This is a genomic window from Pseudobacteroides cellulosolvens ATCC 35603 = DSM 2933, assembly GCF_001262605.1.
GTDB lineage: Bacteria > Bacillota > Clostridia > Acetivibrionales > DSM-2933 > Pseudobacteroides > Pseudobacteroides cellulosolvens.
Window position 1 is genome coordinate 2,604,215 of the sequence record NZ_LGTC01000001.1, and the last position, 115,343, is coordinate 2,719,557.

The following is a 115,343-nucleotide window of genomic DNA, read 5'->3' on the forward strand; positions in this document are numbered from 1 at the left end:
ATCAAGAGAAAATCCACTATTGTAGGCAAAAGTAACTATACTTGGATTATGGTTCTCAATCAACTCAGACATCTTTTGATATAATTGATTAAATGGTGCTTCTCCTGTCTTCTGAGATAAGTAGCAATATATGCACCGATTCTCCTTACTGCATCTATTTGTTGGTGTTACAGATAGTATCATAGTTTTTTCCCCAGTCTTTCTTTCTCAGGGTTTTCTTTATAATCAAAATAACCATCCAGTCTTCCTCCGTCAAATGGTTTTATTTTCGCATTATAATTTCTTTCTGCCCATTCATAAAACGGATACGTATACTGATCATAGTGTTCTGCATTGAAATACCAGCCTAATTCATCATCATATCCATTAGAACCATAACAAAGTGTGGTTACATATGTACCACTTCCAATTTTTATATTGAGTTCAAAGACTTCATCAAAGTTTATTACCCCAATTAAATCTTTGGATTGTGAATAGCCTGGTGTTAAAGTAATTATTCTATTTATCAAATTTCTAGCAAGGGAGCTGGAAGCAACAAATTCACTTTCATCATATCTTTGGATTTGGCATTTTTCGATGCTTTCAATAATCATCTCTAAATAGACTTTATCTTTACTCTTTGCAATCCAGTATTCATAATGCTGAGCGTTGTTAATACTAACATTAAAAGGTATATCATCTGATTCAATATTAAAACAACTATTTTCATTAAAGAAAAATTCCTTTTCCCATGATACTTTAATTTCAAAATAAAGTTCAACATCGTATTCCTTAACTAAAAAAGCTAGGATATTTCGAACTTCTTTGTCGTCATGAATATTGAAATCAGCTATTAATTCACTGCAGTTAACTTGAAATGGCCTCATATCTTACCTCCAACACTAATATTCCAAACTTTGTCTATTTGGATTTTTTAGGAATTCATCATATCCACTTCCCCCACCAAAAGCTCTTATTTTGGCATTATGCTCCTTTTCAGCCCATTCAAAGAATGGAAAATTCATTTTATCATGGGATTCACATGCAAAATACCATCCCAACAAGTCATCATATCCATTGGAACCATATCGAAGTGAAGTAAGACTGGATCCATTACCAATCTTTATGTCAACATCAAAAATCTCATCAATATTTACCTGGTTAATTAACTTATTCTCAATCTCAGTATGATACCTCGGGAGTAATGTAATTATTTTGTCTCTCAATTCTCTTGCAACTGAATTTGAGCCCCTACTAACAACTTCCCCGTCACTAATAAAACTACATCTTTCAATACCACTAATTAACTTTTTTACATCCGCTTTATTCTTCGGCCTTGCAGTCCAGCATTCGTCGAAAGTTCCTGTACTTACACTTACTTTAAAAGATATCTCATTTACTTCGATATCAAAATAAATGTTATTGAAAAAACAGAATTCCTTTCTATCATCTATTATAATTTCAAAATAAATGCCAATATCATATTCTTCAGCCAAAAACATTATCAAATCTCTCACATCATTATCTTCATGTATTCCGAAATCAGCAATTAATTCACTGCAATTTACTTGAAAAGGCTTCATTTCTAGACCTCCATTCAAAAAACAATCACTTTTTGATGCAATTCTCTTATCCCAGCAAATGATTTAGTATTTTCATTAAATTTAATTTCCTTTACTTTACTCATTATGAAAGCTCCATTTCAATAATCTTTTGCCACATGTATATGGGAGAAACTCCAGCATATCCGCTTTCTTGAGCATCATTGACTTCAATAACAATCCATTTACCTTCTTCTGTTTTTGCAATGTCTACTACAAGGAAAGTGACATTCAAACGTTTTGCTACTGTTACTGCCAGCAATGTAACCTTTTCCATCTCTTCATCCGAAATTCCATATTGTATTCCTTCCCACCAATATCTGCCCACGCCAACCACATGATTCTTCCAAAGAAAAACGCGAAATTCCATACTGCTCTGTATTCTGTCAGGTACATTGTCCTCAACAAGCTCAAGTTTAACATACTCTCTGCACACAATAGGCTGCCAATGAAGTATTGGGTCTTCCCTCCACAGTTCAAGCAACTCTTGAAACTGATCAGGCCCCTTTATAATTGAAAGTGCCTTTTTATGCCTATTTGTCTGATGTGCTCCTTTTACAAATATTGGCCAGCCCATATCGGATTCTACTTGTTCAACAGTTGGTAAATTATCATACCACCTGCTGTTTGGTGTCAGGTCTTTTATTAAAGGATACCAACCTGGAAGCATCGTGCACAGATTAAATTCTTCAGGAGTATGTATCAGATTAATTTCCTGTTCCTTCATTGTATCGTACAGCTTATGATAATCAGTAACTGCCCCTATCCTTAAAACAACAGGTAATTCAACTTCAGCAAATATTGATCTACATTCTAAAAAATCACGAAAGTTGAAATCATAAATCCGTATTCCTGTCTTTTTTATAATTATTGGAAGGGTCCCTTGTAACATTAAAAAATCATCAAATAGAAATTCACCAAAGTTATACATATTTACTCCTAACACGGTTTTTTGTAGACTTTTAAAAAACAGCTCTATAGATATTATAATTCATCCCATTTAACAACCTTATTAAGGACCTGCTGTAAATGTTCCAATGCTTGCTTTTTATTTATTGACGTTCTCATTATAACTAGGATTATTCGCCTATTTCATTACTTGCATTTTATCACTTGAAGTTCCTAATTTCAATTATTGGTAAGAAAAATGCCCGGCTGCAAAAGTATTCCCGGCATTACCAACACGGTAAAAGTATGAATGAACATTTTGCCATGGGATAATTTACAGCTAAACCCTACAATACAGATGTAGTAAGCTATTGTTCATAGAGAATAATATAAGTGAGGTTAATACTATGAACAGGAAGCAATTATATATGGGAAGTTTTTTTGATCACTTTATGATAATATATGATCCCAGACAAGATGGGAAAGTTCAGCATAAATTAATGGATATTTTGTTCATTGCTGTAGCAGCAACAGTATGTAGGTGTGATGAGTGGGCTGAAATGGAAGATTGGGCAATTGCAAAAGAGGAATGGCTGAGGCAATATATAGAGTTGCCAAATGGAATCCCCTCTTGGTATACGATAGAGCGGGTACTCGATGTTATTGACCCTAAACAGTTTGAGAAGTGTTTTAGTGAGTGGATGAAGGAAATTACTCAAATTGATAAGGGTACTGTAGTCGCGATTGATGGTAAGACAATGAGAGGGACTGCAGAGAAAAGCTCTGGAAAGAAAGCTGTTCACATTGTAAGTGCATGGTGCAGTAGTAATAAGCTTGTACTAGGACAAGTGAAAACAGATGAAAAGAGTAATGAGATTACCGCAATACCTGAACTTTTAGATATGCTCTTTATCAAAGGTGCTATTGTAACTATTGATGCAATGGGATGCCAGAAAGATATTGCAAGAAAAATTGTAAAAGAAAAGAAAGCTGACTATGTATTATCCCTTAAAGATAACCATGAGATTCTAAAGGGAGAAGTAGAAGAGTACTTTAAAGATGCAGAGAAAGATATTTTTAAGGATGAAAAAATTTTGAAATACAGTACCCTGGAAAAATGGCATGGGCGAATTGAAGAACGCTCGTATTATTATTCTACAGATATCAAGTGGATGGATGCAAAAAAGGATTGGGAAAAGCTTTCAGGTATTGGGATGGTAATACGCAGGTGTGAAATAAATGGTAAAAAAACAGAGGAAAGAGCCTATCATATCGCAAGTGTAAAAACAGCAGAAGATTATGCTAGAGGAGTAGGGTTACATTGGGGAATTGAGAGTACACACTGGAGCCTTGACGTTACTTTTAGGGAGGATAACACTAGGACAAGAACGGGGTGTGCACCGCAGAATCTAGCCTTGCTAAAAAGGTTAGTTCTTAACATGGTTAAAAAAGATCAGGAAAGGTATCCTAAAAGAAGCCTGAAGAGAAGGAGATTTTTAGCTTCTCTATATGATGATTACCTTGAATATATATTTTCAATAAATTTTAGATAAAAGAAAAGTGTATAGGCTACTGGGTATATCCTTAACCGGACTACCTGGTTAATATAGCGGTAAATGGTATAGGGACATTCCGGGCGTTTCCAGTACCACATCATAGCAATACCGGAATTCATTTCTTACAATGACCATCCTGCCTTAATAAAATGCTGAAAAGGCATTTTTTAAAAAACTCTTTAAAAAGAGTATAGGTAGATAGTGGGTTCATGCTTTTACCGTAGCATTACCAAGGCTATTTATAGAATATTAACTAAAAAAATGATAAACTAATCGTATCTAAAAAATTTATTATTATTATTTATTTAATTCTCTTAAGGAGTATTTATAAGTGGAAAATCAACTGTATTACAATATTCAAGGCTATTTACAGGCATTTGAGCAATTGAATACTTTTACTAATCACGGTAGCTACTATTCATTCAATTATATTAGCTATGATACAGATATAGTCTTAAGTATTAAAAGACACTTACGAGAAGAAAATGTGAAATTAATGGAACAGATGCCCGGTTCTATAAATGACTTTAATGAGGATATTGTTTTGGAGTTCAAACAAGAGAACAACTGGGAAGCCTTATTAATTAATGACCTAGAGCAGTTTTTTCTTGAAGTTTTTTATGAAGAATATATAGAGAAACATAAATCTGCACATGAGAAAAGAAAAAGTTGTGTTTCAAACTTTATTAAATTACTTAAAGAATTTTTCGCCGATAACCTAGAGAATGTATGGTGTTCCGGTGCAGATAGCTATTACAGTACATTAACTCAATATTATCATGAATGTAGCGGTATAGATTATATTTTTAAAGCTAAAGACGGTATTTATTTACTGCATTTAGGCATATGTGATTAATATGATTTAGAGGGTAAGAAAAAACTTTTGTCATAGAAAGGAACATAAGAAAATGGCAGACAAGATACCTTTTGATGATGACAGACAAGTTAATAATGAAGGGCTAAAGGATGATTATATACGAAACAATTCGAAAAGGGCAAAAAAACAAATTATAATTATATTTTGTTTCAGTACTGCGGTATTACTTATAGCATCCTTGATTGTATTATATTTTGTAAAAACATCTAAAGAAACAAATAGCGATGATTTTAATCCAGCAGCTGCTGTAAAATACATTACTCCTAAAAACACTATAGAAATATCCTCTTACACTTCAGCAACACCATCAGTTAAATTATCTGAGACAGGAACCTTAAAAGTTGGTGAATATGTTCAATTTGGTAAATACTATGAAGACCCAATCCTTTGGAAATGTGTAAAAATCGAAAATGACAAACCAATGCTTGTTTCAGAAAATATTCTATGTATGAAAGCTTATGATGCAGCTGAAAGCGGAACCGATAGTGTGGGTAGTAATCATGTAGAAAAGTATGGCAGTAACAAATGGCACAATTCAAATATCAGAGAATGGCTTAACGCAGTTAGCAATGTAAACTTTTCAACACAAGAACCTAATAAATTTGCAGTTATTTTGGGTAATGAATATGACAATGAACTTGGCTTTTTAAGTAATTTTAGTTCTTCAGAAATTGAATCTATTGAACCAATGACGCATGAAGGTGTAACAGACAAAGTATACCTCCTTTCATCTGACGAATTGTCATTATTAGGTAATAATCCTACGAGAGAATTAACGGAAAAAGCTTTTCAATTATCATATTATATTTCAGAATTTAAGAAGAAAGGCATAGATATAGGCTTTACCAAGACTTGGGCATATTGGACAAGAACACCTTATCCTTCTGTTTCCTCTAATGTATATATTGTTGGAGGTATTGCAAATCTAGCTGCCAGTTCTGCTAATGCTAGTAATATTGGTGTTTTGCCTGCTTTAAACCTGAAAACGGATAAATTTAAATATGGAAAGGGGACTAGAACTGAGCCATATAAATGACCATACAACTGCATATCAATAGTTCAACATTATGTCTCCCGAACTGAAATTTCACCCAATCAACGAACTTTTCAACTACATTATCATGTTTTTCAGTTGATGAAAAATCGTAGGCTCTATAATTTTCAATAGAACATTCACCAACTTTATAATGAGTAAAGTGTGCAATCTTTTCTCCATATTCACAGAAAGTGACAGGGATGAAAATCAATACTTTTTATATAGGAGTTAAGGAATTTTAAGTATAAAAATTTCAGCTAACATCTGGTATACTTAATATTAAGAGTAAGTTAAATGTGTACCAAATATATTTGATTTATGAAACCTAATTACAGGTTACTACTTTAAAAAATAAAGGAATAGGTGTAAAGATGATTAGAAAGGTTTTATTGATTATTTCAATTATTTTGATTTTAAATTTTTTTGCTTCTGAAGCGGTATTTGCTCAGGGTGAAACAGATAGTGCAATAAGGTTTAAATCAATAGCTGCCGGAGATTTTAATACAGCTGCAATTAAAGAAGATGGAACGATGGTAGCGTGGGGGGATAATAAGTATAACCAATGTATTGTACCGCCCAATTTAAATGATTTAAAAGAATTAGCAATAGGTTATGGTTATATTGTAGCCTTAAAGGAAGATGGGACCGTTGAATCTAACAATGATCTTGGTAATAATTATATACCACCAGATCTTAAAAATATCGTTCAGATATCATCAACTTCAGACTTTATATGTGCTTTAAAAGAGGACGGAAGTGTAATAACTTGGGGGAATAATAGTTATAGACAATGTAATATTCCAAACGATGTTAATAATGTAAAATCTGTTTCAGCAGGATTTGAACACATTGTTGCATTAAAAAGCGATGGAACAGTTGCAGCATGGGGATATAATTCTGAAGGACAATGTAATGTCCCAAGTGGTTTAAAAAATGTCAAGGCTGTTTCAGCAGGTTATGGTTTTTCAATTGCCTTGAAGGAAGATGGAACTGTGGTTGCTTGGGGTTCTAACAGATATGGTGAGTGTAATGTTCCAGATGGGCTTAAGGATGTAACAGCAACATCAGCAAGAGGTAATCATGTGTTAGCACTAAAAGGAGATGGGACTGTGGTTGCATGGGGATGTAATTACGATAATGAATGCTCTGTCCCTTCAGATTTAAAAGATGTTGTTGCAATTTCGGCTGGAGGAAAGCATTCAGTTGCATTGAAAAGCGATGGAACGATTGTTTCATGGGGTAATAGATCAAGTGGACAATGCATTGATTCTTCAAGTATCGGTATTATCACTAGTGTTTGCTCTGGTGATTATTATAATAAATACATTGTTAGCAATAAACGCATTGCTCAGATGAAATATGGCCGTGATGATGATAATTATAAACTTTCTAATGTAGATTTTACTGACTTAAAGTGTATTTCTGTCAGAGGTACACATGTTTTGGGGCTTAAAGAAAATGGAACCGTGGTTTCAGGAGGCTATAATTTTTATGGAGAAGATGATGTCCCTAGAGATTTAACTAATGTTAAAGCAATAGCAGCTGGAATGAATTATTCTGTTGCAGTAAAAGAAGATGGAAGTGTTATTGCTTGGGGACGTAACAGTAGTGGTCAATGTAATGTTCCTGCGGATCTTAAGAATGTAATACAAGTTGCTGCATATGAGGGACACACTTTAGCCTTAAAAGAAGATGGTACAGTTGTTGCTTGGGGAAATAACAGTAGTGGTCAGTGTAATGTTCCTAAAGGGTTAAGTAATGTAAAAGCTATATCAGCAGGTAAAAGTTTTTCCGTTGCTTTAAAAAAAGACGGAACTGTTGTTGTCTGGAATGTGAATGATAATAGTGTTTACAAAGTGCCAAATGGTCTTAAGGATGTTAAGGAAATAAGTACAGGTAGCGACCATATTGTGGCTTTAAAAGAGGATGGTACTCTCACAGCTTGGGGAAATGATTTGTTCAATCAGTGCTATATACCAGACGGATTAAATAATGTAAAACAGGTATCAGTGGGAGAAGAGGAAACTCTTGTATTAAAGCAGGATGGTTCTGTAATAGGATTTAAGTATCCAGAAAACAACAGATTATTTATTCCAAACTTTTATTCAACTCAGACCCCTCAAGAAACTTATACAATATCAGGATATCTTTCGCCAGATATCGTTGGTTTGCCCCAGAAAAGTCATTTAAAATCCAATATAAATGTGGAGCTGGTTGAACTGAAAAGAAACATATATACAGGCGATGAAGGTTATTTCAAGTTTTCCAATGTTCCTCAAAACGAAAATGGTTATACTCTTAGAATAACTAGAAGTGGATATTTGGAAAGAGAGATACATAATATTAAGCCCAATAATTCAGGATCAGAAATTGGTTCGGCAGAAAACCCTATTTATATTTGGGGCGGTGATATAAATAAAGACAAATCTATTAATATGTTAGATTTAATTTTAATTGCAAAGTTATTTAATGTAAATAGTACCGATGGCGGTAAATATATATATAACCGTGACTTGAATGCTGATAATGTTATAAATATGGAAGATGTTATTATTGTCGCACAGCATTTTAATTTAACAACAGTAGACTATATTAATGATAAGTTGTATGATAATAATTCAATTCGAGAATTGATGTTGTATAATAATACTTGACACAAAGGCCTCGAACAAATAGTCTAAAAATAAGAAAGAACGGAGGTCAATCATGTCAGGAAAGGAAAAAAAGAACTACAAGGCAGTATACAAAAGATTACAAGACAGAATCTGTAAAACTTGTAAAAGAAATAGGAATAACAAAGGCGGCTATAGAATTAGGTGTGCCTAAGACTACTTTATTCCAGTGGGTAAAGCATGCAGAAATGGGTGATTTGGATACTGGTGCAGGCACTCAAACTCCAGGTTCTGCAATGACTCAAGCAATGGAAATTCAGAAGTTGCGTGCAGATATTAAGGCTTTGGTGAAGGACAATGCACGATTGAAGAAAGAAAATGATTTTTTGGAAGAGGCTTCGGCTTTTTTCGCAGCGAGCCGTCAGAAGTTGGCAAAGAAGAGCGAATGAAGCTCATCGCAATAAAGACCGAAAATGGTAACCTGACTGGCGATATTGCGTTTTATTGCAGGGTACTGAAGGTTTCTCGACAAGGCTTCTATAATCACCTTGAAGCACAGAAGAAGCCTTGGAAATACGAAGCTCTGGCGGCCGAAATTTATGAAATAATAGATGAAGATGAGTGTAATGATACATATGGGCGATATCGGATGCATAAAGCCTTAGAAATAAAGAAAGAAATGGTAGAAGGTGAATTTCCACATATTCCTTGCGAACGGACAGTGTATAGGATAATGGAGCGGTTGGGTATAGCACACACACCTAAGCACAAGCCCAACGGGATAACAAAGGCAGACAGGGAAGCCATGAAGTCGGATGACAAGATCAAAAGAGATTTCACAGCGGAAAGACCGCTTGAAAAAGCCGTGACGGATATTACGGAAATTCAGACTGCCGATGGGAAGCTTTATATATCAGCAATTGAAGATTGCTTTGATAATGCAATTTTAGGGATTTCAATGGCAGACAACATGAAAACAGGATTATGTGTAGATACTTTAAAAAGTGCAATAATGGCTTATCCTGGGTTAAGAGGAGCAGTTATCCATTCTGACAGAGGAAGCCAGTATACCAGTGGGGAGTATCGTCAAGAGATAGAAAGATATGGAATAATTCAAAGTATGAACAGTGCAGGTGGTAGGTGTCATGACAATGCAAAATGTGAATCCCTGTGGGGCCGATTCAAAGAAGAACTACTGTACGATAGATATGATACAAAGAAAATGCCGATGAAAGTGGTAAAGAGCTTAATATGGCGATATTTTATGAGTTATTGGAACAATCGTAGGATCTGTTCGGCGAATGGTGGGCTTCCACCGATGGTAAAGAGGAAAAAGTTTTATGAGGAACAATATTCTAAAACAGCATAACGGTGGGAGCAAAGCGACGCGTTGGTATATAATGGGATTACGCTACGCTCCATCCCATTATATACCAACGCAAAAACCACAACGTGTTCGAGAATAATGTGTCAAGTAATATTGACAAGATCAGAACCTGTAATCAAATAGGTTTGTTTCTTTTACATTTGTAATTAGAAAATCTATATTATTATATAGCCAATAGTTATAAATCATTTAATGTAATTAAGTTGTTTTCTTAATTGACTAATGATGGAGAATATTAATGAGAATAGAAAAACTTAATCCAGATGTTATTGAAAATATATATTACAAAACTATAGTATCTGGAGATAAAATAACAAATGCAAAGTTACCAATTCTAATGGGAGTGGTATCAGGTTTACCCAAATATATTGACGCATTAGTTGTAACCTCAGACTTGCAAGGTATAGTAGAAAAAGATAATAATGAAATCTTGCTTGGTGAAGTCCTTGCGGATTATTTGCCGTTGTTTGTTGAAGTTGAATTGGGTTTACAGCCTAGGAATGTAGGAATTATTTTATGTGGCGATTTATATGCGACCCTTAGCAAAAGGGGAGGACTTGGAGATGTAACAGGAGTATGGAATCATTTTAATAAGCACTTTAGATGGGTTGCAGGCATTTCAGGTAATCATGATTCTTTTGGAGCATTCCTGTAATGAAATAAAATGACCTTTGAAAAATAAATACCTCCGGGTTAGAATACGGGATGTAAGGTTTGTAACTTACTCCTAATTTAATAAGACTAACCAAAACGGAGGTATGTAATATGAAGTATACACAAAATGAAAAGCTTAATCAATTAGATTTTTCAACAATGGTGGTTGGAGTTGATGTAGGTAGTGAATTTCACTATGCCAGAGCCTTTGATTACAGAGGAATAGAATTGTCAGGAGTATTCAAAATTAGCAATGATGCTGTAGGTTTTGAAGCCTTCGAAAAATGGTCGCACGAGTTGATGATGAAGCATGACAAATCAAAATTAATAGTGGGAATGGAGCCTACAGGGCACTATTGGTTCAATTTCGGATACTCACTAAAGGAAAACAATAGAAAGGTTGTTTTAGTAAACCCTATGCATGTAAAGAGAAGCAAGGAATTTGATGACAACAATCCTACTAAAAATGACCGCAAAGATCCAAAGACAATTGCAATGTTGGTCAAAGACGGAAGATACCTGGAGCCGTATATGCCTGAAGGTGTGTTCAGAGAATTAAGGATATCAATGGAAACCAGGGAACGCTATATCAAGCATATGACAGTAATTAATAACAAGGTGCAAAGATGGCTTTCCATATACTTTCCAGAATTCAAGACTGTTTTCAAGGACTGGAGCGGACAAGGAGCTATGATTGCGTTAAAGAGCTTCGCAACACCTGAAAAGGTTATTGCAAAAGGAATAGAAGCTATTGCGAATGAATGGAAATCTCAGATTAAGCGTGCTGTAGGAACAAAACATGCAGTAAGACTAATGAAGGCAGCAGAAACGAGTGTAGGCATTAAGGAAGGCCTTAGAGCTGCTGAATACGACTTGTTAAGTTTAATAGAAGAGTATGAATTTGTAACAAAAAAGCTGGAAGCCACTCTTAGTCTGATAGAAGAACTACTCCAACAGGTTCCTAACATTACAGAATTACTTGCAATCAAAGGAATTGGAGTTGTCACGGTAGCTGGATTTATTGCAGAAGTTGGAAATATATCAAGGTTTGAGCATCCCAAACAGATACAAAAGCTTGCGGGACTTAACCTTAAAGAAAATAGTTCTGGAAAGCATAAGGGAAAAACCACCTTAAGTAAAAGAGGTCGAAAGAGGCTTCGCAGGCTTTTATTCCAAGCGGTTATGATACTTGTGGCCAAGAATGCTGAGTTCAGGCAACTACATTTATATTATACAAACAGGATTAAAAATCCATTGAAAAAGAAGCAGTCCATTATGGCAATCAGCTGTAAGTTGATAAGGGTATTTTATACATTGTTAACTAAAGGGACTCCTTATGACGGAGAGAAGATGATCAGAGATATTAAGCGTATAGAACCAAAAGCAGCATAAGATGTAACTACATATTCGATGATGCCGTAAATGCCTAAAAACGGCGGAGATAAAGGCAGAATAGAAATAAAAACACGAGCCGGGATAGTCGGATTGAATTTTTCCCTAAGGGCATAGACCCAGTTTTGGAGCATGACTGACATTCCACCTCATGGAAAGGCTGAACGAAGGAATTAAGGGCAATTTGACCCTGTGAGACATGGGAGGGTAGCCGCCGGAGACTATGTGGAATCCCAATAGGCCATAATAAAAAATGCGTTAGGCTTAATGAGATTCACCATTGCATTCCAGAAAAACACTTTTATAAGTGATTTATCCATGATGGTCGTGAAAAATAAAATCAAATTCTATGATAGGTAAAGGAAAATGAAGAAATTTAAAGATTATTGAGGGAGAAATAAAGGAATTTGAGGAATTTAAAGAGATAGATAGGATATATTATTTTGATAAAGAAATTAAGCATATCGATGGCATAAGTATAGCAGGCATAAGTGGAATAATTGGGAAACCTGATAGAACAAATAGAATTAGTAAAGAGAACTATTTGCAGAGATTAAAAAGTATACTTTTGAAAAACCCAGATATCCTAATGCTTCATCAAACTCCAGGGATTCTTAAAGAAGATTTTCAAGGAGATGAAAACATAAGAGAAATAATCGAAGCATCAACTCCTACTTTAGTATTCTGCGGACATTTTCATTGGGAACAGCCTTTACTTGAATTGGTTAATAAAACACAAGTATTAAATGTGGATTCCAGGGTAGTTGTTTTACTAAATCATTTAAAATTATAGAATATTTGCTTTGAGGTATAATTATGGGAAGAGATATGAGAGCTTTTATTGAGAAGAAAGAAAATGGTATGTGGGTTTTAATTAGTGGTCTAGCAGAAGATGAAATAGATTCTTCTCAGTTAATCCCAAGAAACATAAATGACTGTAGAAACTATGCTTTATTTTCATTCTTAGCAAATGTTAGAAATTTTGAAGTCCCTCAAAAAGAAGACCAATACAGAGAAGAACCTTATGAGTATATATCTTTACCAAAAGGTTTTCCAAGGGATCTAAGTAAAGAATTATCAGATTATATAAAAGCAAATGCTATCGATGAAGAAACATTTTATGCAAGTTGGTTGACATTCGAGGAATTGAATAATTTTAATTGGAATAAAGAGCACATGTGTTTTAGATGGGTAGACAAAAAAATTGCTAAATACTTTGGTGATGGAAAACAAAAATTCCCATCGCCTTATTGGGAAGATATCAAAGATTATATTAACTTAAGCCCATTCCCATCTGAAGGCACCTATGTATCTTGGATTGTAACTTATTACGAAGCGGCAGGTATTTATTTTTGGGATTCAATCGACCCATATAGAAAAGTTGATTTACCTGAAAATATTAGATTGGTATTTTGGTTTGATTAGCGACTTCATGCCATAAAATACACATGTTTATCTACACACTATTTTCCAGACAACCAAAGTGTGATATAGGTATTGTTTTTTTAAGGAGAAAATGATGAGCTTATATGCTAGATTAAGAAAAGAAAGAAGAAGACACTTCAAGGTATTCATGAAGAATGCAGTTTGTATAGATGGAATTTATATTTTCCAGATTCATCAAATACCAAATATAATAGAATACGGGCAGGAGTTTGATTTTTGGATAATTGATGAAAAGGATTGTTATATGCTAAGAATAGAGAAAAGCAAGGAACAAGTAGTTTATTTTTCACGTAGAAAATGGCAAAACCCTCTATATTGTATAATGAAAATTGATTTTGATTATATAGACGTAATGTCAAATTTAAGATTGCTTAAACAGATGGGTATTCCGTATAAAATGAGAGGACAGATAAAGCGAAATTTAACAGTGCAGGCTAATTAGAAGCTTGAGGAAAATGGAGTTTAAATGGATATAACAAAACTTAATCGTATCAAAGATAAAATAAGATTAAATGGGTATCAGATGAAGCCTGTTCTATCAAATGAAGAAGTTGATGATTTTGAAAAACGCTGCTGAATTATTCTTCCTGATGAGTATAGATTGTTTATTACACAAGTAGGAAATGGAGGCGACGGGCCTCCCTACTATGGCATGTACAGCCTTGATGAGGCTTGCATTAATACTAAAGAGTTTAATAAAAATTCAAATAACTTCTTAAGAGAAGATTTTCCTTTAAAAGAATATTGGGTTTGGGAAAACGAAACACGCTGGACTGATGAACTTAAAAAGAAAAGAAAGTGTGTCTATTATGGAAACTTCATTTTAGGAACAGATGGGTGTGCACAGTATTGGACTTTAATTATCACAGGTTCCCAGCGAGGACAAGTTTGGATGCTTGCTGATGTCGGTGCTCAACCTTGTGCTCCAAGTTTATCATTTTGGGATTGGTATGAGTATTGGCTTGATGGCGGTAGTGACTGGTGGAGAGAATTCAAGTATTAGTTTATAAAGGAGAATAACAATGTACGATCAAAGCTTTATTCAAAATTCCGAGTATAGGAAAAGATTTGGGGATATGGAGGACATAACAAGAAAAGAAGCCGATACCTTATACAAAAAAATAATTAATGAGGTAGCTTCTGGCTTGAAGCAATACGGTTTTAGGAAAAGCAATTCAGTTACTTTGGAAAGAGTAAATGAATACATGATACAGATATTAAACTTTCAGAGACATACCCATCTACCTACGATTACTATAAATACAGCCATTAGGCCTTTATTTATTAATTCAACAGATGATAGGATTTTGCCGTTATGTAAAAGACTTGATAAATTTGATTCAAAAGAAAGCTCGTGGTATCCAATTAGGAGAGATACAAAAACAGCTTCAGGTGAGCTCTTGTCTATAATAATAAATAGAGTATTACCTTACTTTGAACATTTGGATAGCCCAGAAAATATTATTCATAATAGAGAAATGCTTGAGGCTGGTGAATATACTAGCCCATCCTCTGTAATCTTGCCTTGTGCATTGAAAACAGGTAACATGGAAGTTAGCATATTGTATTTAGATAAAGAAATAGATCGGGTTAATGCTCAAATCGCCCAAGGAGCTGACCCAAATGAATATAGAAGATATCTGGATTACTTTATGTATTTAAAATCCCTTATTGTTAAAGGAAGCTTTCATGAAATTTATAGTTTATTAAAATCTTATGAAAAAGCGTTTCTGGAGAAGAAATATAAAAAGAAATCATAATAATGTATATATAGCAATGATTAATAGGTTGCTATATTCTGCTAATAAATGAAGCCAGACTTTCCTCTATTTAGAGAAGGGCAGTTAAAAATTATTATTGGATGGTCAAAATGAAAAATTGTTTTATTGAATTCATAATTAACAATAGTGAACGTTTTGATATGCTTCAAAATATGTTTAAACTCTTAAAAGAAGAGAAGGAAATAGATTTAATAGACTTTAGAGACTCAAAATGGTTTGATTTTTTTGATGAAGAATCCTTAATGAGTTTTTGGTGGCCTACAGAGCAAGATATAAAAGAATATAATAAGCTTTGGAATGAGTCTTCATTTATTAATAGATTTTTCGATCCAAGACTTAACAAAAAATGGGATTTCGAATCTATGCTTTATGCTTTTAAAAACGGTGAATATGAATTAGTATCCTGTGAAAGAGTTGATAAGCACGTCGGCAGAATAGAGTATTATCCGTTTTCCTGGCCTTATGGAGGTAGTGAAGTATTTAAAGCTTTAATTGAATCATATGGATTTATGATTACGAAGGAAGAAGTCTAAATGGAAGTGTGAACAAGAAGCTATACTGCCCATATCTATTATTCGGACAGAAAATCGCCAAAATAGCTGGCTCTGCAACCCCTCTTCACCGAGGACAAAGGGATGTAATTTGGGTACAAGCTTGAAAGTATGAAAGGTATAAATACAGTGACAGCAGCCGGAATAATAGCTAAAAATCGGTGATATATCAAGCTTTCCAGATGCCGATGCTCTGGCAGCTTATGCTGGGATATGGTCGATGAGATATTCTACAGGACAGACAAATAAGAATTTCAGCAACAAACTTGGTAATAGGAATCTAGTATAATAAATAACATCCAGTAAATTGGTGCTATTGGCGGTTGATAAGCATTAAGGAGGAGTTATTATGACAATTTTACTAAACTATATAAGTTATTTTATTAATGATAAAAATGAATTTTATACATGGGCTCCATCTAGAAAAGACGAAGATGGGAGGCTAGTTCAAATTGGCTATCCGATTTATAAAGAAAGATTCATGGACTTTATAAAGGATGCGGGTAAATCTAGTTTCCTTAAACAGGATTATCTTGATATCATTAGTCGACGGACTCCAAAAGGTGCTAATCTAAAAGACTTTATTGATATGGCGGATGAAGAACTTTTTTATGCTATTTTTACCTATTTTATAAGAGGTGAAAGATTCCGTGATGGTTTATGGGCCAAAGCGATAGATGACAAGGTATCTTTAAAGATTTTATTGAAATTGCAACTTTTGCAGGGGTCAAATACATAGTTTTCTAAACATAATAGTTATATGGAAAGCCATTAAGGAATATCAGCGAGACAGAGACTTTATTTTATATTCTTTTAAAATAGGATGGCGGTTAAATTTACAGAAAATACAACATTGGAAATTTTGCTGCGGCTGGAAACCATCAGATAACATCAGCTGTGGACCTATTCATAGAAATCCAGACATTTCAAAATCCATCCCATAATGATATAATGAGTTAAAAACTTTATGTAAAGGAATTTAAAATTATGAAAGCTTTAAAAATAATAATTACAATTTTTTTATCTATTGGAACGATAAGTGCAATAAAGGGATTTATAGAAAAAATATTATCAGCGAACAATGATACTTCATACAATATTGGATATTCCATCGGTTCATTAATAGTTGCAACCGTATTTATTGTTATCATTGTAAAGCTGATTCAAAGTATAAAGAATGATTTCTAGATCGATATTCGAGTTAGCAAAAGAGTATTGGGGTGGCTGGTTATGGTATTCTGTCCTTTTTGTGAAGGCCAAGGACTGATTTGTAAAGCAGATATCGTAGGTAAAAACATACAGATTTATATTTGTGAAGAATGTGATTCTATGTGGAAGACCCCAAAAATAGAAAAAGAAAACTGTTATGGTTTTGGAGACTTTATGAAGGAAATTGGTCTAAAAGGTTTGTGGAGTGAATTACAAAATGTAGAAAGACTTTAGTTTTAAAAAGGTCATAAATGTGCTTGATACACGTTTCTGAAAACCAACAGAGAATATCAGAAGGCCAACCTGACAGAACAAAAAAGGAAGAAAAGACACTAACCTACTTCAATGACTCTCTTAAAAGGGTACATAAACCCCAAAAGAACCTTAAAGATTCTATTACAAGCAAATGGCATGAAATATTAGACAGACTTAATGCTTGTAATTGTGAACTTTGTGGACACACAAGTAATAGTTATAAAGACTTTGTTGTCCACCATGTAAGAAAACTTAAACAGGTTCTGGAAAAGTATAAAGTACCGGGTTTTGTACCTCCCCTATGGGTTCAGGTCATGGAAGGGATAAATAGAAAAACTCTAGTGGTATGTAAGCAATGCCATAAACTTATTCATGATTAATAGCTGTTTCAACCTCAGAAACGGCTGGCGAGCCGGATACATCGAAAGGTGTCCGTCCGGTTCTGAGGGAGGGTTGTGGAGACCTGTCGATGAATAAGGCGTCACAATCCCTATTCCTTTCTTAGGTTGTAATTCTTTTAAAAAAATCCTGCCAATAATATTAACTATTAGCTAAATATAATTGGCAGGAAGGTTATTCTGTATCATTATTCTTAAATTTTAATAATTAATGATTTATAAATCAAATTGGTAATATTCCAATACCTCTCTTGCTCTGTTTGTTACAAATTCATTTCCATAACTCTTTTTTCCTATAGGTATTATTAAATCTTTTACTTGTCGCTCTATTTTCCAAGTTAAATCAGAACCCATTTTATTTTTAAGCAAATTAAGAGCCCTTTGAATATGTACAGATTTTACTTGCTCTCTTTTCAAAAGCCACAATATTTCAAGAAAATCACCTTGATACATATTAGGAAATGTTAGGTGCTTAATATTGGTGTGAATATATTCGGATTTGTTATGAGAACTGAAACATACTTCGTGGAGCAAAATAAAATCGATGCATTTAGATATTAATCCTTGTACCTCATCTGAACGTTTATCTGTCCGTATAAAAGATAATCCTTTAAGAAGTTTAACGACTCCCCAATAACAGGTATGTTTCCCGTAACAGCTTCGATTGAAACAATAAGGAAATGATGATGGTGTCACAAAATCGCCATCATCAAACCTTTGATACTGTGAAAAAAAATCAACAACTTTATCAATAACGTCTTCTTTTCCATATTCAAAATACGAATATAAATATAACATATTTCCATTCAGGCATGGTATTGGGAAGTGACTTTTTCCTATGGTAAAAATCCCTATCTGTTTATCAAAGAAATGATCGGATATTATTTTTAAAGGCTTAAGAAAGCTTTTATTTTTGATATCGGTATTTATATCGGCTAAAAGAATTAGTGTCCACAATGTTGACTTATAATTGGGTACATAATAATTTAATGCAGGGAAATACCTATCACCTTCACCAAGAACATTCCAACACTCATTTTCATCTTGCAACTCCAATATTTTAGATGTAATAATTTTACTTATTTTCTCAAGCATAGATATCTTGCTCATATTGATATCCTCAGTAAACCTCCAAAGTTATTCAACTGCATTTTCAATATTAAAAATAATCCTTGCAAAGTCAATACAGAATTGCATATCTTTTGTACCAAGCTTCGCTTTATAGTATTGTTTAATATCATTGACCTCAGATACCTTTATAAGCATTTCTTCAGCATTCGTGCTCGCTATATCAGTTACGGACTTATATCCTGCATCAAAAAAGCTTTTTGCTGCAACTGCTCCAACACCATTTATTCTGACAAGGTCACAAAGGCAATATAGTTCTTGTGCTTTATCTAATGTAATTGGTATTCTTTGCGTAATTACATTCCTATCTTTCAAAGAATAATAGAATTCATAATAATCCTTTGAAGATTTAATCCCAGCGGTCATCAGTACGTTAATAGTTTTTTCATCAACATCTGGAAACTCTTTGATTAAAACTGTTTTTGGCTCAATGCTGCCAATCTCACGTCTTAATATTGTTAGGTAATCTTTCGACAATCCAGACTTTTGAGCAAACTCACCAAGCTTTTTAGTAGTTGATAAAGCTTTCTTCAATTCATCTAAATTTTTAATTTTACAACTATGCATGGCATCAAAACTGAAATCCATGTCTTGATGCAGTATTTTTCTACTTGGAAGCAAATATTGATTTTTTAGAATCTCCTTATATGCTTCTATTGATATTATACTCAAATCCAAAGAGTACCCCATATTATTTGCTCCTGTCCCTTTTAGCTATATTCTTTTCCCCTAACTATAATCTCAACAAAATGAACTCTTTTTTACTCCAATTTTCATTAAAGTATAAACGTCATTTATGCCAACTCCCACTAATATCACACTACCTATATTTAGTAATTTACTCAAATCATCTATAAACACATCTCTCATTCCGTTGTTTTTTAGATTAATATTTTCCATGTGCATTCTTCCATGTATCTGCAATATTAAGAAAAGCTTCATATCCATACATCCTGATATAATCGGTTGCTTGCTTATACTTTCTATATTTATAGCTGTTTTTATTGTAAAAGTCATTAACGGTGCTACAGGAACTATATTCATTGCAATCAGCACAGGATTGTTGTTTTCTATTAATGCAGCAAACCTTTATTCTGCATTTTGCTTTCAAAATATCTCTTTCACCGTCTTCATAACCAATTTTACATCCCTTGCATGTCTGATCTTTTAATACAGGACATGTTCCGCAATAAGCTCCACAACAGCCTACATCTAAAATGGACATTATCATTCTCCTTGTCTTATTGTCAAATCAACATCAATGAAATAATCTCAATTATCAACAATCATTTTATAACAACAAATATTAACCCCATAAACCTATTTTATCATAATATCCATTTTCGTCCATAAGAACTCTTATTACATTGCATTTTTATCCAAAACAAAACTGTCAAAAACTTTATCTTTCTCCTCATCCTTGAGCCATCTTGCCGACCCATGCTGATACTGACCTACTGGCACAGGTGTCTTTATTTCCGGAGTAATCTCTACTAAATTAGACTGATATGGCCTTAAATTAGTGAAAAAGAACATTACGGCCATCACAACCACAAGCCCTTGAAAAAATAGAAACAGCATCAGGTGTTGCTTACTATTTGCCATACTCTTTAAGCACTCCATTACAGAAAACAACTTTAAAGTTGTACTTTGTCTTGATAGTACGGAATGCACAGAAGTTGTAAAAAAGATGTTAATAAGTCCTCCAATAGTAAAAATTAATGTGCAGATTATTAATTTTGCCTTGGTCTTCATCTCTCCAAGTCCTCACTTTTATCAATCTCAAGTTCAAAATCAATTTCATTAAATGTTTCAAATCCTATATCAATATCTACATCATCCAATTGCTTTAGAGTATCCTGCTTAGCAATAAATTCTGGATTATTGAAAATTCCCTGTTCAATTAATTCATCTGCAGCAATAGAAGAGGAAAAGTCATCTATAAAGCACAAGTTTTAACCATATTCTTCTGCAATATCGATTACATTTTGGGGTAATACTTCTTCTGCCATTTTCTTTGGCATCATTATCCCTTTGTGATTGGTACCAACAATTTCATAGACACCAATAGCAATTTCAGCACAGGTAATTATATTACCCCAAATATTAGCATGGCCTGCTATCTTGCATTTATTTCACCCCCATACAAATTCTCAAATTGTTTATTAAGATTGCTTTTAACATCAAATTTTCTTATTGTAAGTTGATTAAAAAAGCTTTTGTAAAAGTCCATTTTAGCACGCATTGAATTACCTCCCGTTCAAAACAGCATTGTTTAAGTTCATAGACTTCATTTTGTTTTTGTTTTTCTCCAATTCTTTTTGCATAAAGCATTTATCGCCTGTTTGTGGAAACATACAGCTTGGCTTTGTCAATTCCAAAATAAAAGGACACCCTCGGCAAGGATGTCCCTCAGGATACTGATATACTATTGTACATGACATTTTTCTCTTTTCCTTTCTGAAATATAAAAGTATGGCGAATCATTTCCCCATACCTTTGTCTCTGTTTCTTAAATATAATTCTTTCTTTGCTCGTTTTGATAGCTCTGTACTTTCAGCTTTTTGTCTATCAATATAATCAGTATTTAAATCATCAACATGCTGCTCTATCATTATTAAAATCTCACAAATCATTTGCTGTGCCTTGTAAGATTTATACTCCTTGGAATATTCCAGTTTTGAAAGTTCAAATTCCTTATTTGCCAGTGTTTTAATTACAGCAATCAAACGGTTTGCAATCAGCTTGTCCATTTCTTATATTGCTTTATCTTTATGCCTTGCCTCATTCATTCGATTGTGTCCGGCAAGCATTTCATACTCAAAACCATCTTCACCACATTCAATTTTCCTCACTATCATGGGAGCCAAAATACCATTTGCCTTTATGCTTTCAACCAAGTCATCAAGCCGTTCATCACTATATAACCTGAATGGATGATTTTGATAGGGGCGAATTTTGTTGAATGTTATGGTTAGAAATACCTTATCATTTGCTTGAATTGGTAATGTTGGTTCATCTGCCATTAATAATTCATCTAGGGATTTAACTTTCTTTGCAGTTGGTCTAGTTACCATTCATTATCAACTCCTTTGCCACTTCATTATAAGCAATTCCAGCCTTTGATTTCCTGTCAAAATCAACAATACTCATACCATATCTATTGGCTTCTCCAACTCTAATGGAACGTGGAATATGTACTTTAAATATCTTCATTCCATTTTTATATGCTTCTATTACCTCTTCACAGACTTCTCTATGAAGATTTGTCTGCATGTCACACATAGTCAGAAGGATTCCCTCAAACTGAATTTTCGGATTGATTCTTTTTCTTATCTTCAAGATGGTCTTTGTTAAGTCTGTGAGTCCCATCGTAGCATAATACTCAGGATTAATTGGAATAATCACACTGTCAGCAGCTGATAAAGCGTTGATAGTAAGTGGTCCTAAAGATGGATTTGTATCAATGAGAATATAATCATAATCCTTTCTAAGTGGTTCCAGGATATTGGCAAGTAGCTTCTCACTTCCCATTTCCATACGTAAGTTGGCTTCAACTACCGATAAATGAATACTTCTTGGAATAAAGTCCACATTTCCACGAGCATAAATGTATTCCGCTGGATATGGAAGCAGTTCCTCATCCATAGCCTTGTACATTATCTCGGCGATTGTGGTTGTTATTTTAATATTCTCATCTGCAAATGATGATGTAAGGTTGGATTGCGGGTCGAAATCTAAAGCCAGCACCTTCTTTCCCTGCTTCCAAGTGAATATGCCATATTCCTTACACTGGTGGTCTTGGCTACACCACCTTTTTGGTTTGCAACTGCTATAATCTTTGCATTCGTAGACACCCTTCTTTCTTAATCTTCATTTTATGTTTTACACTTAATAATTTAATATTACACTATAAAGTTTGATTTTGCAATAACAACCAAACTTTAAAATGTGTACTTATTTGTTATTATTGATAATACACACCATTAAGTGTATATTATTAATGAGGATGGTGATCAAAAATGCCCTTTACAATGGGTGAAAAAATTCGTATATTGGCAAAAAGAAAAAAAGTATCCATATCAGAACTGGCTACTTTAATTGGTACTACTAATCAAAATTTATCTAATAAATTGACCCGGGATAATTTCTCAGAAAAAGAGCTTAAGCAAATTGCCGAAGCTCTTGGGTGCAAGTTTGAGGGATTTTTTATTTTTGATGATGGGGAGAGAGTGTAAATATTCCAATCCACAAAACACAAAAAGTCATTATATTTTTAAGATCCCTTGAAGTAACAGCCTTTAAACAACAAATAATATCTTCAACCATTTATAACATTCAGGTGAATGTGCAGATGAAATATTCGGCGGGTACCCATGGTTTCATAAGGAAGAACTCTTTAACCTTGAAACCTTCCCATGGTCACCTTATGTTAACGAACGCAGAAGCATTTTATCCCCGGAAGTCAATAACATATTAAATCTCGACGAATATGCCTATACAAAGTATAAAGCTACCATTGATGAAGCCCCTCTACTTCCAGGTGAATCTCCAATTGAATCAAGACGGCGTCAAATTTTTTACTTGAATATCAACTGGTTCATGTCAACATTACTAGACAGAAAAGACCGTATGAGCATGTCCACAGGCTTGGAAGTCCGAGTACCATTTTGCGATCACCGCCTTGTGCAGTATGTATGGAATATACCATGGGACATGAAAATGCACGGAAACAGGGAAAAAGGCATACTACGGCAAGCACTTTACGGCATACTGCCTGATGATGTAATACAAAGAAAGAAGAGCCCATATCCTAAGACACATAATCCTGCATATGAAAATATCGTAAGACAATGGCTTATTGATATACTAAACGATACTACATCACCTGTAAACCAATTAATTAATGTGGAAGAAGTACGCAAAATAGCTGAGGGAAGCTCCGACTACGGGAGGCCATGGTTTGGCCAGCTTATGGCTGGACCGCAGCTTATGGCATATTTGATTCAAGTTAATCTGTGGCTAAAGCACTATAAAATATCAATAATTTAACGTGAGTTCGATAATATGATTGTAATAAGAATGAAACAGAAATGAAAAATGAAGCTCCTGTCCAAATCTGTATAATCAATGTTGGCAACAAATTTAACAGAGGGGATGGAGCTTCATGGAAGATTTACTTATTAAAATTTTCTGCGATACTGATGATTTTTGCATTAGGCTCGACAACTATTTAAAGCATCATTTGGTTACTGATAATAGACTGCAGGAACCTAACCTCTTTAACATTTCAAGAATGATGACATTAAGTGAAGTAATGACAATAACAATATATTTTCATCATTCGAGTTATAGAAACTTTAAGCATTATTATAAAGAATTTGTCTGTAAAAGATTAAATGGGTACTTTCCGAGCCTTGTAAGTTATACAAGGTTTGTAGAGTTAATGCAACAAGCACTAATTCCATTAATATTATACACACAAAAATATAGACTAGGCAAGACAACAGGAATTTCCTTTATTGACTCTACGACATTAGATGTTTGTGATAACAGAAGAATTCACTCTCACAAAGTTTTTAAAGAGATTGCTCAGAGAGGTAAATCTTCTACAGGTTGGTTCTATGGGTTTAAGCTGCACATTGTAGTAAATGAAATAGGAGAAATTTTATCATTCTTTTTAACACCGGGTGATATAGATGATAGAGACTCAAAGGTAATAGATATACTTACAAAAGACCTGTTTGGAAAACTTTTTGGAGATAAGGGTTATTTATCACAGCCTTTATTTAAAAAGTTGTATAACCGAGGGATAAAACTAATAACCAAGTTAAAAAAGAACATGAAAAATAAGCTAATTGATATAGAAGAAAAGCTTCTTCTCAGAAAGAGAGCTCTTATTGAGACAATAAATGATTTTCTGAAAAATACTTGCCAGATTGAACATACTAGGCATAGAAGCTTTACAAACTTTTTAACTAATGTCGTAGCTGGTATTGCTGCTTATAGCTTCTTACCGAATAAACCAAGCTTAAAGTTTAGTAAAAGCGTTCTTGTTGCCACACTTTAAGGCTGCTTTTCATAATAAAAAAGGCTCTAAAATTCAAGATACTAAAGCCTTACTTAATTATAATCTATAGATATGGTTAATTATGGCACTTGTTATATCGAACTCACGTTAATTTAAGTATTATTAAAAACTTGTCAATTGGGCATTTCAAAAATCTGTATTAAAGGTCATTACTATAACATCACATTTTGCATAAATATACAGATTTTTGAAACGCCCTTCATTAAGGCATGAATGAAAAATATTAATCAATTTAATAAAATTGTCGGTAATCTATTTATTTTCACCTCTAATGCAAACCTCCAGGTTAAGACGGTTAAAGTTTTCTTCAATATTAAGCTTTGTTACGTTAATACCTTTTAGCTTGAAAACCCTTAGCAAATCCTTTTTTATTTTTTCTGAAACATTATCTCCATGCCTTTTAAAAATCAATTTACTTATAAACATATTTTATCCTCCGTAATAACAAAACAATAATTTTATGAATTAAGGAAAATGTTTTGCAAAGATTAATTAAAAATACAAAACCGCAAAACATTTAGTAAATTCATATTACATTATTTCCCACCGTTTGCATAACATTTCTGTCCGACAAATTATTGTGCTATCACGCTCATTTTGTGATGATTCTTGTAATATTTAATCTAAGGCATGATTTGAAATATTAAATCTTTAACCTACATAAGCTTTGTTTTTTTGTCTAAAGCTTTCCCAAAGCTATACCATGAATCTCTAATTTTAAATCTCATTTCCTCATCGAGTGTTCGCTCAATTACATCATTAAGCTGCCTTTTCATTTCCAGGTATTCCGACATAACAAACTCAGGTTTGTCAAACAACTTCTCCATATTGACAATCCAGTCATTAATGTGTTCTGATCCAAGATATTCCCTGGATATCTTCTTCTTAAGGTAGACAACTACCAATTTGACGGCCTTCTTCTTAACATCATAATCGGTTAAAGTTTTTTTTGCATTTCCTTTCATAACCTTTCACTCCCATAAAAATATGCTATATAAAAATCATTATTAACTTTACATTTGACAGAGCAAATAACTAACGATTCAACGGGATTTGCTATAGGCAAATGTAAAAATTAATAGACTTTTATATAATTGTACAAAGCCAAAAAAATAACAAAACAACTAATATTACCTTCTGTACATATTTACTTCAAAAGCCGTATATTTTATGGATATAAGATAACAACAAAGTGTGCCAGATATTATTAACCAACCTTAAATTTGGTAATTATACTTATAATTAATATTATATATTAGTATTTATTATTATGCAAATATTGCATATAAAATAAAGAACGAAATTTCAACTTAATATATTGAAATCTCGTTCTTTATTTTTGCGTTCCAAATCTACTTATATTTATAATTTAATATGTCACAAGCTTTTTATCCTTTAGACTTGACTTATTAACTCCTTCTTCCTTATCTTTCGGAATTGTTATTGTTTCAGGATTACCATCACTGACATACTGTTCCGCCCTTGTCAGATTCTTAAGCCACCATTCCAAATCAGCATCAACAGGTTTAATGCCTGATGATCTAACCCTATGAGTTGACAAAGGATCAAAATTCTTGCTTACAGGCGAATATGCCGGATCCCATCCAACCTCCACAATTATTTTATTATCATAATTTACGCCTTGATATTGACCTTTAATTACATGCTCTTTTAAATTTTTAGACGGCTGACCAAAAGGTAAGGAAAAGAACTTGAAGTTATAGTTAGGAACCAACTCAAGCATTCTCTTCTGGTTTCCTCCTATTTCCTCATTGATTTTTTCAGCAGTTTTAGCTTCATTGAGATGGATATGATTCATTGTGTGATTTCCAATATCAAATCCTTTATCAATAAGGTATTTCAATCTTTCAGAAAGCGTACCTTCGCCTTTAAATGTCTCACCACCCAAATTTACAAAGAAAGTACCTTTAAGTCCAAAATCCGGATGAGTTTTATTAAATTCCTCCATTATACCTACTGCAGACTTTTTATTAGCTACAAGTCCATTTCCATCCTTGACAAGGTTGAACTGTCCATCTGTACCATCATCAAATGTAAAAACCATTGGTATGCATCCAGCCGGAACATTTATATTATTGTTTAAATAGTCTTCCATGCTGATAAGCCTGTACCCTTTTTCATAAAGCTCTCCCAAAAGCTTTTCAAAACTGCTGAAGGTAGTAGTATATTCACCTTTATCCCATTTGGACGGAGTAAATGTTTCAACAAAATTATGAAACATTACAACCATAATTTTTCCCATTTCATTGGGCTTAACCTTGGTTACATCAATGGGTGTAGGCTCTACAGAAGGTTTTGGAGTAGCAATTGTACTTGGCTTTTGTTCTACATTCATATTGGCTTCAGGACTATTTACAATATTTTGATCCGGCTCATTAACCTTACCACATCCTGACAACAAAACAATAATGCTAAGTAGTAGAAATAATTTCCTGTTTAACATTTTTTTCATTTGTGATCACCCCATTTCAAGAAGTATTTTTATTATATAATATTTCGTTTGCTTTTTACAAATGCAATTTGTACCTCAATGCATCTTGAATAATAAGAAATTGCTTCTGAGAAATTTTAATTACTAAATACCACAATTTTCAAAATATAAAAACAGTTGCAATTTTAAGCAACTGTTTATTTTTATAATACTATATTGCATTATATTGTAATCTTTATTTAATAGTTACGGTAATTGTTGAACTTGCAGTCGTTCCATATGAATTTGTTGCTTCACATTTATATGTATATGTACCTGCCTTTTTTGCTATAATCATTCGAGGAATATCCTGTTCCCCAGGACTATTATCATGAGAATTCCTTGTAAAAACAACTCTGCCGTTTTCGTAAAGCTTCCATGATGTTGCATTGTTGCCGCCTGCAATTTTCATATGTATTGTATAACTTCCTCCTACACTTACTTCACTGCTATCTGAAACAATTTGAACAGACCCAGGAACTCCAGTTGCTTTTGTTGTTGCATACCCAACTGACACAGGCTTGTTTGTTGGCTTGTCAGCCGGCTTGGTAGCTGGTTTTGTTGAAGGCACTGCAGTCGGCTTGACTGAAGGCTTTATAACTTTAGGAGTAGTAAAAGGCTTTGGAGAAGTCGGCTTAGCCTTTACAGGCTCTTTAGTGGGAACCAAAGCATTTTTAACCGTTGGTACAGGCTTTGTTACTGCAGATCCGGTAGCTAATGGAGTAGGTTTCACATTTACTTCCGGTATAGGTGTAATTACCGGTACATTTGAATTCTGAACCGGTGTAGGATTTGCTGTGATATCTTCATCCGGAGTACTTTGGGGAATTGCACTTGGCTCATCTGAACTAGAATTTGCACCAGTATCTTTGCTCTCGGAATCCTTCTGATCCTCAGTTTTCATATCGCTTTTTTCATTATCCTTTTTGTCATCAGATTCGCTAAATGCTTCTTTCTCCTTATCGGCAACACTAACAACAGAAGGCTTTGTTCCATTATCCACTCCGTCACTAATAAATTTAAACCCTGTAAAAGCTACGACCGCAACAAGAATTATCCCAGCTGCTGCAAAAGAATATTTAAAGGCAGGTACCTTAGAACCGCTTCTAAGATTGGACTTGGTAAAGTAAACCATCTTTCCAAGATCAACAACATTACCAAAGCTATTTGTCATATTAAATCTGCCATATCCTGTCATATATATGGCAGTATCCTTTGTTCTCTCAATAACGGTACCTATACTGTCAGCAATTATATCATCCGCTTCTATATTTTTTAAATAATTCTTTAAAACATCAAGGTTACTCTTAAGAATCAAAATCAGTGCAATAGTATATTTTCTATTATTTTTCACCTTTCTCGCAACAGTAGCATTTAAGCTTGCAAGCTCTTCCACCGAGAGGTTTTTGTCAATTTTCAGGTTGATAAATAAGGACTCGGTATTTAATATTTCGTTTGCAGCCTTTAATGCTGATTTTATTGACAAATTATCTTTTGGAGTTGATGATATTAGTTGGGGAATAGTTATACCAAACTCCCATAGTTTATGCTTAAGATGTGCTACATCATCCCTAAAGCTTTTGAGATTTTTTACTCTGTAGTCATCAAGCCATTTTTTAATGACTCCCTGAGCAAACTCTATAAACTCTTCATAACTACCCTGCGTAAACTTATCTATAGAATAAATAAACGCAAAAAGTCCTACATGAAACTCCTCACTGTTCTTTTTTATTGTATTGTCTCCTATATACTCGCAAACAACACCTAACACGAACGTCTCATGCTCACCAATAAAACCTTCCCTGTATGATCTATTACCTTTCTTTACCTGCTGGAAAGTCTCATTGCAGGCTTCATTCCTTTTCGTTTCTATCTCCGGATTGTTACCTGTTTCCAAAAACATCGCCCCCCTAAAGAAAACTTTACTTACTATATATTTTTATATTATTATATTTAATTAATAACACTTTTAAGTTATATGTTTTTCAATAATCGTTTTAGATTTCTAATTATTGCAAAACATTTTCCTTGTTTCATATGCTGTGAAAAATTCATTTTTATAATGCAAATGCTTATAATACTTTTTCATTCTTTACTACTGAATATTTTAACATACATAATCTAATTACTCAATTATATCAATTAATGTAAACTGGAAATAGCATGGTTTACATCAAGTATAATAAAATTTTTAAGTTAATCATTAATTTGGGTTGTAGTATTGTACAAGTCGCTTAAACTGCCTTTTTCCTGCATCCAAACCATCTCATTAACACCATAAAAGCCTTTATCTGGATAGGATTTATTTTTTGTATAATTTGCAATATATCCTGACTTAAATTCATCTGTTGTTTTATGATTTATATATTCATCATAAGCCTTTTGCGAACAAAATATATCAATAGCCACCGGATCCTTGTCCTTGCTGAGTCTCTTAATAAGTTCAATTATGTCATCCTTCTTACTATCCGGTTTAATAAGTATCATCGCCCCATATCCCTTATCTATTTGAAATGGCTTAAATTGACTTAAAATGGTATACTCAATATTTTCCTTTTGAACGGATTGAGATGGATCCACTGTAAATACAGCTGCAGGCGGAATAGTAGGGTTAGCACCTTTTTCATCTGTACTGTTTTGAGTTTTATCTCCGCTTGAACAACCCTGAAGACCTAAAAATAAAGACAATAGCACTATAGCTAACTTTTGTTTCTTCATAGTTTACATTCCTTTCATCTACCGACGATAATCTCTATATATTTTTATTTTTATTGTTTTGGTGAAAATCATTATATATAATATATTAAATAAGTTTTTAAAATTTTTCTACATATTTATAACATTTAATAATTGTTATAAGAACATTGGTTATTTTGAAAAAATAAATCTGGTCAATGGAGCATTTCAAAAAGCTGAATATAAATGTGATAATACAAAAAATACTTAAATAATATATTTTTTGAAATGCCCTTATATAATGAATTATAACCTTAAGCACACAAATTGTAAATTATAATTATTTTTTGTATTATCTGGACGCAAAATTACAGAAGGTTTATAAGATATTTTAATGATTTTTTACTAAAGATAAATATATAAAACAGGAGATTTACAAATGAAAACAAAATTAATATTTATTTTTGTCATCATGGCTTTTTTAGTATCATGCTCCAATACCATGGGCAATGATTACAGCACTAATGAAAACCCACCAATCAAAAAGCCAATTATAAAAGATGAACCTATTGGAAATCCGAAACCAGCCGCACAGTCTTCTTTGCTAAAAGTTCATTTTATTGATGTAGGACAGGGAGACAGCATATTCATCTCCACACCTTCAGGTAAAGCAATGCTTATCGACGGAGGTAAAAACGATAAGAGCAGTTTAGTAAAAGACTATATAGAGTCACTCGGGTTTAATAAAATTGATGCTGTTGTCGGCACTCACCCTCACGAAGATCATATTGGCGGTCTGGATGTTGTAGTAGATAATTTTGATATCGGAAATATATATCTTCCAAAAAAATCAAGTACCACAAAAACTTTCGAGGACCTATTAATTTCAGTAAAAAACAAGGGTCTCAAAATAAAAACAGCAGCAGGAGGTATAAGCTTAAATTTGGACCCCTTGGTAAAAATACAAATACTCGCACCAGTAAATACAAATTATGAAGACATTAATAATTACTCAGCAGTAATAAAAGTTACATATAAAAATAACTCGTTCCTTTTTACAGGTGATGCAGAAGCTTTATCTGAAAAAGAAATGCTTTCAACGGGCTATAACCTTGAAGCTAATGTGCTGAAAATTGGGCATCACGGAAGTAGCTCTTCAACCTCTGCTAAATTTCTGCAGGCTGTTAAACCGGATTTTGCCATAATCTCCGTATCTTCTGATAATGAGTACAATCATCCACATCAAATCACTCTAAAAAGGTTATCTTCTGCCAATGTAAAAACCTACAGAACCGACATGTTTGGTACAATAACCGCACTTTCTGATGGTAATACAATAAAATTTGAAACTGCTAAAAGGTAATAAAATTTTAATTTGATGAGGTGTATGAAAATGAAAATTATTATTGATCGTTTTGAAGGGGAATATGCTGTTTGCGAAACTGAAGATAAAAAATTGATTAACATTGATAAAGATTTAGTACCTTTCGATGCAAAAGAAGGTGATATTTTAAATATTGACGGCGATATCATCACACTTGATACAGAAACCACCATAAAAAGAAAAAAAGATATAGATAAGTTGGTTGATGAACTTTGGGAGTAATGGAGGCAAACGTCCTCATTACTCCCATTATATTGTATAATTGTACGTTTAAAATTTTAATGTTTTTGTTATTTACTTTTTTGTGCTATTTCCAGGAGAACTCTATTTAAGAATTCGTCAATCGGCATAGCACCCAGGTCACCATCTTTTCTTGATCTCACAGCAACTGCCCTGTTTTCCATTTCCTTATCACCTATTACAACCATGTAAGGAACCTTATCAAGCTGTGCTTCTCTTATTTTGTAACCTATTTTTTCATTCCTAAGATCTACTTCAACCCTCATTCCTTTCTCTTCAAACATCTTTTTAAGCTCAAGAGCATAACTATGGTGCTTGTCGATCAATGGGAGAATCTTTACTTGCACAGGCGACAACCATGTGGGGAATGCACCTGCATACTTTTCGATGAGCAGTGCTAAAGTTCTTTCGTAGCATCCTATTGAAGTTCTGTGGATTACGTATGGGTATTGCTTCTGTCCGTCACTGTCAACATACTGCATGCCGAATTTTTCTGCCAACTGGAAGTCTATCTGAACTGTAATCAGTGTATCTTCCTTACCATGAACATTCCTTATCTGTATATCAAGTTTTGGACCATAGAATGCAGCTTCTCCTTCTTCCTCCTTGTACTTTATGCCAAGGTGATCAAGTATTTGCCTCATCCTATTTTGTACTTCTTCCCACTGTTCTTCTGTTCCAATGTACTTTTCCTTGTTATTGGGATCCCATTTTGAGAAGCGGTAGGAAACATCCTCATCCAACCCTACAGTTTTAAGCATAAAATTTGCTAAATCAACACATCCGGCAAATTCCTCCTCCAATTGGTCCGGAGTACATGCTAAATGTCCTTCTGAAATTGTAAACTGTCTTACTCTTATTAACCCATGCATTTCACCTGAAGATTCGTTCCTAAAAAGTGTTGATGTTTCATTAAATCTCATAGGCAGTTCTCTATAACTTCTAAGTCTTGCAAGGTACACCTGGAACTGGAACGGACATGTCATTGGTCTCAAGGCAAAAACTTCTTCATCGTTTTCGTCTCCCATAATGAACATCCCGTCACGGTAGTGGTCCCAGTGCCCTGATATTTTATACAAATCACTTTTAGCCATAAATGGTGTCTTTGTAAGCATATAACCGCGGCGTTCTTCTTCATCCTCAACAAATCTTTGTAATATTTGAATGACTTTTGCACCCTTTGGCATCAAAATAGGCAGACCCTGGCCGATATAATCGACTGTAGTAAACAGTTCAAGCTCACGGCCCAGTTTGTTGTGATCCCTTTTCTTAGCCTCTTCAAGCCTTGTAATATACTCATCCAGCTCACTTTTTTTGTTGAAGGATGTTCCGTAAATTCTTTGGAGCATTTTATTCTTCTCGCTTCCCCTCCAGTAAGCACCTGCTACCGAAAGAAGCTTGAAAGCCTTTACTTTTCCTGTTGAAGGAAGATGTGGACCTGCACACAGATCAACAAAATCGCCCTGCTTATAGAAGGATATTTCTTCGCCTTCCGGAAGGTCTTTAATTAGTTCAACCTTGTATGGTTCACCTTTTTCTTCCATAAACTTAATAGCTTCATCTCTAGGTAATGTAAACCTTTCCAGTTGAAGATCCTCTTTAATAATTTTCTCCATTTCCTTTTCTATTTTTCCAAGCTCTTCTAATGCTAAAGTAGTATCCATATCAAAATCATAATAAAATCCTGTCTCTATAGAAGGACCTATAGCAAGCTTTGCATTTGGATATAACCTTTTTACCGCTTGGGCCATAATGTGAGAAGTTGTATGCCTGTATGCATACTTGCCCCCATCATCGTCAAATGTAAGCAGGCTGAGCCTGCAGTCACTCTGGAGCTTAAAACTTAAATCCTTTACCTGTCCGTCAACTTCACCTGCCAATGCTACCCTTGCAAGACCAGCACTGATGCTTTCTGCAACTTCTCTTATAGTAATACCCTCGTTATATTCTTTTACACTTCCATCCTTTAACTGAATATTAATCATTTTTATTCCTCCTGTCATCCATAAAAAATTCCTTGCAATTATACAATCTTGATTATGTCTTGAGAAATTGTGGTGAACAATACATCATAATTTCCCAGGCACTAAAAAACTCCCATCCCTTACAACGTAAGGGACGAGAGTTATATCCCGTGGTTCCACCCTAATTTTTACTCAAATTAGATATTTAAGCATTGATATTAGATTTTACATATCAATACTTAACCTAAATGACTATAACGTAAGTCAACGTTTAAGCTCAGAGGTGGTCTTCAATTTTACTTTCCTTAAAAGCACTCCCAGCCCTTGACCTGATACTTGCAATCATTATACAAGGATGCTTTCTCTCTTTGAGGAACTATAAAATCTACTCTTCTCGTCACTGCTCAATAATAGTATTTAATATTAAAAGTACTTATTCTTTTAATGTAGCTAGCTATATGTTTATGTTTATTATATCTGTATAAAAAAACATTGTCAACAACATAGCTTGGTATTTTATTGATGTTTAGGAAATCTTGATTTATCTAAATATCAATTTCTCACAGCAACATAATGTTTGCAAAATCATTTCATTATTTTATTCTTGCACAATTACCAAAAAAATATATTTTTCTTACAAACCCACCCAAAAATAAAATTTATCTTGTATAATATAATTAAGTTGATAAATAAAAAATATTCAACAACAAAAATAATTATTTCATCTATAAACTGGGGACTTTATATTTTTAAATTATACACTTTTGCATAGTATTTATTTTATAGGTATAGTTAGTTGATGCAAAAGTGATAAAGAGTGCAGCAAAGATATAAATAATGCTGCATAATACTTGAAAATAAAACTGATTGATTTAAAGGCAATTTCCCAGATATAAAAAACCTGGTAAATTATCCTGAAGAGTTAATTTCAAGGGGAAGTGAAATCTTGCTTAATTTTTTCCATTACAAAAAGGAAAAATCAAAAGACATAAGTATAAACGATATTATCATTAGAATCAAAAAGGGCGATAAAGAGTTAAAAGAGTGCTTCCTTAATGACTATAAACCTTTTATAGCCAAGGTAGTCTCTCAAATCACGGGTAAATATATTTATCCTGAAGAAAGTGAAGAATTCTCTATAGCTTTGATAGCTTTTAATGAGGCTATTGACAATTTTAATGAAAATACCAATGGTAATTTTTTGAGTTTTTCCAAACAAAATATTAAATGGAAGCTGATAAACTATTACAAAAAGCACTCTAAAGACAAGAACGTGTATCCATTTACATATTTTGACAATGATAACAACAATGATTTTGAAGAGCGATACCTGACAATTGAATCAAACCAGGTTTATGAGTCTATCGAAAGAAAAGAACAGATTGTTCACTTTACGAAAAAGCTTAATGATTTTGGAATTACCTTTGAAGATTTGCTGGTTTCAGGGCCAAAGCACAAAGATTCCAAGGAACTATTGATGGGTATAGCAAATGAGATTTTTTCCAGGAAAGAAATCTATAATAAACTTTTAAGTCAGAAGAGCATACCTGTAAACGATCTTTTAAAGGTTACCTCCGTCAGCAGGAGAACTATAGAAAGAAACAGGAAGTTTATTATAGCTGCATGCTTAATTTTTAATGAAGATTTCGACTTTTTAAGAAACAGAAAAAATACTTCCAGTATACACAAAAGTTGCCATATTCAAGATTAAAACAACTGATATAGCAATTGTTGACTTCTATTTATATTATTTTATATATGTTATTACACAGAAAAGAGGTAATGAATTTGTATAGGGTGGGCTATATTTTTAGCATTCTATCCTCAGATGTTATAATAATGACTGAGGATCTTGAATTTTACAAAATAAAACGACGTTCTGATATGATTGAGCTAGGACAGGAAATAAGCTTTTCAGAAGCTGAGATCATTCCAATCAAAAACAGAAAACCAAATTATTTAAGAATTGGTGCTATTGCATCTGGATTTGCAGCTGCTATTATTTTGCTTTTCGTTACATTTTACATAAATTTTACACATACATCTAGTGAAATATATGCTTATATAGATGTTGATACAAATTTAAGTGTAAGATTGAATATAGACAAAGAAAATAAGGTTATAGAGGTGGATTCCAACAATTCATCCACTGAGGAAATCCTTGGCAGCACAGATTTTAAGAATAAATCATTAAGTGATGCCCTGTCTACTATTGTTGAAAAGTCAAAGCAGCATGGTTTTACGACTGACAGCAAAGAAGAATATCTTTTAATTTCCGCTTCAATCAAACCAGATGAAGCTAGTAGCCATGAGCAAGACCTTGACCATCTTGTTCAAAATGTTCGTAAAGATATAAAAGAAATGGACAGTCTTAATGTTAATAAAAGGATTATAAAAGTAGATTCCAAGACATGCAAAATTGCAACAGAGAATAATGTTTCCATGGGAAGATATATCACATATATAGAATCAAAAAGTAAAGGAGCAAACCTTTCCATCGAAGATATAAGGGAAGGCTCTATAGGCGGCATCATTAAGAAAGCTGATATGGCTGATATTACAAGTAGTACCAATAATTCTAATAATAACAAGCAAGAAATTGCAATGAATCAGGATAATGGCAAAACAATTGAAAAAACTTTACCAAAGTTTAACACCAGGGATGATAAACATATTGGTAATGATAGCTATACCCAGCCTAGCGGCCATAAAAAGGGTATTAACAATACTACTGCACCAGTGAGTGATGTACCCAAATATACTCCTCATAGTATTAAGAATACACCGATTATTTTGACCTTTGAATACCCTACACCAACACTCATTATTCCTACACCTAACCCGACAAGATATTATCCTGTTTCAACACCTTTTACTATTGTGCAGAATACTCCAAGCTTTACAAATAATTGGCCTATTCATAGAGAAACTAATGTGCCTCCGACAGAAAAAAGACATACTGATGCACCAACTATAATTCCAAGCCCTTTGTTTACTCCGAAGCCAATGCCTACATTCAATTTTGTTTCACCAGTTGAAATCGCCATAAATCCAGCTTCGGAAATTACCGCAACAAGTGCCTTTATAAGTGGTACAGTCACAAAATTCGAGCAGAGTAAGGGTTTTTATGGCAGTGGCTGTAATATTTCACTACTTTATTGGGAAGCAAGCAATCCAATGCATGTAAAAGTTGCATCTTCAATAAGTAAGAAGGATTTCCCTGCTGATATTTCAGCTACTATTAAAGATCTAAAGCCACACACCACTTACCAGTTTAAAGTTACTGTGAACTTCTATTTTAGCAGCAGCCTTCAGACGTTCAAGACACTGGCATTGGAAAGTAAAAGTACTAGTATCGTTTCAACTAGCACTCCGACACCGTCAATGCCTGTGAAAGTTACGCCTGTGCCCAAAAATCCATGGGTATTTCCTACACCAATTGCACCACCGGTTTGGTATACCCCTCCAAAGATATATATGCCACAGTATACTTTTGTTAAGCCTACGGATTTGTCGACTCCGTCTCATACTACAGCACCAACACCCACTCCAACGAAAAGAAAATACCATAGATTTTATTGAAAAAAATCACCTGTGATTTTTCAACCTTGATTTGTTATTGTGAGAAATTATGGTGTACAATACCTAGACATAAATAAAATAGGAGGTTTATCAATCTGACTGGCCTCCTATTTCTTATCACTGCTTACTTTGATTCTTAATTTTTTATTATATTTTCATTTCTATAAAATGGTTTATTAAATTCCATATCGGAATATGTCTCAACAACCTTTCCTCCGATAAGAAACTGAACTTTTTTCACTGTTTTTAACTCTGTCAGTGAGTTTACTATTGCATTTATAGTGATCAATCCCCCGGCTGAACCTGCAAAAGCATTGTTTTCAAACTCTTTCGAAAGATTAACCTTACATGTCCCATCCTTTGATGTATTTATTGATAAAATTTTGGTATTCTCCGGCATAACCGGATATAGATCCTTATTCTCCGGTCCCTTTAACAGTTCCTCCATGATTTTCTTCTCGATAGCATCATTTGCAGTTATAGTAACTTTTCTCTTTTCACTAATAATAAAATTGGAATTGGGGCTTCCAAAATAAACTGTAATGACCTCTGATTGATTCTTTGAAATTACACCGTTTTTATCCAGATCAACCTTAGCCATTTCTCCAAACGCTTTGCCATCTGTGTCCAACAGTTCATGTCCTTCAACCATTATTTTAACCCTTTCAATACCCGAAATTTCAGTTAAAGTATTAACTACAGAAATTCTTTTGAATTCTTCCGTTATTCCATTTTCCTTTTCCTTGTATTCCTTTGAAAAATCAACTATAACAGTTTTATCATCCCTTTTTATACCTAAGATTGAGACACCCTCTGGCAAAGTATTTCTCAATCCTTCCTTGCTAGGACCGTCTATCAAGGCTTCTATGGTTGCTCTTAAAATAGCCATTTCACTGATTTCAATACTCCTAATTTCCTTAACCAAGGCTGTATTGTCTTTATTGGAAAAATACAATGCCACCTTTTTCTTTGTACTGTCATTTTCTTCATGAATCTCGGTATTGCTATTACTGCTTTCTGAATCAACAGCCTTGTCATTTTGTGAAGATGTAGTTCCATCCAAATTGGATTTAGTTGTCTTGTTGTTGGTATCAAAGCTACACGCTGTAAGTGTAATTAGCATAAAAACAATAAATAATATAACGCTTCTTCTCATCATTTCCCCAAGAATTACCTCCATTTCGTTTAGATTAAGGGTATTCCTTATATTCCTTAACATTGACCATAGATAATTATAGCACAACGTTATCAAATCATCAAAGACAGAACAAGGCTGCATAAAAACTCATTGGATTTTATGCAGCCTTACCGTTAACAAACTATATTTATTCTAGTTTACAGCAACAACTCCCTTTAGTCTATTGAATTTACTTTCGCCGATTCCCGGAACATTTAACAGATCCTCAATTGTTTTAAATTTTCCATGTTTATTTCGATATTCCACAATATCTGCAGCAATTGCAGGTCCAATACCAGGTAATGCTGCATCCATTTCGTCTGCAGAAGCGGTGTTTATATTTATTTTAGTACTTGTCCCCTGGCCTTTTTCACTTGCCAGCACTCCTCCGCTGTCCTTTATAATTTTTACAGCTTTACCAGCTTCGTTATTTGTCTCTCCATTCCCGCTTGCTTTATTGATGGAAGGCTGACTGCTCTTACCATTTGCCGGACCGTTGGATGGCTTATTTTCAATACCTGTATTAGCCTCATTCTTGGATTTTATATTAAGCCAGACATTTTCATTTAGAGCATAAACCATATTGATATTTTTATCTGCATTATCGGTTAGCCCACCTGCAGCATTAACTGCATCAAAAATCAACTGTCCCTTTTTAAGTGTTATTATTCCTGGCTTTTTCACGCAGCCTGTTATATATACTTTAATTTCTTCCTGCACTTCTGTCGGCGAGGGAGTCGACATTTTTTTCTCCATAGGAGTGCTAACGGCATTATTAGCTATGACAGGGGATTTTTGATCATCTGACATAAATATAATAGGTTGATTTCTTATCTTGATCAAATAGCCAATTGTCCCTAACACAATCAACAATGCTAGAGCTGATGCAGCAAGAATACTTTTTCTTACATAAATTTCTCTACCAAAAAATTTGAATTCCATAATACTTACCCTCCTCATATTATTTCGGAAGTTAATATATATATTTATTCTTCGTATAGAGAAAAAATCCTTTATTGTTCATTCCTTAGTATTTTATTAAACATTACTTAACTCTACAGCAATTGATATGCAAAAATCCCTACAACGAAAGGATTTAAGCCTTATTGACATATCGTTTTTATAATAGTAATCATAGGTTGTATCCAGCTTAGAAAAATCCATATTCATTCCAAGCCTGAAGAGTTTGGAAATAGCTTCCTTTCTTGTCCAGTAAGCCATCGCCATCCATGAATACTCGTCTTTATGGATGCAATTTTTAAGTACATGTTTTTCATTATCAGTATAAAAGTACTTAATAAGAGATTTATCAGGCATGAATATATTTTCAATATCCACCCCTATTCTCTTATCAGCAACTACTCCAACACAATATGGATAGGAATGAGTAATAGAGGCTGTACAAGATTGGTATTGCAGAATGTAAGGGGCAGAGTCTGCCCCTTTTAATACATCAATTGTTCCAAAATCCCTTTTTGCTCTTAAGTGCATATGCTTCCTGAATGCATTTTTGACAGCATATCTTCCGGCAATCCATTGCAGTCTGTTCTTTTCAAGCTTTATTTTTTTCAGGTGTGCTATTTCAGCATCCGACAGTATCTCATAAATACCGCTTGAAACAAGGACTCGACTTTTCTCCAGATCTGACATATTTATTATATCAAAATTGAAGCCAAAGCTTTCCGAAAGCTGCAGAAGCCATTCATTTATTGATTCTTCAGTTCTATTTTCTTCTCTGTTTATTAACCCTATCATGAATTAATCCGCCTCACTATTACTCCCTTTGCATAATAATTGACATCATCATTCTCATTATACATAATAACATCATATGTCTTCATGTCATCATTTTCATTTAATAGTTTTCCATAAACCCTGTAGCTTCCAAGTGTCCTTGGAACATTGACTACCCCAAACTCTTGAATCTTCCAAGGCAAGTGAACCCTACCGCTGGATTCAGCCGAGTGGATACCGCAAGCCTGCATGAGAGAATCCATAAAAACCGGGTTTATAAGCAAATTATCAAGGTTGTATTGCTTATTTGTAATCTGCTCTTCTGATAACAATATTGAATAGACAATTGAGTTATCATTAAATTTAGCCTTATTAAATTTTTTGCAATTATCATCCATAAACAATGGCCCAAAGCCTATTCCATTCTTTATGCTATTTGCTTGTCCTGCCAGAAGATCTCTTACTGTAAACTCTTTCATATTCCCATCTTCTATATTCTTCAAGTACTCCAAGTCCCCATAACTGCCAGAGGAGTTGTATATTTCCATCCTGTTAAGCTCAATAAATCTTCCTTCCATATTTTTGGGCTGGAAGTAGTTGTAGAATGTTGCCTTATAAGAGCCTTCTTCACCCAGCTGCCTTGGTATCATGCTTATTTCCTGTGAATTCTCACGATGCAGCTTCAGAGGATTGGTAAGTGTAATGTCTCTAAAGCAGTACTGATTCTTTCTTCCGTGTAAAAGACTGTGAAACTCAGCACAAATCTCCATAAACCCTACAGCTGGCATCAACGGTGTTTCACCTAATAAATGATTTTTGATTATCGGATCTCTTTTCACTGAAAGTACTTTGTATACCTTATCAACCTTTTTATCTTTTTTAGTGATCCAATCAATAAACGGTGTCTTAAAAGTACTTTCCTTAATGACGGTAAAGTCTTTAAAGCTGCTTAATCCCCTGCTTATAACAACTTCAGCCGCATTTATTCGACTTGTAAGAACGTTAATAAACTCATGTGCTCCCCTATCAGGCTCTATAAGATGAATTCCCAGTTCCTCCGAGTTTGTTTTTACAAACTCATTCCTCCATGCCATGCCGATATCTTTCCAGCCTGACCATGCAATGCTTAAGGCTTGTACCTTTTTATTTTCTTTTCCAACCATAGACATGAAGCTTGTAATAAAGTTATTGGCAGAACAATAATCCAACTGTGCTTCGTTTCCAAATCTGCCTGAGATGGAAGAGAAACCAATGATAACCTTTAATTGTTCCTTATCCAAAAACCTGTATAAATTGCATAGCCCCTTAGTCTTAATTGAGAAAACTTCGTTAAATTCTTCTTCAGTTTTTTTATCCAGCATATTGCTTTTTTCAACGCCTGCAGCATGGATTACTACATTGACTGGTCCATGAACATTAGCTGCACTCTTTATAGCAGCTTTAAGTTTGTCACCGTCCCTAACATCACAGTTAATATATAATACAGAACAATTCTTTGATTTCAGTTCATTCATAACAGTATAAACAGATATTGATTTTAATATTTTGTTATACTCCTTTTGAACTTCTAAAGGTGTTGCCTTAATCCCTTTTTCCAAAAGAGCATCTCTGATCTCAATTTTCTTTTTCTCTAAAGAAGATGCATCAAGTTTGGAAATTTTATCAATATCTGAAGGCAACGAAGTCCTTCCTATAATTGTGAACTTTCCAGTCATTTCATTTGATAACTTCCTTATAATCTCTGCCGTTATTCCATTTCCTCCGCCTGTAATTAAAAAGTGCCCATCATTAATCTGCAAATCATTTTTAAGATCTGCCCTATCTAAATTATCAAGCTTTATAACTACCCTCTTATTATTGATATAACCAGTTTCGAGGGAACTTCCGCAAGCTTCAATCTCATCTATGATTTTTGCTAAAGCCTCATTATCCAGTACTTTTTCCCCAAATCCTCCAATATCCAGGACTTTAACCTTACATTCAGTCCATTCCTTTCCAAGACCTTTATAGAACCCACAGATAGCTCCGTAGAAAGGATCAGGTATAACATCCGACTTATTGGCAAATCCAAAGCTGCCATCCATGGCTACAGCTGCAATTATCCTTACTTCAGGTTTCTTTACGGCTTCTGAAAGACTCTTGTAGAAAGCGAATCTTATCTGACTGCTTAATGTAAGATATTTATCCTCGTCAGTCTCAGATAAATTTGAAACATCCACATTTAACCCAATATGAGTTAAGTCGATAATAACCTCAATACTTTTCCAAGCCAATTCCTTAACCTTTTTTTCTATATCTTCAGTATCCATTGGATACATAAAATTAAGGCAGTGCAAGTTATCAGTATATTTTTCAAAAAAGACAGTCGCCTTTTGCACAGTATCTTCATTATCACCGATTATCAGAACATTTTTTTTTTGAATTTCAAAATCTTTAGAATTAATGTTCTCTTCCACAACTTCAGGTACCTGTATGCATAATTGCCTCTCAAGATTATCTGCAATTGGTTGCTCTTCATCCTCCCTGTCTAACTGGTCATAATTTTTTTTGTTTTCTTCATTAACACCAGACTGTTTCTCGCTCTCTATACCAAAAGTGCTTTCTATGAGCTGAATAATTGAACCTATTGTCCTTATTCTTGAGGGATTTAGTATACTGGGATCGTCAATTTTAAACATCTCACCAACTCTAGAAAAGATTGTTGCCTGCTTTATAGTATCTATTCCTAAATCAGCTTCAAATTCCATTTCGCTTTCTAACATTTCCTTCGGATACATGGTTATTTCAGATATTATATCCAAAATGGCATCTCCACTACCGCTATCAATAGATACCACCGTGTTTTTGCCTTCTACTTTATCATTTTTATTTTCTCCTTCGGTCTTACTATTTATAAGCCTTACAATGTGCCCTATTGTAGGATAATTAGATAGTGCTATTGAGCCATCATATTTTAGTCCAAACCTCTCGGATAACATTGAAAAAATAGTTGCCTGTTTTACAGTATCTATACCCAAATCAGCTTCAAGTTCCATTTCAGTATCTAACATTTCCACAGGGTACTTTGTTATCTCTGAATAAATTTTCAAAACCTCTTCTTCCACACAGCCGTGGTGCTCGACTAAAGTATCGTTATCGATTGAACCGTTACTTTCTTCTAAATTATTTACACTTTTTTGTAAAGATTTCCGGTAACTGCTCTCAAGGAATGAGTCATGATACCCTTCTTCCTTAATTCCAAGCATATTTATGCTTTTAGAATTTAAATCTTCCTTTTTGCTTACATAATTAGCATTTGCTGCTTCAGCCACCAAAATCCTTCCATGGGAGCTGAGCTTGGCATCATTGGAGTCTGCTATGCGTTTTATCCAATTTTCGTAAATAGTTTTATCAAACACCCTGTCATCGCCATCAGAGACCTTTTGCAGCAAGTGGTAGTTTCCATTACCTCCAAAGGCAGAAACTCCTCTTAATACATATTGAAATCTGTACGAACCGCCCTTTGACAAATTAAGCCCTGAAAGATCAGGGTCTTCCACCTTGTAATTTGATATAGGAGGTATATTCTGGTATTGCAGTGCCTTGGCAGATATGGCTTCTTCAAGGGAAGCACCCATTGTATGCCCTGTCATGCCTTTAGTATTTATTACTTTTATATCCTTAAACTTTTCTCCAAAGGCATATTCAAGAGACCTTTTCTCCATTTGCCCACATCCACCATTCTTAGGCGAATATGTTTCATGAGAACAGTACACAGTTTTTGAAGCAATATCTGCTCTATTTATACCATGCTCACTTTCCATTTTTAAAAGGAATCTATCAAGCTCTATACAATGTCTTTTTGTATCGACTTTAGAATTATGTCCTGCTGAGTTAAACATGTGAGTACCAAGTATCCTGCATATGCCCTTCATACCCCTTTTTTCAATATCAGTTTCCTTCTCGATTACAAGACCTACAGCACCTGAACCAAGGATCATTCCATTTCTCCTGTCATCAAAAGGTACAGCAGCCTCAAAAAGATCATGGGAATCAGAAAGAACGCCAATACTTAAAAATGCTGCACCGATCCATGGAAGCACTGCTTCAGTACTTGAAATATCCGCACCAATTACAATGGCTCTTCCAGCACGCCCGGTCCTAAGCATATCCTCAGCTATTGATACAGAGCTTGCTGTTGAAGAACACGCTGTATTTACATATAAGTTAGGCCCAGTAGCACCTATAAGCTGTGCAAACCTGTTATTTGCCTGTGAAGACAAAATAGTCATAAAGTTGTAGTTAAATTCATATATGTCCTGCTCTGTATATTTCCCTACAAGCCTTGAATAATGTGCATTAAACCAGTCTGTAAGCAACTTCCTGGAGCTATAGTCGCTAATTTTTGAAATTACAGAACTATAGAAATTAATAATATCCATTTTGGGTTCTGATCCAAATTTGCTTGCAGTATACTTTGACACTTGGGTTATAACATTGTCTAACGGGAAAAGTCCATTTGCATATATTATGGCTGTGTTATCCCTCATCTCTTCAGGTAAAACAAGCCTTCCAGGCAGCAATGAACCTGATGCCGTCTTGATATATTCTCTAACAAGAGGAATACCTGCATCTTTTAATGCTTCATAACCAGCTGCAACTCCGGCACATACAGCAAGGCTGGTTTGCTTTAGCATTTTTTCATCCATGAGGTAATCCTCAATCATATCCATTTGACCGAACTTTCCCGCAAACTTAATGATTTCATTTATTGATGATATCTTTTTAAATTCTGTCACTTCTTCAGTCTTTAATAATCTTGTAACATTTAAATCTAATATGCTGTTTTGCTCTTCATCGGTAAGCTTTTCAATGAAGTTTGTCCCTTCAAACAGCAGATCAAAATTATCATCTGAAAATGCCTTTTTAAATGTGCCTGGCAGTCCTACCGATACACCGCTATATAAAATACTATCATTATTTGACAATATATTGTTTGTAATAGAAGTAATACTATCTACACTTCTTAATAAATTGCTATTGGTTTCACATGCATATTCTTTAGGCCTGCATATGCTCTCACTTGTTTTAAACATATTTTCAGTTGGCACCATGGATACATCAACACCAATTGCAAAAAGTGCAGCTAAAGCCTGCTTGAAAGATTCTGAAGAATTCTTACCTTTAAAGTTAACAGGTATCACTTTTACATCTTTATTATCCAGAATATTCTTGGCAAGGTTTGTCAGCACGTTAGACGGACCTGCTTCTATAAATACTCTGACACCTTCATCATAGAGCTTCTCAATGGAATCAATGAAATTAACAGGTGATGTAATTTGATCTTTAAGTAATCCTGCCATATCTTGAAGCTTATCTTCAATATCACTGTAAAATTCCTTAAGGTGGCAAGCCATTATTTTGGATTTAGGTTTATTGAATTTTAAATCCTTGATTTTATTATAAAAATCCTCAGCGGCCTCTTTTATAAGCTCAGTATGAAAAGCATGGGACACATTCAGCAAAGTATATGTAATTTTACTTTGGGCTAAAAGCTTCATAAAGCTTTCAATTTCAGAGGCTGCTCCACCCACAATAGTTTGCACATGAGAATTCATATTTGCAATTCTTACATGTAACCCATTTTCTTTAATTATCGCAGCAACATCACTTTTGTTTGCCTTCACACTAAGCATTTGGCCTCTTTTGTCCTGATCTATTTCATCGAAGCAATAACCCCTCTCTCCAACCATATATACAGCTGATTTAAGATCAAGAATTTCTCCTGCATAGAAGGATGTAACTTCTCCGAGGCTGTGTCCTATCATATAGTCTGCTTTGACGCCTGCTTCAGTTAAAAGCTTGTATACAGCCATGTTGCTGAGAAAAATTGCAGGATGTGTATTTTTTGTATTTCTTAACTGATTAAAAATCTGATCCTCATCATCACCAAAAATCAAAGGCATTAATGAATAACCATAATTAGCTCTCCAAATGTTATCCACCTGAGTATAAAAAGACTTTACAATTGGATAGCTTTCATACAATTCCTTGAGCATGTTTGGATATTGGGAAGCCTGCCCCGGGAACATAAATGCTATTGTATCCGATGCCACAGGCTCTTCGATTCCGATAAAAATTCCCTTTGCCAAGAGCAATCCGTCATCCATTTTTTTATTGCCATCCATCTGCTGGCAAACCATGCTCCATTTTTCCTTAAGTTCATCATAGGTGCTTGCACAGATAGCAACACGTATCTTCATTTTAGCTGCTGCTTTTACATTGTTGCTGTAAGCAGCCTTTCCAAAATCAGTTTCCGATTCTCCAAAGCTTAAAAACCTCTCAAAGGACTCTTTTACTTCATAGAATGTATTACCCGATAAAAGTAGGGCTTCTTTTTGACATTCACAACTATCATTACGGACATTGTCACTCTTTTCACAAACTTTATCATTGAAAGAGTATGATTTATTAACAAACTCCCCCCTGAATTCTTCCAGGCAAAAATGATAATCAGCACCACCAAATCCAAATGAGCTTACGTTAGCCCTTCTAGGATGCGAAACCTGTTCATTCCAGTTCATGCCCTCAGTTAATATATAAAATGGAGAGTCCTCTATTTTAAGGTTTGGATTAACTTCTCTTACATTTGCAGTAGGAGGTAAAAACTTATTGTATAGTGCCATAGAGGCTTTTATAACCCCTGCAACACCGGCAGCATTTCTCAAATGTCCGATGTTTGATTTAATTGATCCAACACCACAATAGTTTTTTCTACTTACCCCAAAATCACTAAATGCATTTTTTAAAGCCGTTATTTCAGAAACATCGCCAACACTTGTCCCTGTTCCATGAGCTTCAATCATTTCAATAGTTTCAGCAGAGTAACCAGCCATTTTTACAGCATTTTTAATAACCCTGACCTGCCCATCAGCACTTGGTGCCGCGATATATTTGCCTTTTCCGTCGCTTCCTTGTCCGTATCCCGATATAACAGAATATATTTGATCCCCATCTCTTATGGCATCAGAAAGCCTCTTTAACGCTATTATACCGCCTCCTAAGCCCATTACAAAGCCATTGGCACGGGAATCAAAAGGATATGATCCATCAGGAGACAAAGCATTAATTGCTGAAAATGCTACAAGACCTACCTCAGTTAATGTAACCTCTACTCCTCCTGTTAAAGCAAGGTCATATTCGTGATTCAAAAGTCCTGATACACTTATGGCTATGGCTGTTAATGCAGATGCACATGCAGAATCTACAGTAAACGATGGCCCCTGAAAATCAAATATATTTGATATTCTGCCAGCCGTCAAATTTTGCAAATATCCTGTAGTGCTGTCCTCTGTGATATTTAAGTTGCCTTCTAGCAGCTTTTCCTGCATCTCATTAAATACACCTTCAATTTGGTGTAACATTGGATTTGACTTTAATCCGGGGTGATTTAAAAATTCACTCTCCACCCTTTGCAGGAAAGTTCTTCTGACGACGTTTTCAAAATTGTGCCCTGGTGCACTTGTGTTAAGAATTACTGCCGTTCTTTCCTTTGTGATATTGCTCTTTATCTCCTGTATGACCTGATCAACGCAATACACAGTGGCATGCTGATTAGGATCCATATACTCTGCTACCGCAGGAGGTATTTTATACTTTCTGCATAGTGCTGTATTATCTAAAACGTCAGGAACAGCCGCGATATTCGTATAAGTCTTGTTGAATTTATTACTTTTACCAAAAAACTCTGGCTTATAATATATATTTTTGTTGTAAAACCTTTCTGGTATTTCCCTTATCGAAATCTTTTTATCTAATATATTTTGCCATAAGGTTTCAATTTTATTTGCATCAGGTAGCAGTCCTCCCATTGCTATAATTGCAACTCTATCCTCAGGATAGTAGTATTTACTCATTTTGTCCTCCAATCTCATTCCATACATTAAAAGCTATTAATCCCCCAACACAACAATTAAGGAGCTTTCAAAAATTTCTTTGGTCAATTTTAAATTTTGAAGAGTAGTAAAATCAGTATTTTTGAAATCTCCAGTTGACCAGTTATTTTTTAGGAATCACCTAATAGCATTTTTAATTTAGAAAAATTAATTAAAATTATAAATTATTATAAAAGTCTATAATATCTGTAGCCAGCCTTGGAACCCTTAGAACGTTTAAGTGTCCTGCCGAGTAGACAGACACATTCCTTATGCCGGTTTTTCTAATAAATGTTTTATACTTGTTCTCAGAAATAATTTGGTCATAGATGGAATATGCAACAGAAATCATACTATTATCTATTTGATAATCAATATTTTCACAGGGATCTAATTCCTCAAGCATTCTTGTATATTTACCCATATCAAATCCACTGTTTAAAATATCCCTCCCAATAGTAATAAGTAAAGGGTTGTCCAACACCAACCTTGAAAGTTCTGTTACAGGATTAAATAAAAAGGTTTTAACGGTTTGTCTCTTTAGTATATAGTATTTAAATGCCATACATCCCCCCATACTAAAGCCAGTTAATGTTGTTTCCAACCCATTAAAAGCTTTTATAAAGCTCAAAGAAGCCTCAATATCAAACATGGATTGTGATATGGCATTACATAATCTGTAAATATCAGCACTAAAAAAATATTCACCGCTAAAGCTGCTTTGGTAGGGCTTTCTTTCAAAGTGATATGGCAGCAGCATAATAAATACATTAACATTAAAAATATTAAGCTGTTTAATAAGGTACATGTAATTTGCCATATTATCATCAAATAAGCCGTGCAATAGCAGTATATTGCTTTTTGGATTTTCCGCAGGAAAATAATAAACGTAAACCTTGTCATTCTCCACATAATGATTTGACTTACAATAAGAAGGCATACAAAAACTGGTTATACCATCTCTATTAACCAGTTTCTCTGCTTTTGATTTATCAAAAGACAGATGGTCAAGATCCTCAAAAGAAATATTGCTGTTTTTAAATAACGAATTCAATGGAGAGTGACTAACTTTTAAAAGCTTTTCATTTATTAATTTTTCAACAGCAAAAGAGTCAACAAATTTAGAGCTAGTTTCATTCATCTTTACATTCTAAATCCCTTCAACTTATCAAAAACTTTTTAACGCGTTTTTATCAATTTTACCAAGGTTATTCCGTGGAAACTCTTCCAAAACAGATATGTATTTAGGTACTTTAAAGTTGGCAATTTTACCTGATATGTACTTTATCAAGTCCCTCTCATTACATGGTGCATTATCCTTAAGAACAACAAAAGCTTTTACGATCTGTCCGTATATTTCATCTTCTATACCAACAGCAGCAGAATCAACAACGTCCTTGTGTGAGTTCAATACAGCTTCTATTTCAAGAGGAGATATCTTCAAACCTGCTACATTGATAAATTCAGTCTTTCTGCCGCATAGAACAAATGAACCGTCACTTCTTCTATAGCCATAATCCCCTGTATAAACCTTTCCGTCGCGAAGCCTTTCTTGTGTTTCCATTGGCTTATTCAGGTATCCAAGCATTATACCTCTGCCTGACACTCGCAGTTCACCTATTATTCCATCCTCACAAACATTGCTATCTTCATCAACAGCTTCAACCTCAAGAATTCCCTTCGGAGGGAATCCCACATTGCCTGTAGGTTCAGGAAGCATAGACATTCTAGTAGCTATAAGAGTCGTTGTCTCAGTCATCCCATATCCTTCATCCAGATATATTCCTGTAGCTTTATACCATGCCAATGCTGTTTCATAGCTTAGTGGTGCAGCCGCTGAAAAGGCAGCCTTGAGCTTCCTCAGGGAATCATATATCGATTCGTATCTTAGAAGCTGCTGATAGTGGGTAGGCACTCCAAATATATGTGTTATATTTTCACTTATAATAGTTTTCGATATTTTTACAGGTTGAAACGCTCTTAAAAAAACAATGGCTGCTTTACCACATAATGCCGGTATTAAAATGGACAAGGATCCAAACCCATGTGAAAATGGTACAAAGCATAATATGCGATCCTCCGGAATATATGTGTACATTGAACTGTTACTTTTATCAACAAACGTATAAAAGCATCCTGTTGTAAGCATTACACCCTTTGGTTTAGATGATGTTCCAGAGGTATACAATAACATGGCCAGCTCATTTTCCTCATAATTGTAGCAACCTTCGTTATCGCTGCCGCAAGTGATGTCCGCCAATTCCTTATGATATGCTTCAATATTTATAATATCCGCATCTATCTCATTTCCATCCTTCAATTCGGCTTGTATATCCTTTTCTTCCAGATATGTAATAAGACATTTAGAGCCGGAATCCTGCAAATAGTAAATTAATTCCCCTGCTTTGTATAATGGGTCAACAAGGCACACGACACCACCAATATATTGTATGGCTAATAAAATAACTGCTGCATCAATACTGTTGTAAAGGTGGGTTGATACAACTGTTCCCGGCTTGTATCCCTTGTTTCTTAAATACTCAGCAGTCTTCCTTACTTCGTTTATAAGTTCTCCGTATGTAAGCCTGCTGCCATTTTCAGCATCTATTAATGCCTCAAGATCAAAACTTTTCGTGTCGGTATTAAAAAGCAAATCACAATAATTCACAAAATTCCCCCCATCATTAAACTTAATATTTAAAAATCATTCCACCACTGCTTGCACCAGCTCCGTGTGCCTGCATCATAACTACGTCACCCCGCTTTAAACGGCCTGATTCTATAAGATGGTTTAGATTTAGTGGACTCATGGCGGCTACGGTATTACCGTGTTTATAAAATAAACTTGTACTTTTCTCTTTTGGAAACCCGATTTCTTTTAGCTGTGCCTCCCATATTCTAGTAGATTGATCTGACGTCACAAAATGATCTATATCATCAATTGACCCGCCATAATCTGACAAAAGCTTGTCCGATATAACTTTTGCATACTGTGCCGAACTTTGAAACACTGTGTTGCCATCAGCAATCTTCATAAAGAAAATACTTGAGTCAACATTTTCACCATTATTTTTGTAGCTGGTCCCATACCTGATAAGAGCATTATCATATAAAAAATGGTTTGTAATTATATATGATGAAAAAAAATGTTGTACATCGGAATACCCAACAAGCATTGCTGCAATTGCATCACCAAATAAGAATACTGTTTTGGGATCAGGCATATTCCAATAATGACAGCATTTTCCCATAGCACTGCCCCCAAGTATAAGAACATAGTCATCACCTGAGGCTATATACCTGATGGCTAAATCCATTGCATGTACGAAGCCGCTGCAGGCAGCAAAAATATCAAAGGCAGGTATTCCTTTTTTTGTACCTAACTTTCTTAACGCACCAATAGAAGTGGCCGGTACATGATAATCACCAGCCAATTTTGTAAAAACAATCCTATCGATACTGTCAATATCAACATTTGCCCTTTCAAGACATTGGTTGATTGCCTCCTCCATCAGATCTTCAACCTTTTCATCAAGACCCGTCCATCTTCTCTCCTTAATCCCCAGTGCGTATTCAACAGCCCTGTCTGTAGCAATTATATTATACCTATCAATGATATTCTGATTAGTAACTACATTTCTAGGAAGAGCTACTCCAGTTGACAAAATTCTTGAGTATCTGCTGATTTTAAGCGGCTCTATATCTGGAAATATAAAATTCTGCACTTTTCTCCTCCACTTATGATGTATTTATTTGTTTTGAATCTTGGCATAAATAGAATCTACAAGATTCTTCATAACATATAACTCCGGGTCACCTTCAATCATAGGAATAGAGAATGTCTCTGAAAATCTGAATCCCAGCTCTACTATCGCTATGGAATCTGCACATAGCTCATCAACCAGATTTGTATGAGGCTCCACCTCCTTTTCATCTACCCTTAGATATTCAACTATCAACTCTTTTGTCTTTTGATATACTTCATCGTAATTCATTTTTTTCCCCCTAATTCTATACTCTATATATAATGCCGCCTCCACTTATTCCTTCACCATGTGAAATCATCATAATAGTCATACCCTTTTCAATCTTGCCTTGACTAAAGCCAAAATCAAGCTGTAAAGGAAGCATGGCGGACATTGTATTTCCATAATCCTTTATAAGTGATATGCTCTTATCTTCACTAAGACCAAGGGTCTCTAATGTTATCTCCCATATCCTGCGATTATTTTCAGTAACTAAAACCATATCAATTTCTTTTAATGAAAGGCCGCTTTCTTCGAGCAAGCTATTTGAAACCGCAATAGATGCCTGCCTATAAAATTCTTCAGCCTTTTTCCAGTTATCCATTCTATAAGTATCATACAAAGCGGGCAAATCAGTATTAAGCCCCATATCTGCTATAGTTAGAGGGCTTATAGCATAAGATAGCTCATAAAATTCGCAATTGGAATAAAAGTAGCTGGCTAAAATATGTTTTTCACTGGAATGACTGAATAAAACCGCAGTAGAGGCATCACCAAACAGGAATGCTACTCTTGGATCAGTCTTGCTGACCATCCTGTTAACAATCCCCCCTGAAGCTAAAAGAATATGCTCGTCTCCAGTGTTTATGTACTTAGATATTAGATCAAAGGCTATCAGAAACGAAGATATACCTCCATCGATGTCAAATGCCTGAATCGCCTTTCTATTCCCAAGCTTTTTTTTCAAATTGCTTGCTGTCATCGGAAGGATATTGTCACCGATATACTTATTTACAAAGATTCTTGACAGACAATCCGGTTCAAAACTACATCGATTAAGACATTTTTGTGCAGCATGGCATAATAAATCGCTATCCTCAAAAATTTCATCTGCAACATGCCTTTTATCAACGCCAACGGACTTAATAATGGCAGGGCTTTTGAATGCTAGACCGTAATTTTTTATTATTTCATCGGTACTAATTGCTGTTTCAGGTACAAATGATGCAATTGAACGTATTTCACAATAGCGGTTAATATTTTTCTTCTTTAATTTAGGAAAATAAAAATTTTTTTGACTCATAACTCCATATACTTCCAAATACAAAATACTTTTTATTCGATACTTATTACAGGAACTCTTTCTACTAACATATTATAACATACTTATAATAAAACAACAGATTATTTTTGTTATTTTTTTATGGATTTGACTTAATATTCTTAATTTATACAAGATTGTAACTTATATCTGCTTATATCTGCCAATTTTACATTATTTTATATTATGACACATTTTATAACTAAAAGCAATATAAAAAAGTTACATAATTTCTCAGACATAAAAAAAGATATACATCTAATACCAAATGCATATCTTTTTATTTTAGTAAAGTTGATAAATTTATTACATTTTTATTTAACAACAATGTTAACCAGTCTGCCAGGTACTGCAATAACCTTCACAACCGCTTTACCATCGATTAGCTCTTTAGTCTTATCATTACTTAGAGCAATTTCCTCTAATTCTTTTTGATTTAATTTTGAAGGAACAACAAGCTTATCCCTAACTTTTCCATTAATCTGTACCACTATCTCAATCTGATCCTTAACCAAAGCCTCTGTATCATACTTAGGCCACTGCTGGTTATGAACACTACCGCTTCTTCCCATAAGGCTCCAAAGCTCTTCAGTTGCATGAGGAATAAACGGTGCCAGCATAATTACCAAACTATCAACCGCCTCTTTTAACACAGCCTTATTTTTATCCTCGTCCTTAACCTTTTCCTTGTATGCATAAAGGGCGTTGATAAGCTCCATTACTGCACTTATAGCTGTATTAAAATTAAACCTCTCACCTATATCATCAGTTACTTTTTTAATTGTATAGTTTATAACATAGCGTATTTCCTTATCCTGTTCAGTTAATGATGATTTATCAATTTCTCCTGCATTCTTGATAAGCGGCAAAAACTCATCAATGATCCTCCAGACCCTGTTAATGAATCTGTAGCAGCCCTCAACTCCCTGATCACTCCACTCCAAGTCTTTTTCCGGTGGTGATGCAAAAAGTATAAATAGTCTTGCAGTATCTGCACCATATTTATCTATTATCTCCTCAGGGCTGACGACATTACCTACGGATTTTGACATTTTAATGCCATCCTTAAGAACCATACCCTGGGTAAGGAGGTTTTTGAATGGTTCTTCCTGGGATACATATCCCATGTCATGCAGTGCCTTCATAAAGAATCGAGAATACAGAAGATGCAAAATAGCATGCTCTACTCCACCAATATACTGATCTACTGGCATCCAGTAATCTGTGCTCTTTTTGCCGAAAGGCTCTTTACTGTTGCACGGATCTGTGTATCTTAAGTAATACCATGAAGAACACACGAAGGTATCCATTGTATCGACTTCTCTTCTGCCCACTTTTCCGCATTTCGGACACTTTGCAGCAACAAAGGATTGGCTGCCAGCCAGCGGCGATTCACCAACACCAGTAAACTTTACATCTGTAGGAAGTATTACTGGTAATTCCTCCTCAGGAACAGGAACTGTTCCACAGTCATCACAATATATAACAGGAATTGGGGCTCCCCAGTATCTCTGCCTTGATATCAGCCAGTCTCTGAGCCTGAAATTAATTTTTCTCTCGCCAAATCCCTTTTCTTCAATATAATCAATTATTTTACCTATAGCTTGGTCACTTTTTATTCCGTTAAACTTATCTGAATTTACTAAAAATCCTACTTCCTCAAAGGCACATTTCATTTCAGAAGTGTTAAGGGTAACACCATCCGGCTGAATAACCACTTTTAACGGAAGATTATATTTTTTAGAAAACTCAAAGTCCCTCTGGTCATGAGTAGGAACCGCCATAACGACACCAGTACCGTATTCGGCCAAAACATAATTTGCAAGATATAAAGGTACTTTGTCACCATTTAATGGATTAATGACATATCTTCCTGTAAATACCCCTTCTTTTTCAGTTTCATTTGAAGTTCTTGCAATTTCATTTAAAAACTTCATCTTCTCAATAAATTCATTACATTGCTTTTCCTGCTCTGTTCCAGCTATAAGCTCTTTTACAATAGAGTGCTCCGGTGCTATAACCATATAAGTAACACCATAAATAGTGTCAGGCCTTGTTGTGTAAACCCTGACGGATTTATCCATACCATCAACCTTAAAATCTACCTCAACACCTTCACTCCTGCCAATCCAATTCTGCTGCATGGTTTTAACCTTGTCAGGCCATCCATCAAGCATTTGTATATCATCTAAAAGCCTCTGTGCATATTTTGTTATCTTAAAATACCACTGCTCAAGATCTTTCTTGCCAACATCAGATTTACAACGCTCGCATTTTCCATTTACAACCTGCTCATTGGCAAGCACTGTTGTACATGATGGACACCAGTTTACAAAGGACTTTTTCTTATAAGCCAGTCCATTTTTATAAAGCTGCAAAAACATCCACTGCGTCCATTTGTAATAATCCGGATGGCAAGTGGCAACTTCCCTATCCCAATCGTAGCTTATACCAAGTTCCTTAAGCTGCCTTCTCATATTTTCTATATTCGACCAGGTCCAGTCATTTGGATGTATTCCCCTCTTGATTGCAGCATTTTCAGCCGGCAAACCAAAAGAATCCCATCCCATAGGATGAAGAACATTAAACCCGTTCATTTTCTTATACCTTGCAACAACATCACCAATTGAATAGTTTCTTACATGACCCATATGAAGATTTCCTGACGGGTATGGAAACATCTCAAGCACATAGTACTTTTCCTTATCATTATCGGAGACCTTAAATACTTTTTCTTTCTCCCATAAATCCTGCCATTTCTTTTCTATTTCTCTATAGTTATAATGCATAGAGGTACCTCCATTGTAATAATGAGCTTTAATTTATGATAAGTCACGATCAAAAAATAACTTCCGCTATAAATTTCGCTCATGTGTTGACTTAACTCGTCAACACCCGCTCAAAAGCGGAAGTAATTTTTTAATCATACCTAAATTACACTTTATATGACAAAACACCATCGGCCCACAGCCTTTCAAGATTATAAAACCCTCTGTCCTCTTCATGGAATATATGAACAACAACATCACCATAATCAAGTAATATCCATCGTGCACTATTATATCCTTCCTTATGAATGCACCTTTGACCCAGTTCTTCCATTTTTTCTTCCAACTCGTCAGCTAATGTTTTAATATGTGTTGAGGAAGTACCGTTACAAATAACAAAATAATCAGACAAAATAGATATATTTTCAATACTAATTACATTAATATCTTTAGCTTTTTTGCTATCTAAAATCTCAACGATTTTATCAACCATTTCTTTTGAATCCAATACAGCTTCATCCCTCTCACTATCAAATTTTATTCACAATCCTAAAATGAATTATACTATTAATAATATTATTTGTGAACTAAATGTTTTTCAATAATAATTTTACGTTAACGATTTTTTCCTTAGGAATGGCTAAGAAATATCATCTGCTATAAATTTCACTTATGCCTTGTCTATGGTAGATAATCGCCACCTAAGATAATTGTTACATCCACTTTGGTATTTTTTATCGATTCCTTAGACAATCTTCCTATCTTAATTAGCTTTATTACATCATCACCATAGCCATTATTGTTTCTCTCAATCACTTTTGTCTTACTGGTAAATTTACCCGATTTAACGGATATTACTTTAAGTCCGCTATTTTTCAAAGTATTGCCCAAACTTGTTCCCACACCTTTTTTGCCTGTACTGTTTATTATTTCAACCCTAATACTCGATGTCTTTTTTTCACTGTCTGAGCTTATACTATTTTTTTCTTTTGGCTCACTGGTATTCTCAGCAGTCTTCTGTTCCTCAACTACAGGAGTCGGAACTTCCTTTTTTTGGGCAGTCGCAACTGTTTGTTGTGCAGCAGGCTTTCCCTTTGCAAATATCCTCGAATCCTTAGTGAAGTTCACTGCCACAACCAGTGATAGAACAATAATTACTATGGACCCGAACAAGAGAAAAATATGTTCAAAATGGTCCAATATATGCTTCTTATTTGACTTTGACACTTTAAACCATCTCCTTAAGCTCCATAATTCCTGCAATTTAATATTTTCTAAATTAAAAGTGTTAATGATCTTACATTTGGCAGAGCAAATAACGAACGGTTTTAGCGGAATTTGCGACAGGCAAATGTAAAAGATTAATCACTTTTAATATAAATTAAAAGGTTACTCACATTTAATTGCATGGCTTAGAATAAAATTCCTTGCATTTATGGCATCAACATGTATAAGTCCCTTTTTTTCGATTATATGTGATATTGTTTTATCAAGAGCCATCAGCATCACCCTGTCAATGTTCTTAAAGGCTTCCTTTCTAGCCTCTTCAACACCTTGAAAGTTTCTGCCGGGCTCAATATAATCTGCAATAAATATAATTTTTTCAAGCATGTCCATATCAGCTCGTCCAGTTGTATGGTATTTTATTGCCTGTAGGATATGTGGATCCTTTATACCATACTCTTCTTTTGCAATCTCCGCACCAATTGATCCATGCAGAAGCGAAGGCTGAATTCTGGAAATCTCATCTATACAAATCCCATATTTTTCGCAGGCTTTAAAAGCTTCCGCTCCTTTTACTTCTCTGGCACAGTCATGAAGCAGCCCGGAAATTGCAGCTTTATCCCTGTCAACATCATTAATCAAAGCAAGCTCCACTGCTGTTTCCATAACTCCCACCGAATGCTTGAATCTCTTTTTTGAAAGAGTTTTCTCCAATTTGCTTTTTATTTCATCAATTGTCATATACATTTGCCCTTCTATACATTTTAAATCTTTATTCCCTGTATAAAAAGCAATTATTTTTTATATTTATCTATCGCTTTTTATATATAAATTGTTTCTATAAATATATTCTTCAACACACTCAGGCAGTAAATACTTTATGGATTTACCCTCCTTAATTCTATTCCTTATATCTGTTGATGAAATCTGAACCATCGGAATATTTGCAACTATAATGTCCGCATTATATTGTTTTTTTAGGTGTTCAATCTCACTATAAAAACTTTCATCAATATAATCAGGTCTAAGGGCAGATATGAATTTGCACATGGTGAATAATTCCTCAAAGTTTTTCCATGTTGTCAATTCTTTAACCACATCAGCACCTGTTATAAAATACAGTTGTGCCTTTTCCCCGTAAATCCTTTTAAAATGTTTTACTGTATCTATTGTATAAGTGTATCCTTCTCGTTCCACCTCTACACTCGAAACCTCAAAGTGGGGATTTGTATAGACAGCCTTTTTAACCATATTAAGCCGGTCTATAGGGGATGTGACATTCTTATGTTTTTTATGAGGCGGCATTCCCGTTGGCACAAATATAACCTTATCCAGCCCAATTGTATTTCTTATATTTTCTGCTACTATAAGATGTCCATAATGTATAGGATCAAAAGTCCCACCTGAAATTCCAATCTTAATATATCCTGGCATAGTTGTTCTCCAAAATTTTGCTCCATATATTATAGCATAAATAATCCTAATTATAAAGGAAAATGATTTTTATAATTAGGATCATTAACACTTTTAATTTAGAAGCTGATTTAAATTATAAAGGCATGCTGAAAATATAACTTCCCGCATAATTTCGCTTTCTAAGTTAACTTAACTCGTGAACACACGCTCAAAACTGGAAGTAATATTTCAATCATGCCTAAAGTCAGATTACTTGCCCCATTTCTCCATAATAAGAGCCAATGAGCCGTACAAAATTGAGTCATCCCCAAGCTTTGACTGGACAATTTCAGTTCCTTCCAATACTGCAGGCATGGAGAATCTTTTAATCTTCTCCTGTAATGCCGGAAGCATATAACTACCCAGGGCTTCAAATACCCCGCCGCCAAGTATAAGCATGTTGGGATTGAATATATTTATCAAAGAACCTGCTCCGGCTGCAAGATAATAGACAGCCTTATCAACTACCTCTAATGCAAGTTCATCCTTCTCATCTATAGCCCTTTTTAGAACTTTGCTTTTTATAATAGTTGTATCTTCGCCCATCAATTCCTTTAAAATAGTTTTTCTTCCCCTTAGCATTTGTGATCTAATTTCCCTGGTTATGGCAATCTTGCTGGCATAAGCTTCAAGACATCCTCTTTGGCCGCAGTTGCAATAAGGTCCTTCTGTATTTATAATCATGTGACCCACTTCAGTTCCTGAATGTTTTGCACCTGCATAAAGCTTATTGTTTATTATAACACCACCGCCTATTCCGGTTCCTACAAATATACCTACTATATTCTCCTTACCTTTACCAGCACCATATTTCCACTCACCAAGAACCCCCATTTTTACATCATTCCCTATATGAAAAGGAACATTAAACCTTCCTTCAATTACTTTTTTAATATTATAGTTTCTCCAGGGAATATTAGGGGTAAAAATGATTTCTCCCGTACCTTCATTTATTATCCCAGGTGCACCAGCACCAATTGCAGCAAGGCTTTCCCGGTTCATTTGTGACTTTATAATAAGCTCCTCAACAATACCAGTAATTCTTTCCTCTATCTTCTCCTGACCCTCTTCTGCCTTTGTTTTCTTCTTAACTGTGCAAACTATCTTCAAGTTTTCATCAAAAACTGCACCTAAGACCTTTGTTCCACCTATGTCCAGGCATATATAAGCTTTCTTCATAAACATCAACTCCAATTAAATTTTGTACTCTCCTTAATTCTACATGGCACTGAAAATATCCTTCATGATATAACTTGCCAGATACCTATATTACACCATTATTTTCTATATTAAAATTGATAAATCTACTACATTTGTCTGATGCAAATCTATTAAAATCAATTGATCTTTCCATTTGTTAATATAGACATAAATAAATTAAAGGCAAGGACTTTTCATATCCCTTGCCTTAATCTTAAAATAGTCAGGAATTGTTAATATTTTATCCCGATATCTTTTCTAAAATGTGCACCTGTAAACTTAATTTTCTCAACAGCCTGGTAGGCTTTTTCTATAGCTTGTTCCATGGTAGGCTCAAGTACCGTAACGCCCAATACCCTTCCACCTGCAGTATAGAATCTTCCATTTTCATGTTTAGTACCCGCATGGAATACTACTGTATTGGAATCATGTTCTGCATCGGCAAGCCCTGATATTTCAAAACCAGTGTCATATTTGCCTGGATAACCGCCTGATGCCATAACAACGCAAACTGCGGCACCATTGCTCCACTTAATATCGATATCACTTAATTTCTCATCAATTACTGCATTGAATATTTCAACCAAGTCACTCTCTAATTGAGGAAGAACAACCTGTGTTTCAGGATCACCAAACCTGGCATTGTACTCGAGAACCTTAGGACCATCCTTGGTTATTATAAAACCAAAATAAATAACTCCTTTGAATTTTCTATTTTCCTTATTCATTGCGTCAATTGTAGGCTTCATTACTTTTTCCATACAAAAATGAGCTATCTCAGAAGTATATATCTTACTAGGTGCAAATGTGCCCATTCCACCCGTATTAGGTCCCTCGTCATTGTCATATGCCCTTTTATGATCCTGAGAACTAACCATAGGCTTTATTGTCTTTCCATCGGTAAATGCCAAAATAGAAACTTCAGGCCCAACAAGAAATTCCTCAATTACAACTTTGTTTCCAGCATTTCCAAAAACCTTGTCATTCATCATGCTGTTTACAGCTTCTAAAGCCTGGTCCAAGTCCTGAGCTATTATAACTCCTTTTCCCAGTGCCAGCCCGTCAGCTTTAATTACTAAAGGATATTCCTGATGCTTCAAATACTCCACAGCATTCTCGTAATTATCAAATGTCTCATATTTTGCTGTTGGAATTGAATATTTTTTCATTAAATCCTTTGCAAATGCCTTACTTCCCTCAATAATTGCAGCATTTTTATATGGTCCGAAGGCCCTTATGCCGGCTTTTTCCAATTCATCAACCATTCCGGCAGCTAATGGATCATCCGGTGCAACAACTACCAAGTCAATCATGTTTTCTTTCGAAAATTTAACAATTCCGTCTATATCCATGGCTTTTATGGGTACACACTCAGCTAGCGTAGATATACCGCCATTTCCAGGGGCACAATACAATTTACTAACCAATGGACTCTGTGCTATTTTCCATATAATCGTATGTTCACGTCCGCCACTACCTACAACCAGAACTTTCATTGTTATCCTCCCTTTTTGGGAAAACAATTCCCCAAACATTCTTCATTCCTTGCTTAATGCTTAAAGTGTCTCATACCGGTAAAAATCATAGCAATTCCATGTTTATTACATTCATCGATGGAAGCTTGATCATTCATTGATCCGCCCGGTTGAATTATTGCCTTAATTCCAGCTGCTGCAGCTGCTTCAACACAATCGGGGAATGGGAAGAATGCATCTGATGCAAGAACTGCACCTTTTGTTCTTTCTCCGCCGTACTCAATTGCTATCTTAGCTGCCATAATCCTGTTTGTCTGGCCAGGTCCTACGCCTAATGTCTGCTTACCCTTCGCCACGACTATACCATTGGATTTAGTGTGCTTTACAACTTTCATCGCAAACAGAAGTTCCTCAATTTGCTTTTCATCCGGTCTTTTCTCAGTGACAAACTTTATTTCCTCTTTATTGACACATTCACGATTCACATTTTGAACCAGAAGTCCTCCTGCTACCTTTTTCATGTCATAGCTTCCTTCCGGAACAGGTGCCCCAATGTTTTCCAATTGCATAATTCTAATGTTTTTCTTCTTTGAAAGAACTGCCATCGCTTCATCAGTAAATGAAGGTGCAATTATTATTTCAACAAATATTTTATTTATTTCTTCTGCTGTCTTAATGTCAATCTCCCTATTTGCAGCTATAATACCGCCAAATATTGATACAGGATCTGCTTCATAAGCCTTTACATATGCATCATATATATCGTCGCTGCTTGCTACTCCGCATGGGTTGGCGTGCTTTACTGCAACAACAGTAGGCTCACTGAATTCTTTTAAAAGCTCAAGTGCACCATTGGCATCGTTGATATTGTTATACGAAAGCTCCTTGCCGTGAAGTTGCTTTGCAGATGTTATACAACCCTTATTTGCCCCTACTTCCTTATAGAAAACTGCTTTTTGGTGAGGATTTTCACCATACCTCATATCCTGAACCTTTTCAAATGTAAGAGTCATTGTTTCAGGGAAATTGTCCTCGCCAATCTTTTCTCTTAAATATTTTGCTATAAGAGTATCATAGTGGCATGTATGTTCAAAAACCTTATAGGCAAGTTTAAACTTTGTCTTTAATGATACATCCTTTGATGATTTCAATTCTTCTATTACTTTTATGTAATCAGAAGGGTCAACTATTACAGAAACATCCTGGTAATTCTTTGCTGCCGCACGAAGCATTGTGGGACCACCTATGTCTATGTTCTCAATCGCATCATGAAGTTCAACATTTTCTTTGAGAATTGTCTGCTTAAATGGATATAAATTTATTATAACCATGTCAATAGGCTCTATACCCAATTCTGCTATTTGTTTCATGTGATCTGGATTACTTCTCATTGCAAGAAGTCCGCCGTGAACTTTTGGGTGCAGGGTTTTAACTCTACCGTCAAGGCACTCGGGAAAGCCTGTGATATCAGATATATTAATTACTTTGATTCCAGCATCATTTAAGGTTTTATAGGTTCCGCCCGTTGATATTATTTCCACTCCCATACCTTGAAGCTCTTTAGCAAAATCTACGATTCCAGTCTTATCAGATACGCTTATTAAAGCTCTTTTAACCATATTAACTCTCCTTCTAAAAATTTTAATATTTAGGAAAACATGGTGTCATTCCACCATGTTTTGTTCTATTAAGGTTATAATTTTTTTATATCTGGCAAAATTTTGACTCTTCTTCCTTCCACCACAATTCTTCCCTGGGAATAAAGCTTGATAGCCTCAGGCAAAATTTGCCACTCCACTTCCTCCATCACTCGCTTCTGTAAGCTTTCAGGAGTATCATCATCATTAATATGTACAGCTTTTTGAAGAATTATAGGTCCCGCATCAGCTTCAAGTTCAACGAAATGTACCGTTGCACCGGTTACCTTTACTCCGTATTCAATAGCCTTTTGATGAGGGATCAGCCCATAATAGCCTTTCCCGCAAAAGGACGGTATTAACGATGGATGAACATTTATAATTCTATTCTTGTAATGATTATTGAACCTTTCTCCAAGTAAGGATAGGAATCCCGCAAGAACAACCAGCTCAACACCATGCCTTTCCAAGCTGTCAATCAGTGCCGTATCAAATTCATCCAGTGAGGAATAGCTCTTTCTTGATATAACCTCGGAAGGAATGTTGTGCTTTTCAGCCCTCTTAAGGGCATACACATCATCTTTGCTGGACACAACAGTTACAACAGAACAGTTGCCCAGTTCTCCGCTGTCCATTTTATCCAAAATAGCCTGAAGATTTGTTCCTCCGCCAGAAACAAGAACACCTATTCTTAACATATATCTACTCCGGCCTCTCCCTTAATAATTTCACCTATGAGATAAGCTTCTTCTTTATCCTTGTTGAGATACCCTAGTACTTCCTGTGCTATATCACTATCTACAGCAATTACCATTCCAATCCCCATATTAAATGTATTGTAAATATCCCTTTCACCAATATTGCCAATGCTTTGCAACAACTTGAAAATAGGCAGTACAGGCCAGGTTCCTTTATTAATCTTAACTCTCAAGCCTTGAGGTACCATCCTTGGAATATTTTCAATAAAGCCTCCGCCAGTTATATGGGAAATACCCTTTATTTCGTAGCGATTTATTAAATCCAGCACTGTTTTAACATAGATTCTCGTAGGCTTTATAAGTTCATCACCCATTTTGCATCCTAAAGCTTCAACATACTCCTGAAGCTTTTCCTTTGAAGGATTAAGGAGCTTTCTTACCAGGGAATAACCATTGCTGTGCAGTCCGGATGATGGAAGTCCTATTAGTTTGTCGCCTGCTTTTATGCTTTTTCCATCAATAATCTTGCTCTTATCAACTATACCTACAGCAAAGCCAGCCATATCATAGTCTTCATCAGCATAAAACCCCGGCATTTCCGCAGTTTCACCGCCAATTAAGGAGCAGCCCGACATAACACATCCATCCGAAACTCCCTTTACAATGTCTGCTACCTTTTCAGGCTTGTTCTTTCCAACAGCAATATAGTCAAGAAAAAATAACGGCTCCGCACCGCTGCACACTATGTCATTTACACACATAGCAACACAGTCAATTCCTACAGAATCATGCTTATCCAGCAGAAAAGCTATTTTTAGCTTTGTTCCAACTCCATCGGTACCGGATACTAAAACAGGTTCACTGTACTTGTCCTTACATAATGAAAATAAGCCTCCAAACCCGCCCAAGTCTGTCATAACTTCAGGTCTGAACGTCTTTTTAACATGGCCTTTCATAAGCTCAACGGCCTTATACCCAGCCTCAACGTCAACCCCTGCATCTTTATAGGTCGCCATTTTCCATCCTCCAAATTCAAAATTCTATAATTAACATTTTTTTTGTAAACCATCACATGAAAATTTGTTACCTTCTGCAGGAACATGCATAGGGTAATTTCCATCAAAGCATGCCTTGCAAAACCTGCTTTTAGATCCTATAGGAGTACTTATAAGCCCGTCAATACTTAAATAACTAAGTGTGTCAGCACCTATCATTTCCCTGATTTCATCCACTGAGTGGCATGCAGCAGTAAGATGCTGTCTCGAAGGCGTGTCAATACCAAAATAACAAGGCCATTTAACAGGCGGCGAACTAATCTTCAAGTGAACCTCAGTCGCACCGGCATCCCTAAGTAATTGAACAATTCTTTTACTGGTAGTCCCTCTAACTATGGAATCATCTACCATTATTACCCTTTTGCCTTCTACTGCATTCTTCATGGCATTAAGCTTTATCCTAACGCTCATTTCACGTTTTCCCTGATCAGGTTGTATAAAGGTTCTTCCTACATATCTATTCTTTATAAATCCTTGTGCATATGGTATCCCTGACTGTTCCGAATACCCTAAAGCTGCTGTAATTCCGGAGTCGGGCACACCTATAACCAAATCTGCATTAACAGGGTTTTCCATGGCAAGCAATCTACCTGCTTCAAATCTTGCCCTGTAAACACTTGCCCCGTCTATAAAGCTGTCAGGTCTTGCAAAGTATATATGTTCAAATATACAAAGTTTTGATTCTTTGGACAAATTAGTCTTTATGCTAACAAGTCCATCCTCACTGACTGCCACAATTTCTCCAGGTTCTACATCCCTTATGAAGTTTGCACCTATAGCATCTAGTGCACAGCTCTCGGACGCAAGAACATATGAATCATCAAGCATACCTATGCATAAAGGCCTTATTCCTAATGGATCTCTTATTCCCAGCAGCTTTTTCGGTGTCAGAATAACAAGTGCATAAGATCCCTTTACTTCTTTCATCATCTCAGTAATAGCTTCCTCTATACTGTTATTATGCCCTCTATATCTGGAAATTAAGTATGCCATAACCTCAGAATCAATGGTAGACTGAAATATGGCACCATTTTCCTCAAGCTTTTCTCTTATTTCAGAAGCATTAACCAGATTACCATTGTGGGCCAAGGCCATTTTTCCATCCTTGTATTTGACAACAAGGGGTTGAGCATTAGCAAGAAGGCTGGCACCGGTAGTAGAGTAACGTACATGTCCAATTGCCGCTTTGCCCTGTAGTTCATCTAGAATCTTTTCACTAAAGACCTCAGGTACAAGCCCCATGGCCTTATGATGATCTATGTCTCCCTCATTGTTTACAGCAATACCGCAGCTTTCTTGTCCTCTGTGCTGCAGTGCATACAATGCATAATAGCTTAGACTTGCAACATCATGGCTGTTATTGCTGAGAATACCGAAAACTCCACATTCTTCCCTGAATTTATCCGGTCTAATATATTCATTCATAAACTAACTCCTTAAAATACTGACTTTATACACCCTTTACTATATATCCCACTTTCCATCAACAAGCTTACTCTGCAGTGCTTGGTTCTTTTCTTCAACTTTCAATGCCAATTTCTTTTTAAACGATTTCATCTCTTCTCTTAATCCCGGATAGCCTACTGACAGTATTTGAACTGCGAGTATGGCAGCATTCTCTGCACCATCAATAGCCACTGTTGCTACTGGTATGCCGCTTGGCATCTGAACTATTGACAAAAGTGCATCCATCCCGTCTAATGTGGATGATTTTATTGGGACACCAATTACAGGCAGTGTAGTATATGCAGCTAATACCCCCGGCAAATGAGCAGCTTTACCTGCTGCCGCAATAATAACATCTATTCCGTTTTCCTCCGCCTTTTTGGCAAAATCAGATGCCTTTTCAGGTGTTCTATGTGCAGAACAAACCATAACATCAACCTTTATGTTGAATTCCTGTAAAAGCTTGATACATCCTTTAAGTGTAGGTAAATCAGAGTCACTGCCCATTACAATAGCAACTCTTGCATCTTTAGAAGAACACATATAAACCTCCATAAAATTATATTTTTATATTAAATTTGAAAGATTAATTTTAAAGTATTAACAAATAATTAACTGGTCAATGGGGCATTTTCCAAAAGCAGAATTAATGATATTACACAAAAAATACTTGAACAATGTATTTTTTGAAATGCCCAAAATTATAGTATCAAATCACTCTGCTGTTTGTCAATTTAAAGAGGCAATAATTACGAACATTTTTTGATTTTTTTTTAATAATATTCGTAATTATTGCTTGTGAATTTTAAAAAACGGTAAATTTATATCATTAATTTGCATATTAATCATCAATTATCCGAATATTTACCTTTGAGATTGCCAAATATAAGATATGATGTGTTTAAACTAGTCCTGCTATAAATGGCAATGTAAATATACAAATTATAGTTGAAAAAAATACGTTCTCAGTAGCAAATCTATAATCAGAATCATACTGTGAAGCCAGTGCAGGAACAATTGTCCCGCAAGGCATAGCAAGCTGTATAACTATAATGCCCTTTGCCATGGGGGATATAAAATTTCCGGTAAGTTTCAGTACAAAGAAAGCAAAAAATGGTATTATCAGAAGCTTGAACATACTAAGGATAAGAGAAGGATATCTTTTTAGCAAATCATTCTTATTTTTTATTTTAACCTCTGAAAGAATCAATCCAATAAACAGCATTGAAAGGGTAAAAGTTGTCTCACCAAGCGGCTTTAACGTACCATAAACCACATCATATACTGCTCTAACCGCTGCATTATGCTCTATAATGCCTTGCAAATTTATGATTATACATATTATTCCCAGAGTAAAGGCTATTGTATTGCCGTTTATAAGATGCTTGAGATTGTCTTTCCAACTGTTCTCTTTGTGCTTGTTTACCAGGTAAATTCCCAATGTCCATAACAATGTATCATTCGCCAGATTATAAAACACTGCATATGTCAATGCCAGCTTTACACTTGCCGGGTCATATACTGAGCTTATAAGCGGAAATGCCAAAAACACAACATTACCAAAGACAAAATGCATTTTGAACATGCTTTTCGTTGCCACACTCATTTTAAGGCTTTTGCTCAATATAAAACCTACAAAAAAAGAAAATCCCATGAATATAAGCCCTAAGACATATATCCATATTCCATTGCCAAGCTCCTCATTTGTAATCTTGTTTCCCGCCAATGTGATAAAAATCAATACAGGTGCTGTGACTTTAACTACTACTCTTGATAAAATAACACCGGAATTTTCCGGCAAGTAACCTGTTTTACCAGCTATAAAACCAATGAATGCCAGGATTCCCAGCATAATTATTTTTATAGTCATTTAATACAACCTCCAGAATCGCCTTGCATATTTCTTTGTTAAAAATGATATTACTTCTACAACAATCATAAGAAATATCACCTTTTAATATTGAATAAAACGCAATAATATAAAGGGGTTTTTAGGCCCCTTTTTTTGTATCATTTAAATTATTATTCCCACTCGATGGTAGCCGGCGGCTTGCTTGTGATGTCATAAACAATTCTGTTAATATGCTTTACCTCGTTTACTATTCTATTGGAAATCTTCTCTAAAATATCATATGGTATCCTTGCCCAGTCAGCTGTCATAAAATCCGTTGTAGTTACCGCCCTTAAGGCCAATGTATAATCATAGGTTCTTTCATCCCCCATAACACCAACACTGCGCATTCCTGTGAGCACCGTAAAGTACTGATTTATCTGTCTATCCAAACCTACGTTGGCAATTTCTTCTCTAAATATATGATCAGAGTCCTTAAGAATTTCCAGCTTATCCTTTGTAATATCTCCAATGATTCGTATTGCTAAGCCAGGCCCAGGGAAAGGCTGCCTCCATACTATCTCTGCAGGTATTCCAAGCTCCTCGCCCACTCTTCTTACTTCATCCTTGAAAAGATTTCTCAAGGGCTCGATTATTTCCTTAAAATCAACGTAATCAGGAAGTCCTCCTACATTATGGTGGCTTTTAATAACTGCTGCATTACCGACTCCACTCTCAATAACATCGGGATAAATGGTTCCTTGAACAAGAAAATCGACTTTTCCGATCTTCTTAGCCTCTTCCTCAAAAACTCTTATAAATTCTTCACCTATTATTTTTCTCTTAGTCTCAGGTTCCGATATACCTGATAGCTTTTCCAAAAATCTGTCTTCTGCATTCACTCTTATGAGGTTTAGATCAAACTGCTCCTTAAATACCTGCTCAACCTGATCTCCCTCATACTTTCTAAGAAGACCATGATCAACAAAAATACATGTAAGCTGCTTGCCAATAGCTTTATGAATCATTATAGCCGCTACAGATGAATCCACACCGCCTGATAATGCACACAAAACCTTCTTATCTCCAACTTTTTCCTTTATTGCCTTTATAGACTGTTCAACAAAGGATGACATTATCCAATCTCCAGAACAGCCGCATACATTATATAAAAAGTTTCTCAAAACATCCATTCCTCTTGGTGTATGAGATACTTCCGGATGAAACTGCACTCCGTAGAATTTCTTTTCTTTATTTTCCATAGCTGCATTACAGCAGTTGCCGGACGATGCAATACAATTAAATCCCTCAGGGAGCTTACTTACAAAATAAGTATGGCTCATCCAACATGTTGTGTCCTTGTCAATTCCGCTAAAGAGCTTGCCGTCGGTATTAAGAGTAATATCATTTTTACCGTATTCCCTTTGTGCCGCTCTCTCAACACTTCCCCCCAGCATTACTCCCATTAATTGCATTCCATAGCATATACCTAAAATTGGTACTCCCAAATTAAATATTTCCTTGTCGCAGAAAGGTGCACCTGCATCAAGTACTGAAGCAGGACCGCCGGAAAATATAATACCCTTTGGATTTAACGATTTTATCTTCTCAATAGAAACATTGTAAGGCAAAACCTCACAATACACATCTGCTTCTCTTACTCTTCTGGCAATTAGCTGATTATATTGAGCTCCAAAATCAAGCACTATTATCAATTCATTGTTCAAAATAACAACCCCTTACATTAATTCTTTTGTTAAATTTATAACATAATCACAAAGTGATTTTTTGACCCTGTAATCATTTAATAATTATATAGGATTTTATTGATATATGCAAAGTATAATTTGACTTTATTGCAAAACAAATTTACGTAATTTTTTTCGCGAATTATTGTGTATTTTTAAACAAATGACCGCAGGCACTCCCATTAAGGTAATTGAATTTTAACCCCTGAAACCTGTTTTCTTCAAGCATTTTCGCCTCAATCATGTCATGTATTTTCCACCAACTTGTCCCCCAGTTGCAAAAAAGGGATCTCTCCTTTGGAGCTCTTCCGATAATCCTCTGAATAACAATCTCAGGTGATAAAAACTCTAAGAATGTAATTATTCTTTCGATATATTCTTCAAGAGACACAGGCTCAATAAGACCTTTCTTAAATAAGTCCCCCATCCCTGTACCTTCTAGAATATACATGGAATGGCACTTTACCTGGTCTACCCCCAAAGCAGATATTATCCTTGCTCCCTCCATCACATCATCCATGTTATCCATCGGAAGATCAACTATATAATGGGCACAAGTCATAAGATTATACTTCTTTATACGAATTGCAGCATCTATAAACTCAGCTAGGAGGTGTCCCCTGGAAATTGCCTTCAGGGTATGATAATTCACAGTCTGTAGTCCAAGTTCAATAACAATATCAATATTCATATTGTTTTTTATTTCCTGCAAAAAAGAAAGCTGCATGTCATTTATGCAGTCAGGCCTGGTAGAAATATATATGGCAACAACACCATTTACGCATGAGTCATTAATGTATTCTTTAAATCTTTCCATGGACAGATAAGTGTTTGTATAGTTCTGAAAGTATATGATGAACTTCTCAGCCTTATACTTTTCCCCTATATACCTGGTATTAATCTCTATTTGTTTCTTAACAGAAAGCTGGTTCGAAAGATTTTCAAACCCTGCTCCTTCCTCACCGCAAAAAAGACACCCGTTTGTTCCGATGCTTCCATCCCTGTTAGGACAAGTAACGGGAATATTAACGGGTATCTTATATACTTTGGTGCCATACTTTTTTCTTAAATAATCGGAAAACTTGTTATAATACATATCAATTTCCTTTGTACCTGTTTTTCGTGCCTTGTGTTTCTACATCCATGTACCTGTTAACATGTTCATAAACCGATATAAGAGGCATTCCCGTCTTATTTGCAATATTTCTGCAGTCCTCATACTCCGGAGTCACCTTCTTAATATCTCCTCTGGTGGATATTTTTACTCTCACATCACCAATACCTGTATTGACCTTTATTACTTCTCTTTCCATAACATGCCTTTTAACAACGCTTCTTCTAACCCCAATGGTAGAAGTTTCTCTTAATATTATATCAGCCATTTTCTCTTCATCCTGCTTTCTGCATAATACAGACAGCATATAGGCCGGACGGTTCTTCTTCATATAAATAGATGTATAAAATACATCTGCTGCACCGTTCTCAAAAAGCTTTTCCATGGTAAATCCAAGAATTTCAGAAGTTGTATCATCTATATTGGTTTCTAAAAGCACCATATCCTCCATTAGACTGTCATGGCTTAAGATAGTCCCAATAACCACTCTTAAGGCATTTAGCCTTCCTGTATCTCTTTTTCCGAAACCATACCCTACCTTATCAATGATCATAACAGGCATGCTGCCGAAATTTCTACACAAAGTCTTTACTATCCCTGCACCTGTAGGTGTAATGAGCTCTGTTTTAACATCCTCAATAACCAAAGGAATCTGGGAATTTGCCAGAATTTCCATAACAGCCGGCACCGGAACAGGTATAACTCCATGGGCACATTCAATAAATCCCTGACCATCATGAAGTGGAGAACAATACACATCTCTAACACCCAAAAGGTCAAGACATATGGAGGTTCCAACTATATCTACAATGGAATCTACAGCACCGACTTCGTGAAAATGCACCTCATTAATATCTTTGTTATGAACCTTTGCCTCAGCACGTGCTATTTCCCTGAATACCCTTTTACTCAACTTCTTAACACTTTGCTTTAAGGTGCTTGCATCGATAAGTGCCTCGATGTCCAGAAGATTTCTTGCGTGATGGTGCTCGTCCTCATGTTGGTGATTATGATCACATTCATGATTGTGATCATGGTTATGCTGATTGCTGTGGTTATGTTCATGGTTATGTGCATGGCTATGTTCATGGCTATGTGCATGGCTATGCTGATGGTCATGGCTCATTGATGTCTCCATTTTTAAGTGACCGTTTTGTTCCATACGTTTTACTATGTTATCATACTCTTCATTCACAACAACATTAAAATCAGTCCCTGCAATTCCCTGCCTTGTTGTCTTTTCAATAAGTACTTCGTAGCCTCCCAGGTTTAACTTTCTTAACTCCTCCATAAATAGACCCTTATCAATTCCCAGATCCAGCAAAGCACCGACTGTCATGTCACCGCTTATTCCTGAAAAACAATCAAAATAAAGAACCTTCATATCCGTTCTCCTTAATTATAATCTATTTATCATTGCTGCCAAAAAACCTGCTCCGAAACCATTATCAATATTTACTACTCCAATTCCGCTGGCACAGCTGTTAAGCATTGTTAAAAGTGCCGATAAACCGCCAAAATTCGCCCCGTATCCTATACTGGTGGGAACAGCTATAACAGGCTTGTCTACCATACCTGCAACTACACTTGCAAGAGCACCTTCCATACCTGCAACTACCACCAATACATTAGCCTTTAGCAATATCTCGGACTTTGCAAACAGCCTATGTATTCCGGCAACCCCAACGTCATAAACCCTCACTACCGAATTACCCATGGTCTCAGCTGTGACAGCAGCTTCTTCTGCAACGGGTATATCAGAAGTTCCTGCAGTGACAATCGCTATGGTTTTCTCCGATTTTAATATTTCTCTTCTTTTTACGACTATGATTCTGGCACTCTCATAATAAACAGCATCTTCTGTAATCTCTTTAACCTTTTCGAAAACTTCCGGTTTGGCACGAGTGGCCATTATATTATTGTTTTTCTCCATAAGCTTTAATATAATTGCCTTAATCTGTTCATTTGTTTTACCTTCACAATATACAACTTCAGGATACCCATTTCTCAAGTTTCTATGGTGATCTACCTTTGCAAAACCCAAGTCCTCAAAAGGTAATGTTTTAAGTTTTTCAACCGCTTCATCAACATTTATCTGCCCATCCTTGACATTTTTAAGCAATTCTTTTAAGCTTTCAACTTCTATGGCCATCAGCCCCCTTCCATACTTATACTGTTTTCACCTAACAGACTTCTTATTGACTGTCTGGTCCTATCATCAATACTTCCTTTTTCCAAAGCCAGATCGGCTGTTGCAATGCCCATAATCCTGTAAATTTCTCTTTCCAGGTAACCGCCCTCTTCATTTAATGCTTCAGCATGTCCTCTTATTACATTCAAGTCTCCCCTGGATATTGGTCCTGTAAGAGATCTGATACTTCCCCATTTTTCAATATTATCAACTGTGCCTTTCAATAAAGGCATAAACGCATTAATACCAATATCATCTCCAACCTTTATAGACCTTAAAAGCTTTTCAACCGTATGGGAAAGAGTAACTGTAAAATTGGATATTATACATGCACAAGCATGATATATCGGCTTGTTTTCCTTCTCTATACTTATAACATTTCCATTTAAAGCATCAACTAAATACTTAGCAATAGGATTTATTTCACAACATCCTTCAAACCCGAAATAGACTCCTTCAAATATTTTCTGATCCACTGATGTACCAGCAAATGTTTGAATAGGATGCAAAGAACCTGTGTAAGCCCCTAACCCTGCCAGATCAACAAGCTCGTCTGACGTAAGGGCACCGCTCATATGGAAAAAATATTTATTTTTTATATTTTTCACATCTACAGACTGTGATATTTGCCTTGAAACATTTCTTATTTGGGAATCAGGTACAGTTATAAAAATAATATCCGAACTTATTACTGATTTACACAAATCATTATCAAGGCAAATTCCCAGTTGTCTGCACAGGCTTTCTTGTGATGCACCTCCAATGCTATAAAGCCCTGAAATATTAAATCCCTTTAATTTCAATGCTATAGCAAGGCTGCTTCCAAGTTTGCCTGTTCCAACTACACTTATGTTCTTTGAAGTCATGACAACACCTATACCAACTGTTACTTTTTATCCACATTACTTGACAGGAAAGAGTTTATAAATCCATCGATCTCTCCGTCCATAACAGAATTAACATCACCAATTTCAAAATTCGTCCTATGATCCTTTACAAGGGTATATGGACAAAAAACATAGGACCTTATTTGACTTCCCCATGCAATATCCATTTGAATACCCTTCAAATCTTCTATTTTTTCTTTCTGTTCACGTTCCTTAAGCTCTAACAGCTTAGATTTAAGCATCTTCATGGCAGTATCCTTGTTTTGAAACTGGGATCTTTCTGTCTGACATGCTACAACAACTCCTGTAGGTATATGAGTTATTCTAACCGCAGATTCAGTCTTGTTAATATGCTGTCCTCCTGCTCCACTGGCCCTGTATGTGTCTAATCTTAAATCTTCTGGATTGATATCAACTTCCACATCATCATCAAGCTCAGGCATAACATCCAATGATGCAAATGAAGTATGCCTTCTTCCCGACGCATCAAACGGGGATATTCTCACCAGCCTGTGAACTCCTTTTTCTGACCGTAAATACCCGTATGCATTTTCACCGATAACATGGATAGTTACACTTTTTATACCGGCCTCTTCACCATCTAAAAAATCCAGTATCTTCACTTCATAACCTTTTGTCTCAGCCCATCTGGTATACATTCTTAAAAGCATTTGTACCCAGTCCTGTGCTTCAGTACCTCCTGCACCGGCATGAAGAGTCAATATGGCGTTATTCTTATCATACTGACCTGTAAGAAGTGTTTCCAATTTAAGTTTTCCAAGCTTCTCCTTTAAAGTTTGTATACCTAAAGAAACCTCACTTATTATACTTTCATCATCTTCTTCAATTCCTAACTGATTTAATGTCTTTATATCCTCTAAATCCGCAACAAGCCCTCTATAGCCATCAACCCTGGCCTTTACGTTTTTAAGCCTCTGCAGTACCTTTTGTGAATTTTCTAAATCATTCCAGAACTCTGGTTCTGATGCTTTTTGTTCTAACTCCGCTATTTCATCATCCATTGTGGCGATGTCAAAGTGAAGCCCCCATTTCTCCCAGTTCTATTGTCAAAGCATCAATTTCAAGTTTGAATTGTTCAAGCTCTAGCACTAAAATCTCCCCTTTATTTTTTATTTTATAACTTAGTAATATTTTAGTCATTCCTTAACTCATAAGCAAAAATAATTGCTTCGGCCAATGCTTTAATTGGTGTCCGTGTATCCATACTCTTTTTTCTCATTCGCTCATAAGCATCGTTTTCACTTATACCTTCTCGCTCCATAAGTATCCATTTAGCCCGTTCAACTGCTTTTCTTGTTTCATAGTTCTCAGTCATTTCACGAAGCTTCCTGTCTAGCTTTAAAATCCTTTTAAAACTTAATAAGGCCATTTCAACTGTATGGATAAACAAATCCTTACTTAATGGTTTTGGACAAAGAGTCACTATCTTTGATTTTTCCTGCAAATCCTCAATCTCAACATCTTTATTCTGACCAACCAATATGCATGCACACAGCATCTCATCATCAATAGTATCTATAACTGGCATAATGTCACGTAACTGCCGCCCCATATCTATAACAACAAAATCCGGATTGTAACTTCTTATAAGCCTTAGAAGCGAGATAGAATCTGAACAATTGCCTAAGAACATAAATCCGTATGGGTTGAGAATGTTTCTTATGGAAATTTGGCTAGGATTATCAGCAGCTGCAACTATATATTTTTCACTAGACATTAAATAACCGCCTTTCAAATTATTAACGGTATTTTAGCTTTAATATTTAATATATCAGATTTTATTGATAATTAAAAGTACATATTCCATATAATTTAATATATCTAAACTATATGTATTGCACTAGTAATTTTACATTTTCTCTTATTCATTTATTATTATAACAAACACTTATGCAAGCTATGTTAAAAGTGTTAATATTCTAACTACAAATAAATGCTCTTATTACTATAATTATTTCCTTTTGTTGCTTGTTCAAAACAATTAAAATTCTTTAAAAATTATTCAAACAGATATTGCATAATAAAAATTATTCTGCTATAATAAAACAAAGTTGAATATTTTTTTCAAGTAAGTAAAGATGCTTACCCGTATTTTAAATACTGGTGGGCTTTTTTATTTTCAAATTAGTAACGAATCCCATCGAAGTGATTCTCATTTGGAGCTCCAATAGAAATTATCAATGTCGATAATTCCAACTTTCATTTTAATCGTGAAAATTAAAAATTAAAAAATTAATGGAGGAATCGATATGAACAAGAAAATTATGTCATTTATATTAAGTGTATTAACAATTTTAAGCATACCAATGATGATTTTTGCCGAGGGAGAAGCAAAAATCGATACAGGCGATACTACCTTTTCTATTATATCAACAGCACTTGTATTTATTATGACACCAGCACTGGCCTTCTTTTATGGCGGAATGGTTAGAAAAAAGAATGTGCTCAACACAATGATGAATTCATTTGTAATGGTTGGATTGATCTCCATCCAATGGGTTCTTATAGGCTATACACTTGCATTCGGTCCCGATAAAGGCGGTATAATCGGTGGTCTTGACTTCCTTGGATTTAACGGAGTAGGAGCAGAACCCAATGCAGATTACGCAGGAACAATCCCTCATGGGGCTTTTGCAATGTACCAAATGATGTTCGCAATTATTACCCCTGCACTTATAACAGGTGCTTTTGCCGAAAGAATGAGATTCTCCGCATTTTTAATATTCACAACACTTTGGGCAACGCTTGTATATGATCCTCTAGCACATTGGGTATGGGGCGTTGGCGGATGGATAAGAGAACTTGGTGCTCTTGACTTCGCAGGCGGCACTGTAGTCCATATAAGCTCAGGTATAGCAGGCTTGGTTGCTGCACTTGTTTTAGGAAAACGTAAAGGCTATAAGATAACACCAATGATACCTCATAATATACCATTTGTCCTTTTGGGTGCTGCAGTATTATGGTTTGGCTGGTTCGGCTTCAATGCAGGTAGTGCACTTGCAGCAAATGGGCTTGCAGTTAACGCATTTATTGTGACTAACACAGCAGCAGCAGCAGCATTACTGTCATGGATAATTGTTGAATGGCTACATCATGGAAAACCTACTTTATTAGGTGCTGCCACAGGATGCGTAGTAGGATTGGTTGCCATAACACCGGCTGCCGGCTTCGTCACACCATTGTCTGCAATTATTATGGGACTTTTGGTAAGTCCGTTAAGCTACTTTGCAATAAGTGTTCTTAAGCCCAAGTTTGGATATGACGATTCCCTTGACGTATTCGGTTGCCATGGAGTAGGCGGTATATTTGGTGCTTTGGCAACAGGAGTGTTCGCTTCAAAGGCAGTTAATCCACTTGGTGCTGATGGTTTACTCCATGGTAACCCTGGACTTCTTGGAGTTCAAGCCATAAGCGTTCTGGTAACTTTAGTATTCTCTGGAGTGCTTACATTTGTTATACTTAAGGCAATATCTCTCTTTGTGAAACTTCGTGTTAGTGAATCAGATGAAGATGAAGGTCTGGATGTATCTCAGCATGGTGAAGATGCATACCCTGACTTCGCTGCAGAAGAAGGTATTGCGTTATAATATCTTTGAAAATGTGTCTAAGGAAATTGTGGTGTTAGCTATTATAAGCACCATAATTTCCAGGATATAAAAATAAGAGGTGAGGAAAATGAAAAAGATTGAAGCAGTTATTAGGCCAGGTAAGCTGGAAGATATTAAGGAAACTCTTAGCAATTTCAATATTCATGGACTGACAATCAGCCAGGTTATGGGCTGTGGGCTGCAAAAAGGCAGAAAGGAATATTATCGAGGTACTGAAGTTACATTAAATCTTCTTCCAAAAGTAAAAATTGAAATAATAACAAAAGATAATCATGTGGAAGAAATAATCAACCTTATTATGAAAGAAGCAAAAACCGGTGAAGTGGGTGATGGCAAAATATTCGTATATAATGTAGAGGATGCAGTAAGAATCAGAACCGGTGAGAGGGGCGAATCAGCCATTTAATATTAATAACTTTCTAAACAAAATCACGAAACGATTTTGTTTAGCCCTGATTGTTGTAGTGGGAAATTGTGGTGTTGAATACACTATAATTTCCCAGACATAAATAAAACACTTTAGGCTATCCCTTATTAAGTCTAAGGTGTTTTATTTATGTCTGGGAAATGTTTTGCAATAATTAAAATAATAGAACGTTTTTTTGAAAAACATATAATTAAAAAGCAATTGGTAATATAATGCAATGTATCTTTATAGGAACACATACCTGCCTTCCAATGTTATATTCTCACCACTTAGTAAATGTACTCCATTACCATTGATTAAGTTAAAGTATGTCTTACCATAAGACTCGGTAAATATCGTCGGCAAATTATCGGGTATATTTTTAAATGTTCCAATGCCTATTTTGTCATTTATACTGCAAAAAAGTATATGTTTTTTATCTTCTGACCAAAGTGAAAAACTGTTTATTACTCCTACATCTTTTTTAGGTCCAGATTCAGAATATTTTTTAATTGAATTCATATCACCATTATTATATTGAATTCCGCCTTTCCACCCGTAATTTTGTGTCTGAAGCCCATAGTATTTCATAAGAAGTATATCCTCTAAAGCAGTAGTTTTAATGTTAATATCAAATTGTCCATTATCCGCTTCTATCTGTATTTCTTCTCTTAGTATACCTCTTTCAGACTTAATGGTATTATATCCCCGAATCAAATTGGTTATTTGTATAATAACTGCTCCCTTTGTTACGGTATTTTCTTTTACAATAACATCATTTGACTTTACATCGAATGAAAATGTCTTGCCTGTCTTGTAATACTTTTTGTCACATTTAATACTATGCCAACCGCCTGTGAAGGCACATCCCCCTCCATCGCCATTGTCAAGTGCCTTAACCATATAAGGTCCCAACCAATCGGTACACGCCTGCATAAACAATTGAGCTTTTTTACCGATAACAGGACTCACCTGATCACTACTGTTTTTTTCCAGATAAATTTTTTTAAAATTCACCATTTGATTGATACCGCATTTTCCAATGACAACATGCATGTCGGTATTTTTTTGATATCTAAAGGAAATGACCACATCATCTCCCTGTTTTATTACCTTTTGAATAAAATTGCCTTGATCAGCAAATGATATTGAATGAAAGTACAAGACAGAATAAAATATTGCTAAAAATACTATTATATTTTTACACCGTGACATATTTACAATCTCCTAATTTTAACATTTCTGCAATATAGCAAATAAAAAACGCTTTAATATTTAATTGTTACAGATTTAGAATCTCCCGAATTAGATATAGTATTTCTGCAATATAATAAAATAAATTAGCCTTTTTGTAAATAGATTGAACAATGAACAAAATCGGCAGATCAACCCATATGGTCAACCTGCCGAATATATTTGTTAATTCTTTATTGGTTATTTAATAACATAAGTAATACTTATATTCTTAATGTTTTAACTAATTCTGCTTGTTACTTTTAAAAGAGTTTATTAAAGGCTCTAAAGCTAAAGGAGGCATACCTGATTCTTGTATCTTTTTAGCCAGCCTTAAATATTCTATACTGCTGTCTTTAAATATCCATTTTCTTAATTCTTCATCAATAAGTCCCATTTCTCCCTTTGTATCTTTTCGTGCATGATTTGCGTTATTAAGTTCTTCCTCTCTCTTATATAATTCCTTTTCTTTCTCATACGTAAATAAAGTATTATGTGTATAAAAAAATGTCTCTCTAACCCCTGCATATTTTGCAATTATCTTCAATGTAGCACTAAAGGGCATTCTCTCCCCCCTAGCATATAATTCAAGCATTTCGGGAAATATCATTGTACCCATCTTCTTACTAATACTTTCAGACATTTCCTTAAAGGTCATACTACCTCTTATCAAATCAATATTTCTGCCGACGGTTAAAGCGTTAACATCCTTACACTTTACCCTGCCGAGTAAATAATCTACCGAAACACCAAAGTAATCTGCCAATTTTTTAAGAACATCATAATCAGGTTCTCTCTTGGCAAGCTCATATGAAGCAACAGCTTGACGCGTCAAGCCTAAATATTCGGCAATATCCTTTTGGGATAAACTCTTTTCCTCCCTCAGCTGCTTCAGCATCCTTGAAAAATCCACTTTTGTTTCACCTCAAAAAGTATTCTTCCATATATAACAAACTCACTTTTAATCATAATATAACATTATTGTATATTAACGCAACATTTTGTTTGCACAAATTTGTTTTTTTATTGACAGCAACGTTCTGTTGCCTTAAAATTAAATTAAGTTATTATTGTTGATATTCTATCACAAAATAATTGAATGTAAAATACTGAATTTGATTTATGAAGTAATGGGTTTTTGGAGGTTTCTATGTTAGAGCAGTTAGAAGAGTTGCGTAACAAGCTATACGAAGTAATGGATACAGGCAATACCGAAGACATATTAAGAATTAGTCAAGAATTGGACGATTTGATTTTGTTCTATACAAAAAATAATTTTAAAAACATTAATGTCAAAGCAATAACTAATGCCTAATAGCTGGAAATATAATATTTTTCTAAGGGTTATTTAGGCGTTAGTTTAAAATTTGTTCAATGGCTATGGCTACTCCGTTTTCATCATTTGTTGCGGAGATAAAATCAGCAATTTTCTTAAGTGATTCGTCAGCGTTACCCATCACGATTTTGTACTGGGATTCTAATAGCATGGATAAGTCATTCTCACTGTCACCCATAGCTACAATCTCATACTCGCTGTATTCGCTGCTCTCACTTACAATCACCAAGGCCTTGCCCTTATTTACATTTTTATTAACAACTTCAATGTTATCATCACCTGAACACATAACATTCACTGTATCAATTTCCTCTAAAAGATGCCTTACTTCAATCAATTGCTGCCTGTCTTTAGAAACCATTAAAAATTTGGATACATTTTGACTGCTCTTATTTACAACTTCCTTAAAATCGGAAACAACCCTTATGTTTATCCTGTATTCCTCCGGAACCTCAGTATTCTCAATCCAATATAGAGGCGTAGGGCATTCACCCATTTCAGTAAACATATCGTGATCAATATACGCATGAAAGTATATTCTCTTTCTCCTGCATATATCAATAATTTTATAACAATCTTCTTTTCTTAGGAAATCGGAATATAACAACTTTTCTGTTGCTATATCCCTTATTTCCGCACCATTACAGGATATTAAAGGCCCCTTTATACCAATCTCATGAGCAAACCTCTTGGCCGATTTAAATACCTTACCTGTACATATTATTACCTTTAGCCCTTTTTGTTCTGCATTTCTTATAGCATCTCTGTTTTCTTTTGAAACTCTCTTGTCGCTGCTTAAAAGTGTTCCATCCAAATCAATAAATATTAATTTACTCATATTTCACCATTTACTTTTTTAATGAAGATACAAACTTTTCAACCCTCTTCAGTGCTTCTATTATATTGTCAACAGAATATGCGTAGCAAGCTCTTATAAAGCCTTCACCGCCCTCACCGAATGCAGTCCCTGGTACTATGGCTACTTTTTCCTCTGAAAGCAGTCTTTCACAGAACTCTTCCGACCTTAAACCTGTTGATTTTATACAAGGAAATACATAAAAAGCACCTAACGGCTCAAAGCATTCCAAACCTACTTTCCTAAAGCCATCAACCATTACTCTTCTTCTTCTGTTGTACTCTCTCCTCATCATCTCAATGTCACCATCACCGCTTTTCAATGCCTCAGTCGCTGCATACTGGGCAGTTGTTGGAGATGACATTATAGCGAATTGATGTATCTTATACATTGCACCAATCAGATCCGGATGACCACATGCATATCCAAGCCTCCAGCCAGTCATTGCATAAGATTTTGAAAATCCATTAATTATAAGTGTTTTATCTTTCATCTCAGGATAGCTGGCAATTGACACATGCCTTCCTTCATACGTCAGTTCCGAATAAATTTCGTCAGATAACACAACAATATTCTTATCTTTAAGGATTTCCACAATTTTATCCAAATCTTCCCTTGTCATTATAGCCCCTGTTGGGTTATTGGGAAAAGGAAGTATCAGAACTTTAGTCCTTGGAGTTATAGCTTTTTCAAGAAGCTCCGGCGTCAATCTGAATTGATCTTCTACTCTCAGATTGATTATTACCGGAGTAGCACCTGTAAGAATCGTACAAGGTTTATATGCAACAAAGCTGGGTTCAGGTATTATTACCTCATCACCTGGACCTACCAGAGACCTTAATGCGATGTCGATAGCCTCACTTCCGCCTACTGTGACAATTATCTGATTTTTGGGATCATATCCCACATTAAATTTTCTTTTATAATATTTTGATATTTCCGTCCTAAGCTCTATAAAGCCGGAATTAGGGGAATAATGGGTATGCCCCTTTTCTAAAGAATATATTCCTGCCTCTCTTACGTTCCAAGGCGTTACAAAATCAGGTTCTCCGATACTAAGTGAAATTGCATCTTTCATTTCATTGACAAGATCAAAAAACTTCCTGATCCCTGAAGGCGGAATATTTTTTATGGTTGGAGTAATCATATCCGACATTTTCATAATATTATTGCCTCCCTGTCATCCTTAGTTTTCTCTTCAAAGATAGTTCCCTTATCTTTATATTTCTTCAATACGAAGTGGGTTGCCGTACTCAATACGTTTTCCAATGGTGCGAGCTTCATTGCAACAAACAATGCCACCTCCTTCATTGTCTTTCCTTCAACTATTACAGTAAGGTCAAAGCCTCCTGACATTAAGTAGCAAGCCTTAACCTGAGGATATCTGTAAATTCTTTCAGCCACTTTGTCAAAACCCTCTCCCCTTTGCGGAGTGACTTTTAATTCAATCAATGCTGTAACACTTTCTTTGCCTGTTTTTTCCCAGTTGATCATTGCAGTATAGCCAGCTATTGTATTGTCCTCTTCATAATTTTTAATAATTTCCTTTACTTCATCAACAGTCTTTCCAAGCATAACTGCCATTTGCTCCTCTGTCAATTTGGCGTTATTTTCTAATAGTTCTAAAATCTCTTCCATAGCCACTCTCTCCTTTTCCTTATATATTTATAATGCTCTTTGTGAATCTTTAATTATTATTTACACAAACCATCTTTATATAAAACAATAAAAAAACTCCTTCCCCAAAGAAAGGGGCGAAGGAGTATTCCGCGGTACCACCCTAATTAGCACACAAAAATGCTGTCTCAACCGATACAAAATATACCGTTCCTCTATAACGCGAGGTCTCGTCATCTTCTAATGTCCAATACAATTTATATTTAAATAGTATCGGATTTCTCAAAGTGAATCTCCAGGGCTGCTTTCTATATAGTCCTTTGTTAGTCTTCCACCTGACACTAACTCTCTTTAAAATTACCTATATATACTCTTCCCCCTCATTGATCTTGCACACATATTAATTTTTATTATTATTAAGTATTATACGAAACTAAATTTAAAATTTCAACACTTTTAATTAAATATCTTCTTCGTCCTCGTCTTCAATTACCTCTGTAATCTGCTGTTCAAACTTTTTAAGTCTTTGTATTACCTCGCTCTTCAAACTTTTTAATTCTCTTCTTACATCAACAAGTTTTTCCTTTTCACTCTCAATAGTCTGTTCAAGCTTTTTCTTTTCTTCCAATGCTTCTTTTCTAGCATCTTCAAGGATAGCTTCGGCTTTTTCGTTAGCTATTATTATAGCATCGGCTATCTTAACCCTATCTTCATTGACCTGGCTCATCCTTCTCTCAAGATCCTCATATTTTATTCTGAGTTCCCTGTTTTGATTTTTAAGCATTGAAATTTCATTGTCTTTCTGCTTAAGTCTATCATCAAACTCCTTAAGCATCCTTTCGATATAAGCATTTACATCAGACTTCGCAAAACCACCCATAAATGAACTTCCGAATCGTTTTTCCCCTGACATTTGCAGTGCCTCCTCTATATATAGTTAAATCATATTAATAAATTAGTATATAAATTAAATAATTTTATCAGAATCATTATATAGCAAAAATTGCTTTTTATCTACACTAAATGTTTTATCAATTTGCGTACTTGATTTCACTATACATATTCAATAGAAATTCGGAAATTCCTCTTTTTTATATGTTCTTTTCTATAACATCCTGAAACTCGGATTTAGACCTTGAACCTACAACTTTATCTGCAACTTCGCCATTTTTGAACACTAATATAGTAGGAATGCTCATAACCCTGTATTTCCTGGTCAACTCACCCTCATTGTCGACATTTACCTTGCACACTTTTACCTTTCCCTCATATTCATCAGCTAATGAATCAATTATAGGTCCGATTGTCATGCATGGTCCACACCAGGAAGCCCAAAAATCAACTAATACCGGCTTATCAGATTTGATAACCTCATTTTCAAAATTATCCTTTGTAATTATTAACACCTTTTCACTAGCCATAATAATCCTCCATTCATTAAGCTACAATATTAAAACTGCATTAAATCTGCTTATTCCATATACGTTGAATCAGTATTACCAATCCATCTATTTAATACCCTGAGCTAGAAAAGCTAAACAAAAATGTTAAGCCATGATTAAAAAATAACATCCGCTATAAATTTCGCTCATGTTTAATCTATATTATCTACAATTAACTTATCATTTACTGAATATACTATATAATTATCCAATATTTCAATAAATTCACCTTCATATTCTATTTCGGCATTATTCTTAAGGTTAATAACTACTTTATTGGGTTTGTTGACCAAATAAACATTGCCATTCTCTGTTACAATTACATCATTTTCATCACTAGCAGCCTTTAGACTTATTTCATTCCATTTGCTGTCTGATTCCTTATCCTGTTTTCTATATAGTAGTTTATTGACTTTTCCTTCGGAATCTTTATTTCCAATATATAAATTATCTTCGGCATCGAGGCCTATGAGCGAAGCCTTACCATCTATTTGCACACGATTTTTGCTTTTACGTTTTCCATCCCAAAGCATAATTCTGCCTTTTCCATCCTCATAAAATAATTTATCCGAAAGATTAGCTTCCTTTATCCTCGACGAACTGTCAAATATCATTATATAATTTAAATTATCCATTATGTCAAATTTATAAATCCTTGCTCTTGTTGAGCTTGTTTGCACCTTTACATAAATAAGATTAGTGAAAAGAGAAAATTCTATGTCCGTTACCTCACTGTTTTTAGCCAATCCCGATATTGCAGGATAGCTATGGGTATTACCCGTTTCAATATCTTTAGTCATAACATTTACTTTTCCTGACTTAAGACTGCTAACAGAGTAGATTACTATATTCCTGTCAGGCAACCACCTGTAGTAATTTATATCACCGGAATCATCCTCTATTGTATCTTTTGACTTTTTATTTATAAGATCATACACATGAATTTTACCGGATAATAACCAGGCAGCATGATTTCCATCATAGGATACCTTTAATTGGGTTGCCCCTTGCTGAATTTCAACACTTTTCTTTTCTACTTCAACTGTTTTATCACTCACCTCATAGCTGGTTGCTTTGATCTCATGCTCCTTAAGCAAAAAGTCGTAATTAAAATATGCGAGTACCAATATCTGCAATATAATTGATAATATAATCCATTTATAAACCCTTTTTAATAATTTCACTTGCTGCCACCAGCCTTTCCAGGCATCACCATGAATACTGATGCTACAGCACGCTCTCCTAATCCATCAGTCGGTTTGTTTATAATCTTTCCATTAAAATACATTGTAGTTGATGAGCCGCCGTCTAAGTTAACGGCATTTTTTGCATTATATTTTAAAAATATATCCTGAACATCACGCAGTGTGGCACCTAATGAACCAGCCCTTCTGCCGTCAATTACCAATAAAATGACAGTTCCATCGGCTCTTTGGCCAATAGCAGTCCTAGGTGCTATTCCCCATCCTCCATCACCTCTTTTGATGGTTTTTTTTCCGTTTACTATAAGAGGGGGTCCGAAACTCACTCCTTCTTTTACTCCATATTCATTTAAAAGCTGATTTACAGAATGCTTTCCAACTATTAGCATTTGGTCGGTAAATGCAGCTGAATCCTGTTTTATAGTATTGCTTTTCTGATTTACAACAACTTTCCCATCATGAATAATATATCCCATAGGTGCCCCTCCGGTGCCTGTCCAACCAACATCCATGAAACCGCCTGCGTTTATTGCAGCGATAGCTCCATTTCTTTTTGCAATGGAGCTGGTAGTCTCTCCGGAATTTGGAAAGTTTTTGGAATAGCCAACCTTAATTCTTGATGGATCGTATACAAGCATAAGCTTTCCTTCAAAACTTCCGCCATCAATGTTATACACTTCTATTTTATCATCATGGTTCGAACCAAAACTAAGTTTCTGTAATACGCCTCCATTATCCAAAGGGTCTTCGGCAAAGCTTTTGGAGATAATTCTATTTATAGCTTCATCGCTCAAAAAAAACTTTGCAATATACTGATGTGTAAAGGTATTCCATGACATACCTGTTATAGTACCCTTCACATTTTCAAAAGGACCATAGAAAATCAATATCGGCAGTGTAACACCGGTAAAAAGTATTTCAAATATCAGGAATATCAATATTTTAGTAAATATATTTCCTCTTTTATTCTTTTTGGTTATAACTCCATCATCCGTGTCCTGGATTTTTTTAATTTTAAATTTCCTCACGAAAAAATTCCCCCCAAAGTTATATCAAAAGTGATTAGTGACACTTCAACGTAAAAAATTACTAAGTTCTATACAAAATATTTTTATATTAGTCCTCATATTATAACTCTATACTCTGTTATCTAAAATGTAAACATCCAAGGTCCTGTGAATCTTCTCAAATATCAGGCCTGCTGCAAACCACCAGGGAGCATAATCCAATCTGATTAGTCCATCAACAGCATAAGGCCCACTATATAACCATGGCTTAAGGTTTATGATATTCTCCAAAATAAAACCCGTAGCATATTCTATTCCCCATATAACTAAGACCCAAATTATTCCCCTGGTAATCCACCTCCACCTACTTATTATATCATGAATGGGTTCAAGAAAAACCGCCAATCCGTATATAAAGAACATCCATAGATTAGTAAATCCACTTAATCTTAGATCTCCAACCATTAATGAGTGCATTCCAGTCCATATTACTTCAGTATTCCATCCAATTAATCCATAAATAATGTATCTTTTTATCATACAATTATTTTTCTTAAATTTCAAAATTTTTATTTGAGCAATATTTAGCTTTTCTTGATTTCATTAGTATATTATCTATTAATATATATATTTTTTAAAAAAACTCTACCAAAATTCCCGAAATTATGATATTATGTTTTATATGAATTTTATTCTTTTTTAAGCTTTTATTTGCAACAAAGTATTAGTTTGTACTTTGTCATTGTTTATATGAGTGCTTTTCCAAATAGTTTCTTCATCAAATGTTTAACTGTTTTTTCATAATATGTTTTGTGATTAATATAATAATTCTGTGTCTAATGTTTAGTGATAAGCTTTGCATTGTTGTTTTAATATCATGTAAATTTGCACTTTTATATTTAATTGTAAAATTTCTTTAAAATCTAAAGAATAATTAATTGAATATTGTTTTACGTAAAAATAAACAAAAAGCTTAAAGTATTAATTGATTTTTATATAATTTGATATTATTAATAAAAAATTGGTAATAATAAATAATACGATAATAAATGGAGGTTGCATATGTATCTTTTAGGAAAGATAAAAGTAACAGCTGTAATACCGCAAAAGCTTAACAGGTTAAACGATATTGCATATAATCTATGGTGGTCATGGAATTCTGATGCAATAGACCTTTACAGGGAGATTGACCTAGCTCTTTGGGAAAAGCTAAATAAAAACCCTGTAAGATTTTTACAGGAAGTTAGCCAGAAAAAGTTGGAACAAAAGTTGAACGACTCTGACTATATGCAACGTTATGAAGAGGTTGTGGCAAGTTTTGACCGTTATTTGAGCGAGAAAGATACCTGGTTCAATAAGAATTATCCTGATAAAAAGGATAATATGATTGCATATTTTTCAGCAGAGTATGGCTTAAACGAGGTTTTGCCTATTTACTCAGGCGGTCTGGGCGTTCTATCAGGTGATCACTGCAAGTCTGCTAGTGATTTGGGAATACCTTTTACTGCAATAGGACTTTTTTATAAGCAAGGCTACTTTAGTCAGAGAATCAACTATGACGGATGGCAGGAAACTAATTTCACAGATTTAAATGTTTCTCAGCTTCCAATAACTCCCGCACTGGATAAAAACGGTGATAGGGTAATGATTAATGTTGAACTGCCTGGAAGGGTTGTATTTGCACAAATATGGCAGGTTAAAGTTGGACGTGTCAGTATATACTTTATGGACACCGATGTGGAACAAAACAACGACCATGATCGTTCCCTAACTGCAAGGCTTTATGGCGGTGATCAGGAAACAAGAATTCAGCAGGAAATATTCCTTGGTATTGGCGGAATAAGGACATTGGAAGCACTTGGCATTAAGGCTACAGTGTACCACATGAACGAAGGCCACTCATCCTTCATGGGACTGGAGCTGATGAGAAAACTTATTCAGGAGCACAAAATTCCTTTCAAACAAGCAAAGGAAATTGTGTCTTCGTCATCCATATTTACGACTCATACACCTGTTCCCGCCGGAAACGATGTATTCCCAATCCAAATGATTGACAAGTACTTCGGCAATTTCTGGGGCCTTTTAGGCATAAGCAGACATGAGTTCCTTGACCTTGGCCTCAGGGTAGGAGAGCACCAGAACTTTAATATGACAGTACTGGCCCTTAACCTGTCAGGTAGGAAAAACGGTGTTAGCGAATTGCATGGTGCCGTGTCACGTAACATATTTAATAATGTATGGCCGGGATTACCCGAAGAAGATGTACCTATTACACATATAACCAATGGAATACACACATTGACATGGCTTTCGCCAAGCATAAAGCACATATTCGATAAATACCTCGATGCAGATTGGAAAGAAACCCTGTATGACAGATCTATCTGGGATAAGGTTAATAACATACCAAGTGATGAGTTATGGAAGACTCACAGTGTGTTAAAAACTAAAATGATCGGATATATACGCAACAAATTGAAAGAACAAAAAATTGCAAACGGAGAATCTGCTGAAAGCATAAAAGAAGTTGATTCCGTTCTGGATTCCAATGCACTCACTATTGGTTTTGCAAGAAGATTTGCCACATATAAGCGTGCAAATCTCATATTCAGGGATGTTGCAAGAATATTGAAAATACTTAATAATCCAGAAATGCCGGTTCAGATAATATTTGCCGGTAAAGCTCATCCTGCCGACAGACCTGCACATGAAATAATCAAAAATATCAATGATATTGCAAAGCAAGAGGGCTTTAAAGGGAAAGTTATTTTACTGGAAAATTACAACATGACCCTTGCCAGAATAATGGTTCAGGGTGTTGATATCTGGCTCAATAACCCAAGACGTCCTCTAGAGGCCAGTGGAACCAGCGGCCAAAAGGTTTGCATAAATGGAGCTATTAACTTCAGTATCCTTGACGGATGGTGGTGCGAAGGCTATAATGGCAAAAACGGATGGGCAATAGGTGATGATACCTATTATGATAATGAGTATAACCAGGATAATGCAGATAGTGAATCAATTTACAGTATTCTGGAAAACGAGATAATTCCAACGTACTATCACCGTGACGAAAACGGTATACCTGTAAAATGGGTTGATGTAATGAAAGAATCCATTAAATCATTAACTGCTCAGTATGGTACACACAGAATGGTTCAGGAGTATAACAACAGGTTCTATATTCCTACCATGGAAAGGGTATCTAAAATAACAGCCAACAAGTTTAGCTTCGCCAAGGAATTAGCTGATTGGAAGGCCAATATTGAGAAAAACTGGTCCCAGGTACAGATTATATCTGATAAAAGCATGAACCAGCTTAAAGAACAGGAGACTAAATCAGGTGATACTATAAAGATCACAACTTCAGTTTATCTTGGCAGTATTGATCCTGGAATGGTTAAGGTAGAAGTATACTATGGCAGTATCGGCAGAAATAATCTGATCGAGAATGCTGAAATTATTGAAATGAAACTTGATAGCAAACTGGAATATGGCCTTTACAGATACACTTCCGACATAACTTTCTCCGACGGCGGAGAGTATGGCTATACATTCAGAGTAGTACCTTTCCACCCTGATCTTATAAACAAGTTTGAAATGGGATTGGTAAGATGGGTGGTTCAATAAACCATAAGACCTTTTTTCCAGCTTCGATATAAAAGATCAAAAGTCTTTTATATCGAGGCTGTTTTTTATGTTATTAAAACTAAAACTATGTATAACCTTATAAACTCTTATATCATTTGTTAACTATTACTTATAAATTACTGATTCTCAATAAATGAACTTATATACTCTCTCAATCTTTCATATACATTTTTAATTTCATTGGTCATAGGCAATGAATCAATAATTGCCTCTAAGTACCCTCTCTCTAAAACCTTCATAAGCGTAATCTTATAATTTATATCATATATCCATGAAAGCCTCAAAAGCTTCATATCATCAGAAGTCTTTGTATCACTGAATTTTATACTTTTAAGATTCATTACGCTTTCCAATATATTTCTGGATATACCGGTTACTTTTGATGATTCACCTACTTTTAAATGTTCATAGCTTTCAGGACTTTTATAGTAGTCTGCTAAAATACCCAATATATCAAGTTTATCAGCATCCCTTATTAGCATTGCAAAAGTCAGAGCTCTTTTATCGTCCATCTCAGGCAGATTTAATGCATTGTGATTACGAATTGACATTACTATAACATCTCTTTCATAATCTGTAAGCTTATTTAATACTTTTTTTTCAACAAGAACTTTAATGCCAAGTTCCGAGTGATTTTCCGACCTGGCGTCAGAAAAAGTCCTATACCTGAAAAATTGCTCAAACCTTCCGATATCATGGAATAATGCAATTGTATTTGCCATAATAAGATCGTTCTCATCAAGTCCTATACCTTTCCCAATATTGGTGATATTTGAACATACTCTCATAGTATGTTCTTCCTTTAATTTTAAGTTAAAATTTATTTCCTCATCATCAGAATAAAAACCTTTAACATATTCTGCAAAAAAACTATTCAGCGATTCAAACACATATTTATCCATCAACTACCTCCATTTATATTCTATATTAAAATTATTTAGCAAAACATTTGGAAGAGCACAATATCAGATGCCTCTTGTAATATTTTAGCACTCCAAATATAATAATAGTATTCCATTTATTAAAAGTGATTAATCTTTTCATTTGTCTATCTATCATTTGAATATAAACATATTAAAAGGAGGGTTTATTTATGAAGCAAAAAATAACTGTAGAAGATTTGAATTCCCTGACCCCTGAACAAAAGCAAAACCTTAATTCTCTATGGAAGCCCAATAAATTTGATCACGCCGTTGCATCCATTTGTAAAAACATTGTTAATGAGGAATATGAGGATTACGAGTTTGTCATAGGCAATATAGAAATATACAATGGTTACAGGATCTTGCTTTATGATATAGCTAATATCTGTAATGAAGATCAGGACAACTCCGAATCGGATGAAGAAACCTGCCAAAACGTCGATGAAGATGTAGACGATAATTATGATAATGATCAAAAAGAGATTGAGGAAGATTATGACCAGGATCAGGATTTCAGTTTCTGCCGTCCCAGTTCCTTTATAAAGGATGAGTGCCTGCCGCTTCTTACCATTGGGCACATGATCGAAATTTTAGGCAGGACCACCCCATCACATGGGCAATTTTATCTATTCGCCGAATCAGGTGACATTTTCTGCGAAATAGGCAATAGAGCTCACTCAAACGATTATGGATTTGATCTTGAAAGCAATGAACTTTGCGACGTTTTATGGGGACTAGTTAAAAATGCATTATAAAAGCATATAAATGTTTTAAAGCATAAAGCTGCCATAACAAAAATAAAATTTGCTACGGCAGCTTATCCGTCATTAATTGTTCACATCTTCAATCTTGCCTACTATATAACAGTATGAACCGTTGATGGTAGTGTTCTTTCCAATGATAGTCGTGCTTTCAATCTTATATTTACTAAGTGCCAAATCTTTAAGTGTACCCATGTATGATGTAAGTATATCTCCAGCATCAATGCTTGTTTTCATATTCTTATTGAGTGTCTTTATAAGTCCAGGTAACTTTGTGATATTTCCCAGCGTCATTTTCTGCTGAAGAAACGCCTTCATAAAAGCTATCTGATTTTTTTTCCTCTCAATGTCACCCAAGCTCCTGAATACTTTGTTTTCATCATATCCCTGCCTGTATCTTACAAAACCTTCAGCCTGGGTTCCATTTAGATGCTGCGACCCTTTCTTTAAATGGATGGACAGACCTTGGAACGGATCGTCGTAATCCATCACATACGGAACATATATATCTACACCGCCAAAAAGATCTACAACTTGTTTAAACCCCTCAGTGTTAATCTTTATGTAATCTCTTATCTCTATTCTAAATACCTCTTTCATTATATCTGCCAGAAAATTTATTGAACCTGCATTAAATTTGCCTTCATAATTCATTTTGATTCCTATGTTGTATGCAGCATTAATTTTGTAAAAAGCGGAATTTTTCGCTCTGCCTGTTGTTTCAAGATGATGCCTGACCTTCTTGTTATAGTTTACATACATATCTCGCGGAATCATAATTATCTTTGCCACTTTACCATCATCATCCATACTTAGAATCCCTATAGTATCATAGAGCCCTGCTACCTTATCTTCACCGATAATTAATATATTTCTGCTCCCCTCAGCAACAAGGTTCTCAGGATAGGACTGGCCTTCCGTAACACCAGGTATGGAATTATAGTCAATCACTTCCGCAGTAGGAATAATAGTTGGAGTCACACATTGCGTAGGTGTAGAAGGAATAGTTGGCGTATTTTGAATAACAACAGGTGCCATTTCTACAGGCTTATCTACCCAAAAGAAATTAATAATAATAAAATAAGCCACAATGCCACAGACAATTCCAACTATAGAAAAAAATATTTCGCCTCTATACTTTTTCATATGTATTAGCTTCCTTTAGTAAACTTTTATATTACATATTCTATCATAATTAGCATGTAAATTGCGATGGAAGTTATTTAAATACGGAATTTTTATCGAATTATATCTTTTTATGCGATTCAATTTACTATGCAATGGATTTTTATGAAAATCAATTGACTTTTTAAGTCACGTCACTCACAATATGCGAGTGTAAACATGTGTTTTTAGAAATGAGTTTTAGAACAGAAACTATAATTTCCTAAACGTCTATAAAATAATTAAAGGAGAGTTTTCCTCTCCTTTTTATCTCGCTGAATATTAATATCTGTTGCCACCGTATCCGCCTGAATTTCCTCTTCCGTTACCAAATCCGCCGCGTTGTGCTTTTTTAGCTTTCCTACATGTTGGACATCTTTGTGGTTCATTCTGAAATCCTTTTTCTTTAAAGAATTCCTGTTCTCCTTCTGTAAAAAGAAAATCTGATCCGCAATCTTTGCATGACAATGTTTTGTCGGCCATATTAAATTACCTCCTTAACTATTTGGGATTTAACTAGATTCTTACCATGTCTCTCCGGAAAATTAAGGAGGGAAAATGATCGAATGGGAATTAAATCACAATTGAATAGTGTTTTATTAATAATATTATACTACATTATTCAAAAGTATTCAAGGAATTTTCTTACATCTATGTTTACTTCTGTTATGGGAAATATTTATAATTATTCATGTTATACGAATACGCCTATTGGCTAGTTTGCAAATAATATTGTATATGTAGAAAAAATTATATATTATTATATAAAACAAACAATTATTTTTTCAAATATTCAGCCAGAGGAGGTAAAAAATGAACTACAGGGACTTCGGTAATACGGGTGTAAAAATATCATCACTGGGATTTGGTGCAATGAGGCTGCCCCAAATAAATATCGACGGCAAAAATGTATTTGATGTAGAGGAAAGTATTAGAATAATTCATCGCTCATTCGAGCTTGGTGTCAATTATATCGATACAGCACCATATTACTGTGATGGCGAAAGCGAAATTATCGTAGGTAAAGCATTAAAAGGGTGGAGAGATAAAGTATACCTGTCAACAAAGAATCCAATTGAAGATGCATCAGGCCAGCACTTTTTAGAAAGACTTGAAAAATCTCTTAAAAAGCTTGATGTTGAGTACATCGACTTCTATCATATGTGGGGTATAGATCTTAATTGCTTCAATGAAAGAATCAATGTCAAGGATGGGGCATTAAGTGGTGCTCTGAAAGCTAAGGAACAGGGCCTTATCAAGCATTTATCCTTTTCTTTTCATGATAAGGCTGAAAATCTACCCAAATTGATTGATACCGGAATATTTGAGACTGTTCTTTGCCAGTATAACCTGATGGATAGAAGCAATGAAGATGCTATGATCAGGGCAAAGGAAAAAGGGCTGGGAGTCGTTGTAATGGGACCTGTTGGCGGCGGCAGACTTGGAGCTCCTTCTGAAACTATAAGGAACCTACTCCCCGGCAAAGTTAAAACAAGTGCCGAAATAGCCCTCAGGTTTGTTTTATCAAACCCTAATGTGTCATGTGCACTTTCCGGTATGGGCACTATGGAAATGGTAGAAGAGAATTGCAGATTAGCATCTATGGATTCTAGGTTAAGTAAAAGCGAAGTTGAAAATGTAAAGGCTGCAATGAGTGAAAATAAAAAGCTGGAAGAACTCTATTGTACCGGTTGCAATTACTGTATGCCCTGTCCTCATGAAGTAAACATACCTCTTAATTTCCAATTAATGAATTATCATAGGGTTTACGGTATTACAGATTATGCTAAAGATCAATATAGCCAAATAGGCATGTTTGATTGGCTGAAGGGTAAAAAGGCTGAAGAATGTATAGAATGCGGTATTTGTGAAGATAAGTGTCCTCAAAAACTAGAAATAAGAAAGCAGCTTAAAGAAACCGCATCGGTTCTTGGTAGCAAAAAGTAATTTTGCAGCATTGATGTTGTTTTGAGAAATTATTGCAAATACACTGTAATTTCTCACCCATCAAAAAGCTAACTATACTAAAAGTGATAGAGATATTTTAAATTAATTTAATCTTATATTAATAGGAGGGTTTACTATGAAAGGAAAAAAAATAATTGCATTGCTTGTCACCAGTCTTATTTTAAACACATTATTTGGATTATCATCATTTTCAGCCCCTGAGCCGGTAGAAGTAGTTTACGGTGATTTTGATCAAGACGGAAATGTCGACTCTGATGATTACGCATATATGCGTCAGTATCTTTTGGGTATGATCAGTGATGATAAGATTCCCAAAACTGCAGATGTTGATGGGGACGGAAACTATGACTCAGATGATTACGCATATATGCGCCAGTATCTTTTGGGTATGATCAGTGTTTTTCCTGCCCAGAAATCAGCAACTCCATCACCTACTTCTACACCAACTTCTGTATCAACCTATACACCTACTAATGAAACTACTCCCACACCTACTATTTCTTCTGGACCTGAATTATACATGATTGCTTCCAATGAATCGTCTAATATATATAAAGTAACTCTTAATATAAAAAACATTGAAAGGTTTTCCGGTTACCAGGCCAATCTCGTATATGATCCTAAGGTCCTTAAGCCTATTAACTTGGACAACTCGGAATTCACTTCACAATCACCGGTTGAGGCAGGCAGTTTATTGACTAAAAAATATTCGCCGATAGATTTTGCAATGCACGACCTGCAAAACGGAGTACTGAATTTTGGAAGAGCATATATAGCAATCAGTTCATACAAGAGTTCAGGAGTTTCTGAATCTTCAGGTACAATAGGCGTAATATATTTTAAAATGCTGAAAAGTGAAGCGACACAGATACTTTTGGAGAATTGTTCTACCATGCCTGAAGCAGTGAGTGGTACTATCATTTCCGACTGGAACGGAGATCTGGTCCTCAATTATAGTGTAACTTCAAAAATATCATTAGTACCGTCAAATACATCAGTGCCTTCAAATACACCAGTACCTTCTGTTACCCCAACAGCTGCACCTGGTTTGTTTATGAACAGTGAAAAAGTGCCTAGTTCTAATGGTCTTCTAAAAGTAACATTAAACGTCTCTAATATCAAAAACCTGGCAGGATATCAGGTAAATCTAAAATACAATCCTGAAATCCTCTTACCAGTTAATATGGATGGCTCGGAATTTAATGACAGCTCTAACATAGAACCAGGCACTCTCTTTAAGAATAACGATTATTCACCACTTAAGTTGGCAAACCATGATTTGGCTAATGGAACACTGAACTTTGGAACGGCTTACATTGATGTCAATTCCTATAAAAAATCTACAACTCTTAAGACAAGCGGTACAATAGCTGTAATTTATTTTACGGTCCTTAAACACGTTCCAACTGAAATTGAGTTGACTGATTGTGAAACCATGCCCTTAGCAGTTAGTGGAACTATTTTATATAATTGGGATTGTTCTCAGGTGTTTGAATATTCAGTTGTCAAATCCCTGAAGATTGAACCTTCTTCTATGACAATACCCGTACCGGCAACATAAATTAATAAGACCACTGCTGAAGTTGGATAAATTATTAATACCAAACAATCAAGGTTACAAAATCACAAGCCATTTTGTAACCTTGATTGTTATCATAGGAAATTATGATGTAGCAAACACCATAATTTCTGCATAAAAATCATTTTAACCTTTTACATAAATAAAATATGGTATATAATTTAGGTATAAAAATAGACAAAACCGTTCTAGTATACATAATATCGATGGCTTTGTCAATATGGAATTTGTAATTTTTGGTTATTCATCAGAATACTGATTTATTTTATTCCATATTAAGCAAATCAATATCGGTATAGTATGGGATGTTAAACGGTAAATTTTTCAAAGGGGGTTTACAAAAATATGAAGTGTACAAAAATTATTGCACTGATGATTGTCGTACTAGTTTCTCTTTCCTTAGGTTCTCTGGCTCTTGTAACAACGGCATCATCACAAGTGCTTTGGGGTGACGTCGACGGCGACGGAAACTTCAATTCAAACGACTATGCATTAATGAGACAGTGTCTGCTCGGAATGATAAGTAAGGAATCTGTTGCAGCAACTGCCGATGTTGATGGTGACGGGAAGCTTACATCTGATGACTACGCATATATGAAACGTCATTTATTAGGTATGATCTCAGTATTTCCAGTAGAAGAAAGCATGATTACTCCTACCCCTACAGCTGATATAAAGGGTAGTCTTACAATGTCATTTAATAAAAATCATGCTGACCAGGGTGATATTATTATTGCAAGCCTCAATATAAAAGATATTAAGGACTTTGCAGGGTATCAAGTCAATATTAAGTACGATGCTACAGTTCTCCAGCCTATTATACCTTTTGGTGATGATTATCTTCCTTATGGTAATCTGACACCCGCAGAACCTGGTACTCTTCTTGCAAAAGAGGAATTTAAGCCTGTAGATATTGTTTTCCATGATACAGAAATAGGATTATTAAGCTTTGGTAGATCATACCTTAAGCTGGATGCATACAAAAACTCAGGAAATATTGAAACCACAGGTTCTGTAGGTATTATCAGATTCAGAGTCCTAAGGGTTATTCCTACTAAGGTATACTTCAAGGGTACAAAAATTCTCCCTTCAGGTATTCAAGGCACTGCCCTCTATGATTTTAATGCAAACCAGATTATGAACTATGATATTATTCAGCCTAATACATTATTCTCACAATCCGACTCAACACCTACTCCTACAATTGAATCCACACAAACTCCTACTCCAACATCTATACCTACATCTATACCAACAGCTACACCTACCTCTACCCCTACAGCTGATATAAATGGTAGTCTTACAATGTCATTTAATAAGAATCATGCTGACCAGGGTGATATTATTATTGCAAGCCTCAATATAAAAGATATTAAGGACTTTGCAGGTTATCAAGTCAATATTAAGTATGATGCTACAGTTCTGCAGCCTATTATACCTTTTGGTGATGATTATCTTCCTTATGGTAATCTGACACCCGCGGAACCAGGTACTCTTCTTGCAAAAGAGGAATTTAAGCCTGTAGATATTGTTTTCCATGATACAGAAATAGGATTATTAAGCTTTGGTAGATCATACCTTAAGCTGGATGCATACAAAAACTCAGGAAATATTGAAACCACAGGTTCTGTAGGTATTATCAGATTCAGAGTCCTAAGGGTTATTCCTACTAAGGTATACTTCAAGGGTACAAAAATTCTCCCTTCAGGTATTCAAGGCACTGCCCTCTATGATTTTAATGCAAACCAGATTATGAACTATGATATTATTCAGCCTAATACATTATTCTCACAATCCGACTCAACACCTACCCCTACAATTGAATCCACACCAACTCCTACTCCAACATCTACACCTACTCCAAAGCTTGGTGTATTCAATTTGGTTGTAGACAAAACCGATGCTCCAGTTGGTGATATAATTACTACAACCCTTAGCATAAAAGAAATTCCCAACTTTTCCGGATACCAGGCAACATTGAAGTATGACCCCGATTGCTTGCAGCCGGTATACTCGGACGGTACACCTTATGATAAAACTTCAGCAGCAGAAACAGGCTCATTGCTTTGCGGGAGATATTCGCCGACTGATCTTGCTTCAAACGATCTTGAAAGCGGCCTATTGAACTTTGGTAGAGCCTATATGGCTTTAAATACTTACAGAAACTCAAAAGCCCCGGAATCCTCAGGTATTCTTGCCAAAGTTCATTTTAAGGTTCTTAAACCCTATACGAAACCTGCACTGGTAGATAATTCTTTACTTGACAACGATATAGAAGGCACCCTTGTATTTGATTGGAATGGAAACATTGTAACAGACTATAATGTAGCACAATATTAAAAGATTGCACATATATAGGATTTATTCAAAAGATACGGTGAGGGCTGAAATTTCAGCCCTCATCAATTTTTATAGCTTTCTTAAAAAACTATTGTTTCATCATATATTTAATGATAATATTTTAATATGCCAGAATCATTATTAATCCTACAACTAGCAGATTAAATGACATAGGCAATGACAAAAATTATTAACTAAAAGGGGTTTAAATTATGAGTATCAAAAGAAAAATCGTATTAGCTTTGTTATTTTCAATCCTTACAACAATGTTTTTTACAAACACACTATACGCTGATAACCAACCGTCAATATTTATTGAGTTTGACAAAACCAAAGCAAGTGTTGGTGAAACCATTAAAGCATCTGTAAAAATCAATAATATTAAAGATTTTGGCGGCTACCAAGTCCGCTTAAGATATAATCCTAAAGTACTTCAGGCTGTTGACGCAGATAATGGAACACCTTTAGAAAACAAAACACCTCCTACCAAAGGTGATCTGCTTCAGAATAAGGATTATTCTCCCATGGGCCTTACAACTAATATCATTGAGGACGGTATACTTGATTTTGGAAATCTATATATGAACATGATTGATTATAAAAAAAGCGGAAAAGCTGAGACAACCGGAACACTTGCTGTTATCGGCTTCAAAGTTCTCCAGGATGCAGCAACTGAAGTTATATTTGATGATGTTAACGGAAATCCAGGTGCCATTAACGGAGTTATGTTGTTTGATTGGACCGGTGCTCAATTGGCAAGTGGATATAGTATTGTAAATGCTCCTAAAATAAATGCCTCATCAAAACCTATTCCGCTTCCAAGCTTTACTACAAGACCAACATTAAAGCCTAGTACAGCGGCTTCCCCTGCTTCATCAGCAGCGCCTGAAACATCTGCTTCAGCAGTTGTTTCACCTGACAACACTAAAGCAGATGATAACAGTGCCGCTAAAGATGAGACGCCTGCAGAAAACAAATCTACCCTCATTGTTGTAATAATTGTTCTGGCAGCCGTCGTTGTTATTATTCCGATTATAATGGTTGTACTTATGAAGAAAAGAAAGAAATAATTTTGAAAAATCACCTTAAATATATAAGGCACATCTTTAGAGAATTTTATACAATATATTCAAAGTGGAATTTTAAATATAAAAGGGGCTGTTGCACTAAGAAATTAGTGTAGGAGCCCTTTTTACTTGCAAAAAACAATTGCCAGACTATTCAAAGTCCGGCAAAAGGTGTAAAATATTTTTATGCTAGTAAAAAATTTAACACATAAAGATTATACCACGCACGGTGGTTTCTATCAATTAAAATTGCCGTTAAATGTTGAATGTATGATTCCGAATGATGATTCTGTAAGGTTGCTGGGTCAAATTGTAGAGGAGATGAATTTATCAGAATTATATAAGACTTATTCCCGTTTAAGGAAAAAACAAGCAACCCCAACACAGATGCTGAAGATCATGCTATATGCTTATATGAATAGTAATTATTCTACAAGGAAAATCGAAAGAGCCTGCAAGCGGGACATTAATTATATGTACCTTCTTGAAGGCTCGCCTGCTCCGGATTATACAACAATTGCAAGATTCAGAAGTATTCATTTTGCACCTGTTTCAGAAAATCTTTTGGCACAGTTTACGCAGATGCTTGCTGAAAACAAAGAAATTTCAATGAAAAATCTATTTATTGATGGGACAAAGCTTGAAGCTGCATCAAATAAATATACTTTTGTCTGGAAAGGTTCTGTCACTAAGAATCAGAAAAAACTGATGGATAAGCTCCCAACTTTTTTAAAACAAACAGAAGAGAATTTTGGATTTAAGATTTTATATGGTGAAGAAATCAAGATGCACCATTTGAAAAAGCTCAGACGTAAACTTTGCAAAATAAAAAACGATGAAGATATTCAATTTGTCTCTGGTATAGGAAAAAGAAAATCTCCTCTCCAAAAAACATTTGAACAGCTGGATGAATACATATCAAGGCTCAAGAAATATAATAAGCATCTGCATCTCATGGGGGATAGAAATAGCTATTCAAAGACAGACCCTGATGCAACCTTCATGAGGATGAAAGAAGATGCTATGAAGAATGGGCAACTAAAACCCGGCTACAACATTCAGTTTGGGGTAGATGCTGAATATATAGTATGGATTAGTGCTGGACCACAGCCTACAGATACAACCACGCTAATACCATTTTTAGACAGCATAAAGAGTCGTTTGAAGTATACTTACAGAAATATAGTTGCAGACTCAGGCTATGAAAGTGAGGAAAACTACGTCTATCTCGATGAGAACGGTCAGCTTGCTTTTATCAAACCTTCCAATTATGAAATTAGTAAGACACGGAAATATAAAACTGATATCAGTAGGAAGGAAAATATGAGCTATGACAAAGAAAACGACTTTTATATATGTAGCAGCGGTAAAAAGCTTGTAGCCACAGGGATTAAATTCAGCAAAAGCAAGACTGGCTATAGAAGTGAGAAAACCTGTTATACATGTGAAGATTGCACTCAATGCCCTATTAAATCAAAATGCATTAAGGGAAACAGCAAAAAGCCATTGGAAGAACGAACCAAGCATCTTGAAGTTTCAAAACTATTTCAGCAAAAACGTGAGGCAGCGATAACCAGAATCCTTAGTGATGAGGGAAAAGAGCTCAGAATGAACCGAAGTATTCAGTCTGAAGGTGCTTTTGGAGAAATAAAACAAGATATGGGATTCAGACGTTTTTTGTGTAAAGGGAAAAAGAATATCTTGGCAGAATGTATTCTTCTTGGCTTAGCTCATAATGTAAACAAACTGCACAACAAAATTCAGTCAGAACGATGTTCTACATATTTACATCCATTAAAAACAGCTTAGATAAAAATGTTTATAATAAAGAGCATAAATCAGTAAGCTTTATTTGCTATACTCTTTTTTCAAAAGAAAGAAAAAGAATATAATATTTTGGTTAAAATATTTCACTATCATTATAGAAATGGGGCGTTGTACTACGATTATAAATCGTAATTGCAACAGCCCCTTTTATATTTATTGAGAATTATTCTTCTGGATAGTTCTCCCTCTTTACATAATGTGTATGAAGCAATTCATGTGCCTTATGGCTTCCAGGCTCTTTAAAGTATTCATCATACAGTGTTTTAACTCTAGGATTATCATGGGACTTTCTGATAGGCATTTCCTTATCTTCATCATAAATTGCCTTTGCTCTTTCAGACCTCAAATCAATCCAGCTTCTTACAGATGAAGGCTGAATCGGCTGACCTCCACCGTTTACACATCCACCAGGACAAGCCATTATTTCTATAAAGTGGTACTCTTCACCATTTTTAATCTTTTCAAGAAGCTTCCTTGCATTTCCAAGACCATGTGCCACAGCGGCCTTTATCTTCATACCACCAGCCTCAACAACAGCTTCCTTAACACCATCTATTCCTCTTACTGCATTATATTCAATACTTTCTGATGGCTTTCCATTTAATATTTCTGTAACTGTTCTTAATGCAGCTTCCATAACTCCGCCTGTAGCTCCGAAAATTACGCCGGCACCTGATGCTTCGCCCATAGGATCGTCAAACTGTCTGTCAGGAAGCTCTTTGAAATCAATAGCCGCTTCCCTAATCATTTTAGCAAGCTCTCTGGTTGTCAAAACAACATCTACATCCGGATAACCAGTACTAGACAATTCCGGTCTCTGTGCCTCATATTTCTTTGCTGTACAGGGCATTATGGATACCACAAATATCTTTGATGGATCTATACCCATTTTTTCTGCATAATATGATTTCAAAACCGCACCAAACATTTCGTGAGGTGACTTACATGTTGAAAGATTGTCTAAAAATTCCGGAAAATTATGCTCACAGAATTTTATCCATCCAGGACTGCAACTTGTTATAAGAGGCAGCTTCCCGCCATTTTTTATCCTGCTTAATAATTCTGTGCCTTCCTCCATTATAGTAAGGTCGGCTGCAGTATCGGTATCAAATACCTTTGCAAATCCAAGTCTTCTCAAAGCAGCTATCATATTGCTTGTAGCCCTTGAGCCGATAGGCATTCCGAATTCTTCCCCTATTGCAACCCTGACAGCTGGAGCAGTTTGAACAACTACATGAAGATCCTTGTTGGCAAGAGCTTCCCAAACTTTATCCGTTCCATCCTTCTCACGAAGAGCACCTACAGGACATACATTTATACACTGTCCGCACATTGTACAAGGTACTTCATCAAGAGATTTGTTGAAAGCTGGTGTTACAAGTGTTTTAAAACCTCTTTCAGTAGTATCAATAACTGCTACTCCCTGAACATTTTTACACATGCTTACACAACGTCTGCAAAGTACACATTTATTAGGATCTCTAACAATTGATGGTGAAACTTCATCTAACGGCATTTTCATTGAATCGCCATCAAATCTTATATCCCTAATGTTTAAATCCTGAGCCAGTTTTTGAAGTTCACAGTTATTGCTTCTCACACATGTAAGGCATTTTCTGTCATGGTTTGATAATATGAGCTCCAAAGTAACCTTTCTTGCTTCACGGACTGCAGGAGTCTGGGTATTTATAACCAAGCCTTCAGAAACCGGATAAACACAAGCAGCCTGTAAGCTTCTTGCACCTTGTATTTCAACAAGACACATTCTGCATGCACCGATCTCATTTATTTCCTTAAGGAAGCAAAGTGTCGGTATATCAATGTTAGCAAATCTTGCCGCCTCCAAAACCGTATAATTCTTTGGAACTTGAATTTTTCTACTGTCTATCGTAATATTTACTGTTTCCATTTTAACACTCCCCTTCCATTAAACATTCTTGAATATAGCCTTGAATGGACATTTTTCCATACAAGCACCACATTTAACACACTTGTCATTATCTATAACATAAGGAACCTTCTTTTCGCCGCTGATACATCCAACAGGACATGCTTTTGCACATATACCGCAGCTCTTACACATATCAGCATTTACTACATATTGCATCATAGATTTACATACCCCTGCAGGGCATTTTTTATCTTTGACATGTGCCAAATATTCATCCTTAAAGTAGTGCAGTGTACTTAAAACAGGGTTTGGTGCTGTTTGACCAAGTCCACACAAAGCAGAAGCCTTAATATTCTTTGCAAGTATTTCCAATTTAGTTATATCATCTTCTTTTCCCTTACCGTCAGTTATCCTTTCCAATATTTCCAACATCCTCTTTGTTCCAATACGGCAAGGAGGACATTTACCACAGGACTCATCAACAGTAAATTCCAGGAAGAACTTTGCTATATCAACCATACAGGTATCTTCATCCATAACTATAAGTCCACCTGATCCCATCATTGAACCCAACTGGATTAGTGAATCATAATCAATTGGAACATCTAAGTGGCTGGCAGGAATACATCCGCCTGAAGGTCCTCCGGTCTGTGCTGCCTTAAACTTCTTACCTTCTGGTATACCTCCGCCGATTTCATATACAACCTCTCGTAAAGTAGTACCCATTGGTACTTCTACAAGCCCTGTGTTGTTTATATTACCTCCAACTGCAAAAACCTTTGTTCCCTTACTCTTTTCAGTACCTATGCTCGAAAACCACTCTGCACCCTTATTAATAATTGGAGGAATATTTGCGTATGTTTCAACGTTGTTAAGAAGTGTTGGTTTATTCCACAAACCTTTAACAGCAGGGAAAGGAGGTCTTGGTCTTGGCTCTCCTCTTTTTCCTTCAATGGAAGTCATAAGTGCTGTTTCCTCACCACACACAAATGCTCCTGCTCCCAACCTGATTTCAAGGTCAAAGTTAAAATCAGTACCGAAAATATTGCTTCCAAGCAAACCATACTGCTTTGCCTGTTCAATAGCTATATTAAGACGCTTAACAGCGATGGGGTACTCCGCTCTTATATAAATATATCCCTGATTGGCACCAACAGCATATCCTGCTATTGCCATAGCTTCTATTACTGAATGTGGGTCACCTTCAAGTACGCTTCTGTCCATAAATGCTCCAGGATCTCCTTCGTCAGCATTACAACAAACATACTTCTGGTCATCTTTTGACTTGGCAGTAAATTCCCACTTCAAACCGCTTGGGAAGCCTCCGCCCCCTCTTCCTCTAAGTCCTGACTTCTTGATTGTATCTATAACCTCTTCCGGAGTCATTTCGGTTAAAACCTTAGCTAAGGCTTTGTATCCATCAAAAGCAATGTATTCTTCAATTAGCTCCGGATTTATAACACCACAATTTCTAAGAGCTATTCTTAATTGCTTTTTAAAGAATTCAACTCCTTCAAGTGAAGTTTCAATACCATCACTGTTTTGTCCATTCTCCAATAACCTGTTAACTATTCTGCCTTTTAAAAGATGTTCTTCAACAATTTCCTTAATATCCTCAACTTGAACCATTGTATACATACACCCTTCTGGATATACAACTACAACAGGTCCACGTGCACACAAGCCGAAACAGCCTGTCTTTACTACCTTAACCTCATTTGCCAGGCCATTATTATTTAAATGTGTTTCAAACTCACTCATTATCTTCTCTGAATTTGATGAAACACAACCGGTACCACCACAAACCAGAACATGTGCTCTATAAATCTGCATCTATTCTCCCCCCTTATTTCTTATCTTCATAACCAATTGTATAATCTACACAAATCCTGCCGTTAACAATGTGCTCTGTTACTATACGAGCAGCTTTTTCCGCAGTCATCTTAACATAAGTAGTCTTATTACCATTTGGGTCAATTACTTCAACAATAGGCTCAAGCCTGCAAACACCAACGCATCCAGTCATAGTAACACTGGCATTTTTCACTTCTCTTTTATTAAGCTCTTCCATAAATGCATTCATAACAGGTCTTGCACCAGCAGCAATTCCACATGTAGCCATACCTACTACTATCCTGTAGCCTTCTATATTTGTTCTAACTCCCATTTTGTCTAAAGCTTTCTTTCTTATTTCTTCAAGTTCAGCTATTGATTTCATTTAATACACCTCCAAAAGTAACATTTATACCCTCATTTATATAGCCTTTAATCCAGTTTAGGACTTCATATTCATTGATAGAAACCCCGTTAAGCACTTTTTTTACCTCTTCTGTATCGAAAACATACTTCTCGTCATCGTAGGAAAGTGTTAGGGTTAAGTGCAGGTTTTCATTTGAAACAAGTACACCTGTAAAGGTACCTGCAACATCTCCCAAGGGTGGCCTGTCAATATTATTAATCTTAAATACAGCCTCTATAGTTGTACCAACGCCCTTTTTTGAGGTAATGCCGAGGTGCCCTTCACTCATTTCTGCAGAAGCCTTAAAAAGTGAAATTCCCAATCCGACTTTCCTTGTATCTCTGGTTGTTATAAAAGGATCGGTAACCTTCTTGACCATTTCTTCATCCATTCCCTTGCCGTTATCTGCTACACTTATTTTGAGCTCATTACTTTTTGAATACGCAGCAATAGTAACGTCAATTCGCGTTCCCAGAGCAACTATTGAGTTCTGTATAACATCCATAAGATGTAATGATAAATCTCTCATTCTAGTCCTTTTTGTATTTTTCTATAATACCTTCAATATCATCAGGTGAAAGTCTTCCATAAACATCTTCATTTATCATCATAACAGGTGCCAAACCACAAGCTCCTATACATCTGCATGCTTCAAGAGAAAACATGCCGTCATCTGTACATTTGCCAACTTCTACACCAAGCTTTTCTTTAAGCTTGTCAAGAATTAACCCGGCACCCTTAACGTAGCAAGCGGTACCCATGCAAAGCTGAATATTATATTTACCTTTTGGTTCAAGAGAAAATTGAGTATAGAATGTGACTACTCCATATATTTCGGAAAGCGGAACATTTAGTCCCTCAGATATAGTTTTTTGAACACTCAGAGGCAGATAGCCGTAAACTTCTTGTGCTTCGTGCAGTACTGGGATCAAAGCACCTTTTGTGTTTTTATACTTCTCAATTATTTGCTGCAGCTTTACTTTATTTTCATCTGCACATCCACAGCAACAATCTTTTGAATTCATATAGATAACCCCCTTGTCATCGGAGCTATTGCTCCATTTTTACATGTTAAAAATTTAACATCAATCGTTAATATTATAACAAAGTAACAAGCCAAATTCAATATTAAATAACCGAATTGCTACATATTTTTGTAATATCTATCCGTTCCTTATTTTAGATATAACACATTCTGCGGACTTTTCGTCAATATCTATAAATGACTCCCTTTCAGATATGTTCGGGAGAGAATGAGCATCGGATGATACAATCAAACTGCATTCACCAACCTCAGGATACTGCTTTTTTAAAGTTTCTATACAGGCTTTTTTTGATACTTCGAGATATTTAAACCCAAAGTGTTGCGGAATGCTCCCAAGATTGGATAAAATGCTGTAGGAGTTTCTGTCTATATGAGCTGGAATCATTACACCATTAAGACTTAATACAGTTCTATATACTTCTTCTATTGGTATTCCAACTGCAGTTAGCAGAAATCTATCTATTGATCCCAACTCATCATCATATTCATTAAGAATAATCTGCCTGCCAAAAATATCTTCCCTGTTTTTTAGAGACGGAAGATTACTATAAACAATTTCCTGCATCTTATTCGCTTCATCTAAACCTGGAAATAGGCACACAACATGTATTTCTTCCATTGTTTCTATTTCCATGCCCGGCACAACCAAAATATCCTTCCCTAGTGAGCATTTAACAACCGCCTCCAGATTTTCAGCTGAATTATGGTCGGTAACCGCTATTATATCCAATTCCTTTAACAGTGACATGTTTACTATGTTATTAGGAGTCATATCTTTATCAGAACATGCAGACAATGCAGAATGAATGTGCAAGTCGTATGCTAACCTCATTTGGACCCTCCAGGATTTTCAAGATTTTAAGCCTCCAAGCATTCCATATTATCTAGTTATAGTTATATTCATATATATCCAATTCTACAATCCAATGCCGTACTCATACGCCCTGCAGCATATTTCGTAAGTGCTAAGGCTGGTCCCTAAAATAACTACTCCTTCGTTTTCAGCCCTCTTGATGGTATCCTGTTCAACAATGATATCTTCAGGAACGATTATACATGAAACCTCTGTTAATACTGCTACAGCAGCAATATTGAGATTTGTGTGAACTGTTATCCAGGCATCGCCTTTTTGGGCATGGGACATAACCCAGCTTAATAGATCACATGCGTAAACACCTTTAATATTATTTTCCAATCCCTCATTATTACCTGTCCATACCTTCATACCAATCCTATCAATAAACTCCCTAACCTTCATATCTATTTCTCCTCATCTGCTACATCCTTATTGCTTGATTCTTTATCCATAACAGGTGGCATTATACCTTCAAGTTCCATCATTTGAATAGCCAATCCTCTTACCCTGTCTCTAAGCTTAAACAAGCAATCAGTCTCATTAGCCATCCCTCTTACAATGTCCTCTGCAAGAGCTCTGCAGCTAGGTGCACCGCAAGCACCACAATCGAGGCCTGGAAGACCATTCTCAATCTGTTGAAGATCTTCAAGCTTCTTCATGGCTTTTTCAATATCATCATCAAGCTTTAAAACCGGCTTATATTTTACATTTCCAGTCCAATCAATGTTATCGTATTCATCCTCATGCTCGCAATTTGAAACCGCCTTTTCCTTAGCTTCATCTATATGCTTTTTAAGCTTGGTTTTAGCTACATAACAATTCTCAATTGTCAATGGTCCTCCAAGACATCCACCCTTGCATGCCAATGCTTCAATAAAAATCACATCTTCCAGTCGATCATTCTCTACTTCTTCCAGTATGGTAATGACCTCATGAATACCGTCAACCGCTAAAAAAGAATCTGTACCTAAAGCAAGACTTTCTCCTCCAGAATTAGCCCACCTAATTCCTTCAAATCCTGCAACACTAAGGTCTTCCGGAGTCCTATGTTTCATAAGGTTGTTTAAAACACCAAGATAAATATCCTTAATTGATATTACACCACTAACCGAAGATAATTCCCTTTCATAAGGAGCCATAACACTGGTCATTTTAGCAGCACATGGAGTTATAAAAAACACACCAACGTCCTCTTTTAAAAGATTCTCCATTTTCATGGCTTTATCCCTTGCTATCTTAGCAGCAACTTCCATGGGTGACTCTAACTTCAGTATGTTATCGATAAGATTTGGAAATCTAACCTGAATCAGCCTTACAACAGCCGGACATGCAGATGAAATAAGAGGAAATTTTTGACCTTCCTTGTTTATTAGTTTTTTTGTTGCTCTGCTTACTATCTCAGCTGCTTTTGCAACCTCATATACCTCGTCAAATCCATAGGATTTTAATGCAGTTAAAATCCTATCCCGTGAATATATGCTCTTGTACTGCCCATATAAGGATGGTGCCGGAATTACTATCTTGTATTTGAAATTTTTTATCATTTCCACCGGATCCGTAATAGCCTTTTTGGCATGATATGGGCATATTCTTATACATTCTCCGCAGTCTATGCACCGTTCATTAATTATCCTTGCTTTACCTTTTCTTACCCTTATCGCCTCTGTAGGGCAACGTTTTATACAATTAGTGCAGCCTCTGCACTTTTCCTCATCAAGTGTTACAGAATGAAAATAAGTTCCCATACATACACCCCCCTTTTTAAAACCAACCATATTAAGTATTAACCAATAGTCAGCCGATCAACGAATATCATTTCTTATTTAAGATAGACCGTTATCGTTACCACAGTGCCTCTGCCAACCTCTGTGTCTATCTCCAATTGATCTGCATACCTCTTCATGTTAGGAAGCCCCATGCCTGCTCCAAATCCCATATCTCTTACATGATCCGGTGCAGTGGTATACCCTTCCTGCATAGCTAAGTCCACATCTGGAATACCTGGTCCATTATCGCATATTTTAATAATCACCTTGTCTTTCCATATTTCTATGTGTGCTGCACCACCATTAGCATGAATTACTGCATTAATTTCAGCCTCATACATTGATATCGCAGTCTTTTTTATCTTATCAGGTGCTACTCCTAGCTGGTTTAGCATTTTTTTTACTGAGCTGGAAGCTTCACCTGCATGCAAAAAATCATTTGCCGGTATGTCATAATTCAGTTCCAAGAAACTGTCCGTCAACAACAACCACCTCTTCCGGTTATTCCAGCTTCATAAAGCTTACCGCAGGCAATAAACATTGAATACTTTGTTGTTAATATAGTTATACCCTTTTCATTTGCCAAATCAATTATTTCCTGTGAAGGATTTTTGCCCTTACAAAAACTATAACTTTTATATCCATCATTTCTGCAGTACGAACTACCTGTAAATTGATAAGACCTGTCAGTAAAACTACATTTTCTTTGACAAATGCCATTACATCACTCATCAAATCTGCCCCACAAGCCGAATCTATTTCTATATCCCTGTTTTGTTCTCCTGCTATTATAGCAGCCTCAAGAACTGTTGAAATTTCTTTAATTTTCATACCTCTACCTTTTCCTTTCCTTACATATGGATAACGAACCGTAAAGATTTATATAGTTATATAAGTTAACTTGAAATGTTGCAGTACTTTAAATATGGATGAACAAAATCGCTTACGATTTTGTCAACCTTGATCGTTGTTGTGAGAAATTAAAAGCCATTAAAGTTCAATCACTTTTCATATAATAATATTATATCAAATTGTTAATTAGTTAACAATCACTTGAAAAAATTACTGCATATCAGGATTTACTATCCCAATATGCAGCAGGTTCATTAATTATTAAAAATGTTGCCCATTTCACTTGCATCTTTAGCATTCTTTATTACTTCGTCCGGTATTTTAACTGTAAAATCTCCATTAATATCACTTAAGGTGATAGAAAAACTTCCATTTGCTTCAGGCTCATCTCCTGCACTTCCATCGTTGCTTTCATCAATCTCCATGATACAGCTCTTCATTATATAAGTCTTGCTGTCGAGTATTACTTTAACACTATAATTGGCCGGGATTTCGTCACTATCAGTTGTAGATTCTTCTCCCATAAGAGAACTGCCTAAGTTTGATAAACTGCCAAAAAACGCCGCCCCCTGCAATACAATCTCATCTGGATTATCACTTTCTATCTTAACCAGGCCTGCAGAACCGACATCATCTGCTGCTATCATATTCATTCCTAATTCCTTGTTAATTACAGTATCAAAATTTTCTTTTTCAGACTTGGTCTTAACCCAGTTTTCAAACAAAAACCCTTTCATATACTGCGTATCTTTATCATAGTAATACTCCATTGTTATACTCATTCCCAACGCCTTCATGTCCATCAGCATGTGTGCAACCTTACTGGTTTTATCCATTTCTATCTTCATATCTCCGCTCATTGACACGGAAATAGGAGTAGAAGCACTTTCCTTCGCACTCTCTTTTACATCCATTTTAATATTCATTTTCGCTTTATTGACATTTTTCATTGCAGCTTCAGACTTAGCAAGTATTTCCTTAACCTCATTAAAGGATGCTGGTTCTTTAATGAGAACCGATTTGGTTTTTCCGTCCCATACAACCTTCTTTCCTAGGCTTTCTGCAACAAATCTTGCAGGTATGTACGTCCTGCTTTTATAAATTACTGGCGGAACATCCAGCTCAAAGCTGGATTCATCAACCTGGGCTTTTTTATTCCCAACTTGCAGGAATATCTTTTTTGAATCCTTGTTTATGGTTATACTCTTCTCCTGAGGCTCCCATATGATATGGCTGTCATCATTCTGTACCCCCAGTTTTTCCAAAACAGCCCTCAAAGGAAGTAACGTCCTGCCATCCTGCATAATAGGAACATCAGTATACCGACCAATCTTACCATCTATGGCAATCTTGATATCAGGGCTTTCTGTAATTTTGCCTGCCGCAAAGGAAGTCACTGCAACTCCCCCGGCAATCAAGCAAGTAGTCATGATAGTTAAAAATTTCTTCATTAAATAGTCCTCCCGATTTTATTAATTTAGTTTTAAATGTATTCTATGATTTACATCTAATAATTTTATACAATTATTGCTTAATAATCAATATGTTTAGGTCTTAATTATTTCTTAACAAAAACAGCTTCCTCCAAGAAATTCCTTAATAATAGAGTTTAAAGGAATCTCTTTTGTCTCAATGGGAAGGAAATTACCTAAAAATTCTACAAGCCTTTTAGCCTCGGAATATTCAGGCGATGTACTTCCAATATCAGCAAGCAGAGGCTCGGCCAAGACTTTGAGAACACCTAATTCATATACCAGTGCAGAGTTAAACATGATGTCAGCTTCCTCCTGAAAAGGAAAAATATTTTTTTCCTCTCCTCTTCTCACAGACGGCCATCTCTGCAAAGTATTAGCTGCAGTGCTTCCTCTGAACTGAAAATCCCTTACAATTCTCCTAATAAGTCTTGAATCGGTAGTAGGGATCCTGTTATGATCATCAATACTGAGAGATGTCAGTGCACTTACATATATTTTAAACTTTCTTTCCTTTGGAATAAGAGATGTAAGTTTTTCATTGAGACCATGGATGCCTTCTATTACAATAAGCTGATCATCATCTATTTTAAGTCTCCTTCCTACATCATCCCTTCTTCCCTTAGTAAAATTAAATATCGGTACTTCAACTTCCTTTCCGGAAATCAAGTCACTGAGCTGCTGGTTAAAAAGCTCCACGTCAATGGCTTCTAATGCCTCAAAATCATATTCGCCCGTTTCATCCTTAGGTGTATGCTCTCTGTCAACAAAATAGTCATCAAGAGAAATGGTAACCGGCTTCATACCATTTACCCTAAGCTGTATTGAAAGTCTTTGAGCAAAAGTCGTTTTGCCGGAGGACGAAGGTCCCGATATAAGAACAACCCTTTTTTTATGCTCATTATTAGTTATCATATCGGCAATTTGGGCAATTTTTTTCTCATGTAATGCTTCAGAAACTCTAATCAGGGTATTTATCTCACCCTCCATTATAATATTGTTTATGTCGCCCACATTATTAACTCCAAGTATGCTTCCCCACTTTTTATATTCCTTAAAGATTGCAAACAGTTTTTTCTGTTCTTCAAACTCGGGTATTTTAGAAAGATCTCTTTTGTCCGGATATATCATAATCATACCCTGTTTGTAAAATTTGAGTGCAAATTTCTTGATATAGCCTGTGCTGGGCACCATATATCCATAAAAATAATCATCAAGCCCATCAAAGTTATACATTGTCACATAAGGCTTTCTCCTATGCTCTACAGCCATGTACCTATCTATTCTTCCGTTCTTTTTAAAAAGTTCCTTTGCATCTTCACAGGACATCATTCTTTTAACGAAAGGTATATCAGCCTTTATCAGTTCCCACATCCGTTTTTCAATCTTTATAACCTCATCCTCATCAAGCTGCTTTTCACCTTTTAATTCACAATATATTCCCTTACTAATCGCATGACAAATTACCAGTTTTCTATCAGGAAACAAATCATGGACTGCTTTTATTAATATAAAATGCAGACTTCTTCTGTACATCCTCATCCCATCATCATCACACAAATCAAGAAACTCCAAATTACAATTATTAGTAATCATATAATTAAGCTCTTTAATATCATTATTTACTTTTGCTGCCAAAATAGGATATTTATAATACTTTTCGTAGTCCTTTGAAATCTCTTCTAAGGATGATCCTTCAGCAATAAGCCTTTGTGTCCCATCCTTAAAACTAACTTTAACCATTCTCAGATCATTTTCATTCATATTTTGTCCCCTCTATCCTGTCTCGTATATTATTACAATTTAGACCAAAGAACAAAATCGCGAAGTGATTTTGTATCCTTGATGTTGTCGTGAGAAATTAATTCATATAATAATATTCTATAAAGGCAGTAAAATTCCTCTTTTAAAATGTGTATTAGATTTGACATGGATTATACCATAATATAGAATCATTTTAGGGTCACTTTATTTCGATATATTGAAATATGATTATTCAGGAGTTGATAAATTTGGAATTTATAAAAACTGACGCTGAAGTATTTATTCCAGATGGTAAGCCTGTGGTTGAAGCATTGAAGCGAACCACCCACATGACGGTTTCAGCACACCATGATGATATTGAAATCATGGCATATCATGGTATTGCAGAGTGCTTTAACAGCAACTCCAACTGGTTTACAGGTGTGGTTGTAACCAATGGTGCTGGAAGTTCAAAGGGTGAGTTCTACAGTTCGTTTTCTGAAGAAGAGTTTATTAACATAAGAAAGCTTGAGCAAAAGAAAGCTGCTTTTATAGGTGAATATAGTGCAGTAGCAATGCTTAACTACACCAGTGCAGAAGCAAAAGACCCGGGTAATACCGATATTATAAAAGACTTAAAGCTTCTTATATCTAATGCAAAGCCGGAAATCATATATACCCATAACCTTTTTGACAAACACAAAACCCATATAAGCGTTGCGTTAAAGGTTATCGAAGCTGTCAGGGACCTTGAACCTTCTGAAAGGCCCAAGAAGCTGTATGGGTGTGAAGTCTGGAGAAGCCTTGACTGGCTCATGTCCTCCGACAGAGTTACCTTTGATGCATCAGCTAATCCTAACATTGCATCAGCCTTAATTGAGGTGTATAACTCCCAAATCGCAGGTAACAAGGAATACCATAAAGCTGCTATAGGCAGAAGACACGCAAATGCTACCTTTTACAGTTCCCATACATCAGATTTATCAAAAAATTCCATATTGGGAATGGATCTAACTCCACTTATAGTTGATACAGCTATGGATATTTCATTATTTGCCAAAGGCTTTATAGAAAGATTTAGTGTCGAAGCTTTAAATGCAATTAAAGATGCACTATAAATACTCTTACATTTGTCTTAATCAAATCTATTAAAATCTTCGCAAAATGTTTGATTATTAACACTTTTAAACTTTTATAATAGATATATTTAATTTGACAGGAAATAATAATTTACTATAAAATTAATCTGCCGTCTTATTTGGCGGAGCATAATGAAAAATTATCGAAAGAGGTTCTAAAATGCCGGATTTAAAAGAAACGATATGTAATGAAGTATCACGTAGAAAGACCTTTGCCATCATATCTCACCCTGACGCAGGTAAAACAACTTTGACAGAAAAGCTTTTGCTATATGGTGGTGCTATCAGGCTGGCTGGATCTGTAAAATCAAGAAAAGCCAATAAACATGCAGTTTCAGACTGGATGGAAATAGAAAAACAAAGGGGTATATCTGTAACATCAAGTGTTCTCCAATTCACTTATAATGATTATTGTATAAATATACTTGATACACCCGGTCACCAGGATTTCAGTGAAGATACATACAGAACTCTTGTTGCAGCCGATAGTGCCGTAATGCTCATCGACGGAGCAAAAGGTGTGGAGGCACAGAC

110 protein-coding genes, 2 pseudogenes and 1 other annotated feature (2 of these 113 running past the window's edge) are annotated in these 115,343 nt (G+C 35.3%); of the genes and pseudogenes, 38 read left to right on the forward strand and 74 right to left on the reverse strand.

Annotated elements, in window-relative coordinates:
* The 4 genes from Bccel_RS10430 to Bccel_RS10445 all read right to left on the reverse strand — a co-directional run.
* Positions 1 to 183 carry the 5' end (the start) of a hypothetical protein gene (locus Bccel_RS10430; protein WP_036945242.1) on the reverse strand. 570 nt of this gene lie to the left of the window's left edge, so the window shows 183 of its 753 coding nt (coding positions 1-183); the start codon lies at positions 181 to 183; its stop codon lies off the left edge, out of view.
* Positions 180 to 866, reverse strand: a complete 687-nt coding sequence (locus Bccel_RS10435) for a hypothetical protein (protein WP_036945240.1) — start codon at positions 864 to 866, stop codon at positions 180 to 182. The genes Bccel_RS10430 and Bccel_RS10435 overlap by 4 nt, the downstream gene beginning before the upstream one ends.
* A 15-nt stretch (positions 867 to 881) precedes the next feature.
* Positions 882 to 1,562 carry a hypothetical protein gene (locus Bccel_RS10440; protein WP_036945238.1) on the reverse strand — a complete coding sequence of 227 codons (681 nt, stop codon included), beginning with the start codon at positions 1,560 to 1,562 and terminating at the stop codon, positions 882 to 884.
* A gap of 103 nt (positions 1,563 to 1,665) precedes the next feature.
* Positions 1,666 to 2,511, reverse strand: a complete 846-nt coding sequence (locus tag Bccel_RS10445; RefSeq protein WP_036945236.1) for an ATP-grasp domain-containing protein — start codon at positions 2,509 to 2,511, stop codon at positions 1,666 to 1,668.
* 364 nt (positions 2,512 to 2,875) lie between these two features.
* On the opposite strand from Bccel_RS10445, the gene Bccel_RS10450 reads away from it, so the two are divergent.
* The 19 genes from Bccel_RS10450 to Bccel_RS10535 all read left to right on the forward strand — a co-directional run bounded on the left by Bccel_RS10450 (position 2,876) and on the right by Bccel_RS10535 (position 17,604).
* Positions 2,876 to 4,021 carry an ISAs1 family transposase gene (locus tag Bccel_RS10450; protein WP_050753357.1) on the forward strand — a complete coding sequence of 382 codons (1,146 nt, stop codon included), beginning with the start codon at positions 2,876 to 2,878 and terminating at the stop codon, positions 4,019 to 4,021.
* Positions 4,022 to 4,355: 334 nt separating this feature from the next.
* Positions 4,356 to 4,880 (forward strand): hypothetical protein, encoded by a 525-nt coding sequence (locus Bccel_RS10455; RefSeq protein WP_036945706.1) that lies wholly within the window; start codon positions 4,356 to 4,358, stop codon positions 4,878 to 4,880.
* A gap of 52 nt (positions 4,881 to 4,932) precedes the next feature.
* Complete coding sequence (locus Bccel_RS10460; RefSeq protein WP_036945704.1) at positions 4,933 to 5,937, forward strand: DUF6273 domain-containing protein; 1,005 nt, start codon at positions 4,933 to 4,935, stop codon at positions 5,935 to 5,937.
* Between the two features lie 371 nt (positions 5,938 to 6,308).
* Positions 6,309 to 8,591, forward strand: a complete 2,283-nt coding sequence (locus Bccel_RS10465) for a dockerin type I domain-containing protein (protein ID WP_050753358.1) — start codon at positions 6,309 to 6,311, stop codon at positions 8,589 to 8,591.
* Positions 8,588 to 8,998, forward strand: coding sequence for a transposase (locus Bccel_RS10470; protein WP_242853216.1), 411 nt, complete (start codon positions 8,588 to 8,590; stop codon positions 8,996 to 8,998). Before Bccel_RS10465 ends, Bccel_RS10470 begins: the two co-directional genes overlap by 4 nt.
* Entirely contained in the window at positions 8,995 to 9,918 is a 924-nt protein-coding gene (locus tag Bccel_RS10475; RefSeq protein ID WP_036945702.1) for an IS3 family transposase, read from the forward strand. Before Bccel_RS10470 ends, Bccel_RS10475 begins: the two co-directional genes overlap by 4 nt.
* 256 nt (positions 9,919 to 10,174) lie before the next feature.
* The gene (locus Bccel_RS10480) at positions 10,175 to 10,591 is read left to right on the forward strand and encodes a formyl transferase (RefSeq protein WP_050753359.1); all 417 of its coding nucleotides are present in this window, start codon (positions 10,175 to 10,177) and stop codon (positions 10,589 to 10,591) included.
* 110 nt (positions 10,592 to 10,701) lie between these two features.
* Positions 10,702 to 11,982, forward strand: coding sequence for an IS110 family RNA-guided transposase (locus tag Bccel_RS10485; protein WP_036945548.1), 1,281 nt, complete (start codon positions 10,702 to 10,704; stop codon positions 11,980 to 11,982).
* 544 nt (positions 11,983 to 12,526) lie between these two features.
* Positions 12,527 to 12,775 (forward strand): metallophosphoesterase family protein, encoded by a 249-nt coding sequence (locus Bccel_RS10490; RefSeq protein ID WP_050753360.1) that lies wholly within the window; start codon positions 12,527 to 12,529, stop codon positions 12,773 to 12,775.
* A 23-nt stretch (positions 12,776 to 12,798) separates the two neighbouring features.
* Positions 12,799 to 13,407 (forward strand): hypothetical protein, encoded by a 609-nt coding sequence (locus Bccel_RS10495; RefSeq protein ID WP_050753361.1) that lies wholly within the window; start codon positions 12,799 to 12,801, stop codon positions 13,405 to 13,407.
* Positions 13,408 to 13,498: 91 nt separating this feature from the next.
* Complete coding sequence (locus Bccel_RS10500) at positions 13,499 to 13,870, forward strand: hypothetical protein (protein WP_152965979.1); 372 nt, start codon at positions 13,499 to 13,501, stop codon at positions 13,868 to 13,870.
* Between the two features lie 159 nt (positions 13,871 to 14,029).
* Positions 14,030 to 14,431 (forward strand): hypothetical protein, encoded by a 402-nt coding sequence (locus Bccel_RS10505; protein WP_050753362.1) that lies wholly within the window; start codon positions 14,030 to 14,032, stop codon positions 14,429 to 14,431.
* A gap of 19 nt (positions 14,432 to 14,450) precedes the next feature.
* Positions 14,451 to 15,188, forward strand: a complete 738-nt coding sequence (locus tag Bccel_RS10510) for a DUF4304 domain-containing protein (RefSeq protein ID WP_036945550.1) — start codon at positions 14,451 to 14,453, stop codon at positions 15,186 to 15,188.
* 110 nt (positions 15,189 to 15,298) lie between these two features.
* The gene (locus tag Bccel_RS30730; protein ID WP_036945551.1) at positions 15,299 to 15,742 is read left to right on the forward strand and encodes a hypothetical protein; all 444 of its coding nucleotides are present in this window, start codon (positions 15,299 to 15,301) and stop codon (positions 15,740 to 15,742) included.
* Between the two features lie 184 nt (positions 15,743 to 15,926).
* Positions 15,927 to 16,049, forward strand: coding sequence for a transposase (locus Bccel_RS32545; RefSeq protein ID WP_409372140.1), 123 nt, complete (start codon positions 15,927 to 15,929; stop codon positions 16,047 to 16,049).
* Positions 16,050 to 16,109: 60 nt separating this feature from the next.
* A complete protein-coding gene (locus Bccel_RS10520; protein ID WP_036945552.1) occupies positions 16,110 to 16,499 on the forward strand; it encodes a DUF6508 domain-containing protein in 390 nt (129 codons plus the stop codon).
* Positions 16,500 to 16,747: 248 nt separating this feature from the next.
* Positions 16,748 to 16,948 (forward strand): hypothetical protein, encoded by a 201-nt coding sequence (locus Bccel_RS10525; RefSeq protein WP_036945553.1) that lies wholly within the window; start codon positions 16,748 to 16,750, stop codon positions 16,946 to 16,948.
* 42 nt (positions 16,949 to 16,990) lie between these two features.
* The gene (locus tag Bccel_RS10530) at positions 16,991 to 17,203 is read left to right on the forward strand and encodes a hypothetical protein (protein ID WP_036945554.1); all 213 of its coding nucleotides are present in this window, start codon (positions 16,991 to 16,993) and stop codon (positions 17,201 to 17,203) included.
* 17 nt (positions 17,204 to 17,220) lie between these two features.
* The gene (locus Bccel_RS10535; RefSeq protein WP_036945555.1) at positions 17,221 to 17,604 is read left to right on the forward strand and encodes an HNH endonuclease; all 384 of its coding nucleotides are present in this window, start codon (positions 17,221 to 17,223) and stop codon (positions 17,602 to 17,604) included.
* A 234-nt stretch (positions 17,605 to 17,838) separates the two neighbouring features.
* Here Bccel_RS10535 and Bccel_RS10540 read toward each other — a convergent pair whose 3' ends face one another.
* The 10 genes and pseudogenes from Bccel_RS10540 to Bccel_RS10580 all read right to left on the reverse strand — a co-directional run bounded on the left by Bccel_RS10540 (position 17,839) and on the right by Bccel_RS10580 (position 22,607).
* A complete protein-coding gene (locus Bccel_RS10540) occupies positions 17,839 to 18,732 on the reverse strand; it encodes a hypothetical protein (protein WP_036945556.1) in 894 nt (297 codons plus the stop codon).
* A gap of 27 nt (positions 18,733 to 18,759) precedes the next feature.
* On the reverse strand, positions 18,760 to 19,440 hold the full coding sequence (locus Bccel_RS10545; RefSeq protein ID WP_050753363.1) for a DUF4332 domain-containing protein: 681 nt from the start codon (positions 19,438 to 19,440) through the stop codon (positions 18,760 to 18,762).
* A 196-nt stretch (positions 19,441 to 19,636) separates the two neighbouring features.
* Positions 19,637 to 19,975, reverse strand: a complete 339-nt coding sequence (locus tag Bccel_RS10550) for a DUF3795 domain-containing protein (protein ID WP_036945557.1) — start codon at positions 19,973 to 19,975, stop codon at positions 19,637 to 19,639.
* 137 nt (positions 19,976 to 20,112) lie between these two features.
* Positions 20,113 to 20,355 carry a hypothetical protein gene (locus tag Bccel_RS31440; protein ID WP_242853210.1) on the reverse strand — a complete coding sequence of 81 codons (243 nt, stop codon included), beginning with the start codon at positions 20,353 to 20,355 and terminating at the stop codon, positions 20,113 to 20,115.
* Positions 20,356 to 20,501: 146 nt separating this feature from the next.
* Positions 20,502 to 20,702, reverse strand: coding sequence for a hypothetical protein (locus Bccel_RS31445; RefSeq protein WP_242853211.1), 201 nt, complete (start codon positions 20,700 to 20,702; stop codon positions 20,502 to 20,504).
* 167 nt (positions 20,703 to 20,869) lie between these two features.
* Positions 20,870 to 20,995 (reverse strand): hypothetical protein, encoded by a 126-nt coding sequence (locus Bccel_RS32070; RefSeq protein ID WP_276326178.1) that lies wholly within the window; start codon positions 20,993 to 20,995, stop codon positions 20,870 to 20,872.
* 4 nt (positions 20,996 to 20,999) lie between these two features.
* On the reverse strand, positions 21,000 to 21,194 hold the full coding sequence (locus Bccel_RS10565; RefSeq protein ID WP_036945559.1) for a hypothetical protein: 195 nt from the start codon (positions 21,192 to 21,194) through the stop codon (positions 21,000 to 21,002).
* Between the two features lie 39 nt (positions 21,195 to 21,233).
* Complete coding sequence (locus Bccel_RS30670) at positions 21,234 to 21,503, reverse strand: hypothetical protein (RefSeq protein ID WP_036945560.1); 270 nt, start codon at positions 21,501 to 21,503, stop codon at positions 21,234 to 21,236.
* 3 nt (positions 21,504 to 21,506) lie between these two features.
* On the reverse strand, positions 21,507 to 21,827 hold the full coding sequence (locus Bccel_RS10575) for a ParB N-terminal domain-containing protein (protein WP_036945561.1): 321 nt from the start codon (positions 21,825 to 21,827) through the stop codon (positions 21,507 to 21,509).
* Positions 21,817 to 22,607: pseudogene (locus tag Bccel_RS10580) on the reverse strand (ParA family protein). The gene Bccel_RS10575 and the pseudogene Bccel_RS10580 overlap by 11 nt, the downstream one beginning before the upstream one ends.
* Before the next feature lie 177 nt (positions 22,608 to 22,784).
* Here Bccel_RS10580 and Bccel_RS10585 point away from each other — a divergent pair.
* From Bccel_RS10585 to Bccel_RS10595, 3 genes and pseudogenes are all read left to right on the forward strand, one after another.
* Positions 22,785 to 22,988: a helix-turn-helix transcriptional regulator gene (locus tag Bccel_RS10585; protein WP_338053604.1), complete on the forward strand. Its 204-nt coding sequence runs from the start codon at positions 22,785 to 22,787 to the stop codon at positions 22,986 to 22,988.
* Between the two features lie 100 nt (positions 22,989 to 23,088).
* Positions 23,089 to 23,802: pseudogene (locus tag Bccel_RS28835) on the forward strand (asparagine synthase); the annotation flags it as partial.
* Positions 23,803 to 23,917: 115 nt separating this feature from the next.
* The gene (locus tag Bccel_RS10595; protein ID WP_050753112.1) at positions 23,918 to 24,820 is read left to right on the forward strand and encodes an IS982 family transposase; all 903 of its coding nucleotides are present in this window, start codon (positions 23,918 to 23,920) and stop codon (positions 24,818 to 24,820) included.
* Positions 24,821 to 25,093: 273 nt separating this feature from the next.
* Here the strand turns inward: Bccel_RS10595 and Bccel_RS30215 are convergent, their stop codons facing one another.
* From Bccel_RS30215 to Bccel_RS10615, 5 genes are all read right to left on the reverse strand, one after another.
* Positions 25,094 to 25,267, reverse strand: a complete 174-nt coding sequence (locus Bccel_RS30215) for a hypothetical protein (RefSeq protein ID WP_154673546.1) — start codon at positions 25,265 to 25,267, stop codon at positions 25,094 to 25,096.
* A 230-nt stretch (positions 25,268 to 25,497) separates the two neighbouring features.
* Positions 25,498 to 25,806 carry a hypothetical protein gene (locus tag Bccel_RS10600; protein ID WP_036947287.1) on the reverse strand — a complete coding sequence of 103 codons (309 nt, stop codon included), beginning with the start codon at positions 25,804 to 25,806 and terminating at the stop codon, positions 25,498 to 25,500.
* Positions 25,807 to 26,210: 404 nt separating this feature from the next.
* Positions 26,211 to 27,314: a polysaccharide deacetylase family protein gene (locus tag Bccel_RS10605; RefSeq protein WP_036947289.1), complete on the reverse strand. Its 1,104-nt coding sequence runs from the start codon at positions 27,312 to 27,314 to the stop codon at positions 26,211 to 26,213.
* A gap of 214 nt (positions 27,315 to 27,528) precedes the next feature.
* Positions 27,529 to 29,229 carry a hypothetical protein gene (locus Bccel_RS10610; protein WP_152965981.1) on the reverse strand — a complete coding sequence of 567 codons (1,701 nt, stop codon included), beginning with the start codon at positions 29,227 to 29,229 and terminating at the stop codon, positions 27,529 to 27,531.
* A gap of 299 nt (positions 29,230 to 29,528) precedes the next feature.
* Positions 29,529 to 30,050: a hypothetical protein gene (locus tag Bccel_RS10615; protein ID WP_036947293.1), complete on the reverse strand. Its 522-nt coding sequence runs from the start codon at positions 30,048 to 30,050 to the stop codon at positions 29,529 to 29,531.
* A gap of 397 nt (positions 30,051 to 30,447) precedes the next feature.
* On the opposite strand from Bccel_RS10615, the gene Bccel_RS10620 reads away from it, so the two are divergent.
* Together Bccel_RS10620 and Bccel_RS10625 are read left to right on the forward strand one after the other, a co-directional pair.
* Positions 30,448 to 31,371, forward strand: a complete 924-nt coding sequence (locus tag Bccel_RS10620) for a ComEC/Rec2 family competence protein (RefSeq protein ID WP_036947295.1) — start codon at positions 30,448 to 30,450, stop codon at positions 31,369 to 31,371.
* Between the two features lie 30 nt (positions 31,372 to 31,401).
* Complete coding sequence (locus Bccel_RS10625) at positions 31,402 to 31,614, forward strand: DUF3006 domain-containing protein (RefSeq protein WP_036947297.1); 213 nt, start codon at positions 31,402 to 31,404, stop codon at positions 31,612 to 31,614.
* A 68-nt stretch (positions 31,615 to 31,682) separates the two neighbouring features.
* Here the strand turns inward: Bccel_RS10625 and thrS are convergent, their stop codons facing one another.
* Positions 31,683 to 33,617, reverse strand: a complete 1,935-nt coding sequence (gene thrS, locus Bccel_RS10630) for a threonine--tRNA ligase (RefSeq protein ID WP_036947298.1) — start codon at positions 33,615 to 33,617, stop codon at positions 31,683 to 31,685.
* A gap of 925 nt (positions 33,618 to 34,542) precedes the next feature.
* Here thrS and sigI point away from each other — a divergent pair.
* Both sigI and Bccel_RS10640 read left to right on the forward strand, forming a co-directional pair.
* Positions 34,543 to 35,307, forward strand: a complete 765-nt coding sequence (sigI, locus tag Bccel_RS10635; RefSeq protein WP_050753365.1) for an RNA polymerase sigma-I factor — start codon at positions 34,543 to 34,545, stop codon at positions 35,305 to 35,307.
* A 71-nt stretch (positions 35,308 to 35,378) separates the two neighbouring features.
* Positions 35,379 to 37,178 carry an anti-sigma factor domain-containing protein gene (locus tag Bccel_RS10640; RefSeq protein ID WP_160317712.1) on the forward strand — a complete coding sequence of 600 codons (1,800 nt, stop codon included), beginning with the start codon at positions 35,379 to 35,381 and terminating at the stop codon, positions 37,176 to 37,178.
* A gap of 136 nt (positions 37,179 to 37,314) precedes the next feature.
* Here the strand turns inward: Bccel_RS10640 and Bccel_RS10645 are convergent, their stop codons facing one another.
* The 29 genes from Bccel_RS10645 to Bccel_RS10785 form a co-directional block, all read right to left on the reverse strand.
* On the reverse strand, positions 37,315 to 38,337 hold the full coding sequence (locus tag Bccel_RS10645; RefSeq protein WP_050753366.1) for a GerMN domain-containing protein: 1,023 nt from the start codon (positions 38,335 to 38,337) through the stop codon (positions 37,315 to 37,317).
* Between the two features lie 171 nt (positions 38,338 to 38,508).
* On the reverse strand, positions 38,509 to 39,297 hold the full coding sequence (locus Bccel_RS10650) for a ComEA family DNA-binding protein (protein ID WP_036947305.1): 789 nt from the start codon (positions 39,295 to 39,297) through the stop codon (positions 38,509 to 38,511).
* A 96-nt stretch (positions 39,298 to 39,393) separates the two neighbouring features.
* The gene (locus Bccel_RS10655; protein ID WP_036947307.1) at positions 39,394 to 40,110 is read right to left on the reverse strand and encodes a 4'-phosphopantetheinyl transferase family protein; all 717 of its coding nucleotides are present in this window, start codon (positions 40,108 to 40,110) and stop codon (positions 39,394 to 39,396) included.
* On the reverse strand, positions 40,107 to 47,984 hold the full coding sequence (locus tag Bccel_RS10660) for a type I polyketide synthase (RefSeq protein ID WP_036947309.1): 7,878 nt from the start codon (positions 47,982 to 47,984) through the stop codon (positions 40,107 to 40,109). Before Bccel_RS10660 ends, Bccel_RS10655 begins: the two co-directional genes overlap by 4 nt.
* A gap of 196 nt (positions 47,985 to 48,180) precedes the next feature.
* Positions 48,181 to 49,143: an alpha/beta fold hydrolase gene (locus Bccel_RS10665; protein WP_036947311.1), complete on the reverse strand. Its 963-nt coding sequence runs from the start codon at positions 49,141 to 49,143 to the stop codon at positions 48,181 to 48,183.
* Positions 49,144 to 49,170: 27 nt separating this feature from the next.
* Complete coding sequence (locus Bccel_RS10670) at positions 49,171 to 50,670, reverse strand: class I adenylate-forming enzyme family protein (protein ID WP_036947313.1); 1,500 nt, start codon at positions 50,668 to 50,670, stop codon at positions 49,171 to 49,173.
* 22 nt (positions 50,671 to 50,692) lie between these two features.
* Complete coding sequence (locus tag Bccel_RS10675; protein ID WP_036947315.1) at positions 50,693 to 51,727, reverse strand: ketoacyl-ACP synthase III; 1,035 nt, start codon at positions 51,725 to 51,727, stop codon at positions 50,693 to 50,695.
* A 24-nt stretch (positions 51,728 to 51,751) separates the two neighbouring features.
* A complete protein-coding gene (locus Bccel_RS10680) occupies positions 51,752 to 51,997 on the reverse strand; it encodes an acyl carrier protein (protein ID WP_036947317.1) in 246 nt (81 codons plus the stop codon).
* Positions 51,998 to 52,013: 16 nt separating this feature from the next.
* The gene (locus Bccel_RS10685; RefSeq protein WP_036947318.1) at positions 52,014 to 53,051 is read right to left on the reverse strand and encodes a 3-oxoacyl-ACP synthase III family protein; all 1,038 of its coding nucleotides are present in this window, start codon (positions 53,049 to 53,051) and stop codon (positions 52,014 to 52,016) included.
* 332 nt (positions 53,052 to 53,383) lie between these two features.
* A complete protein-coding gene (gene leuS / locus Bccel_RS10690; protein WP_036947320.1) occupies positions 53,384 to 55,858 on the reverse strand; it encodes a leucine--tRNA ligase in 2,475 nt (824 codons plus the stop codon).
* 145 nt (positions 55,859 to 56,003) lie between these two features.
* Positions 56,004 to 56,345, reverse strand: coding sequence for a ribosome silencing factor (gene rsfS, locus Bccel_RS10695; RefSeq protein WP_036947321.1), 342 nt, complete (start codon positions 56,343 to 56,345; stop codon positions 56,004 to 56,006).
* Positions 56,346 to 56,518: 173 nt separating this feature from the next.
* A complete protein-coding gene (locus Bccel_RS10700; RefSeq protein ID WP_036947324.1) occupies positions 56,519 to 57,064 on the reverse strand; it encodes a LytR C-terminal domain-containing protein in 546 nt (181 codons plus the stop codon).
* Positions 57,065 to 57,226: 162 nt separating this feature from the next.
* Positions 57,227 to 57,802: a bis(5'-nucleosyl)-tetraphosphatase (symmetrical) YqeK gene (gene yqeK, locus Bccel_RS10705; RefSeq protein WP_036947326.1), complete on the reverse strand. Its 576-nt coding sequence runs from the start codon at positions 57,800 to 57,802 to the stop codon at positions 57,227 to 57,229.
* Positions 57,803 to 57,868: 66 nt separating this feature from the next.
* Positions 57,869 to 58,495, reverse strand: coding sequence for a nicotinate-nucleotide adenylyltransferase (gene nadD / locus Bccel_RS10710; protein WP_036947328.1), 627 nt, complete (start codon positions 58,493 to 58,495; stop codon positions 57,869 to 57,871).
* A 231-nt stretch (positions 58,496 to 58,726) separates the two neighbouring features.
* Positions 58,727 to 59,695, reverse strand: a complete 969-nt coding sequence (locus tag Bccel_RS10715; RefSeq protein ID WP_036947330.1) for an ROK family protein — start codon at positions 59,693 to 59,695, stop codon at positions 58,727 to 58,729.
* Positions 59,696 to 59,949: 254 nt separating this feature from the next.
* Complete coding sequence (gene purD / locus Bccel_RS10720) at positions 59,950 to 61,212, reverse strand: phosphoribosylamine--glycine ligase (RefSeq protein WP_036947332.1); 1,263 nt, start codon at positions 61,210 to 61,212, stop codon at positions 59,950 to 59,952.
* Positions 61,213 to 61,265: 53 nt separating this feature from the next.
* The gene (purH, locus tag Bccel_RS10725) at positions 61,266 to 62,810 is read right to left on the reverse strand and encodes a bifunctional phosphoribosylaminoimidazolecarboxamide formyltransferase/IMP cyclohydrolase (protein ID WP_036947336.1); all 1,545 of its coding nucleotides are present in this window, start codon (positions 62,808 to 62,810) and stop codon (positions 61,266 to 61,268) included.
* A 74-nt stretch (positions 62,811 to 62,884) separates the two neighbouring features.
* A complete protein-coding gene (gene purN / locus Bccel_RS10730) occupies positions 62,885 to 63,526 on the reverse strand; it encodes a phosphoribosylglycinamide formyltransferase (protein ID WP_036947338.1) in 642 nt (213 codons plus the stop codon).
* Complete coding sequence (gene purM / locus Bccel_RS10735; protein ID WP_036947341.1) at positions 63,520 to 64,542, reverse strand: phosphoribosylformylglycinamidine cyclo-ligase; 1,023 nt, start codon at positions 64,540 to 64,542, stop codon at positions 63,520 to 63,522. The genes purN and purM overlap by 7 nt, the downstream gene beginning before the upstream one ends.
* A 30-nt stretch (positions 64,543 to 64,572) precedes the next feature.
* Positions 64,573 to 66,006, reverse strand: coding sequence for an amidophosphoribosyltransferase (purF, locus tag Bccel_RS10740; RefSeq protein WP_036947342.1), 1,434 nt, complete (start codon positions 66,004 to 66,006; stop codon positions 64,573 to 64,575).
* 39 nt (positions 66,007 to 66,045) lie between these two features.
* Positions 66,046 to 66,570: a 5-(carboxyamino)imidazole ribonucleotide mutase gene (purE, locus tag Bccel_RS10745; RefSeq protein ID WP_036947344.1), complete on the reverse strand. Its 525-nt coding sequence runs from the start codon at positions 66,568 to 66,570 to the stop codon at positions 66,046 to 66,048.
* Between the two features lie 358 nt (positions 66,571 to 66,928).
* Positions 66,929 to 67,897: an AEC family transporter gene (locus Bccel_RS10750; RefSeq protein ID WP_036947346.1), complete on the reverse strand. Its 969-nt coding sequence runs from the start codon at positions 67,895 to 67,897 to the stop codon at positions 66,929 to 66,931.
* Between the two features lie 152 nt (positions 67,898 to 68,049).
* Positions 68,050 to 69,585 (reverse strand): glutamine-hydrolyzing GMP synthase, encoded by a 1,536-nt coding sequence (guaA, locus tag Bccel_RS10755; protein ID WP_036947348.1) that lies wholly within the window; start codon positions 69,583 to 69,585, stop codon positions 68,050 to 68,052.
* Positions 69,586 to 69,748: 163 nt separating this feature from the next.
* Positions 69,749 to 70,702 (reverse strand): tRNA modification radical SAM protein MnmL/YtqA, encoded by a 954-nt coding sequence (gene mnmL / locus Bccel_RS10760; RefSeq protein ID WP_036947350.1) that lies wholly within the window; start codon positions 70,700 to 70,702, stop codon positions 69,749 to 69,751.
* 1 nt (position 70,703) lies between these two features.
* Entirely contained in the window at positions 70,704 to 72,104 is a 1,401-nt protein-coding gene (gene larC, locus Bccel_RS10765) for a nickel pincer cofactor biosynthesis protein LarC (RefSeq protein WP_036947352.1), read from the reverse strand.
* 15 nt (positions 72,105 to 72,119) lie between these two features.
* Positions 72,120 to 72,866 (reverse strand): nickel pincer cofactor biosynthesis protein LarB, encoded by a 747-nt coding sequence (gene larB / locus Bccel_RS10770; protein ID WP_201782007.1) that lies wholly within the window; start codon positions 72,864 to 72,866, stop codon positions 72,120 to 72,122.
* A gap of 5 nt (positions 72,867 to 72,871) precedes the next feature.
* A complete protein-coding gene (locus tag Bccel_RS10775; protein ID WP_036947356.1) occupies positions 72,872 to 73,777 on the reverse strand; it encodes a Rossmann-like and DUF2520 domain-containing protein in 906 nt (301 codons plus the stop codon).
* A 20-nt stretch (positions 73,778 to 73,797) separates the two neighbouring features.
* Positions 73,798 to 74,908 (reverse strand): peptide chain release factor 2 gene (gene prfB / locus Bccel_RS10780; protein ID WP_201781954.1). Its coding sequence is split into 2 segments (ribosomal slippage): positions 73,798 to 74,832 and positions 74,834 to 74,908, totalling 1,110 coding nucleotides; the frame shifts between segments, so codons are not numbered across the junction.
* A 43-nt stretch (positions 74,909 to 74,951) separates the two neighbouring features.
* On the reverse strand, positions 74,952 to 75,536 hold the full coding sequence (locus Bccel_RS10785) for an ANTAR domain-containing response regulator (RefSeq protein WP_050753367.1): 585 nt from the start codon (positions 75,534 to 75,536) through the stop codon (positions 74,952 to 74,954).
* 532 nt (positions 75,537 to 76,068) lie between these two features.
* Here Bccel_RS10785 and Bccel_RS10790 point away from each other — a divergent pair.
* Both Bccel_RS10790 and Bccel_RS10795 read left to right on the forward strand, forming a co-directional pair.
* Positions 76,069 to 77,406, forward strand: a complete 1,338-nt coding sequence (locus tag Bccel_RS10790) for an ammonium transporter (RefSeq protein ID WP_050753368.1) — start codon at positions 76,069 to 76,071, stop codon at positions 77,404 to 77,406.
* A gap of 88 nt (positions 77,407 to 77,494) precedes the next feature.
* Entirely contained in the window at positions 77,495 to 77,833 is a 339-nt protein-coding gene (locus Bccel_RS10795; RefSeq protein WP_036947360.1) for a P-II family nitrogen regulator, read from the forward strand.
* 246 nt (positions 77,834 to 78,079) lie between these two features.
* Here the strand turns inward: Bccel_RS10795 and Bccel_RS10800 are convergent, their stop codons facing one another.
* Together Bccel_RS10800 and Bccel_RS10805 are read right to left on the reverse strand one after the other, a co-directional pair.
* Positions 78,080 to 79,048 carry a hypothetical protein gene (locus tag Bccel_RS10800; RefSeq protein WP_036947362.1) on the reverse strand — a complete coding sequence of 323 codons (969 nt, stop codon included), beginning with the start codon at positions 79,046 to 79,048 and terminating at the stop codon, positions 78,080 to 78,082.
* Between the two features lie 262 nt (positions 79,049 to 79,310).
* Positions 79,311 to 79,979: a helix-turn-helix domain-containing protein gene (locus Bccel_RS10805; protein WP_036947364.1), complete on the reverse strand. Its 669-nt coding sequence runs from the start codon at positions 79,977 to 79,979 to the stop codon at positions 79,311 to 79,313.
* 237 nt (positions 79,980 to 80,216) lie between these two features.
* Here Bccel_RS10805 and Bccel_RS28840 point away from each other — a divergent pair, with 237 nt between their 5' ends.
* Positions 80,217 to 80,381, forward strand: a complete 165-nt coding sequence (locus Bccel_RS28840; protein WP_081927412.1) for an aspartyl-phosphate phosphatase Spo0E family protein — start codon at positions 80,217 to 80,219, stop codon at positions 80,379 to 80,381.
* A gap of 40 nt (positions 80,382 to 80,421) precedes the next feature.
* Here the strand turns inward: Bccel_RS28840 and Bccel_RS10810 are convergent, their stop codons facing one another.
* The 8 genes from Bccel_RS10810 to Bccel_RS10845 form a co-directional block, all read right to left on the reverse strand.
* Complete coding sequence (locus Bccel_RS10810; protein WP_036947367.1) at positions 80,422 to 81,240, reverse strand: Cof-type HAD-IIB family hydrolase; 819 nt, start codon at positions 81,238 to 81,240, stop codon at positions 80,422 to 80,424.
* Between the two features lie 10 nt (positions 81,241 to 81,250).
* On the reverse strand, positions 81,251 to 82,420 hold the full coding sequence (locus tag Bccel_RS10815; protein WP_036947369.1) for an aminotransferase class I/II-fold pyridoxal phosphate-dependent enzyme: 1,170 nt from the start codon (positions 82,418 to 82,420) through the stop codon (positions 81,251 to 81,253).
* Positions 82,417 to 82,896, reverse strand: coding sequence for an Lrp/AsnC family transcriptional regulator (locus Bccel_RS10820; RefSeq protein WP_036947371.1), 480 nt, complete (start codon positions 82,894 to 82,896; stop codon positions 82,417 to 82,419). Before Bccel_RS10820 ends, Bccel_RS10815 begins: the two co-directional genes overlap by 4 nt.
* Before the next feature lie 109 nt (positions 82,897 to 83,005).
* Positions 83,006 to 83,268 (reverse strand) — a binding site (T-box leader).
* Between the two features lie 67 nt (positions 83,269 to 83,335).
* On the reverse strand, positions 83,336 to 83,788 hold the full coding sequence (locus Bccel_RS10825; protein ID WP_036947373.1) for a membrane protein: 453 nt from the start codon (positions 83,786 to 83,788) through the stop codon (positions 83,336 to 83,338).
* A gap of 178 nt (positions 83,789 to 83,966) precedes the next feature.
* On the reverse strand, positions 83,967 to 84,296 hold the full coding sequence (gene trxA / locus Bccel_RS10830) for a thioredoxin (RefSeq protein ID WP_036947375.1): 330 nt from the start codon (positions 84,294 to 84,296) through the stop codon (positions 83,967 to 83,969).
* A 173-nt stretch (positions 84,297 to 84,469) separates the two neighbouring features.
* Positions 84,470 to 85,501 carry a hypothetical protein gene (locus tag Bccel_RS10835; RefSeq protein ID WP_036947377.1) on the reverse strand — a complete coding sequence of 344 codons (1,032 nt, stop codon included), beginning with the start codon at positions 85,499 to 85,501 and terminating at the stop codon, positions 84,470 to 84,472.
* Positions 85,498 to 86,547 carry a phosphodiester glycosidase family protein gene (locus Bccel_RS10840; protein WP_242853248.1) on the reverse strand — a complete coding sequence of 350 codons (1,050 nt, stop codon included), beginning with the start codon at positions 86,545 to 86,547 and terminating at the stop codon, positions 85,498 to 85,500. Before Bccel_RS10840 ends, Bccel_RS10835 begins: the two co-directional genes overlap by 4 nt.
* A 108-nt stretch (positions 86,548 to 86,655) precedes the next feature.
* On the reverse strand, positions 86,656 to 87,066 hold the full coding sequence (locus Bccel_RS10845) for a putative ABC transporter permease (RefSeq protein WP_036947379.1): 411 nt from the start codon (positions 87,064 to 87,066) through the stop codon (positions 86,656 to 86,658).
* Between the two features lie 522 nt (positions 87,067 to 87,588).
* On the opposite strand from Bccel_RS10845, the gene glgP reads away from it, so the two are divergent.
* The gene (glgP, locus tag Bccel_RS10850; RefSeq protein ID WP_036947380.1) at positions 87,589 to 90,156 is read left to right on the forward strand and encodes an alpha-glucan family phosphorylase; all 2,568 of its coding nucleotides are present in this window, start codon (positions 87,589 to 87,591) and stop codon (positions 90,154 to 90,156) included.
* Positions 90,157 to 90,293: 137 nt separating this feature from the next.
* On the opposite strand, the gene Bccel_RS10855 is transcribed toward glgP, so the two are convergent.
* On the reverse strand, positions 90,294 to 91,079 hold the full coding sequence (locus Bccel_RS10855) for an HD domain-containing protein (protein WP_036947382.1): 786 nt from the start codon (positions 91,077 to 91,079) through the stop codon (positions 90,294 to 90,296).
* Positions 91,080 to 91,270: 191 nt separating this feature from the next.
* Between Bccel_RS10855 and Bccel_RS10860 the strand changes: the two genes are divergently transcribed.
* Positions 91,271 to 91,855 (forward strand): hypothetical protein, encoded by a 585-nt coding sequence (locus tag Bccel_RS10860; protein ID WP_036947384.1) that lies wholly within the window; start codon positions 91,271 to 91,273, stop codon positions 91,853 to 91,855.
* A gap of 72 nt (positions 91,856 to 91,927) precedes the next feature.
* Here the strand turns inward: Bccel_RS10860 and Bccel_RS10865 are convergent, their stop codons facing one another.
* Entirely contained in the window at positions 91,928 to 93,007 is a 1,080-nt protein-coding gene (locus Bccel_RS10865; protein ID WP_050753369.1) for an LCP family protein, read from the reverse strand.
* A gap of 300 nt (positions 93,008 to 93,307) precedes the next feature.
* On the reverse strand, positions 93,308 to 93,508 hold the full coding sequence (locus tag Bccel_RS10870) for a zinc-ribbon domain-containing protein (protein ID WP_036947387.1): 201 nt from the start codon (positions 93,506 to 93,508) through the stop codon (positions 93,308 to 93,310).
* Between the two features lie 330 nt (positions 93,509 to 93,838).
* Between Bccel_RS10870 and Bccel_RS10875 the strand changes: the two genes are divergently transcribed.
* The 5 genes from Bccel_RS10875 to Bccel_RS10895 all read left to right on the forward strand — a co-directional run bounded on the left by Bccel_RS10875 (position 93,839) and on the right by Bccel_RS10895 (position 101,788).
* Positions 93,839 to 94,972 carry an aldo/keto reductase gene (locus tag Bccel_RS10875; protein ID WP_036947389.1) on the forward strand — a complete coding sequence of 378 codons (1,134 nt, stop codon included), beginning with the start codon at positions 93,839 to 93,841 and terminating at the stop codon, positions 94,970 to 94,972.
* Between the two features lie 136 nt (positions 94,973 to 95,108).
* Positions 95,109 to 96,554, forward strand: coding sequence for a cohesin domain-containing protein (locus Bccel_RS10880; RefSeq protein ID WP_036947391.1), 1,446 nt, complete (start codon positions 95,109 to 95,111; stop codon positions 96,552 to 96,554).
* 363 nt (positions 96,555 to 96,917) lie between these two features.
* The gene (locus Bccel_RS10885) at positions 96,918 to 98,912 is read left to right on the forward strand and encodes a cohesin domain-containing protein (protein WP_050753370.1); all 1,995 of its coding nucleotides are present in this window, start codon (positions 96,918 to 96,920) and stop codon (positions 98,910 to 98,912) included.
* A gap of 212 nt (positions 98,913 to 99,124) precedes the next feature.
* Positions 99,125 to 99,982: a cohesin domain-containing protein gene (locus Bccel_RS10890; protein WP_050753371.1), complete on the forward strand. Its 858-nt coding sequence runs from the start codon at positions 99,125 to 99,127 to the stop codon at positions 99,980 to 99,982.
* A 183-nt stretch (positions 99,983 to 100,165) separates the two neighbouring features.
* Entirely contained in the window at positions 100,166 to 101,788 is a 1,623-nt protein-coding gene (locus Bccel_RS10895; RefSeq protein WP_050753179.1) for an IS1182 family transposase, read from the forward strand.
* 181 nt (positions 101,789 to 101,969) lie between these two features.
* Here Bccel_RS10895 and Bccel_RS10900 read toward each other — a convergent pair whose 3' ends face one another.
* From Bccel_RS10900 to Bccel_RS10955, 12 genes are all read right to left on the reverse strand, one after another.
* Positions 101,970 to 103,715, reverse strand: a complete 1,746-nt coding sequence (locus Bccel_RS10900) for an NADH-dependent [FeFe] hydrogenase, group A6 (RefSeq protein WP_036941879.1) — start codon at positions 103,713 to 103,715, stop codon at positions 101,970 to 101,972.
* Positions 103,716 to 103,733: 18 nt separating this feature from the next.
* A complete protein-coding gene (gene nuoF, locus Bccel_RS10905) occupies positions 103,734 to 105,530 on the reverse strand; it encodes an NADH-quinone oxidoreductase subunit NuoF (protein WP_036941877.1) in 1,797 nt (598 codons plus the stop codon).
* A 13-nt stretch (positions 105,531 to 105,543) separates the two neighbouring features.
* The gene (locus Bccel_RS10910; RefSeq protein WP_036941874.1) at positions 105,544 to 105,915 is read right to left on the reverse strand and encodes a (2Fe-2S) ferredoxin domain-containing protein; all 372 of its coding nucleotides are present in this window, start codon (positions 105,913 to 105,915) and stop codon (positions 105,544 to 105,546) included.
* Positions 105,899 to 106,465, reverse strand: coding sequence for an ATP-binding protein (locus Bccel_RS10915; RefSeq protein WP_036941872.1), 567 nt, complete (start codon positions 106,463 to 106,465; stop codon positions 105,899 to 105,901). The genes Bccel_RS10910 and Bccel_RS10915 overlap by 17 nt, the downstream gene beginning before the upstream one ends.
* A gap of 1 nt (position 106,466) precedes the next feature.
* A complete protein-coding gene (gene nuoE, locus Bccel_RS10920) occupies positions 106,467 to 106,961 on the reverse strand; it encodes an NADH-quinone oxidoreductase subunit NuoE (protein WP_036941868.1) in 495 nt (164 codons plus the stop codon).
* A gap of 138 nt (positions 106,962 to 107,099) precedes the next feature.
* Positions 107,100 to 107,813 (reverse strand): PHP domain-containing protein, encoded by a 714-nt coding sequence (locus Bccel_RS10925; RefSeq protein WP_036941865.1) that lies wholly within the window; start codon positions 107,811 to 107,813, stop codon positions 107,100 to 107,102.
* 84 nt (positions 107,814 to 107,897) lie between these two features.
* Positions 107,898 to 108,239 carry a DRTGG domain-containing protein gene (locus Bccel_RS10930; protein WP_036941862.1) on the reverse strand — a complete coding sequence of 114 codons (342 nt, stop codon included), beginning with the start codon at positions 108,237 to 108,239 and terminating at the stop codon, positions 107,898 to 107,900.
* Between the two features lie 2 nt (positions 108,240 to 108,241).
* The gene (locus Bccel_RS10935; protein WP_036941858.1) at positions 108,242 to 109,582 is read right to left on the reverse strand and encodes a [Fe-Fe] hydrogenase large subunit C-terminal domain-containing protein; all 1,341 of its coding nucleotides are present in this window, start codon (positions 109,580 to 109,582) and stop codon (positions 108,242 to 108,244) included.
* A gap of 74 nt (positions 109,583 to 109,656) precedes the next feature.
* On the reverse strand, positions 109,657 to 110,085 hold the full coding sequence (locus tag Bccel_RS10940; protein WP_036941855.1) for an ATP-binding protein: 429 nt from the start codon (positions 110,083 to 110,085) through the stop codon (positions 109,657 to 109,659).
* Positions 110,086 to 110,194: 109 nt separating this feature from the next.
* On the reverse strand, positions 110,195 to 110,434 hold the full coding sequence (locus Bccel_RS10945) for a hypothetical protein (RefSeq protein ID WP_476748356.1): 240 nt from the start codon (positions 110,432 to 110,434) through the stop codon (positions 110,195 to 110,197).
* A 275-nt stretch (positions 110,435 to 110,709) separates the two neighbouring features.
* On the reverse strand, positions 110,710 to 111,906 hold the full coding sequence (locus Bccel_RS10950; RefSeq protein ID WP_050753372.1) for a copper amine oxidase N-terminal domain-containing protein: 1,197 nt from the start codon (positions 111,904 to 111,906) through the stop codon (positions 110,710 to 110,712).
* A 114-nt stretch (positions 111,907 to 112,020) separates the two neighbouring features.
* Complete coding sequence (locus Bccel_RS10955; RefSeq protein ID WP_036941849.1) at positions 112,021 to 113,691, reverse strand: nucleoside kinase; 1,671 nt, start codon at positions 113,689 to 113,691, stop codon at positions 112,021 to 112,023.
* Between the two features lie 248 nt (positions 113,692 to 113,939).
* Here Bccel_RS10955 and Bccel_RS10960 point away from each other — a divergent pair, with 248 nt between their 5' ends.
* Both Bccel_RS10960 and Bccel_RS10965 read left to right on the forward strand, forming a co-directional pair.
* Positions 113,940 to 114,788 (forward strand): PIG-L deacetylase family protein, encoded by an 849-nt coding sequence (locus Bccel_RS10960; protein ID WP_036941846.1) that lies wholly within the window; start codon positions 113,940 to 113,942, stop codon positions 114,786 to 114,788.
* A 181-nt stretch (positions 114,789 to 114,969) separates the two neighbouring features.
* Positions 114,970 to 115,343: the 5' portion of a peptide chain release factor 3 gene (locus Bccel_RS10965; protein ID WP_036941842.1), read on the forward strand. Its footprint extends 1,231 nt past the window's final position; 374 of the gene's 1,605 nt are visible here — the first part of the coding sequence; its start codon is at positions 114,970 to 114,972; the stop codon falls past the right edge of the window.

What these genes read in the sequence shown, in the direction of transcription:
- Bccel_RS10870 (WP_036947387.1), bottom strand. Translation starts at nt 93,508, where the DNA reads ATGGCCGACAAAACATTGTCATGCAAAGATTGCGGATCAGATTTTCTT.
- Bccel_RS10525 (WP_036945553.1), top strand. Translation starts at nt 16,748, where the DNA reads ATGAAAGCTTTAAAAATAATAATTACAATTTTTTTATCTATTGGAACG.
- Bccel_RS10435 (WP_036945240.1), bottom strand. Translation starts at nt 866, where the DNA reads ATGAGGCCATTTCAAGTTAACTGCAGTGAATTAATAGCTGATTTCAAT.
- Bccel_RS10520 (WP_036945552.1), top strand. Translation starts at nt 16,110, where the DNA reads ATGACAATTTTACTAAACTATATAAGTTATTTTATTAATGATAAAAAT.
- Bccel_RS30670 (WP_036945560.1), bottom strand. Translation starts at nt 21,503, where the DNA reads ATGGACAAGCTGATTGCAAACCGTTTGATTGCTGTAATTAAAACACTG.
- Bccel_RS10535 (WP_036945555.1), top strand. Translation starts at nt 17,221, where the DNA reads ATGTGCTTGATACACGTTTCTGAAAACCAACAGAGAATATCAGAAGGC.
- Bccel_RS10715 (WP_036947330.1), bottom strand. Translation starts at nt 59,695, where the DNA reads ATGAAGAAAGCTTATATATGCCTGGACATAGGTGGAACAAAGGTCTTA.
- Bccel_RS10880 (WP_036947391.1), top strand. Translation starts at nt 95,109, where the DNA reads ATGAAAGGAAAAAAAATAATTGCATTGCTTGTCACCAGTCTTATTTTA.
- Bccel_RS10955 (WP_036941849.1), bottom strand. Translation starts at nt 113,691, where the DNA reads ATGAATGAAAATGATCTGAGAATGGTTAAAGTTAGTTTTAAGGATGGG.
- Bccel_RS10620 (WP_036947295.1), top strand. Translation starts at nt 30,448, where the DNA reads ATGAAAACAAAATTAATATTTATTTTTGTCATCATGGCTTTTTTAGTA.
- larC (WP_036947352.1), bottom strand. Translation starts at nt 72,104, where the DNA reads ATGAAGGTTCTTTATTTTGATTGTTTTTCAGGAATAAGCGGTGACATG.
- Bccel_RS10510 (WP_036945550.1), top strand. Translation starts at nt 14,451, where the DNA reads ATGTACGATCAAAGCTTTATTCAAAATTCCGAGTATAGGAAAAGATTT.
- Bccel_RS10910 (WP_036941874.1), bottom strand. Translation starts at nt 105,915, where the DNA reads ATGAAATCAATAGCTGAACTTGAAGAAATAAGAAAGAAAGCTTTAGAC.
- Bccel_RS10500 (WP_152965979.1), top strand. Translation starts at nt 13,499, where the DNA reads ATGATGAGCTTATATGCTAGATTAAGAAAAGAAAGAAGAAGACACTTC.
- Bccel_RS10540 (WP_036945556.1), bottom strand. Translation starts at nt 18,732, where the DNA reads ATGAGCAAGATATCTATGCTTGAGAAAATAAGTAAAATTATTACATCT.
- purE (WP_036947344.1), bottom strand. Translation starts at nt 66,570, where the DNA reads ATGTGTTCTTCTAAAGATGCAAGAGTTGCTATTGTAATGGGCAGTGAC.
- purF (WP_036947342.1), bottom strand. Translation starts at nt 66,006, where the DNA reads ATGAATGAATATATTAGACCGGATAAATTCAGGGAAGAATGTGGAGTT.
- Bccel_RS10545 (WP_050753363.1), bottom strand. Translation starts at nt 19,440, where the DNA reads ATGGGGTACTCTTTGGATTTGAGTATAATATCAATAGAAGCATATAAG.
- Bccel_RS32070 (WP_276326178.1), bottom strand. Translation starts at nt 20,995, where the DNA reads ATGCGTGCTAAAATGGACTTTTACAAAAGCTTTTTTAATCAACTTACA.
- glgP (WP_036947380.1), top strand. Translation starts at nt 87,589, where the DNA reads ATGTATCTTTTAGGAAAGATAAAAGTAACAGCTGTAATACCGCAAAAG.
- yqeK (WP_036947326.1), bottom strand. Translation starts at nt 57,802, where the DNA reads ATGACAATTGATGAAATAAAAAGCAAATTGGAGAAAACTCTTTCAAAA.
- Bccel_RS30215 (WP_154673546.1), bottom strand. Translation starts at nt 25,267, where the DNA reads ATGTTTATAAGTAAATTGATTTTTAAAAGGCATGGAGATAATGTTTCA.
- Bccel_RS10890 (WP_050753371.1), top strand. Translation starts at nt 99,125, where the DNA reads ATGAGTATCAAAAGAAAAATCGTATTAGCTTTGTTATTTTCAATCCTT.
- Bccel_RS10645 (WP_050753366.1), bottom strand. Translation starts at nt 38,337, where the DNA reads ATGATGAGAAGAAGCGTTATATTATTTATTGTTTTTATGCTAATTACA.
- Bccel_RS10865 (WP_050753369.1), bottom strand. Translation starts at nt 93,007, where the DNA reads ATGAAAAAGTATAGAGGCGAAATATTTTTTTCTATAGTTGGAATTGTC.
- Bccel_RS10445 (WP_036945236.1), bottom strand. Translation starts at nt 2,511, where the DNA reads ATGTATAACTTTGGTGAATTTCTATTTGATGATTTTTTAATGTTACAA.
- Bccel_RS10825 (WP_036947373.1), bottom strand. Translation starts at nt 83,788, where the DNA reads ATGTCAGGGGAAAAACGATTCGGAAGTTCATTTATGGGTGGTTTTGCG.
- Bccel_RS10465 (WP_050753358.1), top strand. Translation starts at nt 6,309, where the DNA reads ATGATTAGAAAGGTTTTATTGATTATTTCAATTATTTTGATTTTAAAT.
- Bccel_RS10450 (WP_050753357.1), top strand. Translation starts at nt 2,876, where the DNA reads ATGAACAGGAAGCAATTATATATGGGAAGTTTTTTTGATCACTTTATG.
- purN (WP_036947338.1), bottom strand. Translation starts at nt 63,526, where the DNA reads ATGTTAAGAATAGGTGTTCTTGTTTCTGGCGGAGGAACAAATCTTCAG.
- Bccel_RS10895 (WP_050753179.1), top strand. Translation starts at nt 100,166, where the DNA reads ATGCTAGTAAAAAATTTAACACATAAAGATTATACCACGCACGGTGGT.
- Bccel_RS10820 (WP_036947371.1), bottom strand. Translation starts at nt 82,896, where the DNA reads ATGGAAGAGATTTTAGAACTATTAGAAAATAACGCCAAATTGACAGAG.
- Bccel_RS10875 (WP_036947389.1), top strand. Translation starts at nt 93,839, where the DNA reads ATGAACTACAGGGACTTCGGTAATACGGGTGTAAAAATATCATCACTG.
- nuoE (WP_036941868.1), bottom strand. Translation starts at nt 106,961, where the DNA reads ATGAATTCAAAAGATTGTTGCTGTGGATGTGCAGATGAAAATAAAGTA.
- Bccel_RS10565 (WP_036945559.1), bottom strand. Translation starts at nt 21,194, where the DNA reads ATGTCATGTACAATAGTATATCAGTATCCTGAGGGACATCCTTGCCGA.
- leuS (WP_036947320.1), bottom strand. Translation starts at nt 55,858, where the DNA reads ATGCATTATAACTATAGAGAAATAGAAAAGAAATGGCAGGATTTATGG.
- Bccel_RS10810 (WP_036947367.1), bottom strand. Translation starts at nt 81,240, where the DNA reads ATGAGTAAATTAATATTTATTGATTTGGATGGAACACTTTTAAGCAGC.
- Bccel_RS10750 (WP_036947346.1), bottom strand. Translation starts at nt 67,897, where the DNA reads ATGACTATAAAAATAATTATGCTGGGAATCCTGGCATTCATTGGTTTT.
- Bccel_RS31440 (WP_242853210.1), bottom strand. Translation starts at nt 20,355, where the DNA reads ATGGCAAATAGTAAGCAACACCTGATGCTGTTTCTATTTTTTCAAGGG.
- Bccel_RS10640 (WP_160317712.1), top strand. Translation starts at nt 35,379, where the DNA reads ATGAATTTGTATAGGGTGGGCTATATTTTTAGCATTCTATCCTCAGAT.
- Bccel_RS10950 (WP_050753372.1), bottom strand. Translation starts at nt 111,906, where the DNA reads ATGAAGAAATTTTTAACTATCATGACTACTTGCTTGATTGCCGGGGGA.
- Bccel_RS10800 (WP_036947362.1), bottom strand. Translation starts at nt 79,048, where the DNA reads ATGTCACGGTGTAAAAATATAATAGTATTTTTAGCAATATTTTATTCT.
- Bccel_RS10930 (WP_036941862.1), bottom strand. Translation starts at nt 108,239, where the DNA reads ATGAAGGTTAGGGAGTTTATTGATAGGATTGGTATGAAGGTATGGACA.
- Bccel_RS10680 (WP_036947317.1), bottom strand. Translation starts at nt 51,997, where the DNA reads ATGAATTACGATGAAGTATATCAAAAGACAAAAGAGTTGATAGTTGAA.
- Bccel_RS10815 (WP_036947369.1), bottom strand. Translation starts at nt 82,420, where the DNA reads ATGAAAATGTCGGATATGATTACTCCAACCATAAAAAATATTCCGCCT.
- mnmL (WP_036947350.1), bottom strand. Translation starts at nt 70,702, where the DNA reads ATGTATTATAACAAGTTTTCCGATTATTTAAGAAAAAAGTATGGCACC.
- Bccel_RS10775 (WP_036947356.1), bottom strand. Translation starts at nt 73,777, where the DNA reads ATGACTTCAAAGAACATAAGTGTAGTTGGAACAGGCAAACTTGGAAGC.
- Bccel_RS10935 (WP_036941858.1), bottom strand. Translation starts at nt 109,582, where the DNA reads ATGGGAACTTATTTTCATTCTGTAACACTTGATGAGGAAAAGTGCAGA.
- Bccel_RS10650 (WP_036947305.1), bottom strand. Translation starts at nt 39,297, where the DNA reads ATGGAATTCAAATTTTTTGGTAGAGAAATTTATGTAAGAAAAAGTATT.
- Bccel_RS10615 (WP_036947293.1), bottom strand. Translation starts at nt 30,050, where the DNA reads ATGAAGAAACAAAAGTTAGCTATAGTGCTATTGTCTTTATTTTTAGGT.
- Bccel_RS10900 (WP_036941879.1), bottom strand. Translation starts at nt 103,715, where the DNA reads ATGGAAACAGTAAATATTACGATAGACAGTAGAAAAATTCAAGTTCCA.
- Bccel_RS10925 (WP_036941865.1), bottom strand. Translation starts at nt 107,813, where the DNA reads ATGAGGTTAGCATACGACTTGCACATTCATTCTGCATTGTCTGCATGT.
- Bccel_RS10600 (WP_036947287.1), bottom strand. Translation starts at nt 25,806, where the DNA reads ATGAAAGGAAATGCAAAAAAAACTTTAACCGATTATGATGTTAAGAAG.
- trxA (WP_036947375.1), bottom strand. Translation starts at nt 84,296, where the DNA reads ATGGCTAGTGAAAAGGTGTTAATAATTACAAAGGATAATTTTGAAAAT.
- Bccel_RS10795 (WP_036947360.1), top strand. Translation starts at nt 77,495, where the DNA reads ATGAAAAAGATTGAAGCAGTTATTAGGCCAGGTAAGCTGGAAGATATT.
- Bccel_RS10945 (WP_476748356.1), bottom strand. Translation starts at nt 110,434, where the DNA reads ATGAAAATTAAAGAAATTTCAACAGTTCTTGAGGCTGCTATAATAGCA.
- Bccel_RS10485 (WP_036945548.1), top strand. Translation starts at nt 10,702, where the DNA reads ATGAAGTATACACAAAATGAAAAGCTTAATCAATTAGATTTTTCAACA.
- Bccel_RS10785 (WP_050753367.1), bottom strand. Translation starts at nt 75,536, where the DNA reads ATGTCTAGTGAAAAATATATAGTTGCAGCTGCTGATAATCCTAGCCAA.
- Bccel_RS10575 (WP_036945561.1), bottom strand. Translation starts at nt 21,827, where the DNA reads ATGGTAACTAGACCAACTGCAAAGAAAGTTAAATCCCTAGATGAATTA.
- Bccel_RS10605 (WP_036947289.1), bottom strand. Translation starts at nt 27,314, where the DNA reads ATGAAAAAAATGTTAAACAGGAAATTATTTCTACTACTTAGCATTATT.
- purM (WP_036947341.1), bottom strand. Translation starts at nt 64,542, where the DNA reads ATGGCGACCTATAAAGATGCAGGGGTTGACGTTGAGGCTGGGTATAAG.
- Bccel_RS10530 (WP_036945554.1), top strand. Translation starts at nt 16,991, where the DNA reads ATGGTATTCTGTCCTTTTTGTGAAGGCCAAGGACTGATTTGTAAAGCA.
- Bccel_RS10495 (WP_050753361.1), top strand. Translation starts at nt 12,799, where the DNA reads ATGGGAAGAGATATGAGAGCTTTTATTGAGAAGAAAGAAAATGGTATG.
- purD (WP_036947332.1), bottom strand. Translation starts at nt 61,212, where the DNA reads ATGAAAGTTCTGGTTGTAGGTAGTGGCGGACGTGAACATACGATTATA.
- nuoF (WP_036941877.1), bottom strand. Translation starts at nt 105,530, where the DNA reads ATGCAGATTTATAGAGCACATGTTCTGGTTTGTGGTGGTACCGGTTGT.
- nadD (WP_036947328.1), bottom strand. Translation starts at nt 58,495, where the DNA reads ATGCCAGGATATATTAAGATTGGAATTTCAGGTGGGACTTTTGATCCT.
- Bccel_RS10685 (WP_036947318.1), bottom strand. Translation starts at nt 53,051, where the DNA reads ATGAGTCAAAAAAATTTTTATTTTCCTAAATTAAAGAAGAAAAATATT.
- Bccel_RS10480 (WP_050753359.1), top strand. Translation starts at nt 10,175, where the DNA reads ATGAGAATAGAAAAACTTAATCCAGATGTTATTGAAAATATATATTAC.
- Bccel_RS10585 (WP_338053604.1), top strand. Translation starts at nt 22,785, where the DNA reads ATGGGTGAAAAAATTCGTATATTGGCAAAAAGAAAAAAAGTATCCATA.
- Bccel_RS10855 (WP_036947382.1), bottom strand. Translation starts at nt 91,079, where the DNA reads ATGGATAAATATGTGTTTGAATCGCTGAATAGTTTTTTTGCAGAATAT.
- Bccel_RS10625 (WP_036947297.1), top strand. Translation starts at nt 31,402, where the DNA reads ATGAAAATTATTATTGATCGTTTTGAAGGGGAATATGCTGTTTGCGAA.
- Bccel_RS10460 (WP_036945704.1), top strand. Translation starts at nt 4,933, where the DNA reads ATGGCAGACAAGATACCTTTTGATGATGACAGACAAGTTAATAATGAA.
- Bccel_RS10550 (WP_036945557.1), bottom strand. Translation starts at nt 19,975, where the DNA reads ATGTCCATTTTAGATGTAGGCTGTTGTGGAGCTTATTGCGGAACATGT.
- Bccel_RS10845 (WP_036947379.1), bottom strand. Translation starts at nt 87,066, where the DNA reads ATGATAAAAAGATACATTATTTATGGATTAATTGGATGGAATACTGAA.
- Bccel_RS10595 (WP_050753112.1), top strand. Translation starts at nt 23,918, where the DNA reads ATGGAAGATTTACTTATTAAAATTTTCTGCGATACTGATGATTTTTGC.
- Bccel_RS10885 (WP_050753370.1), top strand. Translation starts at nt 96,918, where the DNA reads ATGAAGTGTACAAAAATTATTGCACTGATGATTGTCGTACTAGTTTCT.
- thrS (WP_036947298.1), bottom strand. Translation starts at nt 33,617, where the DNA reads ATGATTAATATTCAGTTAAAGGATGGAAGTGTAAAAGAATATAACGAG.
- Bccel_RS28840 (WP_081927412.1), top strand. Translation starts at nt 80,217, where the DNA reads ATGTTAGAGCAGTTAGAAGAGTTGCGTAACAAGCTATACGAAGTAATG.
- Bccel_RS30730 (WP_036945551.1), top strand. Translation starts at nt 15,299, where the DNA reads ATGAAAAATTGTTTTATTGAATTCATAATTAACAATAGTGAACGTTTT.
- purH (WP_036947336.1), bottom strand. Translation starts at nt 62,810, where the DNA reads ATGGTTAAAAGAGCTTTAATAAGCGTATCTGATAAGACTGGAATCGTA.
- Bccel_RS10440 (WP_036945238.1), bottom strand. Translation starts at nt 1,562, where the DNA reads ATGAAGCCTTTTCAAGTAAATTGCAGTGAATTAATTGCTGATTTCGGA.
- Bccel_RS10660 (WP_036947309.1), bottom strand. Translation starts at nt 47,984, where the DNA reads ATGAGTAAATACTACTATCCTGAGGATAGAGTTGCAATTATAGCAATG.
- Bccel_RS10475 (WP_036945702.1), top strand. Translation starts at nt 8,995, where the DNA reads ATGAAGCTCATCGCAATAAAGACCGAAAATGGTAACCTGACTGGCGAT.
- Bccel_RS10915 (WP_036941872.1), bottom strand. Translation starts at nt 106,465, where the DNA reads ATGAGAGATTTATCATTACATCTTATGGATGTTATACAGAACTCAATA.
- Bccel_RS10655 (WP_036947307.1), bottom strand. Translation starts at nt 40,110, where the DNA reads ATGATAGGGTTAATAAACAGAGAAGAAAATAGAACTGAAGAATCAATA.
- Bccel_RS10860 (WP_036947384.1), top strand. Translation starts at nt 91,271, where the DNA reads ATGAAGCAAAAAATAACTGTAGAAGATTTGAATTCCCTGACCCCTGAA.
- Bccel_RS10790 (WP_050753368.1), top strand. Translation starts at nt 76,069, where the DNA reads ATGAACAAGAAAATTATGTCATTTATATTAAGTGTATTAACAATTTTA.
- Bccel_RS10665 (WP_036947311.1), bottom strand. Translation starts at nt 49,143, where the DNA reads ATGAATGAAACTAGCTCTAAATTTGTTGACTCTTTTGCTGTTGAAAAA.